The sequence below is a fragment of the Streptomyces roseofulvus genome (assembly GCF_039534915.1).
GTDB lineage: Bacteria > Actinomycetota > Actinomycetes > Streptomycetales > Streptomycetaceae > Streptomyces > Streptomyces roseofulvus.
In genome coordinates this window covers 1-114,956 of sequence record NZ_BAAAWE010000001.1, presented here as the reverse complement: position 1 = coordinate 114,956, position 114,956 = coordinate 1, and the positions used below count along the sequence as shown (strand labels likewise).

Annotated in this window: 101 protein-coding genes and 13 pseudogenes (1 of these 114 running past the window's edge); 69 read left to right on the top strand and 45 right to left on the bottom strand. The window is 69.1% G+C overall.

Annotated elements, in window-relative coordinates; translation table 11 throughout:
• Both ABFY03_RS00575 and ABFY03_RS00570 read right to left on the bottom strand, forming a co-directional pair.
• On the bottom strand, positions 1 to 277 hold the 5' portion of the coding sequence (locus ABFY03_RS00575; RefSeq protein WP_346168758.1) for a GIY-YIG nuclease family protein. Its footprint begins 158 nt before the window's first position; the window shows 277 of its 435 coding nt (coding positions 1-277); it begins with the start codon at positions 275 to 277; its stop codon lies beyond the left edge, outside the window.
• Between the two features lie 95 nt (positions 278 to 372).
• Positions 373 to 861, bottom strand: coding sequence for a hypothetical protein (locus ABFY03_RS00570; RefSeq protein WP_346168757.1), 489 nt, complete (start codon positions 859 to 861; stop codon positions 373 to 375).
• A gap of 179 nt (positions 862 to 1,040) precedes the next feature.
• Between ABFY03_RS00570 and ABFY03_RS00565 the strand changes: the two genes are divergently transcribed.
• Both ABFY03_RS00565 and ABFY03_RS00560 read left to right on the top strand, forming a co-directional pair.
• Complete coding sequence (locus ABFY03_RS00565; protein ID WP_346168756.1) at positions 1,041 to 1,802, top strand: DUF6303 family protein; 762 nt, start codon at positions 1,041 to 1,043, stop codon at positions 1,800 to 1,802.
• 202 nt (positions 1,803 to 2,004) lie between these two features.
• A complete protein-coding gene (locus tag ABFY03_RS00560; protein ID WP_346168755.1) occupies positions 2,005 to 2,448 on the top strand; it encodes a hypothetical protein in 444 nt (147 codons plus the stop codon).
• A 287-nt stretch (positions 2,449 to 2,735) separates the two neighbouring features.
• Here ABFY03_RS00560 and ABFY03_RS00555 read toward each other — a convergent pair whose 3' ends face one another.
• From ABFY03_RS00555 to ABFY03_RS00540, 4 genes are all read right to left on the bottom strand, one after another.
• Entirely contained in the window at positions 2,736 to 3,113 is a 378-nt protein-coding gene (locus ABFY03_RS00555) for a nuclear transport factor 2 family protein (RefSeq protein WP_280846901.1), read from the bottom strand.
• Positions 3,114 to 3,162: 49 nt separating this feature from the next.
• Positions 3,163 to 3,969, bottom strand: coding sequence for a DUF1684 domain-containing protein (locus tag ABFY03_RS00550; RefSeq protein WP_346168754.1), 807 nt, complete (start codon positions 3,967 to 3,969; stop codon positions 3,163 to 3,165).
• Between the two features lie 181 nt (positions 3,970 to 4,150).
• Positions 4,151 to 5,023, bottom strand: coding sequence for a class I SAM-dependent methyltransferase (locus tag ABFY03_RS00545; RefSeq protein WP_346168753.1), 873 nt, complete (start codon positions 5,021 to 5,023; stop codon positions 4,151 to 4,153).
• A 131-nt stretch (positions 5,024 to 5,154) separates the two neighbouring features.
• Positions 5,155 to 5,769 carry an XRE family transcriptional regulator gene (locus tag ABFY03_RS00540; RefSeq protein ID WP_280846904.1) on the bottom strand — a complete coding sequence of 205 codons (615 nt, stop codon included), beginning with the start codon at positions 5,767 to 5,769 and terminating at the stop codon, positions 5,155 to 5,157.
• A gap of 92 nt (positions 5,770 to 5,861) precedes the next feature.
• On the opposite strand from ABFY03_RS00540, the gene ABFY03_RS00535 reads away from it, so the two are divergent.
• The 10 genes from ABFY03_RS00535 to ABFY03_RS00490 all read left to right on the top strand — a co-directional run bounded on the left by ABFY03_RS00535 (position 5,862) and on the right by ABFY03_RS00490 (position 15,762).
• Positions 5,862 to 6,869 carry an NAD(P)/FAD-dependent oxidoreductase gene (locus tag ABFY03_RS00535; RefSeq protein ID WP_346168752.1) on the top strand — a complete coding sequence of 336 codons (1,008 nt, stop codon included), beginning with the start codon at positions 5,862 to 5,864 and terminating at the stop codon, positions 6,867 to 6,869.
• A 135-nt stretch (positions 6,870 to 7,004) separates the two neighbouring features.
• Positions 7,005 to 8,618: an MFS transporter gene (locus ABFY03_RS00530; RefSeq protein ID WP_280846906.1), complete on the top strand. Its 1,614-nt coding sequence runs from the start codon at positions 7,005 to 7,007 to the stop codon at positions 8,616 to 8,618.
• 147 nt (positions 8,619 to 8,765) lie between these two features.
• Positions 8,766 to 9,095, top strand: coding sequence for a thioredoxin (gene trxA / locus ABFY03_RS00525; RefSeq protein WP_346168751.1), 330 nt, complete (start codon positions 8,766 to 8,768; stop codon positions 9,093 to 9,095).
• Between the two features lie 149 nt (positions 9,096 to 9,244).
• A complete protein-coding gene (locus ABFY03_RS00520; protein WP_346168750.1) occupies positions 9,245 to 9,484 on the top strand; it encodes a hypothetical protein in 240 nt (79 codons plus the stop codon).
• Positions 9,485 to 9,651: 167 nt separating this feature from the next.
• Positions 9,652 to 10,347: an HNH endonuclease family protein gene (locus tag ABFY03_RS00515; RefSeq protein WP_346168749.1), complete on the top strand. Its 696-nt coding sequence runs from the start codon at positions 9,652 to 9,654 to the stop codon at positions 10,345 to 10,347.
• 669 nt (positions 10,348 to 11,016) lie between these two features.
• Positions 11,017 to 11,592: a DUF4240 domain-containing protein gene (locus tag ABFY03_RS00510; RefSeq protein WP_346168748.1), complete on the top strand. Its 576-nt coding sequence runs from the start codon at positions 11,017 to 11,019 to the stop codon at positions 11,590 to 11,592.
• Between the two features lie 318 nt (positions 11,593 to 11,910).
• Positions 11,911 to 14,115: a telomere-associated protein Tap gene (tap, locus tag ABFY03_RS00505; protein WP_346168747.1), complete on the top strand. Its 2,205-nt coding sequence runs from the start codon at positions 11,911 to 11,913 to the stop codon at positions 14,113 to 14,115.
• A 10-nt stretch (positions 14,116 to 14,125) separates the two neighbouring features.
• Positions 14,126 to 14,680 carry a telomere-protecting terminal protein Tpg gene (gene tpg / locus ABFY03_RS00500; RefSeq protein WP_386723504.1) on the top strand — a complete coding sequence of 185 codons (555 nt, stop codon included), beginning with the start codon at positions 14,126 to 14,128 and terminating at the stop codon, positions 14,678 to 14,680.
• Positions 14,677 to 15,096: a hypothetical protein gene (locus tag ABFY03_RS00495; RefSeq protein ID WP_346168745.1), complete on the top strand. Its 420-nt coding sequence runs from the start codon at positions 14,677 to 14,679 to the stop codon at positions 15,094 to 15,096. The genes tpg and ABFY03_RS00495 overlap by 4 nt, the downstream gene beginning before the upstream one ends.
• A gap of 390 nt (positions 15,097 to 15,486) precedes the next feature.
• Positions 15,487 to 15,762, top strand: a complete 276-nt coding sequence (locus tag ABFY03_RS00490; RefSeq protein WP_346168744.1) for an SMI1/KNR4 family protein — start codon at positions 15,487 to 15,489, stop codon at positions 15,760 to 15,762.
• A gap of 67 nt (positions 15,763 to 15,829) precedes the next feature.
• Here the strand turns inward: ABFY03_RS00490 and ABFY03_RS00485 are convergent.
• A pseudogene (locus ABFY03_RS00485) lies at positions 15,830 to 15,979 on the bottom strand (ATP-binding protein); the annotation flags it as partial.
• Between the two features lie 163 nt (positions 15,980 to 16,142).
• On the opposite strand from ABFY03_RS00485, the gene ABFY03_RS00480 reads away from it, so the two are divergent.
• From ABFY03_RS00480 to ABFY03_RS00450, 7 genes and pseudogenes are all read left to right on the top strand, one after another.
• Positions 16,143 to 16,697, top strand: a complete 555-nt coding sequence (locus ABFY03_RS00480; RefSeq protein ID WP_346168743.1) for a hypothetical protein — start codon at positions 16,143 to 16,145, stop codon at positions 16,695 to 16,697.
• Positions 16,698 to 17,099: 402 nt separating this feature from the next.
• A complete protein-coding gene (locus ABFY03_RS00475) occupies positions 17,100 to 17,384 on the top strand; it encodes a DUF6211 family protein (RefSeq protein ID WP_346168742.1) in 285 nt (94 codons plus the stop codon).
• A complete protein-coding gene (locus tag ABFY03_RS00470) occupies positions 17,381 to 18,253 on the top strand; it encodes a hypothetical protein (protein ID WP_346168741.1) in 873 nt (290 codons plus the stop codon). The genes ABFY03_RS00475 and ABFY03_RS00470 overlap by 4 nt, the downstream gene beginning before the upstream one ends.
• 77 nt (positions 18,254 to 18,330) lie before the next feature.
• Positions 18,331 to 21,018, top strand: coding sequence for a DEAD/DEAH box helicase (locus ABFY03_RS00465; protein ID WP_346168740.1), 2,688 nt, complete (start codon positions 18,331 to 18,333; stop codon positions 21,016 to 21,018).
• 198 nt (positions 21,019 to 21,216) lie between these two features.
• A pseudogene (locus ABFY03_RS00460) lies at positions 21,217 to 21,300 on the top strand (SAM-dependent methyltransferase); the annotation flags it as partial.
• A 246-nt stretch (positions 21,301 to 21,546) separates the two neighbouring features.
• Positions 21,547 to 21,909, top strand: a complete 363-nt coding sequence (locus ABFY03_RS00455; protein WP_346168739.1) for a hypothetical protein — start codon at positions 21,547 to 21,549, stop codon at positions 21,907 to 21,909.
• A gap of 173 nt (positions 21,910 to 22,082) precedes the next feature.
• On the top strand, positions 22,083 to 22,286 hold the full coding sequence (locus ABFY03_RS00450) for a hypothetical protein (protein ID WP_346168738.1): 204 nt from the start codon (positions 22,083 to 22,085) through the stop codon (positions 22,284 to 22,286).
• Between the two features lie 564 nt (positions 22,287 to 22,850).
• On the opposite strand, the gene ABFY03_RS00445 is transcribed toward ABFY03_RS00450, so the two are convergent.
• Complete coding sequence (locus ABFY03_RS00445; RefSeq protein ID WP_346168737.1) at positions 22,851 to 23,591, bottom strand: S1 family peptidase; 741 nt, start codon at positions 23,589 to 23,591, stop codon at positions 22,851 to 22,853.
• A gap of 733 nt (positions 23,592 to 24,324) precedes the next feature.
• On the opposite strand from ABFY03_RS00445, the gene ABFY03_RS00440 reads away from it, so the two are divergent.
• Both ABFY03_RS00440 and ABFY03_RS00435 read left to right on the top strand, forming a co-directional pair.
• Positions 24,325 to 25,416 (top strand): DUF5954 family protein, encoded by a 1,092-nt coding sequence (locus ABFY03_RS00440; RefSeq protein WP_346168736.1) that lies wholly within the window; start codon positions 24,325 to 24,327, stop codon positions 25,414 to 25,416.
• 340 nt (positions 25,417 to 25,756) lie between these two features.
• Positions 25,757 to 25,980 (top strand): annotated as a pseudogene (locus ABFY03_RS00435) (transposase family protein); the annotation flags it as partial.
• A 182-nt stretch (positions 25,981 to 26,162) separates the two neighbouring features.
• Here ABFY03_RS00435 and ABFY03_RS00430 read toward each other — a convergent pair.
• Complete coding sequence (locus ABFY03_RS00430; protein WP_346168735.1) at positions 26,163 to 26,699, bottom strand: hypothetical protein; 537 nt, start codon at positions 26,697 to 26,699, stop codon at positions 26,163 to 26,165.
• A 554-nt stretch (positions 26,700 to 27,253) separates the two neighbouring features.
• Here ABFY03_RS00430 and ABFY03_RS00425 point away from each other — a divergent pair.
• The 4 genes from ABFY03_RS00425 to ABFY03_RS00410 all read left to right on the top strand — a co-directional run bounded on the left by ABFY03_RS00425 (position 27,254) and on the right by ABFY03_RS00410 (position 29,598).
• The gene (locus tag ABFY03_RS00425) at positions 27,254 to 27,679 is read left to right on the top strand and encodes a hypothetical protein (protein WP_346168734.1); all 426 of its coding nucleotides are present in this window, start codon (positions 27,254 to 27,256) and stop codon (positions 27,677 to 27,679) included.
• Positions 27,680 to 27,721: 42 nt separating this feature from the next.
• Positions 27,722 to 28,279 carry a hypothetical protein gene (locus tag ABFY03_RS00420; RefSeq protein WP_346168733.1) on the top strand — a complete coding sequence of 186 codons (558 nt, stop codon included), beginning with the start codon at positions 27,722 to 27,724 and terminating at the stop codon, positions 28,277 to 28,279.
• Between the two features lie 95 nt (positions 28,280 to 28,374).
• Positions 28,375 to 28,908: a tetratricopeptide repeat protein gene (locus ABFY03_RS00415; protein WP_346168732.1), complete on the top strand. Its 534-nt coding sequence runs from the start codon at positions 28,375 to 28,377 to the stop codon at positions 28,906 to 28,908.
• Between the two features lie 267 nt (positions 28,909 to 29,175).
• Positions 29,176 to 29,598 carry a DUF6924 domain-containing protein gene (locus ABFY03_RS00410; RefSeq protein ID WP_346168731.1) on the top strand — a complete coding sequence of 141 codons (423 nt, stop codon included), beginning with the start codon at positions 29,176 to 29,178 and terminating at the stop codon, positions 29,596 to 29,598.
• Between the two features lie 30 nt (positions 29,599 to 29,628).
• Here ABFY03_RS00410 and ABFY03_RS37825 read toward each other — a convergent pair.
• The 3 genes and pseudogenes from ABFY03_RS37825 to ABFY03_RS00395 form a co-directional block, all read right to left on the bottom strand.
• Positions 29,629 to 29,823, bottom strand: a pseudogene (locus ABFY03_RS37825) (transposase); the annotation flags it as partial.
• A gap of 576 nt (positions 29,824 to 30,399) precedes the next feature.
• Entirely contained in the window at positions 30,400 to 30,669 is a 270-nt protein-coding gene (locus tag ABFY03_RS00400) for a hypothetical protein (protein ID WP_346168730.1), read from the bottom strand.
• Positions 30,670 to 30,740: 71 nt separating this feature from the next.
• Positions 30,741 to 31,250: a hypothetical protein gene (locus tag ABFY03_RS00395; RefSeq protein WP_346168729.1), complete on the bottom strand. Its 510-nt coding sequence runs from the start codon at positions 31,248 to 31,250 to the stop codon at positions 30,741 to 30,743.
• Between the two features lie 1,049 nt (positions 31,251 to 32,299).
• Here ABFY03_RS00395 and ABFY03_RS00385 point away from each other — a divergent pair.
• Complete coding sequence (locus ABFY03_RS00385) at positions 32,300 to 32,911, top strand: hypothetical protein (protein ID WP_346168728.1); 612 nt, start codon at positions 32,300 to 32,302, stop codon at positions 32,909 to 32,911.
• Between the two features lie 47 nt (positions 32,912 to 32,958).
• Here the strand turns inward: ABFY03_RS00385 and ABFY03_RS00380 are convergent, their stop codons facing one another.
• Entirely contained in the window at positions 32,959 to 33,465 is a 507-nt protein-coding gene (locus ABFY03_RS00380) for a DUF5956 family protein (protein ID WP_346168727.1), read from the bottom strand.
• A 252-nt stretch (positions 33,466 to 33,717) separates the two neighbouring features.
• Here ABFY03_RS00380 and ABFY03_RS00375 point away from each other — a divergent pair, with 252 nt between their 5' ends.
• From ABFY03_RS00375 to ABFY03_RS00350, 6 genes are all read left to right on the top strand, one after another.
• On the top strand, positions 33,718 to 34,329 hold the full coding sequence (locus ABFY03_RS00375; protein ID WP_346168726.1) for a hypothetical protein: 612 nt from the start codon (positions 33,718 to 33,720) through the stop codon (positions 34,327 to 34,329).
• Between the two features lie 590 nt (positions 34,330 to 34,919).
• Positions 34,920 to 35,360 carry a hypothetical protein gene (locus tag ABFY03_RS00370; protein WP_346168725.1) on the top strand — a complete coding sequence of 147 codons (441 nt, stop codon included), beginning with the start codon at positions 34,920 to 34,922 and terminating at the stop codon, positions 35,358 to 35,360.
• A 385-nt stretch (positions 35,361 to 35,745) separates the two neighbouring features.
• A complete protein-coding gene (locus ABFY03_RS00365; protein WP_346168724.1) occupies positions 35,746 to 36,306 on the top strand; it encodes a DUF6292 family protein in 561 nt (186 codons plus the stop codon).
• Between the two features lie 301 nt (positions 36,307 to 36,607).
• The gene (locus ABFY03_RS00360; protein ID WP_346168723.1) at positions 36,608 to 36,862 is read left to right on the top strand and encodes a hypothetical protein; all 255 of its coding nucleotides are present in this window, start codon (positions 36,608 to 36,610) and stop codon (positions 36,860 to 36,862) included.
• Between the two features lie 656 nt (positions 36,863 to 37,518).
• A complete protein-coding gene (locus ABFY03_RS00355; protein WP_346168722.1) occupies positions 37,519 to 38,814 on the top strand; it encodes a serine/threonine-protein kinase in 1,296 nt (431 codons plus the stop codon).
• A 626-nt stretch (positions 38,815 to 39,440) separates the two neighbouring features.
• Complete coding sequence (locus ABFY03_RS00350) at positions 39,441 to 39,881, top strand: SMI1/KNR4 family protein (RefSeq protein WP_346168721.1); 441 nt, start codon at positions 39,441 to 39,443, stop codon at positions 39,879 to 39,881.
• 124 nt (positions 39,882 to 40,005) lie between these two features.
• Here the strand turns inward: ABFY03_RS00350 and ABFY03_RS00345 are convergent.
• A pseudogene (locus ABFY03_RS00345) lies at positions 40,006 to 41,318 on the bottom strand (NF041680 family putative transposase); the annotation flags it as partial.
• A 234-nt stretch (positions 41,319 to 41,552) separates the two neighbouring features.
• Here ABFY03_RS00345 and ABFY03_RS00340 point away from each other — a divergent pair.
• Entirely contained in the window at positions 41,553 to 41,972 is a 420-nt protein-coding gene (locus ABFY03_RS00340) for a hypothetical protein (RefSeq protein WP_346168720.1), read from the top strand.
• A 48-nt stretch (positions 41,973 to 42,020) separates the two neighbouring features.
• A pseudogene (locus ABFY03_RS00335) lies at positions 42,021 to 42,290 on the top strand (hypothetical protein); the annotation flags it as partial.
• Here the strand turns inward: ABFY03_RS00335 and ABFY03_RS00330 are convergent.
• Positions 42,217 to 42,570: a hypothetical protein gene (locus ABFY03_RS00330; protein WP_346172373.1), complete on the bottom strand. Its 354-nt coding sequence runs from the start codon at positions 42,568 to 42,570 to the stop codon at positions 42,217 to 42,219. The pseudogene ABFY03_RS00335 and the gene ABFY03_RS00330 overlap by 74 nt on opposite strands.
• Before the next feature lie 74 nt (positions 42,571 to 42,644).
• Between ABFY03_RS00330 and ABFY03_RS00325 the strand changes: the two genes are divergently transcribed.
• A complete protein-coding gene (locus tag ABFY03_RS00325; RefSeq protein WP_428838187.1) occupies positions 42,645 to 42,857 on the top strand; it encodes a hypothetical protein in 213 nt (70 codons plus the stop codon).
• A gap of 15 nt (positions 42,858 to 42,872) precedes the next feature.
• Here the strand turns inward: ABFY03_RS00325 and ABFY03_RS00320 are convergent, their stop codons facing one another.
• Positions 42,873 to 43,088: a hypothetical protein gene (locus ABFY03_RS00320; RefSeq protein ID WP_346168719.1), complete on the bottom strand. Its 216-nt coding sequence runs from the start codon at positions 43,086 to 43,088 to the stop codon at positions 42,873 to 42,875.
• Positions 43,089 to 43,188: 100 nt separating this feature from the next.
• Between ABFY03_RS00320 and ABFY03_RS00315 the strand changes: the two are divergent.
• Positions 43,189 to 43,861 (top strand): annotated as a pseudogene (locus ABFY03_RS00315) (transposase family protein).
• Between the two features lie 184 nt (positions 43,862 to 44,045).
• On the opposite strand, the pseudogene ABFY03_RS00310 reads toward ABFY03_RS00315, so the two are convergent.
• The 4 genes and pseudogenes from ABFY03_RS00310 to ABFY03_RS00295 all read right to left on the bottom strand — a co-directional run.
• Positions 44,046 to 44,246 (bottom strand): annotated as a pseudogene (locus ABFY03_RS00310) (flotillin family protein); the annotation flags it as partial.
• A gap of 57 nt (positions 44,247 to 44,303) precedes the next feature.
• Positions 44,304 to 44,543, bottom strand: a pseudogene (locus ABFY03_RS00305) (hypothetical protein); the annotation flags it as partial.
• 140 nt (positions 44,544 to 44,683) lie between these two features.
• A complete protein-coding gene (locus ABFY03_RS00300; protein WP_386724003.1) occupies positions 44,684 to 45,184 on the bottom strand; it encodes an NUDIX domain-containing protein in 501 nt (166 codons plus the stop codon).
• 302 nt (positions 45,185 to 45,486) lie between these two features.
• Positions 45,487 to 45,705: pseudogene (locus ABFY03_RS00295) on the bottom strand (transposase); the annotation flags it as partial.
• A gap of 88 nt (positions 45,706 to 45,793) precedes the next feature.
• On the opposite strand from ABFY03_RS00295, the pseudogene ABFY03_RS00290 reads away from it, so the two are divergent.
• Positions 45,794 to 46,563: pseudogene (locus ABFY03_RS00290) on the top strand (transposase).
• Positions 46,564 to 46,894: 331 nt separating this feature from the next.
• The gene (locus tag ABFY03_RS00285; protein ID WP_346168692.1) at positions 46,895 to 47,566 is read left to right on the top strand and encodes a DUF4097 family beta strand repeat-containing protein; all 672 of its coding nucleotides are present in this window, start codon (positions 46,895 to 46,897) and stop codon (positions 47,564 to 47,566) included.
• Positions 47,567 to 47,761: 195 nt separating this feature from the next.
• Here ABFY03_RS00285 and ABFY03_RS00280 read toward each other — a convergent pair whose 3' ends face one another.
• Both ABFY03_RS00280 and ABFY03_RS00275 read right to left on the bottom strand, forming a co-directional pair.
• On the bottom strand, positions 47,762 to 49,978 hold the full coding sequence (locus tag ABFY03_RS00280; protein ID WP_346168717.1) for a hypothetical protein: 2,217 nt from the start codon (positions 49,976 to 49,978) through the stop codon (positions 47,762 to 47,764).
• 371 nt (positions 49,979 to 50,349) lie between these two features.
• Positions 50,350 to 51,978, bottom strand: a complete 1,629-nt coding sequence (locus ABFY03_RS00275) for an FG-GAP-like repeat-containing protein (protein WP_346168716.1) — start codon at positions 51,976 to 51,978, stop codon at positions 50,350 to 50,352.
• A 112-nt stretch (positions 51,979 to 52,090) separates the two neighbouring features.
• On the opposite strand from ABFY03_RS00275, the pseudogene ABFY03_RS00270 reads away from it, so the two are divergent.
• The 5 genes and pseudogenes from ABFY03_RS00270 to ABFY03_RS00250 form a co-directional block, all read left to right on the top strand.
• A pseudogene (locus tag ABFY03_RS00270) lies at positions 52,091 to 52,270 on the top strand (hypothetical protein); the annotation flags it as partial.
• A 27-nt stretch (positions 52,271 to 52,297) separates the two neighbouring features.
• Entirely contained in the window at positions 52,298 to 53,113 is an 816-nt protein-coding gene (locus ABFY03_RS00265) for a hypothetical protein (RefSeq protein ID WP_346168715.1), read from the top strand.
• Between the two features lie 302 nt (positions 53,114 to 53,415).
• A complete protein-coding gene (locus ABFY03_RS00260) occupies positions 53,416 to 53,871 on the top strand; it encodes a hypothetical protein (RefSeq protein ID WP_346168714.1) in 456 nt (151 codons plus the stop codon).
• Between the two features lie 194 nt (positions 53,872 to 54,065).
• Positions 54,066 to 54,272: a hypothetical protein gene (locus tag ABFY03_RS00255; RefSeq protein WP_346168713.1), complete on the top strand. Its 207-nt coding sequence runs from the start codon at positions 54,066 to 54,068 to the stop codon at positions 54,270 to 54,272.
• A 402-nt stretch (positions 54,273 to 54,674) separates the two neighbouring features.
• Positions 54,675 to 54,944, top strand: a complete 270-nt coding sequence (locus tag ABFY03_RS00250; protein WP_346168712.1) for a hypothetical protein — start codon at positions 54,675 to 54,677, stop codon at positions 54,942 to 54,944.
• A gap of 186 nt (positions 54,945 to 55,130) precedes the next feature.
• Here the strand turns inward: ABFY03_RS00250 and ABFY03_RS00245 are convergent, their stop codons facing one another.
• Positions 55,131 to 55,394, bottom strand: a complete 264-nt coding sequence (locus ABFY03_RS00245) for a hypothetical protein (RefSeq protein ID WP_346168711.1) — start codon at positions 55,392 to 55,394, stop codon at positions 55,131 to 55,133.
• Positions 55,395 to 55,638: 244 nt separating this feature from the next.
• On the opposite strand from ABFY03_RS00245, the gene ABFY03_RS00240 reads away from it, so the two are divergent.
• The 3 genes from ABFY03_RS00240 to ABFY03_RS00230 all read left to right on the top strand — a co-directional run bounded on the left by ABFY03_RS00240 (position 55,639) and on the right by ABFY03_RS00230 (position 61,136).
• Complete coding sequence (locus tag ABFY03_RS00240) at positions 55,639 to 60,012, top strand: NACHT domain-containing protein (RefSeq protein ID WP_346168710.1); 4,374 nt, start codon at positions 55,639 to 55,641, stop codon at positions 60,010 to 60,012.
• A gap of 459 nt (positions 60,013 to 60,471) precedes the next feature.
• Positions 60,472 to 60,855, top strand: a complete 384-nt coding sequence (locus ABFY03_RS00235) for a replication-relaxation family protein (RefSeq protein WP_346168709.1) — start codon at positions 60,472 to 60,474, stop codon at positions 60,853 to 60,855.
• A 5-nt stretch (positions 60,856 to 60,860) separates the two neighbouring features.
• Entirely contained in the window at positions 60,861 to 61,136 is a 276-nt protein-coding gene (locus ABFY03_RS00230) for a hypothetical protein (RefSeq protein WP_346168708.1), read from the top strand.
• Between the two features lie 45 nt (positions 61,137 to 61,181).
• Here the strand turns inward: ABFY03_RS00230 and ABFY03_RS00225 are convergent, their stop codons facing one another.
• Both ABFY03_RS00225 and ABFY03_RS00220 read right to left on the bottom strand, forming a co-directional pair.
• Positions 61,182 to 61,514, bottom strand: a complete 333-nt coding sequence (locus tag ABFY03_RS00225) for a hypothetical protein (protein WP_346168707.1) — start codon at positions 61,512 to 61,514, stop codon at positions 61,182 to 61,184.
• Positions 61,504 to 62,001, bottom strand: a complete 498-nt coding sequence (locus ABFY03_RS00220; protein WP_346168706.1) for an ATP-binding protein — start codon at positions 61,999 to 62,001, stop codon at positions 61,504 to 61,506. Before ABFY03_RS00220 ends, ABFY03_RS00225 begins: the two co-directional genes overlap by 11 nt.
• On the opposite strand from ABFY03_RS00220, the gene ABFY03_RS00215 reads away from it, so the two are divergent.
• Positions 61,979 to 62,509, top strand: coding sequence for an ATP/GTP-binding protein (locus tag ABFY03_RS00215; protein WP_346168705.1), 531 nt, complete (start codon positions 61,979 to 61,981; stop codon positions 62,507 to 62,509). The two genes, ABFY03_RS00220 and ABFY03_RS00215, sit on opposite strands and share 23 nt — an antisense overlap.
• Positions 62,510 to 63,434: 925 nt before the next feature.
• Here the strand turns inward: ABFY03_RS00215 and ABFY03_RS00210 are convergent.
• On the bottom strand, positions 63,435 to 63,875 hold the full coding sequence (locus ABFY03_RS00210; RefSeq protein ID WP_346168704.1) for a hypothetical protein: 441 nt from the start codon (positions 63,873 to 63,875) through the stop codon (positions 63,435 to 63,437).
• Positions 63,876 to 64,311: 436 nt separating this feature from the next.
• On the opposite strand from ABFY03_RS00210, the gene ABFY03_RS00205 reads away from it, so the two are divergent.
• Positions 64,312 to 64,896: an SMI1/KNR4 family protein gene (locus tag ABFY03_RS00205; RefSeq protein ID WP_319007527.1), complete on the top strand. Its 585-nt coding sequence runs from the start codon at positions 64,312 to 64,314 to the stop codon at positions 64,894 to 64,896.
• Positions 64,897 to 65,415: 519 nt separating this feature from the next.
• A complete protein-coding gene (locus ABFY03_RS00200) occupies positions 65,416 to 65,754 on the top strand; it encodes a hypothetical protein (protein WP_346168703.1) in 339 nt (112 codons plus the stop codon).
• 35 nt (positions 65,755 to 65,789) lie between these two features.
• Here ABFY03_RS00200 and ABFY03_RS00195 read toward each other — a convergent pair.
• Positions 65,790 to 66,562: pseudogene (locus ABFY03_RS00195) on the bottom strand (transposase).
• Between the two features lie 90 nt (positions 66,563 to 66,652).
• A complete protein-coding gene (locus ABFY03_RS00190; protein ID WP_346168702.1) occupies positions 66,653 to 67,036 on the bottom strand; it encodes a hypothetical protein in 384 nt (127 codons plus the stop codon).
• Positions 67,037 to 67,297: 261 nt separating this feature from the next.
• Here ABFY03_RS00190 and ABFY03_RS00185 point away from each other — a divergent pair, with 261 nt between their 5' ends.
• The 3 genes from ABFY03_RS00185 to ABFY03_RS00175 all read left to right on the top strand — a co-directional run bounded on the left by ABFY03_RS00185 (position 67,298) and on the right by ABFY03_RS00175 (position 70,350).
• On the top strand, positions 67,298 to 69,172 hold the full coding sequence (locus ABFY03_RS00185; protein WP_346168701.1) for an AMP-dependent synthetase/ligase: 1,875 nt from the start codon (positions 67,298 to 67,300) through the stop codon (positions 69,170 to 69,172).
• Between the two features lie 306 nt (positions 69,173 to 69,478).
• Positions 69,479 to 69,862: a matrixin family metalloprotease gene (locus ABFY03_RS00180; protein ID WP_346168700.1), complete on the top strand. Its 384-nt coding sequence runs from the start codon at positions 69,479 to 69,481 to the stop codon at positions 69,860 to 69,862.
• A gap of 2 nt (positions 69,863 to 69,864) precedes the next feature.
• Positions 69,865 to 70,350, top strand: a complete 486-nt coding sequence (locus ABFY03_RS00175; RefSeq protein WP_346168699.1) for a hypothetical protein — start codon at positions 69,865 to 69,867, stop codon at positions 70,348 to 70,350.
• A gap of 247 nt (positions 70,351 to 70,597) precedes the next feature.
• Here ABFY03_RS00175 and ABFY03_RS00170 read toward each other — a convergent pair whose 3' ends face one another.
• Entirely contained in the window at positions 70,598 to 71,053 is a 456-nt protein-coding gene (locus ABFY03_RS00170) for a DinB/UmuC family translesion DNA polymerase (RefSeq protein ID WP_346168698.1), read from the bottom strand.
• Positions 71,054 to 71,391: 338 nt separating this feature from the next.
• Here ABFY03_RS00170 and ABFY03_RS00165 point away from each other — a divergent pair, with 338 nt between their 5' ends.
• Together ABFY03_RS00165 and ABFY03_RS00160 are read left to right on the top strand one after the other, a co-directional pair.
• The gene (locus ABFY03_RS00165) at positions 71,392 to 71,823 is read left to right on the top strand and encodes an SMI1/KNR4 family protein (protein WP_346168697.1); all 432 of its coding nucleotides are present in this window, start codon (positions 71,392 to 71,394) and stop codon (positions 71,821 to 71,823) included.
• Between the two features lie 465 nt (positions 71,824 to 72,288).
• Positions 72,289 to 73,389, top strand: a complete 1,101-nt coding sequence (locus ABFY03_RS00160; protein ID WP_346168696.1) for a DUF5954 family protein — start codon at positions 72,289 to 72,291, stop codon at positions 73,387 to 73,389.
• 155 nt (positions 73,390 to 73,544) lie between these two features.
• Here ABFY03_RS00160 and ABFY03_RS00155 read toward each other — a convergent pair whose 3' ends face one another.
• A complete protein-coding gene (locus ABFY03_RS00155; RefSeq protein ID WP_346168695.1) occupies positions 73,545 to 74,315 on the bottom strand; it encodes a transposase in 771 nt (256 codons plus the stop codon).
• A 38-nt stretch (positions 74,316 to 74,353) separates the two neighbouring features.
• A complete protein-coding gene (locus ABFY03_RS00150; protein WP_346168694.1) occupies positions 74,354 to 75,034 on the bottom strand; it encodes a hypothetical protein in 681 nt (226 codons plus the stop codon).
• 804 nt (positions 75,035 to 75,838) lie between these two features.
• Between ABFY03_RS00150 and ABFY03_RS00145 the strand changes: the two genes are divergently transcribed.
• From ABFY03_RS00145 to ABFY03_RS00125, 5 genes are all read left to right on the top strand, one after another.
• Complete coding sequence (locus tag ABFY03_RS00145) at positions 75,839 to 75,991, top strand: hypothetical protein (RefSeq protein ID WP_346168693.1); 153 nt, start codon at positions 75,839 to 75,841, stop codon at positions 75,989 to 75,991.
• 1,317 nt (positions 75,992 to 77,308) lie between these two features.
• The gene (locus ABFY03_RS00140) at positions 77,309 to 77,980 is read left to right on the top strand and encodes a DUF4097 family beta strand repeat-containing protein (protein WP_346168692.1); all 672 of its coding nucleotides are present in this window, start codon (positions 77,309 to 77,311) and stop codon (positions 77,978 to 77,980) included.
• 66 nt (positions 77,981 to 78,046) lie between these two features.
• The gene (locus ABFY03_RS00135; RefSeq protein WP_346168691.1) at positions 78,047 to 78,295 is read left to right on the top strand and encodes a hypothetical protein; all 249 of its coding nucleotides are present in this window, start codon (positions 78,047 to 78,049) and stop codon (positions 78,293 to 78,295) included.
• Between the two features lie 37 nt (positions 78,296 to 78,332).
• A protein-coding gene (locus tag ABFY03_RS00130) for an IS5 family transposase (protein WP_386724007.1) occupies positions 78,333 to 79,177 on the top strand; the annotation gives its coding sequence in 2 pieces (ribosomal slippage) (positions 78,333 to 78,689 and positions 78,692 to 79,177; 843 coding nt in all).
• Between the two features lie 336 nt (positions 79,178 to 79,513).
• Positions 79,514 to 79,744 (top strand): hypothetical protein, encoded by a 231-nt coding sequence (locus tag ABFY03_RS00125; RefSeq protein WP_346168690.1) that lies wholly within the window; start codon positions 79,514 to 79,516, stop codon positions 79,742 to 79,744.
• A 51-nt stretch (positions 79,745 to 79,795) separates the two neighbouring features.
• Here ABFY03_RS00125 and ABFY03_RS00120 read toward each other — a convergent pair whose 3' ends face one another.
• Positions 79,796 to 80,014 carry a hypothetical protein gene (locus tag ABFY03_RS00120; protein ID WP_346168689.1) on the bottom strand — a complete coding sequence of 73 codons (219 nt, stop codon included), beginning with the start codon at positions 80,012 to 80,014 and terminating at the stop codon, positions 79,796 to 79,798.
• Between the two features lie 1,056 nt (positions 80,015 to 81,070).
• Positions 81,071 to 81,469 (bottom strand): hypothetical protein, encoded by a 399-nt coding sequence (locus ABFY03_RS00115; protein WP_346168688.1) that lies wholly within the window; start codon positions 81,467 to 81,469, stop codon positions 81,071 to 81,073.
• Between the two features lie 517 nt (positions 81,470 to 81,986).
• Between ABFY03_RS00115 and ABFY03_RS00110 the strand changes: the two genes are divergently transcribed.
• From ABFY03_RS00110 to ABFY03_RS00100, 3 genes are all read left to right on the top strand, one after another.
• A complete protein-coding gene (locus ABFY03_RS00110; RefSeq protein WP_346168687.1) occupies positions 81,987 to 83,516 on the top strand; it encodes a GIY-YIG nuclease family protein in 1,530 nt (509 codons plus the stop codon).
• A 751-nt stretch (positions 83,517 to 84,267) separates the two neighbouring features.
• On the top strand, positions 84,268 to 84,501 hold the full coding sequence (locus ABFY03_RS00105; RefSeq protein ID WP_346168686.1) for a hypothetical protein: 234 nt from the start codon (positions 84,268 to 84,270) through the stop codon (positions 84,499 to 84,501).
• 150 nt (positions 84,502 to 84,651) lie between these two features.
• Positions 84,652 to 89,175, top strand: coding sequence for an NACHT domain-containing protein (locus ABFY03_RS00100; RefSeq protein ID WP_346168685.1), 4,524 nt, complete (start codon positions 84,652 to 84,654; stop codon positions 89,173 to 89,175).
• A gap of 247 nt (positions 89,176 to 89,422) precedes the next feature.
• On the opposite strand, the gene ABFY03_RS00095 is transcribed toward ABFY03_RS00100, so the two are convergent.
• The 4 genes from ABFY03_RS00095 to ABFY03_RS00080 form a co-directional block, all read right to left on the bottom strand.
• A complete protein-coding gene (locus ABFY03_RS00095) occupies positions 89,423 to 90,331 on the bottom strand; it encodes a P-loop NTPase family protein (protein ID WP_346168684.1) in 909 nt (302 codons plus the stop codon).
• 173 nt (positions 90,332 to 90,504) lie between these two features.
• Complete coding sequence (locus ABFY03_RS00090; protein WP_346168683.1) at positions 90,505 to 92,922, bottom strand: integrase; 2,418 nt, start codon at positions 92,920 to 92,922, stop codon at positions 90,505 to 90,507.
• On the bottom strand, positions 92,919 to 93,653 hold the full coding sequence (locus ABFY03_RS00085) for a hypothetical protein (protein ID WP_346168682.1): 735 nt from the start codon (positions 93,651 to 93,653) through the stop codon (positions 92,919 to 92,921). The genes ABFY03_RS00090 and ABFY03_RS00085 overlap by 4 nt, the downstream gene beginning before the upstream one ends.
• A 152-nt stretch (positions 93,654 to 93,805) precedes the next feature.
• Positions 93,806 to 94,843 carry a hypothetical protein gene (locus tag ABFY03_RS00080; protein ID WP_346168681.1) on the bottom strand — a complete coding sequence of 346 codons (1,038 nt, stop codon included), beginning with the start codon at positions 94,841 to 94,843 and terminating at the stop codon, positions 93,806 to 93,808.
• A 297-nt stretch (positions 94,844 to 95,140) separates the two neighbouring features.
• Here ABFY03_RS00080 and ABFY03_RS00075 point away from each other — a divergent pair, with 297 nt between their 5' ends.
• On the top strand, positions 95,141 to 98,749 hold the full coding sequence (locus ABFY03_RS00075; RefSeq protein ID WP_346168680.1) for a DEAD/DEAH box helicase: 3,609 nt from the start codon (positions 95,141 to 95,143) through the stop codon (positions 98,747 to 98,749).
• 245 nt (positions 98,750 to 98,994) lie between these two features.
• Positions 98,995 to 101,418: a DEAD/DEAH box helicase gene (locus ABFY03_RS00070; protein WP_346168679.1), complete on the top strand. Its 2,424-nt coding sequence runs from the start codon at positions 98,995 to 98,997 to the stop codon at positions 101,416 to 101,418.
• Between the two features lie 141 nt (positions 101,419 to 101,559).
• Here ABFY03_RS00070 and ABFY03_RS00065 read toward each other — a convergent pair whose 3' ends face one another.
• Genes ABFY03_RS00065 through ABFY03_RS00050 form a run of 4 tightly spaced genes read right to left on the bottom strand, consistent with a single transcriptional unit; the run spans position 101,560 to position 108,274 of the window.
• A complete protein-coding gene (locus tag ABFY03_RS00065; protein ID WP_346168678.1) occupies positions 101,560 to 104,706 on the bottom strand; it encodes a hypothetical protein in 3,147 nt (1,048 codons plus the stop codon).
• On the bottom strand, positions 104,703 to 105,995 hold the full coding sequence (locus ABFY03_RS00060; RefSeq protein WP_346168677.1) for a hypothetical protein: 1,293 nt from the start codon (positions 105,993 to 105,995) through the stop codon (positions 104,703 to 104,705). Before ABFY03_RS00060 ends, ABFY03_RS00065 begins: the two co-directional genes overlap by 4 nt.
• Entirely contained in the window at positions 105,985 to 107,262 is a 1,278-nt protein-coding gene (locus tag ABFY03_RS00055; protein ID WP_346168676.1) for a hypothetical protein, read from the bottom strand. Before ABFY03_RS00055 ends, ABFY03_RS00060 begins: the two co-directional genes overlap by 11 nt.
• Positions 107,255 to 108,274: a Wadjet anti-phage system protein JetD domain-containing protein gene (locus ABFY03_RS00050; RefSeq protein ID WP_346168675.1), complete on the bottom strand. Its 1,020-nt coding sequence runs from the start codon at positions 108,272 to 108,274 to the stop codon at positions 107,255 to 107,257. The genes ABFY03_RS00055 and ABFY03_RS00050 overlap by 8 nt, the downstream gene beginning before the upstream one ends.
• A gap of 748 nt (positions 108,275 to 109,022) precedes the next feature.
• Here ABFY03_RS00050 and ABFY03_RS00045 point away from each other — a divergent pair.
• Entirely contained in the window at positions 109,023 to 109,157 is a 135-nt protein-coding gene (locus tag ABFY03_RS00045) for a hypothetical protein (RefSeq protein ID WP_346168674.1), read from the top strand.
• A 317-nt stretch (positions 109,158 to 109,474) separates the two neighbouring features.
• A complete protein-coding gene (locus tag ABFY03_RS00040) occupies positions 109,475 to 110,845 on the top strand; it encodes a hypothetical protein (protein WP_346168673.1) in 1,371 nt (456 codons plus the stop codon).
• Between the two features lie 233 nt (positions 110,846 to 111,078).
• Here ABFY03_RS00040 and ABFY03_RS00035 read toward each other — a convergent pair whose 3' ends face one another.
• Entirely contained in the window at positions 111,079 to 111,876 is a 798-nt protein-coding gene (locus ABFY03_RS00035; protein ID WP_346168672.1) for a hypothetical protein, read from the bottom strand.
• A gap of 269 nt (positions 111,877 to 112,145) precedes the next feature.
• Here ABFY03_RS00035 and ABFY03_RS00030 point away from each other — a divergent pair, with 269 nt between their 5' ends.
• Genes ABFY03_RS00030 through ABFY03_RS00020 form a run of 3 tightly spaced genes read left to right on the top strand, consistent with a single transcriptional unit; the run spans position 112,146 to position 113,247 of the window.
• On the top strand, positions 112,146 to 112,370 hold the full coding sequence (locus ABFY03_RS00030; protein ID WP_346168671.1) for a hypothetical protein: 225 nt from the start codon (positions 112,146 to 112,148) through the stop codon (positions 112,368 to 112,370).
• Between the two features lie 60 nt (positions 112,371 to 112,430).
• The gene (locus ABFY03_RS00025) at positions 112,431 to 112,784 is read left to right on the top strand and encodes a hypothetical protein (RefSeq protein ID WP_346168670.1); all 354 of its coding nucleotides are present in this window, start codon (positions 112,431 to 112,433) and stop codon (positions 112,782 to 112,784) included.
• Positions 112,785 to 112,833: 49 nt separating this feature from the next.
• A complete protein-coding gene (locus ABFY03_RS00020) occupies positions 112,834 to 113,247 on the top strand; it encodes a hypothetical protein (RefSeq protein WP_346168669.1) in 414 nt (137 codons plus the stop codon).
• Positions 113,248 to 113,552: 305 nt separating this feature from the next.
• On the opposite strand, the gene ABFY03_RS00015 is transcribed toward ABFY03_RS00020, so the two are convergent.
• From ABFY03_RS00015 to ABFY03_RS00005, 3 genes are read right to left on the bottom strand one after another with little or no spacing between them, the layout of a single operon-like run.
• Complete coding sequence (locus ABFY03_RS00015; RefSeq protein ID WP_346168668.1) at positions 113,553 to 113,903, bottom strand: hypothetical protein; 351 nt, start codon at positions 113,901 to 113,903, stop codon at positions 113,553 to 113,555.
• Positions 113,904 to 113,946: 43 nt separating this feature from the next.
• Entirely contained in the window at positions 113,947 to 114,111 is a 165-nt protein-coding gene (locus ABFY03_RS00010; RefSeq protein WP_346168667.1) for a hypothetical protein, read from the bottom strand.
• A gap of 15 nt (positions 114,112 to 114,126) precedes the next feature.
• Entirely contained in the window at positions 114,127 to 114,702 is a 576-nt protein-coding gene (locus tag ABFY03_RS00005) for a hypothetical protein (RefSeq protein WP_346168666.1), read from the bottom strand.
• Positions 114,703 to 114,956 lie beyond the last annotated feature (254 nt).

The window sequence follows — 114,956 nt, the reverse complement described above, 5'->3', positions numbered from 1 at the left end:
GCGGAGGCACTCCGGGCGGGAGCTGCGGAGCCATGTTCGGCCACGAGCTCTTGTTGTACCGGGGGCCTTCGGTCCGGATGGCGTGGGACTCGGCCGCCCACCCCTCCTCATGGGTGGCGTACCAGGTCAAGCGCTTGTCGGTGACCTCCCGCCACCAGAACATCTCCTTGCGATGGTCCTTCCAGCGCGAGGCCGGATCACGGGTCACGCCGATGTAGAGGAGCGCCCCATGCTCGTCGAAGAGCCGGTAGACCGCGGATGCCTTCACGTCGTCCATTCCCGGATGGTCCCGGACCCGTCCGACAGCGGCCCCTGAATGCCGGAGCGCCCGCCTTCGGGGGTGAGGGCGGGCGCTTCCTGGTTCCGAGCGGTTCAGGCGACGGTCTTGCGGACCCACTCGCGGCTGCGGCCGGCGCGGTGGGCGATGTCGACCTGGGGCATCTGCATGCGGGCGGCGCTGCGGACGAGGTTGGCCAGCCGGGCCTTGGCGTTGTTGATGGCGGTCTGGGCGCTGGCGGCCTCGGCCTCGTGCCGCTTCTTCTCGTTCTCGTGGTGGCGGATGTCGTTGGCGATTTCCTCGATGAGGTCGCCGGTGGCCCGCCACTGCCGGTCGGTGCCGGTGGACGAGGTGGCGAGGGGGGCGCCCTGGGCGGGTCCGGCCCAAACGAGGACCTGGAGGAGCGGGACGGACACGGAGCCGTCGCCGCGGAGGATCTGCCGGTACGTCTGGTCGAGGATCTCGGAGGCGAGCCGGGCGGCGTCCTCATCGTCCCACTTGGGGCCGGCGGGAGTGACGGGTCCGGGGGTCCACGTGGTCCCCTGGTCGTGGCTCTGCTGCACCACATAGGAGAAGGTGGGCATGGGTTGCATTCCTTTCTGCATTGTTTGCCTTGTGCCAACTCTAGCTTTGGAGTTGGAGTTCGGGCAAGGGGTTCGAACGACCGGCGCCGGTCGGGTGTTTGCCGATACGTTGCCGGAATCGAAGGACACCAACGCGCGGGCCGCGCACGGGACGTGACGGTCCGGAAAGTAGGTCGGGGATGACAAAAGCTCTTTCGGCTCACCTGGTCCAAAACCCTGACGGCGCCTGGGCTCTGTGGGTCGCGGGGGTCACGGACGCGCGGGGACGGAGCGCCGCGCTTCCGCCGCGCACCGATCTCCTCGCCGCGACGGACGCCGGGACCCTGCCGAGCCCGGCCGACCGGATTGCCGCACTCGCCGAACTCGGCTTCGCCCCGACCGCGGACGGCTGGACCTGGCAGGAGTGGGGCACGCACGGCCCGGCAAATCTCGACGGCACCGCCGTGCTGCTTGGCTCGATCCCGGTGCAGTCCTTCGTGAATACCACGGCGGGGGCGGTGGTGCGGGGCGAGGCCGACGGGATTCTCGGGACGGTCCCCACCGAGCGCAAGCGGGGACCGGTGCCCGCGGGTGAACTGGCCCCGCTGCTCGGGCCGGAGGCGGCCGGCTGGCCGGAACTCGGGCTGACCGTGCACTACGGCGGCGTGATCGACCGCACCAACACCCAGTTCCGGGTGTTCCACAAGCACCGGCTGGTCGGATTCACCATGGCCTCCGAGCACGCGCCCGGCGGGCGGGAGTACCGGGCCGTCATCCACACCGACCGGGAAGGACTGCCGTACGGGTCGGTCGTGAAGAATGGGCTGCCGGCGGACCCGCTGCAGGCGGAGTACGACGCGCTGCGCGCGTTCTACAAGCCGGGTGACCGGGAGTACCCCGCGGGCCCGTACGTCCCGCGCGCGGCGGCGGGCACGACGGCCGAAGGGACGGAGTCCTCGTGAACGCACGGCCCCACGGCGGTCCGGCACAGGAGAGGGAGGCGGCCGGAATGCGGCTGATGCGCGACGCCTACGACCAATGGGCGGCCATGGGCACCGCCTACGGCCGCTGACCTCGCGCGGTTGCCCGTCGATCAGCTCACCCGGACGTGTGGTGTACGCGGCGGCAGCGTCTCCGGCACGGCTCCCCGGCGGTTGGCTGATCATGAAGCGAATCCTGAGCTCTGCGGTAACCACCGCCCTGGCCTTACTCCTGGCGGGTGCCGGCACCACGCCGGCGTCGGCGGCGACGTACAAGTACGACCGGCAGAACGCATGCCGCTCGGAGGGCCGGGGCGAGTGTTCGCCGGGCATCGTGGTGAAGCACTGGCACAAGGGACGCTCGGCGGATCGCGGTGTCGCTTGGGTGTACGCCTCCATGGCGACCAACAAGCCCACGGCGCAAGCCCGGTGGCTCTACCAGCGCCCCGGCGGCCGTATGACAGCCGCGACCGGCTGGAAGCAGGCGAAGCACCCGGCCCCTGGCACGAACTTTGTGGAGACCAGCTGGGGCCGGGACGGCCGGACCGGCCCGCAGCACCCGGTAGGCACCCGGGTATGCGTCGAGTTCCGCGACCTCGGACGACCGCTCTGCGTACGCCTGCGGTGACAACCCGGCTGCCAAGCCCGCCGCCCCCTGCGCTCGGTGCAGGGGGCGGCCCGGTTTTCGGCTGGAGGGGCCGCCGCTCGCGCCGCCGCGGAATGGGTGTGCGAGGCGCCGGGGCTGCCCGGCCTAGGTGTATTGACCCGCAGGGTTGTTGACACGGCTGATGGGCGGCTGCCCGTCGAGCGCGGTTGCTACTGCCCGGGGCCGTCGAACCGGTGGTCGACGGCCCCGGGCAGCAGGTGGGCCCCTTCGAGGTTGAGCGCTGCGCACTGTGCGCCGTGGTGTCGCCGTCAGCCGTCCTGACCGCCAACCGGGATGAAGTTGGCGTACTCCTCAATGCGTTTGATCTGTCCGGCGTCGTCGAAGCCGAAGTAGACGGCGGCGTGGACCTCGCCGCGCATGCCGTTGGTGGTGGCGACGTGGACCACGTGCTGCTGGAGGACTTCGCCCGGCTGGGAGAGCTGGCGCAGGATGTCGTAGCGCATCGATTCGATGGATTCGATCTGCCCTTCCATTCCGGCGATGTTCTCCTCGATGGACTGCTCGCCCTTGCCGTCGTTGTGCCAGACGATGGCCGTCTCGGCGCACAGGGCACGAGCGGTCTTCCAGTCGCGGTTCTCCAGTGCGCGGAGGTAGGTGACGGCCTTGTCCTTCAGGTCCTGGCTCATGCGGTCTTCCTTCGATACGAGTGATGGGTTCCGGCAGGAGTGAGGCAGATCAGCTCTGGCCGACAGCGGCGTGGATCAGCGCGCGTTCGCCGACCTCGATTCGGATCGGCAGGTGGTTGCCAGGCGGCGAGAGCGGACAGACGAATACATCCGGGTTCAGGTGGTGGTGCGAGAGCGTGGCCTTGTTGAAGTCGACCGTCAGGGTGCTGCCGGGTTCCAGGAGCGGCAGCACCAGCCAGCGGCCGATCGGCGGCGTCGAATCGCCGTTGGTCTCGTCGGTGAAGATCACCAGTCGCTGGCCGGGGAAGTCCTGCAGGACGGCCAGGACGTATTCGGTGTCATCGATGGTCACGGCCAGGTCGACGGGCGCCAGGATGGCTTCGGTGCTGGGTGGGCTGGTCAACCGCCCCACTTCGATGCGACGCCCTTCGGGAGCTGCTCGGTACTGGCCTTCGAAGACCCAGGTGGGGTCGTAGGGGAAGGTGTCGATGCCGGTGAGTCCGGTGCGCTCGACGCGGCCGTGGTCCATGACGACCAGGCCGTAGGAGCCATCCGCGCCACTGGCGTAGCCGACCCGGTTGTCAGGGAATTCCAGGGAGCCGCCGGAGGGAACGGGGCTCGTTCCGTCGACGAGGCTGCCGGCTACCTGTACGCCGTCGCCGGCCTTGGCCGTCACGGTCAGGTCGCCTGCTTCGGTGGTGCGCCATTCGCCGGGGATGCCGGGAAGCGTGAGAGGGCCCGGGTCAGTGATCTTGGCGTTGGCGACGACGGTGGCCTTGCCGTTCGCTCCGGCGATCTCTTCCCACCGGCCCTGGCGCCAGGCTTCGTATTCGACGGGGATCTGCGGTGCAGTCATGATGCTCCGTTTCCTTTCCGCCGCGCTGAGGGGTCGCGGCGACAGCACTGCGCGGGCGTGCGCGGGCATGGTTGCTCAGCCCAACGAAGCCCATAGTGCTGCGCAGGCGGTGGTTGCGTATGAGGCAAGTAATTGGGTGTGAGGCTGCCCGGCAGGCAACCAGGCGTGCCTGGCCGGGTGTTCAGGCGCGGCGGGCGGCCCAGACGGTGCGCTCGGTGCGTACGGCGAGGTCCTCACGCTGCAGAAGGCTGTTCGGGCTGCTGGTGTCCAGGAGTTCGTCGAGTGCGGCGAGGTCCTCGTGGCTGAGGGCGGGTGCGGCGACGCCGCGGATGCGCTGCAGGCTGCCGTAGGCGTAGCGGCCGATCGCTTCGCTGCGCGCACCTTCGATGTTGACGGTGATGGTGCGCTCGTCCTCGACGGTGAAGCCGGCGGCTGTCAGTATCAGGCCCCAGTCGGCGCCGCGGTGCGGAACGTGCTCGGCGTGGAAGCTGTCGGTCGCGGCATGTGCGCGCTCCTCGAGTCCGGGCCGGCTCTCCGGGGCACCTGCGGGCAGGAAGCGGGGGAAGCCTGCGAGCTCGACGACGGCGAACAGTCCGCCGGGTGCGAGCAGTTCATGGACGCTCGTCAGGGCGCGGTCGGGGTTGGCCATGTGGTGCATCGAGGCCGAGGCCCACACCAGATCCGGCGTGCCGAGGTCGGGCCAGTGATCGGCGTCGAGGTCGGCCTGCACGGTCCGGATGCTCCCCTCGCTACCGCGGGCGCGTGCCTTCTCGCGCAGGAGCTGGAGGTGCACGGCTGAGGTGTCGACGGCGGTGACGTGCGCATCGGGGAAACGCTCGAGGAGCGCGAAAGTTCCCGCGCCGGTACCGCAGCCCAGGTCCACTATCTGGCGCGGTTCGCTCTTTAGCGGCAGCCAGGCGGTGATGGACGCAATGTGCTCGGCGAGCACCTCGGCATCCAGATCGAGGATCTCCGCCTGACCGCGATCGCTGTTGTGGCCAGGGTGGTGACCGCTTTCGCCGTGGTGGGGGGTGTGCTGATGCGTTGGGGGCATGGCTTCACCGTAAACTCGACATGCGTCTGCAGCACGAGTGCTTGCGGAATGCGCAAGAAGGTGGCTTGGTGTGCTGCCTATCACGCAATATCGCCCACCGTGCCGTGGGTTTCTGGCAGGGCTGCGGCCTGTTATTCGCAGGGCCCCTGGGCGCCCCCGCAGTCGGCTTCGGAGCCGTCGGCGCTGGTGTCCTTCTGGTGGCCGCGGCGGGCGTCTCGGTCGAAGATGCCCATGATCTCGCATGGTCCGCCCTCGGCGCCGATGGCATGCGGCATCATGGTGGGGAACTCGGCGGCCTGGTTGGTCTCGATGCGAAAGCGCCGGTGGCCGAGCATGAGGATGGCGGTGCCGGACAGCACGACGAGCCATTCGCGGCCGGGGTGGGCGCGCATGCGGGCCGGGTTGTCGGGCGGCGGGTCGGTCATCCGCTGGCGCATCACGCTCATGCCGGGGTCGCCCTTTATGGGCCAGCGCATCAGACCATGCGTGCCGTCGATCATCGGGCTGATGACAACGTCGTCGGCGGCGTTCTCCACGAGCTGGTCCAAGGTGGTGTCCAGGGCGCGGGCGAGGGTGACGAGCTGGTCCAGGGCGAGGCGGCGCTGACCGTTCTCGATGCGGCTCAGTGAGGACTGGCTGAGGTTGGCCCGGGTGGCCAGTTCCTCCAGGGACCAGCCCTGTGCGACACGCAGCGCGCGGATCCGTTTGCGTACGAGGCTGTCCAGCTGCCCATCTTCTTGCGTCATAGGCAACACTGTATGCCCTTGATGCAATGCGGGCTTAACGTCGAATACAGATGGTCCAGCACCGGGGGCCAGGTACGACGAAAGGGCGCGAGATGTCTGCGCAGACTTCCCACTACGAGAGCGACGCACTGCCCACCGAGACCGTGGACGTCGTGGTGATCGGCGGCGGCGCCGCGGGCCTGAACGGCGCGCTGATGCTGGCCCGCTCGCGCCGCTCGGTCGTCGTTATCGACAGTGGTATCCCGCGCAACGCCCCCGCAGCAGCCATGCACGGCTTCATCGTCCTCGACGGCACCCCGCCCCTCGAGATCCTCCAGCGCGGACGTGAGCAGGTACGCCAGTACGGCGGCCGGATCGTCTTCGGGGAAGTATCCGGGGCCGAACCCGCCGCCCCCTCAGCGGCCGGTGATCTGCGGTTCACCGTCACTTTGGCCGACGGCCGTACGCTGACGGCGCGCCGGGTGCTGGTGGCCACCGGTCTGCGCGACGTGCTTCCGGAGGTGCCCGGCCTGGCCGAGCACTGGGGCCACAGCGTGGTGCACTGCCCCTACTGCCACGGCTGGGAGGTGCGCGACAAGCCCATCGGCATCCTCTCCACCGGCCCCGCCTCCGTCCACCACTCCTGGCTGTTCCGCCAGCTGACAGATGACCTCATCTACTTCACGAACGGCACCGAGCTGGACACGGACACCCGCGCCCGCTTCGCCGCCCGCAACATCCGCATCATCGAGACCGAGGTCAAAGAAGTCGTCAACGATGACGACGGTGCCCTTGCCGGCGTCCGCCTGACCGACGGTACTTTCGTGGCGCGGCGGATTCTGGCCGTGGCAACTCAGATGCAGGCCCGCACGGAGGGCCTGGACGGGCTGATGCTGCCGATGGAGGACCTGCCCGACAACATGGGCCGCCGCTTCGCCTCCGCCATGGCCGGCACCACCGAGATTCCGGGCGTGTGGGTGGCCGGCAACGTCACCGACCTCACCGCCCAGGTTGGCGCTTCCGGCGCGGCCGGAGCCCTGGCCGGCTCCCACATCAACGCCCTGCTGGCCGCTGCGGACACCGACGCCGCGCTCGCCGCCGCACAAAAGACCAGCGGCTGACACGTAAGCCCCGCAGCGGAAGAACCGCGCGACCGCCATCCAGCAGTCCGCGCGGTGAGCACGTCCCTATCTCACCAACCTAGCGACCGGCCCTGTCCCGGCGCTGATCCCGCATGCCCTTTTGGGAAGGAAACCATGAGTATCAATCAGCCTCATCAGACGGCGGCCGCGCCGGTAGGCGGCGGGGGAACGCCGGATGCGCGTCAGCTGCGCGCGATCCTGATCACCGTATCGATCGCGCTGATGGCCGTCATCGCCTCCGTATCCGGGCTGAACGTCGCCCAGACCCACATGGCCGTCGAGTTCGGCGCCTCCCAGAACACCGTCCTGTGGATCATCAATATCTACACCCTCGCCCTGGCCGCCCTGCTGCTGCCGCTCGGCGCCGTCGGTGACCGTCTTGGCCGTAAGCCCATGCTGATCACCGGCCTGATCATTTTCGGCGCCGCCAGCGTCGTCGCGGGATTCGCCCCGTCGGCCGGGGTCATGATTGCCGCGCGCGTGGCCGCCGGCATCAGTGCCGCGATGATCATGCCGATCACGCTCGCCGTCATCACCTCCACCTTCCCCGAGGAGGAGCGCGGCAAGGCGATCGGCGTGTGGACCGGCGTCGCCGGAGGCGGCGGCATCCTCGGCATGTTCCTCTCCGCCCTGCTGGTCGACGTCGCCGACTGGCGCTGGCTATTCGTGCTGCCCGTGGTCCTGGTCGTCGTCGCGCTGGCGATGACAGTGAAGTCGGTGCCCAACTCCCGCGAACGCTCCACCCATTCCTTCGACACCATCGGCGCCCTGGTCTCCACCATCGCCGTGATCGGACTCATCTTCGTCCTGCAGGAAGGCCCCGAGCGCGGCTGGACCGCCCCCATCACCCTGGCCAGCCTGGCCGTCGGCGTCGTCGCCGTCATCACCTTCGTGGCCTGGGAGCTGCACCGCCGCGACGCATCCCTGCTGGACGTGCGCCTCTTCCGCGAGCGCGGCCTGGCCAGCGGCTCCATCACCCTGCTCGTCGTCTTCGGCGTCCAGGCCGGCATCGCCGTCGTCCTCTTCCCGTTCTTCCAGGCCGTACTCGGCTGGTCCGGACTGCTGTCCACCGTGGCGATGATGCCGATGGCCGTCATGATGATGATGGCCTCCGGCATGGCCCCGAAGATGGCCGCCAAGATCGGCGCCCGCCCCACCATGACCGCCGGCGTCGCCCTGGCCACGCTCGGCCTGGCGCTGATGGCACTGTTCGTGTCCGTCGACGGCGGTTACCTGTCCATCCTGGCCGGCATGCTCGCCATGGGCATCGGCATGGGTCTCTCAATGACGCCGTCCACCGAGGCCATCACCAGCTCCCTGCCCCGCGCCAAACAGGGTGTTGCCTCCGCACTCAACGACGTCACCCGCGAATTCGGCACCGCCCTGGGCGTCGCAATGCTCGGCGCGCTCCTGGCCAATGGCTACCGCAGCGCCATCGACGGCAAGCTCGACGACATCCCCAACGAAGCCGCGGACACCGCACGCGAGGGCATCGCCAACGCCATCGAGGTCGCGCCCACCACCGGCGGCCACACCCAGGATCTGATCCACGCCGCGCAGCAGTCCTTCGTCGACGGCTGGCAACAATCCATGTGGGTCGGCGCCGCTGTCATGGCCGCCCTGCTCCTCTACGTCGCCCTGCGCGGCCCGAAGAACACCACACCCCTCGAGCCCGACGCCAAGGCAGCCCCCGAGACCGGGGTCGCGGACAACGTCGCCGCTCGCTGACCTCGCAGGAACTCCGTGCGGACGGAGCACGACGCATCCCGCACGGCAGACGGCCGTCGGGCACACCGCGACCTCACGGTGTGCCCGACGGCCGCGCAGCGCCCCAGCGCAACCCGATACCTCCGAGCACATGCAGGAGTAGCACCCATGAGCACCATCGAGCTGACCGCGGACAACTTCAACGAGGTCATCTCCGGAAACAACTTCGTGATCATCGATTTCTGGGCCGAATGGTGCGGACCTTGCCGCAAGTTCGGGCCCGTCTTCGAGCAGGTCTCGGACAAGCACGAGGGCGTCGTCTTCGCCAAGGTCGACACCGAGGCACAGCGAGAACTGGCGCAGGCATTCGAGATCACGTCGATACCCACCCTCATGATCGTGCGCGAACAGATCGCCATCTTCCGTCAGGCCGGCGCCCTGCCCGAGGTAGCACTCGACAACCTCATCCACCAGGCGCACAGCCTCGACATGGACTAAGTGCACGCTTCCAGCACCGCAGCAGACAAGAACCAGTAGGCACCCCTACCCGAACTCCGCCCTACGCGCTCAAGCACATGCATCGCACGCCGCGGAGCTTCGCACCATGTGTCAACAACGCTTGTGGTCAATGCACCTAGGATGCGCGGGTGACCGTACCCGCACGCCGTTCCCTGGGCTCAGGCCCCGCCAAGCCGATTCGCGCCGCCGAGGCCGACCTGGTCCGCGAGTTGCCTGGTATCGGTTTCCCCGACCTCGACGCCCTGCGCGGCCGGGGAGTCCTCGGCCCGCACCCGGCGGAAGCCTCGAAGCCGTCGCGACGCCGCGCCCTGGGCACCAAGCCTCCGCAGCCGGAATGGGAAGAGCGTTCCGCGGCGGTCGAGGAGTAGCCCACTAGCAGGGCTTCCGCCGAACACCCTGTGGACAGGGAAGAGCCGAGGCGTCAATCCGCCTTCCGCGCCTGATCGTTTCACCGGTGAATCCACCACCCGGATGACGGACGTGCGCCCGGGGTTTCGGCGTGTCAGGCACTGCTGGTCCGGCAGTGTCTGGGGTCGTGATCAAGAACGTGCTGCGCGGGTCCACCGCGCTTCTCCTGGCCCTCGCCCCGCTCGCTGTCCCCACCACGGCCAGCGCCACCGCAGCCCCCGGCTCGCCAGTCGCTCGCGCGGCCGCGGTCGTGCTGCCCCTGGCCGACGCGGTCGACCAGCTGCCGATCGCCGACGAATCCCGCGCCGGCTACACCCGCGACAAGTTCAAGCACTGGAACACCGGGCTCGACCCTGCAGACGGCTGTAACACCCGCGCCGAGGTCCTCCTCGACGAGGCAGTCGAAGCGCCCGAGGTAGGGGCCGGCTGCAAGCTGACCGGCGGCCGGTGGATCAGCTACTACGACGCAGCCGAGGTCACCGACCCGGGCAAGCTCGACATCGACCACCTGACCCCCCTCGCCGAGGCGTGGGACTCCGGCGCAAGCGCCTGGACCGCGAAGCGCCGGGAGGCGTACGCGAACGATCAGGACGTCTCCACCTCCCTGGTCGCGGTCACCGCACGCACCAACCGTGCGAAGGCTGACAAGGATCCGGCCGAATGGATGCCGCCACTCCCGGACGCGCACTGCCGGTACGTGGGGGAGTGGACGGCGACGAAGCTGCGCTGGGGCCTGTCCGCGGACCAGGCCGAGGCCGACGCGCTGAAGGTGTACGCGGAGACGTGCGAGACCACCGTCGTCCACTACACCCCCGCCCCGTAACACCCTGCCCCGGCCCGGCGGCGGCCGGGCCGGGCGGTCCTTCAGTCCAAGCCGGTTGAGGCCAGAGCGACCGCGAGCGCGATGTGGGGTACGGCGCCCAGACCTCGGCCGCCGTGCTCGGATCCGGAGCGCTGCGCGCCTTCCCCAGCGCCAGCAGACCGGTCAGCGCCGCAGCATCGACCGCCTCGTCGAGAATCTCGTCCACCCCGAACTCACCGCCAGTCGCCAGCTCGTGCACCAGGGCGACCGCCGCATCCAGATCCTCCCGCCAACGGGTGGCGACATCGACGCCGGCGCCCACCAGTTTCATCGCGGCGAACTGCGCTGCCGACAGCAGCGGCACACCCCCGCCGGGGTGCAGCCCGGGGTGTGGTGGGCAGCCGGGCAGCCTGCCTGCAGCGCGCTGGCGCCGAGTGCTGATCGGCCGTCCGGCGGCATTCGGGCTGCGCTTACCACCGAGCGGTGAGCAGGAGACGGCCGACCGGCCTGCCCGGCACTCCGCCCGTGAGAGTCGCTGGTCGGCCCGTTCCCGCTGACACCTGGCGCGCCATCGTCCGGTCCTGCGGGGCTCGCCTGGGGGACCTGCCCGAACATCTGGCCCTGCAGGCATGCCTGACGCTCGTCAGCCCAATGCGCGGGTGTCGTACCCAGGTGGCAGGGTTCCCGACCATGGATATGCACGAGTTCTGGGGCGTTATCGAAACGGCACGCTCGGCCGCCACGGCGGACAAGCCCTTCGCCGAGGCCCTGGTCGATGAGTTGGCCAGCCGCACCAAGGGCGACATCCTCAGCTACCAGGAACGCTTCGAAGAGGTACACGACGCGGTGTACAGATGGGACGTGTGGGCTGCTGCCTACCTCATCGGTGGCGGATGCTCGGACGACAGCTTCATGGACTTCCGGGCCGGCCTGATCGCCCTGGGCTGTGACTGGTACGAGAAGGCAGCCGCCTGCCCGGACAGCCTTGCCGAACATCCCGACGTGATCGATGCAGCCCGTGCGCAGCGCGACGAGGCCGTCTTCGACGAGGCCGCCAACTACGCGGCCAGCAACGCATTCGAGCGCCTTACTGGCGACGACCACGCCTTCTACGAGGCATGGGACGCCTACAAGACTTCCTGTGAGGAGCACAGCCAGCAGGACGCCGACGACATGGGCGAAGACTTCGACTTCGACGACCCCGAAGAGATGCGGCTCCGTCTCCCACGGCTCTCCGCGCTCTACCTGCATAACGCCGCTCACTGAGCAGGTGGCGGAACCTGGCAGGGAAACGATCAATCCGAACGTGGGATGTGACTGCGATGCCCACTCACATTTGTGCTGATCAGCGAGATTCGCCGGTGCCCACACCCCGTCGCGTGCGGGCCGCCCGCAGCGAGGGCACGGTGCATCGCCGAGGTGACGGGACCGGCCGGCCCTCGGTGCTCTCCGCCGCACGTCGCACGAGTACTGGCCAAATGGATTTGCGATTGAGGCGCTCTGACCTGGGCTTTTGATAATGCTCTCTCAAATCTGACCTAAAATCTAAGGTAAAGATTGGTAGGGTTTCCCTGGAGGTGAAGCGTGAAGAAGGATCCGAAGGAAGAGGCCCTGTTCAAGGCGGTGGAGGAGCTGCTGGCCGAAGGGCCGGCGTTCCCTGAGCCCGCCGAGCGAGCGCGGCTGCGTGAGGCGGCCGGTGTCACGCAGGCCGCGCTCGCCCGCGCCCTGGAAACGACCCCGCAGACCGTGAAGAACTGGGAGGCCGGCCGCAGCGAGCCCCGTCCGCCCCGACGCGGCCCCTATCTGGCGTTGCTGGAGGGCTGGGCGAAGAAGCACCCCGCGCCCCGTGCGGTGCGCCCGGCCACCAAGACCCCCGCCCCCACCTTCGTCGTCGAGGAGCAGCCGACCGCAGGCAACCCCACCCCGGTCTCCGCTGCGCCCGCGGTCCGGCCGCGGCCGAGCGCGGCGCGTCCGGCGTCGGCGCCGAAGCGTCCGGCTGTACGTGCGGCCACGGGGCGTCCGGCAGTGGCTGCCCAGCGGTCCGCGGGTGTGGATGCGCGGTTCCTGAACGGGCCGCTCGCCGTCATCGACGCAGAAGCCGGCGGTCAGGTGTCCGCGTACTGCGTCGGCGGTCTCGTCCTCGACGTCCCCGCCCAGACCCTGCCCGAACTGGTGGAGTGGGCGCTGACCGAGGCGCGTCTGGGTGCGGCGCGGCTGGATCCCTGGGGGCGGGATGCGGACCCGCTGCTCGCTCTGACCCCGACGGCGCTGGAGTACTTCGGCCTTCCGGTCGAGCTGAGCGACGACGAGAGGGACGCGGGCCGGCTGCCCGCCGACCACCCGGTCCTGGAGCAGCTGGCCGCCGCCCGGTGGCAGTTGACCCGGCGCGGGTTCGGCCCCTGGGCGAGAATCTACCGTCCCGCGCAGGGCGGTCAGCGGGCCTGTGTCCAGCTGTGCATCCCGTCCTGGCGGGCGCTGGACGCCCGTTCGTGGTCCGATGCCGCCGGTCTGCCGCCGGCGGATCTGGCTCGGACGCTGGGCCTGTACGCCTCCCGCGTCATGACCCCGCGCGGCTCCACCGCCGTGACCGGCCTGGAACTGATGACGGCGCTGCACCCGCCGACCCGCGCCTCCGAACCGGACGCCGACGGCCGCCGCCGCAGCGCCCACAACCCCGGCTCGCTCGGTAAGGACCCGGTCGACCCCGCGCCGTGCGAGGCGGTTGACGGCCACCCTGTCCTCGCGCACCTGCCCCGTTTCCACGTCCGCGGCCCCGAAGAGCGTCTCTTCGAGGAGGCGTACGACTGGGCCCGGGAGCTCACGGACGAGGAGTGCCTGAAGCCGCATCTGGTGGGCATCGACGTGAACATGGCCTTCGCCGCGGCCGCGAACGGTTTGCCGGTTGGCCTGGCCAGCCCGCCCGTCCACACTGTCAACCCTGCCTTCGATCCGGCGGTGCCCGGCTCGTGGCTGGTCGACCTTTCCCATGTCGACCTGGACCGCGTCATGGTCGGCAAGCAGTGGACACAGTTGCGCGGTGAGCTCCTCCCGAGCCCGTTCACCCCCACCGGCGAGGCCCCCACCGGCCCGGCCTGGTACGCGACCCCGACCGTCGCCTACGCCGTCGAGCTCGGCTACCAGGTCCAGCCGCTGGAGGCGTGGATCCGCCCGGATGCCGGCCGCTACCTGGACGGCTGGTATCAGCGTCTGCGGGACGCCTACATGACGACCATGGGCGACCTCGGCGTCGCCGACAAGCTGTCGCCGGCCGAGTTCCTGGCCGCGATGGACGGCTACAAGGACCGTGACCCTGAGGCGGCGATCGTGCTCGGGGCGATCAAGAACACGGTGAAGGGCGGGATCGGCAAGCTCCAGGAGAAGGCCCGGGGCGGAGGCTGGCGGCCGGGTCAGCCGTGGCCCGCGCTGGCCCGCCCGACTTGGCGCCCCGACATCCGCGCCGCCGTCATCTCCCGCGCCCGTATCGGTATGCACCGCAAGATGGTCGCCCTCGCGGCCGCCACGGGCGCCTACCCGGTCGCGGTGCTGTCCGACTGCGCGGTGTACGCCGCTGGCGGTCCGTCTCCGCTCGACGTCCTCCCCTACTCGGCCGAGGGCAAGACGATCCCTGGCTCGTTCCGGATCGGGGTGTCCCCGGGCATGGTCAAGCACGAGGGCACGCAGACGCCGCTGTGGGCGGAGCAGCTGCGCGAGCAGGCCCAGGCGCCACTGTTGAACCTGGCCCGCTACATCAAGTCCGGCGACACGGCCGGCCCGGACTCGGGGGAGTAGGCCCATGGTGATCAGGTCGGTCGGCCAGGCACTGGACCAGATGCTGGAGAAGGCGTTCACCCGCAAGCCCCCACAGTCCGCGGGCGCCCAGATGCGGTTCCTCGTCAAGCAGATGAAAGGCACCAAAGCCGTCGCCCAGCTCCTCGGCATCTCCCAGCGCACGGTCGAGCGGTACGTGAAGGACCAGATCAAGAAGCCCCGCCCGGACCTCGCCGGGCGGATGGCCGGCGAGGTCCGCAAACGATGGCAGCCGAAGGTCAGGGCGAAGGCGAAGCAGGCGGCCGCGACGAGCCAGGGCGTGATGATCGACGTGCGCGCCCAGCTCGGCTACGCCGCCCCGGCCGGCACGACCGACGAGGCCCGCGAGCGCCACCTCACCCTCGCCCTGCCCCCGCACCACGCCGGCCGCCTCTTCGACGCCCAGGAACGCGGCGGCGAGCGGCAGATGCGCCAGGCAGTCGCGGACGCGCTGAAGGACGTGTACTTCCAGCAGCACGGCACCCGCGCGGCGAGCCTGGAGGAGGTCCGCATGCTGGGCGTCGAGCACATCGAGTTCGACCTGTGACCGCCCCCGAGGACGACCAGGCCGTCCAGCACCGGATGCACGGCCATGCCACCCGCGGCATCAGCGCCCGGGCGCAGCTGCTCGGTGTGCTCGCGGCCACCGGCATCGGCGACGACCAGGCGGACAGCCTGCTCGCCGCCGTCGAGGCCGGCGCCATCGCCGGCACCTACAGCTGGGTCGTCGAGGAGGCGGACGCTGCTCCCGGCGGTCGAGGTGAGGAGTACGAGCGGGGTTGGGCCGACGCGGTCTCCGCTGTCTCTACCGTCCTGGCGTCCATGGCCGATGCCCGGCAGCACCAGCGAGGACATGCCGCCTCGGTCCGGGGGCTTGCCCAGTACCGAGCCGAGGACCCCCCGTCCGTTCCGAAGGAAAGGGAAGGCGAGGAGAGATGGCCCGTGTCTGCCGTCACCGGCTGAGCCCCGTCCCGCACGCATCGCAGTGGCTCGCCTGCAACACCTGCGATGCCACCTTCCCCCACCAGGAGGAATGCCCCGGCCGTGACACCGCCGGGTGCGTCCTGCTCTGTATGGCTCTGTCCACGTGAAGAAGCAGCGATTGTTCAGCGGGTTGGGCAGCAGTTGACGATCTTGGGTGCCGCAGATGCTCACCAGAAGTGACGTCACCCTTGGCTAAGCTCGCGATCATGTGGAGACAGTCAGTGCTGGAAGTCTTTCCTGATGCAGGGTTTCGGGAGCCGGCCGAGGCGGCCGAGATCGTCGAGGCTGAGAGGCGGCTGGGGCAAGCTCTGCCCGCAGACCTGAGACAGCTGCTTTTGAAAGAGCAACGGGGTGCTCGGTCGCACTCACGTGGCCACTGTCTGGGCCGTCGATCAGATAGTTGAGCAGAATCTGCGTTTCTGGTCCGATGAGACCTTCGCCCAGCTCTATATGCCCTTCGATGCCCTCATGTTCTTCGGTGACAACGGAGGCGGTGACCAGTTCGCCTTCGTGCAGAAGCCGCAGCGCCCAGACGTGTTCGTCTGGGAGCACGAGAGCGACAGCCGTAGGTGGGTGGCCAACAACCTGCACGACTATCTCGGCCGTTCGCTGCGTGTAGGGGGAGACGACTGGTACCGGCTGTAGCCGACATGCTTCGCGTCAACGGTGACGTCCCTCCGGTGGAGGGACGTCGAGCAGGTGTCTGCAGCGGTCAGCCGGTCTGGAGGGGTGCTTCGGTCCGCGCGCGGGTGGAGGCGAGCCGGTAGGAGTCGGTGCCGGTCTCGATGATGGTGCCGTTGAACGTGAGACGGTCGACGATGGCCGCGCAGAGGCGGGGGTCGGTGAAGGTCTTGGTCCAGCCGCCGACCGTGGGTCGGGGTGACTCCCAGACTCGTGAACAACTGACAGCACGACTCGTGATTAAAGCCACTCTGTATGACACCCCAGACCGAGCGGCAGGAGATCGCCGATCTCGAAGCGCTGTACGCCCTGCCGGCGGCCACGTTCCCGGACGGAGACGAGTGATGAGCATCTGGAGCACGCAGGACGTCGCGCGCGACGCCGTCCGCCGGCAGGCCGGCGGACTGGACACCGCACAGATCGCCGCCCGGACTGCCGAGGCGGCCGCCCGGGCGCGGGAAACGGCCGCCGACGCCCGCGGCGCCCTCCGGCGCGGCACCGACCTGCCCGGCGTGGAGATCGACATGCAGCGCCTGGCCGACACTTGGGCGGCCAAGCACACAGAATGGCAGCGGATCCAGACCCTGCTGGAGACCACCGGCCGGGCGATGTACGAGCCGGCCGACGACGAGACCGGCACCCGGTGGGAGCGCGAGCGCGGCCAACACCGCGAGGAACGCCTCGCGGCCGCCGCCGCGCACCGCGAGCAGGTACGGCAGGACCGTCTGGCTGTGGCGGTCCAGCTGCGCCTGACCCCCGCCCAGGCCGCCCCGCTCCAGCAGGCGGCTGTGCGTACCGGGCTGACGCCGGAGCAGGTCCTCGCGCAGCTCGCCGCCCGCGTCGAGACCGCCCCCGACGGAGCCCTGTCCGTCTCCGCTTTCCATCACGGCCACCCCTGACCCGCTCCCGCGCCCATTCCGTAGAGACAAGGGCCCGTGAACGTGACTCAGCTGCCTGACCACGCGCGGGCCGGCCTGGCCGCGGGCCGGTCCTGGGCCGGCCGGCCCCCCATCACGGCTCCGGTTCCGGGGGAGTGGGCGCCTTGTTCTCCGGGCCGTGGTGGGCGGGAGAGTAACTGCCGCAGTGGCCACCCCACCCATTTCGTGGTTCAATAGATGAGCCGAATGGGGGATGGTGACCCCGGCGGGGCGCACATGACAGACCCCATCACTCTGACCTGACCAGCCCCCGGCGTCGGCCGCCATGAGCGGCCGCCCCAAGAGTGCAGACACAAAAGTGGGCCCGGCGCACAAGGGCAACGGCGCCGGACCCGGTGTTCCCCTTCACGAGGAGACAACCCCATGCTAGACGACCCGCCCGGCCTCGACCCCGACCTGCCCCAGCCCTACGACGTGGTCTACCTGCGCCCCGGAAACCGGTTCGGCATCCCTCCCGCCGTCCCGCTGACCGTCGCCGACTTCGGCCCCACCGACGACGTCTGGGAGCTGCATCACCAGGAGCAGCACCCCCATTTCTGGGACTGGGCCGCCGGCGCGAGTGCCGCCGACATTCTCACGGTCGTCCGCTCCACCCCCGGCAGCGCCCGATCGTGGGCCCTGCCGCACCCCGCCGAGGAGACATCGTGATCAGCATCGACGGCCGCGACGTGCTGTCGCGCCAGGACATCCACGACCGCTACGGCTACGCCATGAGCGCGCTGGAACGCTGGTGGGCCGCCCGCGAGACCAACGGCCACCCCGACCCCCTCCCCACCAAGATCGGCGGCGTCATGTTCTGGGACGCCGAGGAGTGGGAGGCTTGGGACCGGCGCCGGCTCAACCCCGAGGTGCCGTCGCACCTGCGCAGCCGCGACGACCTCATCCGGGAACACCACATCAGCCGGGCCAAGCTCGCCTCCCTGTGGGCGGCCCGCGACACGAACGGCCACCCGCCGGCCACCCGGATCGGCCGCACCCAGTACTGGGACGCCCAGGAATGGGCCGACTGGTACGCCCGGCAGCAGGGTTCGGCCCGCTCGATCCGCACCGAAGTCGACGAGGAGGCCGCGGCCGGCGATCCCGAGGACCTGATCGGCTCCTCGGAGTTCGGCCGGATCCTCGGGCACCGCGACCACAGCTGGGTCGCCAAGGCCGCCATCACGCCGCCCCCGGGCTTCCCCGAACCGGCCGCATGGGGCGACCCGGTCGCCCGCAAGCGGCCGAAGTGGCGCCGCGGCGACGCCGTCACCTACGCCACCACCCGCAAGGACATCACCGCCGCCCAGCCCGTCCGCCGCCGCCGCACCGGCAGCACCAACAGCCAGCCCTACCCCTACTACGGCGACCCCCGCCTGGCCCTCGCACGCCGGGTCATCGCCGAGCACCCCGGCGCCCCTCAGGTAGAGCTGATCGAGCGTCTCAGCCGGCAGTCCGACCAGCCCACGTCTCACAGCTCCTGGCGCAACATCATCGTCACCGCCCGCGAGCACCCCGCCGACCCGGACCCGCAGGAGTAAACGGTGATCAAGCCGGAGAGCCTCCAAAGGACGTCTGCGTGCACGACGTCCCCGCTTCCCGAAGGAGACCAGGTCGCGTGACCACGACGATCCAGCTGCGGGAGCATCAGAAGGCCGGCCTGGACGCGATCCAGGCGTGGCTCGGCTGGCCCCACACCAGGACCCCCAGGCCCGAGGGCGAGCGGGCGACGTACGTCTCGGCGACCGGCTCCGGCAAGACCATCACCGCCGCGGCCGCCGCACGGCAGTTCTTCCCCCACGGCCGGGTCCTGGTCATGGTCCCCACCCTCGACCTCCTCGCCCAGACCGCGCAGGCCTGGCGCCGGGTCGGCCACACCGCTCCCATGGTCGCGGTCTGCTCCCTGCACGGCGACGAGGTCCTCGAAGCTCTGGGGGTGCGCGTCACGACGAACCCGATCCAGCTCGCCCTGTGGGCCGGCAGCGGTCCGGTCGTCGTGTTCGCGACGTACGCCTCCCTAGTGGACCGCGAGGACCCGTGGGACATCACCGGCCGGGCGAAGATCCGCGGCCCGCTGGAGATGGCCCTGGCGGGCGGCGAGCGGATGTACGGGCAGCGCCTGGACGGCTTCGACCTGGCCGTCGTCGACGAGGCGCACGGCACCGTCGGTGACGCGGCCCGCCCGTGGGCCGCGATCCACGACAACACCCGCATCCCCGCCGCCTTCCGCCTCTACATGACCGCCACCCCGCGGATCCTCGCCGCCCCACGCCCCAGTGCCGGTGAAGACCAGCCGCCGGTCATTTCGATGGCCAGCGACCCCGACGGGGTCTACGGCGAGTGGATTCACGAGCTCGGACTGTCGGAGGCGGTCACCCGGGAGATCCTCGCCGGCTTCGAGATCGACGTGCTGGAGATCCGCGACCCCGACCCCATCCTCGGCATCTCCGAGGAAGCACTGCGCGGCCGCCGGCTCGCGCTGCTCCAGGCCGCGCTCCTGGAACACGCCGCCCGCCACAACCTCAAGACCGTCATGACGTTCCACCACCGGGTGGAAGAGGCCGAGGCGTTCGCCGCCAAGCTCCCCAAAACCGCTGCCGAGCTCTATGCCGCCGAGCCGTCCCTCGACGCGCTGGCCGCCGCGGAGAAGACGCCGGCCTCCTCGATCAGCGCCCGCCTCTACGACCTCGACCCCGGCCGCCACGTCCCCCCGGACCGGGTGTGGTCGGCGTGGCTGTGCGGCGACCACAAGGTCGCCGAGCGCCGCGAAACGCTCGCCCAGTTCGCCAACGGCATCGACAAGCACCACCGCCGCGTCCACCGCGCGTTCCTCGCGTCCGTCCGTGTCCTGGGCGAAGGCGTCGACATCACCGGCGAACGCGGCGTCGAAGCGGTCTGCTTCGCCGACACCCGCGGCTCCCAGGTCGAGATCGTCCAGAACATCGGCCGCGCCCTACGCCCCAACCCCGACGGCACCGCCAAGACCGCCCGGATCATCGTCCCCGTCTTCCTCCACGCCGACGAGGACCCGAAGGACATGATCGCCTCCGCCTCCTACGCCCCGCTCGTCGCCGTCCTCAACGGCCTGCGCTCCCACTCCGAACACCTCGTCGCCGACATCGCCTCCCGCGCCCTCACCCGCCGCGAACACCACCGCACCACCCACCTCCAGCGCGACGAAGAGGGCCGCATCATCCCCGCCGGCACAGCCCCGGGCGGCGAAGGCGGCGACGGCCAGGACCACGACACCGCAGAGAACGCCAGGCAGGCCGCCGTCGAGTCCGCCCTCCTGCACTTCGCCACACCCCGCGACCCGGCCACGATCGCCGCGTTCCTGCGCACCCGCGTCTACCGGCCCGAGTCCCTGGTCTGGCTGGAGGGCTACCAGGCCCTGCGCCGCTGGCGCACCGAGAACGGCATCGAGGGCCTGTACGCCGTCCCCTACGACACCGTCACTGCCCTCCCCACCGCTGGCGGGGCGAAGGAGTTCCCGCTGGGCCGCTGGATTCACCAGCAGCGCAAGAACCTCCGCGCCGGCACCCTGGAGCCCCACCGCAAGGACCAGCTCGACGCCGAGGGCATGGTCTGGGAGCCCGGCGACGAGGCATGGGAGACCAAACTCGCCGCCCTGCGCTCCTACCACCGCGCCCACGGTCACCTCGCTCCCCGCCAAGATGCCGAATGGGGCGAGTCTGACGAGGACACCATCGCGATCGGCCGGCTGGTCGCCAACCTCCGCCGCCCCGACGGTCTGGGCAAGGACCCCGAACGGGAGGCGACCCGCGCCGCCCAGCTCGCCGCCATCGACCTGGACTGGGACTGTCCCTGGCCGCTGGACTGGCAGCGCCACCACCGCGTCCTCGCCCGCCTCGCCGCCGACGAACCCGGCGGCCGCCTGCCTGTCATCGCTCCCGGCGTCGTCTATGACGGCGACGACCTCGGCGCCTGGATCACCCGCCAGCACCGCGCCTGGGACGCGCTCTCCGACGAGCAGCGCGCCCGCCTGACCGCCCTCGGTGTTACCCCGCCCGCCGAACCGGCACCCGCCCCCCGCGAAGAGGCAGGGAAGGGGGAGGGGAAGGTGCCGGCGGCCTTCCGCCGTGGCCTGGCCGCCCTTGCCCAGTTCACCGCCCGCGAAGGGACAGGCGCTGTTCCTGCCCGCGGCCACACCGAGACTCTCCTCGTCGACGGCGAACCACATGAGCACAAGCTCGGCATCTGGTATGCCAACACCAAACAGCGCCGTGACAAACTCAACCCCGCCCAGCGCACCGCGCTCACGGACCTCGGCGTCACCTGGGCCTGAGCCCGGCCGGCCCTGCCCCCGGCCGCAGTGGCCGGTCCCGAGTCCGCAGGCGTCGTCGTGGGCGGCCACTACGTGGCCGTGAAGGAGTGCGCGGGGCGAGCCCGGGCGTGCTGCTGCCTCTGGAGCCGGCCGGTCAGTGAGGTGCGTCCGCAGCCTGCAGAACTTCGTACCCGCTGCCTCAAGAACGCCCCCGACGCTGGCGCCGCCTGCGTCGTCGGCCTCGACTTCTCCGAGCCGGCCGTCGACACCGCCCGCTCGCTCGCCGCCGACCTCGGCCCCGGCCTTCGCTGGGGCGAGGCCGACCGCCAGAGCCACGCCTGCTGCCCAGCGCCGGCGCGACCACACCGGCGCCGCCGACGCCTGCCCCGGCCGCACCGCCTGGGACCAGCTCAAAGTCCCCCGAGTCGCGTGAACCCCGCCCCGGGCCGGTCACCCGCAAGGATGCACTGTGTCACCCCTGCGTGGCATTGGTGATCATCTTTCCGCCCGGGGCCCTACGGTCGACACAAGCCCAACGGAAGGACACCCATGCGCCCGGTCTCCACCCTCCGGACTCTCCTGGCCACCGCCCTCCTGCTCGGTGGCACGGTCATGGCCACCGCGACGCCCGCCAGCGCGGCCACCTGCCCCCACACCGACTCTCCGAAGATCCCCGCCGGAGAGGCCCACTGGACCCTGACCTGCCGCCAGGTCGAAGGCCAGCCCATGCTCTACGTCGACGGATGGGTGGAGGACACCCGGCGCGACCCCTGGTGCGCGGCAGTCCGCATCACCCCGGAAGGGCGGAACTACGCGGACGAGGTAAAGGCTTGCGGGTACGGCGAGCGCGTCCAGATCCACAAGTCCTACAAGGGCCGCAGCGCGCTCGTGAAGCTCGCCAGCACCAGGTGACACCGAACACGGCGGCAGCCTGTTGACCGCCAAACACCGTGCACCCCTTTGTGCAGGTGGGCCCGCCCTCGACGGCCTGTTCGGCCGCTCACCGTCACAGACAGCGGTGACGATCTGATCACAAGGCGGGCAGGGGCCGTGCCGTCCCGGGCGCCGGGCCCGTTCCCCTGGGTGTGACCCGCACCCCACTCGGCGAGGATCGCCCCGCCGCGCAGCCCGACGGCATGACCTGCGTGCGTGTTGGCGCCGGTCGCTGTCTGCGGCGCCTGCGACTTCGCGGGGAACAGGGGGCCGGTCTTCTCCTGTACGTCATGACCGTGATCGCGGCCGCCATCGTGCTGGCCGCCCTCACCGCGACGCTCGTCGGCACCAGGTAACGGACGGTCCTGGCGTCGGCGGTGCACAGGACGACGCCATTGTGATGGCGCCGTCCTGTGCGCGTCGACCAGAGGGTGGACCGGGTGGACAGCCGGCAGCTGAACTGCCGCGCGCAGCACTCCGGTGTACGTGGCACCTGTGCGCGCGGTGACTCGCCCCTTCGCCCGCCACCTCGGACTCTCTCTCATGACCGGCACCCGCCGTGCCCGAGCCGTCGACCGCCTTGCGTCGAGAACACCTTCGGCATGCGCCTGCCCTGAGCCGTCACGCCGGGCTTTCGCACGAGGGAGGAAGGGTCGGCCGAACCGAAGCTCGCCGGACCTGCCGCGACAACGGTGCTCTTCGTCGCCGGCAGCGTCCAGGCGGCCGAGGCGACGGGACTCGCCTCTCGCTCCGGGGCCTGCCCCGCATCCGCCGCCGTTGCCGTTGCCGCCGTTCGACTGCGCCAGCCTTCTCACCCTCCTCCGCCGAACCGATACTCGGCGCCATCGGGACCGACGCGGACCCGCCCACGCCGAACGGCCCACCGATGATCTCGGCGGGCCGTGGTGAGGGCGGGTAGGTCAGAGCCCCGCGACCTGCTTGATCCAGTCGAGGCTCGTGGGCACGCTCGCGTACCTGTTGAAGCTCGTGCAGCCCGATCCCACCGTGGACAGGACGCCCACCTGATAGCGCAGGCCGTCCACGAGCTTGAACTGCGGGCCGCCGGAGTCGCCGTAGCAGGCGAGGCCGTTGATCTTGACGCTCTGAATGGCCCGCCCGCCGTAGTAGTCCACCGCGTTGACGTCGGTCACCTTGACCGTGGCGCGCTTCAGCTTCACGGACGAGTTGCACCCCCCGCAGGTCGCACCCCAGCCGAATATGTAGTTCGTGGTTCCTTCCGCAGGGTGCGCCGACGCCAGCCGCACGTATTCGGCGTTGGCCGAGCGGTCCAGGTGAAGGAGGGCAATGTCGTGGTTCGTGCGGACCTTGGTGTCATCCACCGTCACCACACCGCCGCCCGTCGTGCGGTCCAGACTCTTGACGCGTACCGACATCGATCCGCCGACGCAGTGCTTGGCCGTCAGCACCCAGCGCTCCGCGATGATCGAGCCGGAACACACGAACTTGCCGTTCGAGAAGACAGCGGCCATCCCACTCGAAGAATCCGCGTACTCCCCGTTGACGATGGCGGGATCTGCCTCGGCCCCATCGAGCTGCGCCACAGGCAGGACGACACCCTCCTCGGCCGATACCGGTCCAGCGCCGCTCAGCGTGGTGAACAGCGCCAGGCCGAAGGCAGCCAAGCCCAGGCGGACCTTCATGTTCCCTCCCCAAAGATCGATGATCTTGCTTCGAGGCCTCATGATCACACCAGGGCCGACGTGGCGCAATGACTGGTCTAACTGATGCATCGTCAAATTGGTTGCGCCTGAGTAGACTTGAAGGACACTCGGACAGGGCTCTCCGCTCATAGGGATGCCAGGGTGCTGCGGAGACGGATGGATCGGCGCGGTCTTCACGCCCAAGTGCGCTGGCGGACCAGGCACAGGCCAGGGGGAAGGCTGCGCTGGGCCCGCACCGCGACGAAGGCCCCGCCTGCGGCCGCCGCGGCCGATGCACCCCGTACACGACCCGCCGGCTCGGCCGCCACCCACCGCGCACGTCTCTACCCTCGCGCCGCCGAGAGGAAGGCGCCCCAGAGTAAACCCAATACGAAGATGCAGGCCGCGGGCCCGGCCACCGAAGCCGGAAGTGCCGCCGAGGGCGACATCGCGCCGGTACCAGCCTCCGGCCCCCTCTGCGCCACCCCCCCCGGGACATCAACGCCCCGATAGACGCCGCCGACCTCTGCCGTCGAGTCGGGTGGCGGGGCGCCAGCATCCGGGGGACCCGAGAGGCGTGCCGACGGGCGGTACGAACGGCTGATCCGCCGGGCGGCCTGTGAGGTCGAGACGATCGCGCGGAGGCAGGCGAGCGGCGAGAGCGGGAGCCGGTGGGAGGTGGAATTCCGGGGAGACGGCAATGTGAGCGGACCGTGCCCGCGACGATGGTGGCATGAGCGATGTGGACGCGGGCCCGGGGGAGTGGCCGGTGGTGGTGAGGGTTCCGGTGGAGCCCGTCGAGGCCGCGATCGAGGCTGATGCCCTCGATGCCGTGGATCGCTACAGCGGTCTGGCGGTCCGCGGCCCGCTGTTCGGCGTCGCCGCCCAGGGGCCGGGGGACGGGCGGCGGTGGCGGGTGGTGGTCGAGGTCGCGCACGGCTGTCCGCAGGATGCCCGTGACGCGCTGAACTCCCTGCTGTGGTTCCGGGCGAAGGACGAGGCGCAGAGCAGGGAGGAACGCCGCCCATTGTTGGCGGCGGTCGCCCGTCTGGAGACCGAGCCCGTCGACGAGCTCACCGTGGGCACCACCCGCTACCGCGTCGTGTGGGCAGAGGAGTACGCGGCCGTCGACAGCCGCGGCGCCATCGAAACCCCACGTCCGACGGACCCCGAACCCCTCACCCCCGACTGGGGCCCCGGCGCCCGCAGCCCGAAGGTCGACGACGGTCTCCTCCTCGACCCCGAGGCGCCCCTCTCCCCACTGCAGGCGGCGGAGCGCGTCGCCCTGCGCCCCCTGGCCTACAGCGGCACCCGCTTCCCCGACGCCGTCGTCGCCGATTCCGCACGTGCCGTGGAGAGCCATCCCGACGTCCTGCTGATGCCGGCGGCGTTCCTGATCACCGAGCGGTCCGGCGACGGCGAGTGGTCTGCGGGCAGCAGCCTCCACGCCACCGCCCACGATGCCCGCCGCACCCTGGACTTCGCCCTGACCTGGATGGAACCCCGCATCCGCAGCCTGATCCCCACCGACGCCGACCGCACCATCGACGCCCGCAACCCACCCAACGGCACCACCGACAAGGCAGCCGCGGAGCTCAAGGAACTTGCGCAGGCCGCGGACAGGCTGCGTGCCAGCAGGTGCGACGAGGTCGAGGCCCACGGCACCGTCTACCGGATCGTTCGCTCCCGACGCCTGCTGCGCTGGGGCCCCGACGGACCCGAGGGCCCACGCCCCTCCGACACCAACACCCGCACCCCTTCGGCGCTGCACCCGCGCCTCGACGAGGACGGCAGCGTCCACGCAGACGACCTCGCAGACGGCTGACCCGTCCGCTGATACACGCCGGGGCGCGCAGGACGGACAGTCCCGGTGGGACGACGCCGACGTCGACGGTGGTACGGCCCTCACCCACGGCGGTACGGGACTGACGCTGCTGCTCCCCGACGACCTCCGGCTACGCCCTGCGCGCAGGTGCGCTCGTTGGGCGCCACGTTGGAAGTCGAACGCCTTGGTGGAACGAGACCGACACCGGCGGGGCGAGTGACTGAGATTTTTCAACCGGGCGGCGGTCTGGCGGTTGGCGGGCTCTGCGCGCCAATGAAGCTTCTGGCGGACGGGTTCACGACCAAGGTCGCCTGGGACCAGGAGCCACCCCGCCGGGCATCTCACGGTTCGACGCCGCGCGATCGGCACCCGGTGGCGCCGCCTCACGCCGGTCCGTCTGGCTCCGCTGGCCCTGGCCCATCTGTGGTGCGGCGACACTTATGCCCAGCCGCCGCCGGGTTCGGCATCGGGATTCCTACAGTCTGCCGTCACGTCTGCGAGGCGGTAGAGGTTCTGGCCGCGCTGACTCCCACTCTGGCTGAGGCGATGCGGACCGCGGGCCATTGGCTCGCAGCGGCCAGGTCATCGACGCGACCGGCCTGATGTGTGCCCTCCAGATGCCGAGCTGAGCCGGTTCCTGGACGCGGTCGCAGACCACATCGGCCTCGCAGGCCGGAACGAGCGATGAGCACCGGGGCGCCCGGCAGTGTCCCCGCGGCCGGCTGCGGGGACACTGCCGCGAGAGGTCAAAGGCCTGTGATGTTGAGGACCCCGGCGAAGGTCAGCTCAGCGACACCCGTGGTCGAGCATGCCATGAGCTGAGTGTTCGCGGCCGTGCCCGTCTCGACGGCGGTGGCTCCTTGGAACGTTCCCGCCGTGATGGCGCCCGCGAATTCGATCTGCGTGGTTCCGTTGAGGACCCGGGTGCTCACACGGGTGTAGGTGAAGGTGCTCGTCGTGCCGTCGTTCCAGGTGTACGTCTTGGAACCGGGAAGGTTCTGTACCAGCTGGGTGCAGCCGACGACAGCGCTGTAGAGGGCCGAGGTGGTCGCCGAGGTGTAGCCGCCGGGGAGCCCGACGCAGGGACCGATGTCGGAATGGGAGGCGACTGTCGTTGTCTGCGGGGTGTTGAGGAGAGGCGGGGAGTAGGAAGCGGTGGTGGTCTCGGTGCAGGAGAGCTGCACGAGATCGGCCGGGACGGGTGACGCCAAGGAGGCGGCGGGCATGCTCACGAGGCTCAGTGCGGCGGCCAAGGGGACCACGAATCGGCGTAGCTGCTTCATGAAGGCTCCGTAAGTAATGGGGTGAGGGCGCAGAGCGTCGCCTGTCACGGCCGTGGACGCCCGGAGCGAGGTCGTTCCGTATGTGAACTGGGATCGGGGAGCGGTTCGGCGAAGGCGTCGATGTCACCTCTCATCGTGAGGCGTGGCATATGCAGCTTGACAGTCCGCATCTCCACCCGGGCAGGCGCCTTCCGGACATCGCCGCGAATCGGTATTCAACGCCGGAACCCGTGAGCCTCATGGACCGGCAGCGGGTGTGTCAGAGGCACGTGACATTAGGAGTATCAACCATCTTGCTCCGCCACACCTGTTTCGTCCTGAATTCGACCTGGACGTGCGCCTTTCGGTGCTGCCACGCTGCGCGGGACCTTCACATCACGCTGCGGACGGGAGCCCCCGCCGTGGCACGCAGTCCGAGGAGTCCGCCCATGAAAATGACCCGAAATGCGGCGCGCATCGCGGCTCTGGGGGCCGCGTGCGCGCTCGGCTCGCTGGGACTCCGCCCCGCTTCCGCTGCCCCTTCGTCGGCCTTGGTCGAGTGCACGGGCCAGTCGGTGAGCCAGTACTCGCCGCCCCTGACCAACACCCCGCAGGCGACGACGATCGTCAACCAGGGCCTGCTCGGCCTGGCCGCGTCACCCGGGCTCTGTACCGCCGTCGGAACGACGGTGCTGTCCGCTCAGTACAGCGAGACCATCAACAACCCCTCCCAGTCCTGCAACACGACTCCCTCCTCCGGGAGCGGCAACCGGGTCTTCACCTGGGACAACGGGCAGACGAGCACGTTCACCTACACCTCGACCATCACCGTCATCAACGGCACGAGCGCCTCCGTCCGCACCGGGACGATCACCGCCGGCCGGTTCTCCGGCCATCAGGCGGAACAGATCACCTTCTTCCCCACGCTCGACCCCACCGCCTGTGCCACCACCGGAGTCGCGACGGCGTCGTCGCAGACCACCCTCACCATCCAGCCCTGACCTCGCAGCCCGCCGTACCGGACTCCCGTCGGAGGAACGCTCATGACGCCCCGCACAACCTCTCACCTGCGCAGGCGCCACGCCGCCGTGGCCGCGGCGGCAGCCGGCCTGCTGATGGCCGGGCTGTCCGCGCCCGCCGCGAACGCCCAGCCGGCCTCGGCCGCTCTGCTCTGCACCGGCTACGAGACCGCCACCTACCAGCCCGGCCTGACCCTGACGCAGCGGCAGACAGCCGTGACCGCCACCGGAGCCGTCGGGCCCTGCACTGGAACCGACACGCTGCACACCGGCGGAAGCATCAGCTTCCAGGGAGAAGGACAGCTGTCGTGCACTGGCGGCAACTCGTCTGGCTCCGGCCTCATCACCTGGCCGAATCCCCAGACGACCGCCTCCGCCTTCACCTTCACCGGCGGGGTCAGCCTGCGCCCCGGCGGCGTCTCCGTACTCGTCCTCACCGGCCAGGTGCAGTCCGGAGACTTCCAGGGATCGCAGATCACCGTCGAGATCGCCCTCGTCCCGGCCCTGACGGACACCCTCCAGTGCACCACCGCCAACGGGCTCAGCACCTCGTCCGGCCCCCTGACCGTCCAGCTCCTCTGACCTCCCGCCGGCGAGAGCACCGTGCGAAATGGTTCGGCAGGTGAGACAGAGAGCGAACTTTGCTGATCAGAGGCGGTGTGCCACCGTAGAGCACCATGAATAATGATCACGACAAGGCCGAGGCGCTGGCACGAGCGGTCCGGCTGCGAGAGCAGGGCCAGACCGAGCAGGCCCGGGAACAGCTGGTGGAACTGGTCGAGAAGTACCCGGCAGACAGCGAGATCGCCTATCAGACCGCCTGGGTGCACGATGTCCTCGGCCTGGAGCGCGAAGCCGTCCCGTTCTACGAACGTGCCCTGAGCGGCGCGGGCCTGTCCCCGGAAGACCGGCACGGAGCCTTCCTCGGCCTGGGAAGCACGCACCGGATCCTGGGCTCCTACGACAAGGCCGTGCAGACCCTCCGGCAGGGACTCGACGAGTTCCCGGACGATGCGGCGCTGCACGCTTTCCTCGCCATGGGGCTGTACAACCAGGGTGAGAACCGTCAGGCGGTACAGCTGCTGCTGAAGACGCTCGCCGCTACCAGCAGCGACCGCCGGGTGCAGGACTACCGGCGGGCAATCGAGCACTACGCCGACGACCTGGACAGCATCCAGCACGACGAGGAACCGCAGCACGAAGGACGCTGAAGCCACCGGCGACACGGCACCGATACGACAACCGTACGCGCCGGTGGAACCCCGAGGGACTGCCTGCGCCACACAGCAGACAGACACGCACGCCACCGCGGCGCATCCCGCGCTGGCGGCGTGCTACACCCCAGCCCGAGCCACTAAAGAGCGTTTTGTCCTGGTGGGGGTGTTTGGTATCGCAGGGTTGTCTTGAGGAGTCGCGCCGGTGCGGTGGGTGCCTGGCCTGGGGCAGTCGATGCCAGCGTCAGGTGAGAGGATCGCGAGATGCCTCTGCCTCAGCCTGATGATCTGACCTCGCTGGTCCTGCGTACTGACTTCGGTGACGAGGGAGCCTGGGAATCGGTTCGAGCCGCAGTCGACGCGGCCGGAGAATACCCCTTTGCCACGTATGTCAGCGAGTTTCGCTTTGCCGGCGTGGGGGTCCAGGCCTTGATAGCTGAAGAGGTTGCTGCGGACGAGAACGACCAGATCGTCAACATGTTTCTGGCGGACGCAGCCACGATGAAGGATCCGGGTCACCCGCTCCTGGCCGTGGACCTCTCGGACGAGCCTGGGCGAACGTTCAGGGTCCCCGCCCGGTGGTTCCCTGACGTCTCGGCCAACCTCAGCATCGCCAACATGGACTTTGCGGAGTTCGCCGACGCCGCGGATGAGTCAGGGACCTTCCGGGGCTTTGACCAGTGCTGACGCCTTCTCGTTGCGGCCCGCCGGGGCGGGCTATGTGCTGCGCCAGTTCAGCGTGGCTTCGCGGGTGAGGCGACGGCTCATCAGGTCGATCATCGCGAGGCTGATCATGGCTTCGGATCGGGCAGGCAGGGCTTCGTAGTCGCGGGCGAGGCGGCGGTGGTGCATGAGCCAGCCGAAGGTCCGCTCGACGACCCAGCGCCGCGGGATGACCTTGAAACCCTTCTGGCCGGGGGTCGCGGTGGACGACTTCGACGTCGATGCCGAGGCGGGCGCCGTGGTCGATGGCCTTGGTGCGGTAGCCGGTGTCCGTCCAGGCCTTCGGCCCACCCGAGGGTGGGCCTTCGCGATCTGCGACAGCACCTGGATGCCGCCGGCGTTGTCGGAAACGCTCGCGGCGGTGACCAGCACGGCCACGAGAAGACTGTTCTTCTTCACCCGCAGGGTGGCGAGGACCACGCCCAGTTCGGCGCAGTTCACGACCTGGTGCACGCCGGCCCGGGGCGGACCGCCGCGGGGATGCTGGCGGTCCTTCTCTCGGCGGGCTGCCTCCCAGAGCTTCCGGATGTGGGCCTCGTCGAGGTCGCACTGGTTCGCGAAGGCCCTGGCCACCGGCCAGGAAAGCACGCTCTTGCCGGATGCGGCCCGCTGGAGGGCGGTGGGGTCGTAGCGGACCTTCTCCGCTAAGCGCCGGAAACCGATGCACTTGGCGTTCAGGCCGTCCCGCAGAGCCTGGGCGAGACGGCCGACGGCGCTGTCCGGAGCAGGGATGGGATTCATCGGGCGTCCCATGCCTGTCCCCGGTCAGATCTGCCCGGCAAGGCAGCTGAGCGCCATCACGGCCTCGCGGTGCATCTCCCGGGTGGAGCGCGTGGTGCCGGCGCCGATCACCACCGTGACCGTCACGGTGACGGCGCCAGCCGCACCGCCGAGGAGCGTCAGGATGTCGGGGACGGACAGACCGATCCCGGCCAGGGCGACCGTCGAGGACAGGAACATCAGGGCCATCGTCGAGACCAGCGCGACGATCTCCCGGGCGCCGAGCCGAGCAGGCGAGGGCGGATACGCTGTCATGGGTGAGTTCGTCCGCTCCCGCCCACCCGGCTCGCCGGGAGGTCCGGGAGGGGGCGGACACGAGTGCCGTGTCAGAGGACGAGACGGGCCGTGGGGGGTTTGCCGCCTTGCGCCTCACGGGCGCGTGCCGTGATGGTCGTGTGGAGGGCGGTCAGCACCGCGAGGCTGGGCTTGCCCGGGTCCTTGGACATGTCGATTCTGATCACGGCAGTACCAGTGAGGACCGCCGAATCCGCCCACGAACGGAGCACCTCGGCACCGGTTTGGGAGCGGAGTTCCCAGGTGTATCCGGCCGAAGCATCGGATCCGGCGACCGGCAAGGCGATCTCCGTAGGGGGCTCCTCACCCCGCAGCATTTCCTTCTTCGTTTCGGCGAAGGCGGCGGTTGCCGCATCGGGGTTGGAATACACCTTGACGATGACCTGCACTCCATCGACGACGTTGGTCTCGTACTCCGCATGCACATCGAACAGCAGGCCGTCGCATGCACCTGGTACAGGGCACGGCTCAGATGTTGGGCCTGACTTCGGTGACCAGCCTGCGGGCAGACTGCCGACACCAGGCGGGATACCGGCAGCCATTGCGGCATCCGTGATGGGCGCCGCAGAGGATGTCTGCTTCAGCGCCGGAGGCGCACTGCCGACAGCCTTGCTCCCGTCCCCGGGTTTCCCGGTCGCAGTCGCGTCGCAAGCACCTGTAGTGGCCACTACAGCGGCAGCCAGCGCCGCCAACACCCATCTCTGTGCGCATGACCCCCGCGTCAATAACGTCATGCTCACAAAAGGTAGCCCGCCCCCCCCCTGCTCGCTTCTGCACATCGGCATGACAGGCATCCCAGCGCCTCGCTGCCCCGTCACCCGCCCTGTCACGACCCAGCCGACCCCTTGGATTGGGCTTCAGCCGCCGAACAGAGGGACGCGCACGGACGTGTTGACGCGCGGACGTGCTCGGAGAGCCAGCCCCCTTCAGGGGGCTGGCTCTCCGCACGAAGACGCCCGATGGCCCCCGTACGCTGCCGGGGGCTCGGGCCATACCCCCGTCGCGGCGGTGGTGGTGCGGCCGGCGGCCGCGTTCCAGACCGCAGGACGACAACTCCCGCCCGAGTGCCGTGGGGCACCACGGCCGAGCCCGCCGTGGCAGCTGCCCTGCTGGTCGGCCGGATCGCCGCAGGCGCCCCTGCCCGGACAGAGGAAGCGGTCGAGGACGTCCTGCCGCGCCGGCTGGTCGGGGAGGGAGGGCAGGCTCTTCGCGCTGAAGGCGGGCGGGGACAGCGTGACCGACGGCGGTGACCCGGATCGTTTCTCCGGTGAACTCGTTCCTCTGAACGGTCGAAGACGGCCTGGGACGTGGCAGACCGCGCTGCCGCAGGCAGTATTCATGCGCTCGTGATCAAGGATTCCGAGCGCTCTTGGAGGACCCCGTGAAAGCGCTTCGTGGCGTTGTGTCAGTTCTGGCCGGAGGCGTGATCGCGGCGTCTTCCAGCACCTCCTTCGCGACCGCCGTGCCCGCGCCGTGGAGGCCCCTGGACCCGGCCGACGGCGGAGGTGCGGGCATCCAGGCATGCGTGGAAGCGGCACGGCAAACCCTTCCCGAGGCGTGGACCTGCCTGGGCGGGACTCTGACGGTCACCGTGGACCCTGAGGGCAACAAGACCGACAGCACCCGCATCGTCGCCGACGACGTCGCCATCACCCCCGCACCTCGCGAGGCCGCCGCACCGGGCGCGGACGACTACGACACGTGGTGCGAGAACGGCACAATCTGCAGCCGGAAGATCAACGACCACACAGCCGAGGTGAAGGGCAACGGCGCCTACGGGGACAGCAAGGGCGTCATCGGCAGCTTCGACCTCGTCTACCGGCAGTCCTTCGACGGGAACCACCCCCGCTGGCGCACCCTGCTCGACTGGGACAGCGGCCCCGAGATCCGCCCGGGTATTTGGAAGAACAACTGCCGGGTCAACATCAGCGGCGCGCCGGACGAGTACTGCGGGACGAACGAGGTCAACCTCGTGGCGGTCAACGCGGCGGACCGCCGCTCGTGGTGGCCCAGCAGCACCCGGTGGGCCTACAACGAGCAGCGGCTGACCGGGAGCGGCAAGTACCACGACGACCACGAAGGCGAGTTCATGGCCTTCGGCTACCGGCAGCTGTTCAAGGCCGGCGTCCTGCACACCGGCCGGTGGAACAAGTGCAACACGGCCACGGGCTGCAAGTACTACGAGGTGCCCTGGAAAGCCTGAGACGTCCGGGCCTCCTCTGCCGCCGGATCTCGCCGGGCAGCCGCGGGTCACTTCCCCGCGAGAGCCTCAAGCTCACCCGCGCACAACCGGGTGAAGGTGACGGACAGCCCCGTGTGCACCCTGCGGGCTTCAGCGGCGGCGCACAAGTGCTCCAGTACGGCCTGGAGGTCCCCCAGGCCGCCGACCGGGCGGAGGAGCCACAGCCGTCCTCGCGGTCGGGGCGGGACCCCGGCGATGGCCAGATCGGCTGCGGCGTCCTCTTCCTGGGTCTCCTTCTCCCCTGGGGAGAGGGGATGGCACTCGACGTCCAGAATCTGTCCCGTGGCGTCAAGGGTGGTGTCGATCTGCCATCGGGTCGACCGATCGGGAACCCAGGTCCGGGCCCGAGCCGGCCACACGTAGGGGAGGAACACCCACATCGGCGCCTCGGGAGCCAGAGCCCAGCCCATCTCTACGAGCTCACGCACCTCCGGCAGCCGGTCCGGTTCCAGCTCGCTCGTACCCGACCGGCGAGAAGCCACCCGATGCGGGACACCACTCTCATCCCATGACATATGCGAACAGTACCCACTCCGGACCGCTCACCCCAGCCACGCCGCTGGGCACCTCCGCACGCCGCGCGGCCCGGCTGCTGGCCGTTCCCGCGAACAAGCCTCCGCCCACGGGCCCGTCCGGGTGACGAGGGAGTGCAGCCCCGGAGCGGTGGGCAGATCCGGGCGGAACGGGCAGCACAGGCGCCGGACGAGGGAGACGCGGATGAAGCTGGCGATGGAACGTCAGGCGATCGTGTCCGCATGTGCCCGAGTGTGCAGACCGACGTCCTCACCGTGGAAGGACGGCAGGTGTTGCGGTGCCGGCGGTGCAGGCGAACCTGGCCGCCCTACGACACCTCCCCCTCCCCAGCGCCCGACTATCGCACCGCCTACCGCACGGCCCCGCCCGAATACGAGGAGGACGAGGCCCTCGCCGCGCTGGAAGCCAGCCTCGACACGGCGACCGCGACAGCCAAGGCGTCCGGGCGCCGTCCGGCCCCGATGGCCCGCCGGCTGCTCCTGCTTCGCCGGGCCGCGCTCGCCGACCGCCGCGCCTACGCCACCGAACTCGACCACTGCGCGGCGACGCCACCGTCACCGAGACCGAGCACGCCCTGGACCGCGCCGACACCGCCGCGGCGGCGCTGCGCGCCTTCGACGCGGACACCGATGGTGTCTACGCCGCCGGTGACCTCCGCGCCGATTTTTTTTCACCCCATCTGGGACGACGAACCCGACGCGGGCCGCGCCTACGTCCGCCAGGAGTACGCGGAGTGGACGCGCGCCGAGCGTGCCGTGCTGTCCGGTGCCGAGGCGGAATTCCGAGGAACTCCTGATGTCAGCGCACGGGTGCCGCGACGATGGGATGGCGAACTTGATCACTGACACCGGCTCCGGGATCCGCCGGCCCCGCTTCGGCCGGGAGGCCGGCATCAGATGATCCGGCCTTTCCAGAGGGCAGGCCGGCACATCCATGAATCGAGAGGCTGTCGATGACCGCACCCCAGGCCCGAACGAGCGGCGGCTGCATTGCGGACGCCGCCCTGCCCATCGTCGCCGCGCTCGCAGCAGTGAGGGCATGGGCGTCAGCGTTCCTACCTCCGACGTGCTGATCTCGTATACCGTCCGGGGCTGCATCGTGAGGGTGACCGACCGCCGGGCCCAACACCGGGAGGTGGTGGAGAGCGCGTTCTGGGACGCATTCACCGCAGCCGGATGGGGTGCAGCCCACCGATACACCGGCGGACTTCGCCTGGAGCACCCGTCCGGCATGACCCGCCTCTGACTCCGCTCTGCCCTGCGGCAGAATGAGGGCGGCGGACACTGACACCGCCGCCCCGACGCCAGGAACGCTCCTGCGGGCGCTGCGGCCCGGCAGCCGCGCGATCGTCCGCGTGACGGGCCACGACGACGGCGGTCTGGTGGTTGTCGACGCGACCACGCTGAACCGCCCACGAACCGTCCCGCTTTCCGCGGTGCGCCCTCACGAAGTGCGCTACCGCAGCCGGCCCCCGAGGTCGGGCTACGCCCCGGTCTGCGAGGACGACTTCGTCCACCGCCTCCTCGACGCCGCGATCTGCAGGGCGCTCGCCGTCGACGACCCGTACGCAGTCGAGTTCATCCGCGCCCACCCCGACTGGGCGTCGGGCGGTGTCGCGCGCCTCGCCTACGACTACGAACAGGTCGGCCGAGTGTGTGAGCGGGTGCTCGCGAAGGCGGGGTACGGGGCCGAGCCGGCGCCGCAGCTCGTGTCCGGCTTCGGGGCCGCCGTTCGCTTCCGGCACCGGGACCACCAGCACCTGTGCCCCGCCCTGGAGAAGCCGCCCCGGGACCTGGAGGGCTGGGAGCCGTGGTCCTGCGACCTGGACCGCGGCCACACCGAACCGCACTACCACCGGGCGATGGAGTACCGCTGAGCCGGCGCTGCCGGCCCCGAACGGTGCGGCGCCTGGGTCGCCCGCGGGCCGGGACGCATGCCGGGCGGATGCACGCTCCCGGCCGGTCACCCGCCCACCCAGCGGCACCGCGACACCCATGACGACTTCACGGTCGGTGAGCGAGCCGCGGATGACCGCTGAGGCTGCGGAGCCGAGCACTCGCACCGCTGGGGGTACGGGGCGGGCGTCATGGCGCAGGCGCGCTGGCCCCGCTCGGGGGATTCGGGGACCGGCGCGCCGCCCGGCGGGGCTGCGGTCCTGTACGCCGCCCCTGCCGCGACCGTACGAGACCCCAGGTCGGGGGCACAGCTCCTGATGGGCCGCCAGAGGACGCGGGCTCTCTGTAAACCAGCTCCAGGAAGATGTGGGGACTGGTAGACCCGGTGAGCGACAGTGCCCTCGCTCCTGGAGCCACCACCATGACCACCACACCCTCGCCCCCGGCCTGGCCGCACTGCGCCACGGCGCCGGCCCTGCCGATCCTGTCGGCTGCCGCGGCATTCATGTCCCCGGCCACACCGCCTGCCTTGCCCACCTGACCGACACCGACCGGGACACCTACCTGGCCGGCCTTGCCCCTGGCGCCGATATCGACCACTGCGGCACCACCGTCCGCCGCCAGGCCCTCACCGAACTCCGCGCCCGCACAGCCACCACCTACCTCACCGCCGTCACCGACGCCCTCCGCACCGCCGGCCTCACCACCGACACCGCCCCAGCCGTCGAACAGACCCGCGAGGACCGCCTCCGCGCCGCCGTCCTGCTCACCCCGGACGCACCCGCCCCCGCCGTCGTCTGGGAAGAAGACACCGGATGGCGCACAGCCTCCCGCCGCCACCCCTACACCGCCCCCGACACCTGCCCCCTCCTGCCGGGGACCCCCCAGCCCGCCCCCGACGCCCTTCTCGCAGCCCTCGCCAGCTGACGCCCGCTCAACACCGCCGCGAGCGAACCCCCGGCACCAGCTCGGTGGCAACCGCCGGACATCCCACGCCCCCGCCCACCCCGCCCCGCAGGAGTGAACGGGTGCCCAGCTGTCGGCTTCTGGTGGGCCGCCAGCTCCGGCCTCGCGCTGGCGCCCCGGCCGCCGGGGCACAGGAAGCGCTACAGCCGGTCGGTGCTGGCCACAGCTTGGTCCAGGACGAGCTCGGACCAGTTGTTGCCCGGCCGAAGTTCCGTACCGCCGGTCAGCTCCGGACGTTGAGGACGGGGTGCAGCATGAGGTGGTGTGTCGGGCGGACGACTTCGCGCTCGTCGTGGCCGACATCGCGGTCCTGATCAGCCCGGACGTCGTCGCTCTCGGCGGTCGTACCTTCATGCTCGGCGAGGATCCTTTGGTGCCGGCCATCGAGTCCCGCCTGCTGGGCCGCATTCCCCTCGTCCCCCGGCTGATGCCCGTCGACTCCGCCGAACTCCATCTCACCGGCGCGGCGGAGCTCCCCCTGGAAACCACCGGGGGCTCCGCGTTCGTCGTCCGATGAGTCGGAGGCCGTCGTTTCGCCGACACCGCCGGCTGTGAGGGAGAAGCCGATTGGGCCGCGGGCCGTCCAGCGGGTGCCGGAAGGGGCGGGCCTCGCCGGCCTGCGGTGGACACTGAGGGGCGCTCCGACTTTCCCACGGCGATCGGCTGAGAGCTTCTGCCGACGGGGCGACTTCTGTCGACGGGCCCGCGACCGCCTCTCGGCCCGGCAGTGCTGACGCGCGCTCACGTGTGCTGCCGAACGTCGCATCCCCGTGCCGTCGAGGCCCCGCGGTCCGGCGCCGCGAAGGAGGACGGCGCTCGCGAAGATGTCGAGCTCGAGGATGTCGGCGCTGAGCAAGACGTCCGAAGGATTCGTCAGGCCGGCCCATGGACAATGAGCTGGTTTTGTTCTCCGTCAAAGATGCGGCCAGGACGTCGGCTTCCTGCCGGTGCTCGTCGAAGAGGACGTGGGGCCTGCCACGTGGGACGCATGCTCCCGTTCCCATTTTTCCGCGCCGAGGCGCGTCCTCGAGGCGCCACGGCATGTTTGCGGGGGGTGCGGAGGCAGCAGGCTTGATTACTGGAGGCATGCGAGCAGGAGGGGGCGGGGGGATGGGTCGGACGGACGATGGGGGCGAGGGGACGCGATTGCCTTCGACGATCGGGCCCTACCGAGTGATCAGGAAGATGGGCGCCGGGGGGATGGGGGAGGCGTTTCTGGCGAGTTCCGAGCGGGACGGCTTGGTGGTCGTCAAGCGGATCCGGGCGGACCTGGCCGCGGATCCGGTCTACCGGGCGCGGTTCCGCCGCGAGGTCCAGGCCGCGCGAGCCGTGAGTGGTGACTGCACGCCCGCCGTGGTGGGCGCGGCGCCTGAGGCCGAGCACCCCTGGCTGGCCACCGTCTTCGTCGAGGGAAAGGACCTGCAGGCGCTGATGTCCGGCGGCGCGGGCCCCCTGGAGGAAGGGGCGGTGCGTGACCTCGCCGGCGCGCTTGCTACCGCGCTGGCTTCCCTGCACCGTGTGGGTCTGGTGCATCGTGACCTGAAGCCGTCCAACGTGTTGATGACCGACACCGGCCCTCGTGTCATCGACTTCGGGATCGCCAAGCCGCTGGGAAACGGCTTCACCGTGCTCACCGAGCCGTATCAGGTGATGGGTACCCCGACGTACATGTCACCCGAGCAGGCGAAGGGACTCGATGTCTCCCCCGCCAGTGACGTGTTCTCGCTGGGGTCGATCCTCGTCTACGCGTCGACCGGGCATCTCGCCTTCGCTGGCGATGGCGCCGCCGCGATGATGGCGGTGGCCTACGACCGTCCGAATCTGGACGGCGTACCCGGCGGTCTGCGAGCCCTCATCGAAGCGTGCTTGGAGAAGACCCCGGAGAATCGCCCTTCACCCGAAGACATACTCAACCTCCTTTCGGCTACCGGGGAGTTCACACAGACCCATCGCCACCGTCCGCGGATGGGTATTGCGTACCGCACTATCACCCTAGTGCTGACCTGCTATGTCTGCGCCTTCCTCGTGGTCGCGGCCGTCCGCCACGGTTACCCTCTGCTGATCCCCGTGGCCCTGGTCTTCGGTGTGGTCCTGCCGGTGTGGGTGATGGACATGTTGCACCGGCTGCGCAAGGTCACTGCCCAGGCCACGGTGAACGACCGGGGGGTGAAGCTGCGGTACGGGCACGTCCAGGTCGAGTACCCCTGGGAGGAATTCAGCCGGGTGGCGCTGGTCAGGCCCAAAGCCGCTCGCGTACCGGCTGACGCGCCCTGGTCCCTCGTCGCCACCATGCGGCCCGGCTACCCGGGCCTCCAACCCAAGCCCTTGCGCCTACGCCCGGGAAACCGGGTGGGACTGAACCTCCATCTGACGCCGGGAGAAGCAGCCGTTCTCGCGGCTCTGCTGGCCCGGCAACGGGCGAACACCTGGGCAACCGAAGATGACGCCAGCGAGGAGATCACCGGCTGAAAGGACGGGGACGCCCGGCCCCGCACGGTGAACGCCAGTCAACACACGGAGCACGGCGTCAGCGTGCGTGAGCATCGCACAGCCATGCCGATGGAAGAGGAGGGAACCCACTCGGCCGGCTTGGCATACGTGCTTCGAGTCCCTTGCCAGTCGTACTCCGAACACCCCACCCAACAGCAGGAATGCGCCTAAACGTTTCAAAGGAGACAGTCCCTAACTTGATGTTTGTCCTGTGCGGCGAGGCCGTGGGGTCGTCGACTTCTTGTTCCGGGACGCGGCGGTGTCGGTTTTGCGGACTGTGTGGACGTCATGTCGTGGGGCGGGCCGGGTGTTCTTCCGGCCTGGTGGCCTGCCGGGTCCGGGACGGGAGGGTTGATGAGGATCTCTGAAATCGGCCAGGGGCGCTCTTCCCTCCACTTCGGTGCGGTTTGAAGTGAGTGGGGAATCTGGGGAGCGAAGAGCGCGTGTGAGGGCCCGGCGACCGAAGGTCGCCGGGCCTTGTGCTGACCCCTCCGATATGTTCTTCCGGGCTCGCGCCGGCGGGTCCCACGCGTATTCGAGGGGGAAACGTGCCTGGTGAGCGGCTTGACGCGGAGTGGGTCCGGTCCTGGCGGGAACAGACCGACGTGGCGCTGACGAAGCTGATGCAGTCCTTCCTCCCGACGCACGGCTTCCCGCCCGGCCACAACACCGTGATGCTCGCAACCGACGACAGCCACCAGGCGACGGACGCGCTCGTGGACCTGACGCCGATCCCCTCTGACCTGACCACTCTCTACTGGGTGATCAGCGAGGCTTCCCTGCCCGACGTCGACAACGGGTACTTCATCCACTCACCAGCAACGGTGGCGGCACACTTCCGCGAGTGCGGCCCCGCTCCGATCGTCGGCGAATCGATCGCGTTGGTCTTCGCCAGCGACGGCGGGGGCCATCTGTTCGCGATCGGAGACAGCGGACAAGTTTGGAAGTCCACCACGGCCTCCTGGTCTGACGACTTCGAGGTCGCCGCGTCCAGCTTGCAGGAGTTCCTCGAACAGCTCGGCCGACAGATCGCGAACCAGCCCTGACCATCAGCCGAGGAACAAACCGGCCCCTGCACCACGGAGGCCATGTCACTCCAGACTGGGGAATCGTGAGCAGGTGTGGGGTCACCCCTGAGCAGAGGGTGGCCGATTTCAAAGAGCGTCATCAGGGTTTCGGTGCACCGGCCGGACAGGCGGCTGCCGGGCGGATGTGCCGGAAGTCGCGGCGGACGCGGGCCGGCGCGAGACATTCGGCAGGTGCGGGTTTCTCCTAGGGCCGACGTCGGCCGGCTGCCAGCGGTCGGGCGAGTCGCAGTTGGGTGTAGGCGGCTAGGGTCAGCCAGGTCCATCGGTCGGCCGCCTCGGGGGTGGGGATCTTCGGGCAGGTCCAGCCGAGGGTCTGTTTGAACAGGCGGAAGGTGTGCTCGATGTCGAAGCGTCGCAGGATGCCTGCCAGAGCCGGTCGGTGTCGGCGGCGTCCGCGTCGGTGCCCGACCACCACAGCCAGACCGGCTTCGGGGTGGCTGCGCTGGGCAGATGGTCGATGTCCAGGCGGATCACGGTGCCTTCGACGATCGGGAGGGTGCCGTCGGCCGCGGCCCAGGACGAGCGGTGGGTGAGCTTGGGGTGGAGGCGGTCTCAGGACCGGGCCAGCGCGGTGCCGTAGAGGCGGGTGTCGGTGACGGTTTCGGTGTTCGGGGTGCCCCAGGTGTCGGGCTGTCCGAAGACGAACTCGCCGCCGTGCCGGGGCGGCCGGACCCTGGTGTGAGGCTCCCGCGGCGGTGCCGGCCTGCGCAGGACACGGTCCGACCGCATCCGGGCCAGCACCTGCACCGGCAGGTCCCGCAGGAGGTGGGCGAGGCGGGGTGCTTCGTATCCGGCATCCGCAATGATGAGGATGTCCGGGTCGCCGGTCTGCCACTGACCTGCGGTGATAAGCCGCTCGACCAGGTCGCGCAGCTGCCGTGCGGTGAGGGTGGCGGTGTCGTCCCCGGGCGCCAGACGCCGGGCATCCAGGGGCGCGGTCCACGAGCTGCGGCCCGGTTCCAGCGCGCAGACGATCGAGTAGGGCCAGCCGGGGACCGGGATGTGCTGGTCCTTGCCCCGGCCGTAGGTGTGACACAGGATCCGCTGAGGTGAGGTGTGGGCGTCCGGCCGCAGCCAGCAGGTGACGTCGACGGCCAGGACCAGCCGGCCGTCGACCGCCCGAGGCAGCGGCACCGATGTCAGAGCCTGCCGCAACCGTTCCGCGTCGATGCGACCCTGGGCGAGCGCGGCATAGAGCCCTCCGTGTCCGCGGCGGTGTTCGCCCACCAGCGACAGCTCGGCCAGTGATCTCACCGGTCCGTCGCCGCACAGAACCGCATCCGCGAGCTCGAACAGGGCGTCCGAACGGGTGGTGAGACAGGAGTAGAACTCGCCCCGGAAGCGTGACAGTTCGGCCAGCGGCTCACGCCGGGCGTCGTGATGTTGCAGACTCATCCTCACGGCCTTCGTGCTGGACGTGTGTGTTCCTTGGTCGGAGCACATGATCCAGACGAAGGCCGCTTCCGTGCACGGCGGATACCGAACCGAGTGATCTAGTACGACGCACCGTTCGACGACGCACGTTAAAGATCAAGTTAGGACTTCTCCTCAATTGCAAACCTGATCGACGAGAGTCGGCTTCTCAGAGAGGATCCCATCAGCATGGACCGATGACGCTGAGGAGCCCCCGTGATCACGCAAGGAGTACGGGTCACAAGCCGGTGCAGTGTCTGCGGAGGCACCGCGACCTGCGATGTCGGTCAGTTCTTCGACAACGGCATGCTCTGCTGGGGCACCGAAGGACGATGCGCAGACTGCCTGAACGGATGGTGCGAGGAAGACAGCGGACCCGTCACACCCGAGAACATTCGTCAAGCTCTGCTGCAAGTGCACGGGGCGGCAAGGCTTCGCCTGTCTGGAGACTTGCTGAGCCTTGCTCCCGTGCTGCTGGCCCTGCGCAAGGCGCGAGAACTGTCCCTGGGTGAAGCACGAGTGCTGACCACTCAACTTGCCGAGACCGGTCTCATCGGCACGCTCGTCGAGATGGAGATTCTGGCGGTTCACCTTCGGAGACGATCCGTCGCGGTGAGCGTTGAACCAGCGACATAACCCCGTCCGGACAGCACCCGCAACGGCTTGACACTGGCATTGAGAAGTCTCTGGGCATTCGCCGCCCTCCGGCACTCGCCCGGCGCCGACGCCCACTACCGGCGTCGCCGCGAGACCGGAGACTGGCACGCGGCAGCCCAGCGCAACCTCTTCAACCGCATGATCGGCCAGCTTTACCACTGCCTCCAGAAGCGCGAGCTCTTCGACGAGCAGTCCGCGTTCCCTGGCTCGCCCGAGCTTGTAGTCAATGCCGCTGAACTGGCAGCAGCTCGCTCACCCAAGCTGGCAGTTCGGGGTCATCGCGCCAGGCTGCGGTGATCGTGAGGAGGGCATCCCACGATGCATCGACGACGGGGCCAGGGGCAGCATTCTCAAGCTCTCCGTACAGCCGACGGCACAACTGGGACGTCACTTCATAGAGGGCTCCGTTGACCTCACTCACGCGTGCGAGTGCAGAACCCGGAGCGGGAGGCGGCTCCCCGTTGAGCCGGATGGTCGTAGCCGCGGCAGCGTACGTCCGTCCATGGATGAAGTCCCGCAGCGCGGCCACCTGTTCCCACGTTGGCAAGAAGCGCTGGAAAGGGGCCGATTCGGTCATGCCGCAAGGCTATCCGCGAGGTCGTCGTTGTTCGAGGTCCGGACCCCAGCGACTTGACGGCATAGCAACGTGAGGTGTCTCTGGGCCTTCTCCTCGATCACCGCCTCACCCGGCGCCAAAGCCCATGGCCGCACCGCCGCGACCGCAGAGACTGGCACGCCGCTGCCCAGCGCAACCTCTTCAACCGCATGATCGGCCAGATCTACCACTGCCTCCAGAAACGCAAGCTCTTCGAAGAGCTCGTGGCGTTTCCTGCCCTGCCGGAGCTCACGGTCAGCGCTGCCTGACGGGCGGGCGGCCGGTCAGAGGTTGAGCTCGAAGTACTCGTCGATGGAGATGAAGCGGTGTTGGCCAGTCGCAGGATCGACTTCCAGAGGGACGTTCCCCCCGATCCCGTCGCCCCCGTCGGCGGCGTTGTAGAAGACGTAGAACTTGCCGTGCCGCTGCGTCACTGAGGTGACGGCCAAGTACTCGCCAATGAGTCCTTCGGTCAGGATGCGCGCGTCGCTCTCGCTCAACAATGGAACCTCCCCTGTCGGGGCAGGCTATCCGCACACCGAGACGCCCTTCCACGGCGCGCGATGTTCGAGGACGTGCGTAGCAACGTGAGGTGTCTGGATAGACCCGTTCTCCGGGCTGAGTCCGCGCGCCTTCGGGAAGCTGGTGACGGTGCTGCGTCACGCAGGTGCGGACACGGTCCGCAAGGGCCGGCTGTGGAGCCTTCCGCTGGAAGACCGGACCCTGCTGGTCACCGCCTACTGGCGAACCAACCTGACCATGCGGCAGTTGGCCCCGCTGTTCGGGGTATCGAAGTCGGCGGCGGACCGGATCATCGACGACCTCGGGCCGATGCTCGCGCTCCAGCCCCGCAAGCTGTTCGCGAAGGACACCGTGCTCATCGTGGACGGCACCCTGGTCCCCACCCGGGCGTCGCCGAGCAGTCGAAGATCTACCGATACTCCACCAACCACCAGGTCGTCATCGACGCCGACACCCGCCCGGTCGTCGTGGTCGGCAGGCCGCTCGCCGGGAACCGCAACGGCTGCAAGGCATGGGAGGAATCCGGAGCTAAGGCAGCCGTCGGCAAGACCCTCACGATCGCCGACGGCGGCTACCCGGGCACCGGCCTCGTCATCCCGCACCGCCGCGAACGCGGCCAGACCGAGCTTCCGGCGTCTTCGCCCGGATGAGGACCTGGAAGATCCTGCGTGACTGCCGCCTCAAGGGCGACGGCGTTCACCGCGCCATGCTCGGTATTGCACGGATGCACAACCTTGCTCTCGCCGGATAGGCAAGCGGGCCGCACGGCGGGCCAACCATCTCTCCCGTCACATGCTTGTTGATCGCTTCGAGCTGTGTGACGCGCCGGTCGATCTCTTCCTCCTCGGCGTCCCAGTCGGGCAGGGGACCGTCGCTTGACGAGTTAGGCGCCTGAGGTGTCGACACCGCCCGGTGGCCCCTGTCCGACCTCCCCACCCGCCGCCGACGACGACCTTCTGGCCGCTGTTGTCGGTGAACACCCGCCCGGTGGTCGGATCAGTGGTCTGCTTGCCGCGCCGGCCGGTGATGATGAACGCCTCGCTGGGCCCGGCGACCTTGTAACGCGTGATGACGACGAGACCGAGCAGCACGAGCAGAACGACGATGCCCACCACAGCGGTGAGGACAGGGCTCATGACGAGACCCCCTTCGATCGGAACCAAGAAGAGAAAAAGCGGGCAGCGGCGGAGGCGTCAGCGTTCCACCGGACGGACGGCGACCGACGTCGGCGAGAGCACGGACTCGACCCACACCTCGGCACCACGAGCGACCGGCGCAGCGGACTTCGCGGCGTACTTCACCGGCTGCCCGGCGAGGTACACCAGCACTTCGCCGTAGCCGCCGGCCGGAATCGCCGTCACGACCGAGCCACTCGTCCCGGTCAGGTCCTCGCCCCGCGGCGCGGGCGTAGCCCCGTCGCGCATGAGCGCCCGGCAGCCACCGCCCTGCCCGTCCCGACCACAGGCAGGGCGGCCCTTCTTCCGGGCCCAGACCGTCACACCGCCGACCTCACGACGTCGATCTGTACGCGGCGATCGCCGTGACGCCAAGGCCGGCCTGTCGCTGCGTCCGGTCAGGAGTGCGTGGTCCGGAACACGAGATACCGGCTGAAGGCCTCGTGGCTGTCGGGAGTGAAGCGCCACTCCAACAGGGCCGAGTGAAGCTCGGACTCGGTCAGCCAGCCATGCCAGGCGACCTCATCGGGATCGCGGGTCACCGTGCCCGGAATCACGGCTTCATGCACGCCGAGCCAGTGAGGGCTCAGGCCGCTGCGGTTGATGAACGCGAACAACAAGCGCGGCAGACCACGGATGCCCAGTTCTTCGGCCAGCTCCCGCCCGGCGGCCTGTTCATAGGATTCGCCGACACCCACGGCGCCACCGACCATGACCTCATAGAGCCCGGGGAAGCGCGACAGCTGCTCCGACCGCCGATGGACGAGGATCCGACCACGTTCATCACGACACACCGTCGAAGCGATTCGATGCAGCCAGCCCTCCCGGATGGCCTGCCGACGGGTGACCACCCCCAGGACACGATCTTGACAATCGACACGCTCCACCAGTTCATCCACGAAGCACACCCTGGCAGCACCCACTGACAACGCCGCTTCTCGGCGAGCCGTTCTCAGAACTCGACAACATTCTGGACCCGCTTGATCAGCATCTGTTGCCCGAACTCGGCACCTACCGTTCTCGGGTTACACCTACGTAGCCGCATGAAGGAGGCCGGCACCGTCGTGCGCAACGCCCCCCCCGCCAGAACGCCGTCACCGTGACCTCGCTCGACCTCACCGCCAAGATCCCGACGGCTACGCTCATCAGCTGCGTCAACATGACACCTACGAGGCGTACAGCACCAAGCGCAAGGCAGTCATCCCGCTGCCCGCCGAGCCGTCGAGAGGTCGTAGACCCGGTCCCGCGGCCCGTAGCGTTCGGGCACATCGCGCCAGGGGGCGCCGGTGCGGGTCCGCCAACGTATGCCGTCTATCAACTGCCGCCGCGTCCACACCTGCGGCCGGCCCGGCTTGATGCCCTGCGGCAGCAGTGGCTCAAGCCGGGCCCACTGGCCGTTCGTCAGATCTCCACGTCCCACAGGACGTGATCATGAACGAGCAAGATCCACTTTCGCAACAGACCCTAAAGGGTGTTGCAGAAGGCTCAGTTCTGGGCATTTTGCCTGTATGGGTGGGGTGTTGCGGGCTGAGCCGGTGTGGGTGGAGACGTTCACGGGCTTGCGGATGGACCGGTTCGTGAAGCTGGTGAAGGTGGTCCGGGAGCGAGGTGGTAACGGCCCGGGTGGTGGCCGGCCGTGGTGTCTGCCGCTGCCGGACCGGGTGCTGCTGGTGGCCGTGTACTACCGCACGAACCTCACGATGCGGCAGCTCGCGCCGCTGTTCGGCTGCTCACCCGCCACGGTCTGCCGGGTGATCCAGCGGCTCCGTCCGCTGCTGGCACTCGAGCGGGCTCCGCGGCCGATGGCGGACACCGACCGGTTGTGGATCGTGGACGGCACTTTGATCCCGGTCCGCGACCGGAAGGTCGGCGCCTCGTCCCGCAACTACAGGTTCTCGGCGAACGTGCAGGTCATCATCGATGCCGACACCCGCCTGGTCATCGCGGCGGCCCGGCCGGCGCCGGGCAACAAGGCCGACGCACATGTCTGGCGCGAGTCGGACCTGCCCGCCGTGGCGGCGGGAACGACCGTGATCGCGGACGGCGCCTACCTCGGCACCGGCCTGATCGTTCCGCACCGGAAGAGAGCCGGCCGCCCCTCCTGCGCGGGCAGGAGGAGGACAACGCCGAGCACCGAAGGGTCAGGGCCTGTGTCGAGCACACGTTTGCCCGGATGAAGAACTGGAAGATCCTGCGCGACTGCCGTCAAAGAGGCGACGGCCTCCACCATGCCGTCCAGGCCGTCGCCGCCATGCACAACCTCGCCCGTACCGGGTGAACCGACAGGTCAAACACCCCTCCGGCCTGCCCGAAGCGGACCTTCTGCAACACCCTTTAGCCGGTCAGGCGATCTTCCCTTGTGGGGGAGTGGGTAGCGAGTGAGACGCGCTCTGCGCTCGGCACTGCCGGCGGCGACGTTCACTATCCGACTATTGCAACGCTGTGGCATATGTCGTTGCATCAATCCAGCCGTCATTGCAATGAAATTCCCACGTTGACCTGTACTGATGCCATTCCAGTGCAACGCACTTGTTGTCACACTCTGGAAAGCAACGTAGCTTTTCCCGTGTCGGAAACGCCGACCACGACTCCACGGGAGAAGCCACACCATGCAGACCTTCGCCACCACCGCCCCGATCACCACCGTCGTCGACATCCCCGCCGGCCACCTCCGCTTCATCGCCGCCGACCGGGCCGACGCCACCGTCGACATCCGCCCCGCCCGCCCCGGCAAGAGCCGCGACGTCAAGGCCGCCGAGGACACCACCGTCACCTACGCCGACGGCGTCCTGACCATCACCGCCCCCGAGGCGAAGAACCAGCTCTTCGGCCCCTCCGGCGCCGTCGAGGTCACCGTCCAGCTCCCCGCCGGCTCCCGCGTCCAGGCCAGGGCCGCCGGCGCCGAACTCCGCGGCGTCGGACGCCTCGGCGACGTCAGCTACGAAAGCGCCCAGGGCCCGGTCAAGCTCGACGAGGCCGCCACCGTCCGCCTCGCCCTCCAGGACGGCGACATCACCATCGGCCGCCTCAACGGCCCCGCCGACCTCACCACCGCCCGCGGCGACCTCCGCATCACCGAGGCCACCACCGGCACCGTCGTCCTCGCCACCCAGTCCGGCTCCATCACCGTCGGCGCCGCCCGCGGCACCGCCGCCACCCTCGACGCCGGCACCTCCTACGGCCGCATCCACAACACCCTGCAGAACGCCAAGGGCACCGGCGCCGACCTCACCATCCGCGCCACCACCTCCCACGGCGACATCACCGCCCACGCCAACTGACCGCCAGAACGCATGCGGAAGCAAGACCAGCGCCGTGGAGGAGTCGTTCCACGGGGCGCTCCTCCGTCGGGCCGCCACGGCGTCTCAGTGGTGACCGATCAGTGTGCTCGATGGCCCTGGTTGGTTCTCGGGTACGCGAGAGGGGGAGCCCGGAGGCTCCCGGACTCCCCGCTCTCCGGCCGGATGGGGTGTGAGTCAGAGGACGTGGTTCAGGGTGCCGTCGTGGTCGAGGTACATCTGCTCGGCGGTGCGGAGGGATGCCTTCCAGTCGCCCGTGCCCTTGTAGAGCCTGGGGGTGTCGAGGTGGGTGTCGGTGCCGATGAGGTCGACGCGTCCGTCGGCGTCGGCGTCGCCGGCGCCGATGAGGGAGTTGAAGCCGTTCCAGCCGCCGCCGATCCTCGTACGGGGCGCGAAGGTGCCGTCGCCCTTGCCGAGGTACTGCCACAGCACGCCGGTCTTGTCGCGGGCGACGAGGTCGCCGGCCGGGCCGCCGGCGAGGTTTCCGACGGCGGTGATGTCGTTGTAGGTGCTCCAGCCGCCGCCGATCTTCTTGCGGGTGCTGAAGGGGGCGTTGGCGTTTCCGGTGCCGGGGTAGAGCCACAGCACCCCGGACCTGTCGGTGGCGAGGGCGTCGGTGCGGCCGTCGCCGGTGATGTCGCTGCCGGCGGTGATCTTGTCGTACACCTGCCAGCCACCGCCGACCCTGATCCGCGTGGCGAAGTTCCCGGTGCCGTTGCCCGTGTACAGCCACAGCACCCCGGACTTGTCCCGCGCCAGCAGATCAGCGACCGCCGAACCGCCCAGGTTCCCGGCTGCCTCGATCCGGTCGTAGACGTTCCAGCCCGCCCCGAGAAGCGTCTTCGGCGCACCTTCGTTGAGCCCCCAGAAGGCGTCGATCGGCCGGTAGAGCAGGTCCGTGCGCCACAGGCGGCCGCCGGTGTCCCGGGTGATCAGGTCGGGAGAGCCGTTGTCGTTGAAGTCGTGCGGCTGGCTCTTGCGCACGACCTTGAAGGCGCCGGTGAGGACGGCGGCCGGACCGATCCCGTTGTCCGGCGTGGCCGTCAGCCGCCAGATGTAGTCACCGTTGGGGTGCGCCCCGGTCTCGCCGTACCTCTCCCAGGGGAGCCGCACGTCGGTGCCGGAGGAGAACGCCTCGACGGTCGTGGTCCTGCCGGTACGGACATGACGCACGGAGAGCGTGACGTCGCCCGTCCTGCGGGACAGGGCGAAACGGAAGCCGAAATAGTGGTTCTGGTCAAGGTCGAGGACCGCGCCGGGCACGGTGACGGCAGTGGCGACGATCTCGGTGGGCGCACCGGTCGTAGCGACCTTCACGACCTGCGGCTTCACACCGCCACCGGTGACGTGGTACAGGCCCTCGCCCTGCCCGACGATGCCGCCGCGCACGTAGAGGCTGCCGTCGGGGGCGGGCGTGATCTGGTAGGCGTGGTCGAACAGCTTCACCGACGCCTTGGTGCTGAGGTTGTAGGCGGTCAGCGGGTAGTGGACGCTGGTCCGGGACTGGGCCATGCCCCCGCTCTGCCCGTACACGACCCAGTCGCCGACCAGCCCGACGTGGAAACTGCCGAAGGTCGCCTCAGAGATGCCCGGGACCTGCTGTATGGCGCCGGTGGTCCGGTCCGCGGCGAAGACCCGCGGAGGCAGGTCCGTCTCCTCGCCCTCGACCCAGGCGGTGCGCGCCGCGGACACGGCGATGTCACCCACGACGGAGCTGCGCGTCTTCACGGCGGTGACGGCGCCGGTGGCGAGGTCGACCATGCCCCACTTGTACGTGCCGCCCTGGACGAAGGTGACGATGCCGTGTTCGGGCGTGCCCTGCACGACCTCGAGTGCGGTCGCGCCCGCGGGAAGTCCGGTGACGGCGGTACCGTCGGGGTCTGCCGCGGTGTGCCTGCGCAGGACCGTGCCCGTCTCGGTGGTGAGGGCGGTGAAGACGGCGTCGCCCGCCGCACCGGCGTACCGCGAGCCTGTGGCCGTGTCCCCGATCGCCACCTCCAGGGTGCTGTTCGTGCTCAGGTTGTGCTGGGTGACCGTCTCCGGCTCCCACACGACGACGAAGTCGCTGGTCCGCGTCGAGCTCAGTTCGGCGCCGTAGTCGTAGGCATGCCCGGAGCCGTCCGCGTACCGCCGGAACACCGACTGTCCGTCGGCACCGCGGGTGAGGAACCCGGTCACTCCGGCCCCGAGGAGTTCACCGTCCTCGGGGTAGCGGATCAGGTCCGCGTCGGTGTCGGCCGCGTCCGCCGCGACGAATCCACCCGCCGGAGCGGCGTAGGCCGGGGCTATGAGCACACCGGCCCCGAGGGTGACGGCGAGAACGGTGGTGACGGCGGTGTTGAGCCGTCGCCGGCGAGAACGGGCCTGCGGCACGTGCATTCCTCCTGAAGACATCAGGCGCGTCATGCGCCTTCGATTGCTAAGACCTATGGGTGAGCGGATGGTTGTACGAAGCCTGGACGCCTGCCACTGAGGCATGGCGACGGGGTGCTCTGTTCATGCTGGCCGGGGGCGCAATGGTCCGAGACGCCCCATGCGCTGCAGGCGCCGTATGCGGCGGGGTACCTGGTCCGTGCCTCGATACGGGGCACGGCAGGCGACGACGCGAACGCCGGGCCTGTAGCGCCTTGGAGGGGCCGCTGGTATCTCAGCGGCCCCTCTTGTCGGTCGAGCGGTATCCCGTGATGCGTAGGCGCGCACCGGATCTGGCCGGTGGCGGCCCTGGACGCTAGGGGAACCGCTCTCACCGGTTCACGGCCGGTTCGCTACGCGGGGCTGTAGCTCTCGATCATGTGGACGCTGCTGAAGGTCCAGCTGCCGGCCGGAGCCTCCCAGCTGTGGATGGGATCCGACAGCAATCCGCCCGGACCTGCTGGCCAGGTGAGCATCTTGACTCGGCCGTCCTCGTAGCCGTACATGGCGCCGATGTCGTCGCGGCCGTCTCCGTTGTAGTCACCCGTGACGATTTTCATGTTCTGGCGCCAGAAGCGGCCGGCTTCGCCGGTCCAGAGTTGAGTCCGTGTGCCGAACTCTCCGTTGGGGCCGCTGGGGTTGAAGCTGATGACAGCGTCGTGGCCGTCGCCGTAGTCGTACCAGCTCGCGATGTCGTCGCGGCCGTCGTTGTTGAAGTCTCCGGCGTGGATGCTGGCCTGCGAGAAGGTCCAGCCCGTGGAGCTCCATCCGTGGATGGGGTCGGCGAAGCCGCCGGTAGGCGTGGCCGGGAAGGTGACGAGCTTGACCTCACCGTTGGTGTAGCCGTAGAGGGCGCCGATGTCGGTGCGGCCGTCACGGTTGAAGTCGCCGGTGGCGAACTTCATGCGAGCCACCTCCCAGCCGTCAGAGCGGTAGAAGGAGGAGAAGGGGTAGTTGAATCCTCCCTTGACGTTTGCGGTGAAGGTGAAGAGCTTGTCCTGGCCGTCGCCGTAGGCGTACCAGGCGGCGATGTCGTCGCGGCCGTCTCCGTTGAAGTCGCCGGACTGCACCTGGATGGCGTCGAAGTTCCAGTAGCCGGCGGGAATACTCCAGGAGACGAATGGGGCGTTGAACGTGCCGTCGCCCTTTCCGGTCCACGTGCGGAGGTTCATCCGGCCGTCCTCGTAGCCGTAGAAGGCCGCGACGTCCCCTACTCCGTCGCCGTTGTAGTCGCCGGTCGTGCGCTTCATGTTCTCGGCCCAGTAGTTGCCTGCCGGGCTGGACCAGGCGTGGATGGGTGGCTTGAAGGCTCCTGCGGAGTCGGTGGTGAAGGTGTGGAGCTCGTCGTGGCCGTCGCCGTAGTCGTACCAGTCGGCGATGTCGCTGCGGCCGTCGCGGTTGTAGTCGTGGCGGGCGGAGGTGCCGCTGGACCAGAGCGCTTGGCTCTTGTCGTTATAGACGACGAGGTCACCGGAGTCCTGAAGGACGGCAAATCCCTCCTTCGTGCCGACGTTCGTCGTGTACAGCACCTGGTTCTGTGCGTTGACGACGACGATGTCGCCGTCCTGCTCGACGCGTGCGAAGGCGCCCGCGGTGCCGTTGATGCTGTTCCAGACCTTGGCGCCGGTCTTGTTGGTGATGATCAGATTCCCGTCGGTGCCCATGGTGAGGGTCGAGGACTGACCGACGATGGAGTCGCCCGACTTGATCACCGTCTGGGGTTCGATACGGATGCCGTTGTTGATGCCTTCGATGACGAAGGGTGCTTCGAAGCCGGTGAGGTTGGTGGCGGTGCCCTTGCCCCGCCACCCCAGCACGGTGTTGTCGGCCTTGCGGGCCCACAGGTCCATAATCTTGTCGCCGTCTATGACGCCTTCGCGGGTGCCGTCGAGGTCGCCGGAGGTTCCGATCTGGGGGTAGGTGTTTGCCTTGAAGCCGCTGCCCACCTTCAGGAGGTTGCGTCCCCAGGTGGCGAAATTCATCTTGGCGGGGTTGCCGGGGTCAGGGGTGGCGTGGGAGCGGAAGAGGTCGCCGGTGGCGTCGTCACGGAGAAGAAGGTACTTGTAGCCCCAGCCGTCACCGATCCAGCCGGCAGTCGAGCGCCTGATGACACTCTGGGCAGGGACCGATGAGGCCCTCGGGGGCCGGTACTTGTGGGTCTCGGACGGCCTGATCGTCAGGAATCCGGGCATCGACAGCATGACCGACGTGATTGCCGGACTGGTCGAGAACGGCGAGTTCTCCGAGATCTTTCAGCCGGTGATCAACATCTGATCAAGTGTTCGGCCGCCGGAGGCCGGGGTGCCGGTGATACTGGTGGAGGTCGACCGCCGCTCCGAAGACGCGCACGACCTGGTGACCAAGCTGCGCCGGTACTGGGAGTGGGGCCGGCTGCTGCCGAGGGACGCGGACAAGCGCACCGTGGACCTGGTCCGCTCCCGGCCGGACGCGATCGAGCACGTCGACCACGAGCAGCGGCTGTGGCGGCGGGTCTACCCGCCGACCGGCCGTGAGGGCCTGGTCCCCCTCGCGTTCGTGTTCGCCGACACCACCGAAGCGAAGGTCGCCAACACGGTCGCCGTGCTGGAGGAGGCCGGCCGCCGCTACTGGGCGCCGTGCCGGTACGACTCCCTCTACGAGAAGGCCATCACCGCGCTCGACCACCGCCAGGCGGTCCCCGTTGTCGTCACCACCCTGGAACAGCTGACGGAGCACGGCGCCGACGCGGCGGTGTGGCGGCGCCTGGGACGGACCGGGGAGCAGACGCTGACGGACGCGCTCGACAACCCCGACGGCCACACCCTCTACCGCGCCCAGGAAGCCCGCGCGGATGCGGAGGACAAGCGGCGCCGGGCCGTCGAGCGGGAGGCGCAGCGCCCGGGGTGTACGCGGTGTGGGCGGAGGTTCAGCGACGAGCGCTGGGAGGAGATCACCGTGCACCGGACCGCCGTCCGGGCCGGTGACAGGTCGGTGTGCGGCCTGTGCCGCACCGTCGACGTCGCCCGCGAGGAGGCCGCCGAAGCCGTTCGCCTCGCGGCCGCCACGCCCCCGGAACTGGAGCAGGAACACGGCCAGGAGTCGGGCAAGCTCCGGGGGCTGTTCCGCCGCCGAGGCTGACCCCGCACGACGCCGCCCCTCTCCATGCCGATGGGGTGGGGCGGGGGCGACGAGCAGCAGCTCAGGTCAGGACGGCGCGGCTTGCTTCGCCACCGCGGCGAGCGCCAGCCCTTCTCCACCACACCCCGAGAGGGGAGCGAGGCGCGGACGTTCACATTTCAGCCGTCCTGGCAGGGCGCCCCTGGCGTGCGGACACGAGCGGAGAAGCGCACTCTGAGGTAATGGACGGGTCTGGTGAGCCTCCTCCTGCAGCGGCGTCGAGGAAACCGGCGCGTGAGCGCCGGAACCTGCTCCTGGCCTTCGTGGCAGGGATCGTCATCGGTGCGGGCGGGGCCGGCGTCATCTGGGCTCTGACAGACAAGGGTGGGCCGTCTCCCGAGGCCGTCAGCCCTCTGCCGTCGCCGACCACCCAGGCACCGAGCCCCTCCCCGACACCCACCGCCTTCCAACTGACCGGCACCTTCTTACTCACCAGGAATGCGGTCAGCGACGGCGAGGGCGGCTGCAAGGGAAGCGAGGGTTTCGACGACATCACCGAAGGCGCGGCGGTCACGGTCTACGACGCCTCCGGCACGGTCATCGCCACCGGCGCCCTGGGCGAGTCGACCAAGACGGGGACCGCGTGCAGCTTCGAGTTGATCGTCCCTGACGTGCCTGCGGGCGAAGGGTTCTACAAGGTGGAGGTCACCCACCGCGGGACCCTGCAGATCAGTGAGTCCGAGGCGATGAGCGGGTCCTTCGGAGGCAGCCTGGGATGAACGATCCGTCCTTTCGAAGGGCAACCACGTTGACGCCGGGCGACCGGTAGCGACACCGAGCAGTAAACGAAGCGTGATGTGCCATGAGTAATGCACAACCCCAGCCCCAGTGGGGGACCCCTGCGCCGCCCGCGGCGGGACAGCCGCGCAGGCGCAGACCGCGGATATTCCTCTGGGTCTTCCTCGCCATCCAGGTGATCTTCCTGATCTGGATCATCACCGGGGCCGCCTCAGGATCTGGGACCCCCGAGGACTGCGGAACGCTCGACCGCCAGACGTGCAACGACGCCGAAAGCGTCGGTACCGCGATCGGGGTCGGAATGATCATCTTTCTCTGGGCTGCCGTGGACGTCGTCCTCGGCGTCACGTACGCGATCTACCGCTTCGCACGACGCCCATGAACAACCGGGCGCGATGTTGACGGCTCTGGCCCGGCTGCGCCACTCCAAAGCGGGCGGGGGTGTGGGGGATGGATCGTGTCGTTCGCCGGGCTGGGAGGCCGGTGGCCCTGGACCGTGGGTGCCGGGCAGCCAGGCAGTCGGACGGCCCTCCGTGGTCTTGCTGCACCGCCTCATCCGGGACGAATCCCTGACGACAGCTCAAGCAGGCCGCCGCCTGGGCGTCAGCCATGGTGCTGTCCGGTTCGTCCTGCAGGAGCAGCCGGCACCCCCCAAAAAAGTTCCGCGAAGTGGAAGAGAGGAGCGACCGTTCGCCGTGCTCGCGCCGCGCTCCCAGGGGACAAGTTTGCCCTCCTCTACCTCGAGGAGTACCGCTCGCTCAAGTGGATCGCTAAGCACGCCGACGTGAACGAGGAGGCCATCAAGGTCCTGGACCGCGAGTACGGCATGACGCGCGAGGGCAAAGCGACCCGGTGGCGCCAGATCGATCTCGACTGGCTCCGTGCCGAACGGGCCGCTGGACGCACCTGCCGAGAGCTCGCCGAGGAGACCGGCTTCTCACTCGGAATGATCAGCTACCTGGCCCGGCGCCACGACACGCCTGGTGGCCGGCCAAGGGCCAGCCGAGAGATGCACAAAGTTCCCGGCCAGTGCCGGTGTCGAGGACTCCTTTGATCTCCATCGCGGCGATCGCAGTGCTGCTCTCCGCTAGACCTAACCGGCGCTCCGACTGGTGACCGGTTCGCGATCGCCCTCCGGGAGCCAGAGGGCGATCGCGTACGGCCCCGCCGTTGGCGGGCTCCGCATCTCATCCGGCGACGACGTGGAGCCCTCCTCGTGCCGAGGCCCGGCCCGTGGGTGTCAGTTCCTGTGCCTCAGGCGCGCGTACCAGGCATGGACGCGCGCCTGGACCAGGGAGGCGACGACGAGCACGTGGAGCCGGAAACCCTTGTCCAGCAGGAGGTCCGTCACCAGCTTGGCAACGGGGTGAGTCCACAGCTCGGCGAGAGCCGGAGCGTGGTCCAGCAGGTGGCGCAGAGCGGACGGCAGCGGCGAGCCGCAGCCGGTGAGTCGACGAAGGCACCCCGCGCATGAGGAGAGGACGGATCGGAACGGACGGAACATGAGTACCTCACCAGGTGTCGATCGGCGAGGCGTGGCCACACCCCGGTGGAAGCCGGCGTGTGACCGATGCTGCTGAGGTCGTTACAGGGGGCGAAGCGTTCCGGGGTGAGTGTCTGAGAAGAAGGAAAACCCGCTGGTCAGAGCGGAGAGGACCAAATGAAATCCAGGTCAGGCGCAGACAAGGTGGTGCCGCGCGGCCGTTACGCTGCTCTACCCTGGCGTTCCGTAGGGCATGGGGGTCTCGATGGCATCAGGGAACACACGGCGTACGCCGCGGTCGACCGGCCGGGACAGCAGCCCCGGCACCCCACCCGGCGTCAGGGCAGCACGGCTGCTGAAGGAGCTGATCGACTACCAGTTGCTGCTGTTGCGCACCAAGCAGCAACTGGACGAGCAACAGGCGTCGGACGCCTGGCGGGAACTGCTCCGCCGGCAGCTCAGGAAGGACCGCGAGGCCCGCGAACGAAACGGTCAACCCCGGCAGCCCGGCCGGTTGACGGTCGTGCACCCCGTGACGCTCCAGCGGCTGTACGCGGAACTCGGACAACCGGACGCGGAACTGGGCAGTGACCGCCAGGCACTCGTGGAAGCCGTGGCCCACCTGTGCACGGAACCCCCCTTCCGCGGCTACATCCTGGGCCCCCAGCCCGGTGAGCTGAAGAAGGTCGGCCAGCTACTGCCGCCGTCCCGCACCGCAGGTGGTGGCGGCTGGGCAGGCAAAAAGAAGCTGGAGGCGGCCACTTCGGCCGCGCTGAGAGCGGCCGACCGGCTCAGTGACGAAGCCGACGTCAGCCTGAGCCAGGTTTACATCACCCGGGGCTGTGAGGAGCGACTCGCCCGGAGACTGCTTACCGGCCTGGCCCGAACGGACCGGGCACCCCGCGTGGAACTCGTGCTGGGCGAACCCGGCACCGGTAAGACGAGCCTGCTGTGGAACCTCACCACGCGGCTTACCGGTCGCTCTTCCCTCCCGGACCCTCGCAGCGGAGAGGATGCAGAGCCCCAGGACGGCGAACGGCGCGTGCACTGCCAGCCGCTGCTGCTCCGCGCCGACGACCTGCTGCTGCCCCGCGAGACGACGGACCTGCTGACCCTCTTCGACGGACTGCTGCACCAGCCGATGTACCGCGCATCAGTGGTCGTCCTCCTCGACAGCGCGGACGTGCTGCTGACCGACGATCACGGGCGGGCCGTGTGCCGCGAACTGGTCGACTGCTGCGCGGAGTACGGGGTGCCGCTGGTGATCTCCTGCCGCACTCGTGACCAGGTCCTCTTGTACGACGTCCTCGGCACGACACCGTCCTCCGTGCAGGAACTGGGCGACTTCCGATTCGGCGGAGAGGCCGAACACGTCGTCGACGCGTACTGCGCGCACTACTACCGCGATCAGACGGCGGCACGCCGCCGGGAGGCGTACGACGCGGTTATCGGTGCCGCCGTCCGTGGCCTGCCCATGCGGGAGGTCGTGGCCCGGCCACTCACCCTGCGCATGCTGTTCGAAGTCTACGCCCCACAGGTGCCGACCACGGAGATCGACGCCGCGGGGCTGTACGACGCCTACTGGACGAAACGCGTGGTCGGCGACCGCCGCCACGGCAGCGCCGGCATCGTCGATGCCGACGATCTGTCACCAGCGGCCGAGGGCGTGGCGAGGATTATGCTCCGGGATGGTGGTGTCGCCGTCACCTCGGCGCACGCCGTCCGGCTGCTCGGCACCGCGGCCCCGCGCCCGCTTCCCCTCACGGCTCCCGCCGCCCTCACCGCTCTGCACCGCCGTAACGTCCTGACAGGCAGCGAGGGCCACGACGGGGCGAGCACCCGTTTCTTCCACCAGACGCTGTACGAGTACGCGGCCGGGCGCTGCCTGGTCTCCCTGGTGAACGCCCGCCAGCAACCGGACATCTTCGAGCAGCTGGGCCGACGGCTGGAGGCCACCCCGGACGACTTCCTGCGTTCCGTGATCGCGGAGCAGGCTATCGTGCAAGGCGTCCGGGACGAACGGGCGGCCCGCCCGGCGGCCGCCGACCTCATCAAGCAGCTCCTCACCAGCGACAACCACTACCTCCGTTACACCGCCCTGCGCGCCTACGCCCTGCTGCCCTCCGTACCGCACGCGGTCAAGGGGATGGTGCACCGTTTCCTGTCCGAAGCGCCGCTCGCCCTCGTCACCACCATGATGGAGCTGCTGCCCACTCGCCACCACACCGACCCCCGACGCGTCACCGAGGACATCTTCGTCATCCTCCAGCAGCATCGGCTGCCGAAGGTTCGGCGCAAGGCACTCGACTTGTTGTGCCGGTTCGCGGGCATGGACGGGAAGGACGACGGACGAGGGGCGGCCACCGCGGTCAGAGACCTACTGAGGGACCTGTGCACCCGTCCCCAGGCGTGCGCCGACCACGTGCCTGGCTCGGGTGTGCCTCGGGACTGCTGCTTTGAGCAGGCCTGCCTGTGGTCCTGGCTGGTGGGCCTGCCCGTGCAGGAGGCCACCAGCCACGGCAATCACGCCGTGCGCCTCGTCACGGCGATGGCCTCGGCCGAGCCGGACTGGGCTGCCGCGCGCATGGCCGAGTTGCTTGACCTCGCCGAGCACCACCGCTCCGCGCGCTGGCTGTGGCAGTGCATTCCGCCCATCAGCGCCCATCGCCACCTCAGCGGCTGGGACACGCTCATCGAACGTGCCGCCGTGCTGGCTGAGAAGCTCGGCAATCCGGACCGGATCCGCCGCCAGAACCGCCCCGCGGCATTCGTCCGCAAGGCCGGCACCGCCTTCGGCACCGTGCTGGCAGGCCCGAGCCGGGAGGCCAACGCCGAGAGCTACGAGAGTGAGGAGCGCGAGCGGCAGGAGGCCCATGTCCTGCTCGCCGCCCACTGGGCCGAGACCCTCGCCGATGAGCCGCCCGTCACCGTGTTCAACCAGCTCGTGGGAGCTGGCGGCGTCTTCAGCGGCCCGCAGATGCGGATCCGGGCGCGCGTCGCCGCTCTCGGCGCCCGCCTGCGCACCGCCGAGAGCGGGGTGCCCGAGTTCCTGGACCATGCCGTGGCACGCTGCGGCGTCAGCGACCAGATCGACGACGTCGCGGAGACCCTGCTGCCCGAACTGCTCCGCTCACCGGGCGAGGAGCCCGGGACTCGCTCCGCCCGGCACTGGTGCGCGCGGCAGCTGAAGGAGATGGGCGAGCGGGCGCCGGGCACGCGCCCGCACCGTGCGGCCCGCTTCGCCGCCAGCGGCCTGCACCCCCTGCCCGCCGCCGAGACCCGGGAAGTCGTCAAGGACGCCTGGGACGGGGGCCGGGGCTGGCAACCGGACCGTCTGGACCGCGCGTTCCTCATGCGTGACAGCGCCACCCGCCTCCTCGCGCCGATGGCGGCCACCGACACCACCGGCCGCGGGCGGGAATCGAAGGCCCTACGACGATGGCGGACCCTGGAACAGGAACGCACCCAGCAACTGTCCCGCGGGGCCAACGACTGGCCGTCCTACGGCGACGGCGGCACCTGGGGCAAGCCAGAGCGCAACGCGGTCAACTCCATCCTGCACGCCTCTCTGCGCGACCACGCCCCGGCCCACCCCGACCTCGTGGCGCACGCCCTGGACGAGAAAGTCGCATTGGCCGACATCCCCTGGCTGGCCAAGCTGATCAGCCAGGCCGCCGACCACCCCCACGTCGACATCGCCCACACTCTGCTGATGCGGCATGGTCCCGAGCTGGCCGACTGGTGCGAGCGGTTGTGGACCGGACAGCAAGCCCTCCCCGACGACGAGACCAAGAAGGCGGCGCTCCGGCTGTGGAGTGGCCTGGTCTGGCTGCGGGCTGCCGAGCGGCCGTCCCTCACCGCACAGGCCGACCTGCTGACCAAGTACCTCAACCCGACGCAGCGGAGGCTGGGCCTGGAGGCCCTGGCCCGGTGGAACGCCCACGGCGTCAGCGAACTCGCCGGCCCGGAGGGCGAGGACGGCTGGGAGAGGCTGGACGCGGCGCTGGCGCCGATCGCCGAACTCCCCGCCGGCCATTCCCAGGCCGGTCGCGCACCCGCCTCTGCCGCACTGCGCTTCCACTGCCTGTGCCGCTTCGCACCCATCGGGGAGGCGGACCAACGCGCGCACACGATCGAGAGGGCCACGGAAGCCGTCCGCGCCGCCGACACCACGACCGCGATCTCAACCACCGGCTTCCTCGTGGAACGCCTGTGCCTGGTGGAACCCTCCGCCGCGGTCAACCTCACCACCCTGGTCGCCGCCAGAACGGCACAGCAGGGCAAGCACGAAGGCCACCACGTCAAGAGCATGGTGCATCGCTGGCCGCATCCCCTCAGACACCTGGTCCGCGCCACCGACTACGCCGACCTCGAACGGCTCGTACGGGGGCTGTCGGGCGGCCCAGAGCGCATGCTCCTCAACGTCCTCGACCTGGCCGTGGCCCTGCGCCGCCACGACCCCGTACGCGACGACGCGCTCCGGTGGCTCGCGGACAGCCCCTACCTGCCCCAGGCAACCATGCAGCTCCGTAACTCGGCCGTACGACACCGCCAGACCCCACTGACCGACCCCGCCTGGCCCGAGGCACTGCCCGGCGCCGACGCCCCAGAGTGCGCGGATGGCACCCGCGACCGGTGAGGTCCGGCAGAACCCACGTGTCGGAGCGACATCGATTACTGCCCACTCTCCACGGACGCCGTGTACTGCAATTGGCGGTTCTGCCATGTGTGCTGGTAGGTGACTTCGTCACCGCTGGGGCAGCACGCCGGGTCAGGGTTTGACCGCCGCACGCTTTAGGTGACCTGGGTGCCGTTCTGGCTGACCACTTCACGGAAGCTGTACGCCTTGCCCTCCTGGTCGGGCACAGGTAATCCAGTAAGCCAGCCGGCACCTTCATGCCCTTCACCTTGGTGCACGACGCGTTGTGGCTACTGCCCGCAGGCCCGTCAACGCCCAGCATCATGACCGTCGGCGTCAAACTGTCATCCTTGCGCTTGAACACCTCTTGGTGGTTCCCTGCCGCCCAAAAATCTCCTTGCAGACAAGCTTCAGGCCCGGGGCGCCGGGCTGGGCACCATCGCCTCCTACGCGACCGAGGTGGCGCTGCCCGCGACCGGCACCTGGTCCAACCCGGGCAAGGGCGGCGCCCAGGCGGACATCGTCATCACCGCGCCCGAGGACGGGGTGCCGCTGCTGTTCGTGGAGATCGACAACTGCTTCGAGTCCGCGCAGGTCCTCGCCGCGAAGATCGACAAGTACATGCGGTTTGGTCAGCGTGATGGGGATCTCGAATTTTCCTCAGACCCGCTCTTCGCCTCAGCTGGTTCACGAAGTGAACCAACTGAGGGCAGTGGTGAGCGAGGCGGAGTACGACTGGTTGCTCTTCGACCCGCGCCAGACCCGTGGGTGATGATCGGGGCATGCTGCAAGCGAGAGATGAACATGGTCGGCGTGTGGGGAACCCGAAGTCGTCAGCGTTGAGCCGGATGGTGGCGAACCTCGGCCGGGGCAACGCCTTCGTCATCGTCGAGCGCCTCGACGATGAGGCGGATGGTGGCTGGTATGTCCAGGTGTGGCTGAGGGACGACAACACCTACCAGCTTGAATTCCGCGACGGGACCGCGGCGGAGCACTATCAGACCCGGACGATCTCTCAGGAGAAGGTGATCGCCGCCTTGAGCGGCTGGGCCGAAGGCCGCCCTGAGTGGAAGGACGCTTTCATGTGGCACAACATCAGCGCCTTCTTCGCTGACACAGACTGACCCCGCCGTCCCGAGGGTCGGCGTGGTCAGTGACCTACGTTTTGTTCAGCTGCGGCGCATCGGGATGACGTCCGGGTTCGCCATCGGGATGGTGGGTCGTGCTGCTTCGGGAGTGGCCAGCAGAGCGACGATGGTGACGGGCTTGTCGCAGTGCGGGCAATTCCGGACAGCCGTGGGCGCGAGGGGTGTCGGGTCCGGTGATGCCGGGGTCATCGTCTCGCCTTCAGCAGCATCGGCTGCTTCGTCGCGTTCGCGGCGTCGGCGTCGGCTCGCCTCTGCTTTGCAGCGGGGTGTGCAGTAGGTGTGCCGGGCCCCCGCACTGGGATTGACCTGGAATGACGTCCAGCAGATCGGGCACTCCCGGAATTCAACCAGCACGTCCGGTCTCCCCTTTGCGGAGGTTGTCGGAGTGGGATTGGTGCGAGCGGAGGCGGTAGGACGGTCCATCGATGCCGACCACGGCAGCGCGGTGCAGGAGCCGGTCGAGCATCGCGGCGGCCACGGTGGCGTCGCCGAAGGCGCCGGCCCAGTCGGCGATACCGACGTTGGTCGTGAGGATCGTGCTCGACTTCAGATACCTCTGGTTGATCACCTGGAAGAGAGCGGACGCGCCGTCGCCCGGCAGCGGCAGATAGCCCAGTTCGTCGATCATGAGCAGGCGGGGGCCGGCGAAGAACCGCATGACGCTTGACCAGCGGCCTTCGAGTGCGGCTTTGTGGCATTTGGCGGCGAGTTCCGCGGCGGTGGTGAAGTAGACGCGGTGGCCGGCGTCGACCGCGGAGCGGGCAAGGGCGACGGCCAGCATGGTCTTGCCGACGCCGGGCGGGCCGACCAGCAGGACGTTGGAGGCCCGGATCGTCTTCATCCCGGACGCCGCCGAGGCTCCCGCGCCTGCCGAGCCGGTCATCGACCCCGCCGTCCTGGCCCGCCAGGCGGTCGACTCGATGCGCCTGGACGGCCCGTCGGTGGCCTCGCCGCGCGCGGCCGGCCGGTACCTGATCGGCATGCCCATGTGGCTGTGGGCCACCCCGTCCCCGTCGACGTTCGGGCCGGTGTCGGCGTCCGCCTCCGCCGGGGCCGTCACCGTCACCGCCACCGCCAAGGTGACGTCGGTCCGCTGGACGACGGGCGACGGCACCACCATCACCTGCACGGGCCCCGGCACCCCGTACGCGGCCCGGCACGGCGCCCAGGACTCGCCCACGTGCGGCCACCGCTACACCCGCTCCGCCGAGTACGAGGGCACCGCCACCTCGACCTGGACCGTCACGTGGGAGGCGCCCGCCCTCGGCGACTCCGGCACGATCACCGAGACCCGCGCCACGGCGTTCACGGCGTGGGTGGGCGAGGCGCAGGCCGTCGGCACCAGCTGACCCGCGCGGCAAGGGGAAACGGGAACTTCCCCAATTGGGGAAGAACGATCTTGATCCCCGCTCACCACCAGGCTTACCACCGCGCTTACCACCGCAGGTCAACGGCCCGGGGCGACCGCTCGCCGGTACCGCCCGCCGCGAGGCCCCGTGGCCGAGGCAGCCGACCGGGTTGCCTCCCAGGTTGCCCTACAACTAGCCCTGCAAGGTGCTCTCCAAGTTGCCCTGCAAGTTGCTCTGCAGGTTGCCCCCAGGCTCTTGCGGCGACGGGCGAACCTGCAGCTCAGGCCGTGCGGTCAAGGGGTGCGCGCCGCGCCGACTACTTCTGTACGGGACCCTCCTGGAGCTCCGAGGCCCGTACGAAGCCCGGCCCGAGGACCCGCCGGCCCCGCGCTACGCCCGCCGGCTGTGCGTCCAGCACACCCCGGCGGCGAAGTTCCTCTGTGTTGGGCAGTGGCACGGCGGGCAGGTCGTCAAGGTCTGCCTGCGCGGCAGTTCGCGCAGAGGCCGGGCCCGGCCCGAGGAGGCGTCGATCAGTCACCGCCGAATCGTAGGCCCCGGTAGGGTCGGGTTCAGCCCGCGCCGATATGGCGTGCGCGGGCGAGGCCCGGTGCCCAGATGCGCTCTGGGAGCAGTACCACCGGGCCGCCCCTACACGCTGCCTGACGGCCCCCCTCCGCCCCGCCGGGATCTTCCTGGGCGGGGCGGAAACCCGTTCAGGCGTCTGGCGCGTCCTCGGCGGGTTACGGATTGCCGGTTACAGCCCCGGTGGGAACGCCGGTTCTGGCTGCTCAGGGCGCACTCCGGAACGGCCCGCCAGCGCCGCGCCGCGTCTCACCTGCCCGGCCACCGCCCCAGCCCTGACCGGCCCTGCGGGGCCCCGCTGCGCGGCATCGTCGTCCAGCTCGGCAGGGAGCTCGGCGCCCGGTCAGGAGGCGGCAGTACGGTCGAAGCTGGTGATGTTCAGCTTCACGCCCTCCGTGCTCTTGAGGGTCGTCGGGAACTCCCCGGTTGCGGTCTGGCCGGGCTGGACGTCGGTCTCAAGCTGCGTTCCGTTCGCCACCCGGGTGCCGCTTGCGTCGATCGCTTCCCAGTCCCATGAGTAGTTCGACTTCTTGCCGCTGCTGTTCTTGATCGTCCATACCAGCCAGATGTTGGTGATGCCGGCCTGTGAACGGTCGTCGAGCTTGAAGCTGACCAGATCAGCTCGCTCGCTCGCACCCTCCGGCGACCTCTCGGCGGTGGTCTCCCCTTCCGGGGCAGGCGTACTGCTCTCATCACTGCTGCAGGCAGTACCAAAGGCCAGACCGAAGGCCGTGACCACAGCGATGAGCACTGAAGAACGGGCGTGACGACGGTGAACGCGCATGGCTGATCCTCCTTGCCCCTCCATCCTGCGCTGCAGCCGCCCAGCTATCGACTCGGCAGCCTTCGCCGTCCTCCTCGGCCGCGCCGCCGCCCTGTCTCCTTGCCGGCGACCCTGTTCCGTCCTCGACGTCCCTCGGCGGCTGCGCCCCGCGCTGCTCGCCTCGCCGCCGTCCCCTGCTCCCCGTACGTGCGGGTTATGGCCCCTGACCCAGACAGCGACACATCACGCACGATGCTGCTCCCCGCACGCGCGGGGATGGCCCCGCGGCCTTCGCGTGGATCGGGACGGCGCGCGGCTGTCCCCGCTCTCGCGGGGGATGGTCCTCTCGCCCTCGCGGAGGCGGTCCGGGTGATCGGCTGCTCCCCGCTCGCGCGGGTTAGGACGATGCCACCCGCCCGCCTGTTGTGGTGTCGGACCCTGCTGACAGGGTTGCCGCATGGACGAGTTCATGGGCACCCAGGCCCCGCCCCGCCGGATTCAAGATGCTGTTGAGGCGCTGACGGCGTTCGAGCAGGCATGGTCGGAGCTGACCGTGCTCCGGCGTCCAGAGCCCGCGAAGGTCGATTGGGCGGCTGTCGAAAGCGGTCTGGGCACCGCTCTCCCGCCGGACTTCAAGCTGCTCACCGAGCTCTATCCCCGCCTCGTGGTGGGGGACACGCTCTTCGTCACCTCCCCGCAGCCCGGCGATGAGCAGGCATGGGTCGAAGCCACACTCGAAGACCTGGAGATCGTCGAGGAGTGGTGCGAATACGCGGAGCTCGATCCGCCGGTGCAGGCTTTCCCGGCATCTGGCGGCCTTCTCCGCTGCGGGTCGACAGACTGGGGCGACTACCTCCTGTGGTCGACAAGCGGGGATGGCGCCGAATGGACGATCACCGTGGCCACCCGCGGAGGCGGCTGGTGGCACTACAACGGCGGACTCGTGCAGTTCCTCACCGGACTGGTGGACGGCAGCGTCGACCAGTGGGGACTGCACACGATCAGGCCCACCATCACCGGCCACCCCCCGGCCTCTGCTTGAAGTCGTGTTCTGCCGGCAGACGCTGCATGGTCTGCGGTGTCGTGTGCTTCTGCTGCGCCGGCGTGTCCAGGCCCTCACGCCGCATTTCGTCGATGAAGCCCTTCACCGGCTCCAGCACGCTCGGCCGTGGCGGCGGCTTCCGATTCGACGGTGCCGGCGGCTCCAACGCCGTCCGCACCGGGTTCCGCGGGCACCTTGACCGCGCGGCGAGCTCCCGCCCCGACAGCCCCTGCTCGCGATGAACCCGGCGGATCCTCTCGAACGGCCTACCACGTGACCTGTGCACCAGCGGTTTCCCTGGCCTGGACCGTGATCAACAGGCACAGCGTGACGGCCAACCAGCGCTCCCTCTCGCCATTGCTCCGAAAGCGGCATGTTCCACACCATCACGCCGCATGGTTCCCGACTCACCGATGAACCACCGGCTCCCGTCCACATCGAAGACGTGGCTTTCCTTCACCCCGACAAAGACACTCGACTGCTCCCCGCGTATGCGGGGATGGCCCTCACGGCGAGCCCATGGACCCGGCGGCCTCGGCTGCTTCCCGCGCCCGCGGGCTGGCGACCGTCATCACCCCGCCGGGGCTCGGCGCCTGCTCCCCGCACAAACGCACCTCACCGCAGCCGGTGACCGCCCGGCCGCCCTCGCCCCGAACCGTCGCCGGATGGATCCTGTGCCGTCCGGACACCCGTACCGAACCCGGGCAACTCCAGCTCAAGGCCGCCCGGACGCACTGCCCAGAAAACGACGCCCTCACCAGGCACGTCCGCTCCTTCGCGACCATGCTCACCGAGCGCCTGCCCGGCTGGCTCGTGCATACCGTCACTCTGTCGGGCTCAGGTCTGTCCCGTAAATGATCTATGGCATGCCGATCGCGTATCGGACCCTGTGCTCATCCGGCGAGGGTGAGGTTGTGGAGTCGGGCGATGCCGAGCATGGCGTGGTGAACCCCGTCGCCCTTGAGGCGGCAGTCGCGGAGGACCTTCCACGTCTTCATTCGTGCGAAGGCGTGCTCGACGCGGGCGCGGACCTTGCGGTGGGAGGCGTTGTGCTCCTCTTTCCAGGCCGGTAGTTCGGCCTGGCCTCGTTCACGGTGGTGCGGGATGACCAGGCCGGTGCCGCGGTAGCCGCCGTCAGCGATCACGGTTGTTCTGCCGACGGCGGCCTTCGCGCCGGACAGCTCCCATGCCTTGCAGTCGTTGCGGTTGCCCGGCAGGGGCCGGCCGACGGCTACGACGAGCCGGGTGTCAGCGTCGGTGATGACTTGGTGGTTGATGGAGTAGCGGTAGTTCTTCGGCTGCTCGGTGATGCTGTGGTCGCGGGTGGGAACCATGGTGCCGTCCACGATCAGCACGGTGTCCTTGCGGAACCGCCGGCGCTGTTGCAGCGAGAGCAACGGCCCGAAATGGTTGATGATGTGGTCGGCAGCCGACTTCGACACCCCGAACAGCAGGGCGAGCTGGCGCAGGGTGAGGTTGGTGCGCCAGTACGCGGCGACCAGCAAGACCCGGTCCTCCAGGGGCAGGCTCCAGGGCCGGCCCTTGCGGACCGGATCAGCACCCTCGCGCCGGAGCGCGGTGATAGCAGCCTGCCGAACTGCCGCGCGCTCAGCCCGGTGAACGGGGCTATCCAGGACAGCTGCGACGCCGTGATCACACCAGTCACGGCGAGATCCTCACACGGCCCCGCCGGTACCGCCGAGCTGATCACTTCCTATCCTAGCCAGGCACAGATCCTTGGCCGCGGGTCAGGGGATCAACGATCTTCCCACTGGGTGCGGGCGAGCTCCGTGTTCGTCCGGACCAGGTCCTCGTCGTCCTCGATCATGAACAGCGAATACCGGCCCATTGCGTCCAGGGCGTCGAAGACCCGGTGGGCCCAGGCGTCCGAGTCCGGCTGATTGGCAGTGACCCGGGCCGGGTGAGAATGGTATGGCTCGTCCAGGTCTGGCGGCACGGCGACCCAGCAGCTCAGCCAGTGCTCGTTGTCCCCCCAGGTGAAGGAGGGGGATCGCCCGTCGGTGTCACAGAAGAACTCGATGCCGAAGGCCGCTTCGAGGTCGGCCCGCACGGCCTCCGCGAGGGTGGCCCCAGGGGCCTGCGGCCCCCGGAAGCCGGCGTAGATGTCGTATTCGATCAAGATGATCAGCCTCAGTCCACGTCGAAGGTCTCCTCGTAGCAGTATCCGATCAGTCACACCTGGGTGAACTCACGCGACGCTCGTCTTTACACCGGATTTTCCAGACCTGATGTGCGCGCAGCACCGCAAGGCCGGAAAGCGAATTCGTGATCCAACTCCCCTACCCAGCCCGGCGATTTAGCCCTAGCCTCTGCACCACCCCCCAAAGTTACTCGCCAGTCAACCGATGTGTGATGGGTGCCCTCGGGCCCGGAGGCCGACATGAGTTCCGCGCAGTACCTTCTCGAAAGCCGCCCGCATTCCGTGGCGCACCTGTTCCTGTCACGGGTCGAGGCCACCCCCGACCGGGAGGCGTACCGGTATCCCGCAGAGGTCGACGGCGGTGAGGAGTGGCGTTCGCTGACATGGGAGCAGGCGGCACAACGGGTGAAGGCGATTGCGGCCGGACTTCTCTCCCTGGGCCTGCGGAGCGAGGAGCGGGTGGCGATCTCCTCGTCGACGCGGATCGAGTGGATCCTCGCCGACATGGGCGTGATGTGCGCGGGCGCGGCGGCGACGGCCGTCTACCCGAGCACCAACGGCGAGGAAACGGCGTACATCCTGGCCGACTCGGGCAGCCGTGCGATCTTCGTGGAGAACGCCGAGCAGCTGGCCAAGGTCGCCGCGCACAAGAGCGAGCTGCCGGACCTGGACGTTGTGGTCCTGTTCGATCCCGCGCCGGACGCGGCCGCGATCGAGGGACTGGAGGTGCTCACCCTCGCCGAGCTGGAGCGGCGCGGCGCCGAGTACCTCGCGAAGCACCCCGACGCGGTCGAGACGACGGTCCAGGGCATCGGCCCGGAGCAGCTCGCCACGCTGATTTACACCTCCGGCACGACCGGCCGCCCCAAGGGCGTGCGGCTCGTGCACGACTGCTGGTCCTACCAGGGCGTCGCCCAGGAGTCGACGGGCCTCGTCCTTGCCGACGACGTGCAGTTCCTGTGGCTGCCGCTGTCTCACGTCTTCGGCAAGGCCCTGATCGCGGGCCAGGTGCAGTCCGGGCACGTCATGGCCGTGGACGGCCGGGTCGACCTCATCATCACGAACCTGCCGGTCATCCGGCCCACCATTATGGCGTCCGCGCCGCGGGTCTTTGAGAAGGTCTACAACGGCATCGCCGCCAGGGCCCGTGCCGAGGGCGGCGCCAAGTACAAGATCTTCCAGTGGGCGGCGAAGGTCGCACGCGACTACGCCAGGACCGGCCAGGAGCAGATGGTCGCCACCGGCCGCCGCACTGTCCCGCTGTCCCTGGCCGTCCAGCGCGCCCTTGCCGACAAGCTGGTCTACGGCAAGATCCGCGCGGCCTTCGGCGGCCGGCTGCGCGGCAGCGCGTCGGGCAGCGCCGCGCTCGCCCCCGACATCGGCTACTTCTTCGCCGGTGTCGGCGTCCCCGTGCTGGAGGGCTACGGCCTCACGGAGACGAGCGCGGCCTGCACCGTCAACCCTGCCGACGACAGCCGGGTGGGCACGGTCGGCAGGCCGCTGCCCGGGACGGAGGTCCGTATCGCCGAGGACGGGGAGATCCTGCTGCGCGGCCCGGGCATCATGCGCGGCTACCACAACCTTCCCGACAAGACCGCTGAAGTGCTGGAGAACGACGGCTGGTTCCGCACCGGGGACATCGGCGAGGTCGACAAGGACGGCTACGTCCGGATCACCGACCGCAAGAAGGACCTGTTCAAGACGTCGGGCGGCAAGTACGTGGCGCCCACCGAGATCGAGGGCCGGTTCAAGGCCGTCTGCCCCTTCGCGAGCAACATCCTGGTCATCGGCAACGACCGGAACTACTGCACTGCTCTGGTCGCGCTCGACGAGAGCGTGATCATGCCCTGGGCCGCCGCGAACGGTCTGGCCGGCCGCGGCTACGCCGAGGTCGTCACCTCCCCGGAGGTCCACGCGCTCATCGACGGCTTCGTCCAGCGCCTCAACACCGGCCTCCAGCGCTGGCAGACGATCAAGAAGTTCGCCGTCCTGCCCCGCGACCTCGATGTCGAGCACGGCGAGCTCACCCCGAGCCTGAAGGTCAAGCGCCCCGTCGTGGAGCGCGAGTACGCCGACCTGGTCGAAGCCATGTACGAAGGCGCCCGTGAGGTGTGACCCTATCCGGCTGTCCGGTACGCGGCCCCCTACCGGACAGCGCAAGGTGCCCGAACGGGCAGGGCAACAGGCTTACGTGGAGAGATGCGCCAAGATCCCTTCCCCTGCTGCGCCGGCCGGAGCCAGTAGCGCTCCAGCGGGGGCCACCTGAGACCGTCGCAGTCAGCCTGCCTTTGGTCACCCGTCGGCCAACCTTCGCCGACTGACCCGCGTGACTCGCCCCGGCCCGGGAGGATGCCCACCACGGCGAGGCACCCTGATGGCGCTCTTTGAACCTGGTTCTGACCGCGCTTCCGTGAAAGCTCAGTGCTCGCCGCGACCTACAGCACGATCTTCCCCAAGATCAAGCCCGATGGAGCCTCCAGCTACGCGGACCTGGAGTGGAGCGATACCCACCAGACCGCGAACGGCTGGAAACTCGTCTACGGCCGGTGGGACCCGAACACCGGCACGGACCAGCTGTGGTTCAACCGCGCTTACCTGGACGACGGCAAGTGCCTCGGCTCGACGGAGCACCGCCGGCGGGTCGCGGCGCACGAGCTGGGGCACGCGCTCGGCTTCTGCCACAAGCCGTACAACGGCATGTACCCGTCGATGATGTGGACGGAGTACTCCCACATCTCGGGTAAGGAGATCGACGGTCCCACCGAGCAGACCGACATCAAGGCGTATCACGCACTGTGGGGATGACCATGAACAAGAAGGCTGTCGCCGCGGCCGCGGGTGCGATGACCGCCGGCGCTCTGGCGCTGGGCGGCTGGTTCGCCTATCAGCACATGGAGAGCCAGGTCGGCTCCGGGCACGTGCTGCGCGGCTACGACGCCCACACCCCGGCGGGCACCGCACCGCACGCCGAGGACGTCTTCACTGGGCGCGTGGAGGCATTCGAGGAACGGCGGGAGCTCGAGCACTGGATGACCGACATCTACCGGGTCAGCGTCGTCTCGGTGCTGCGCGGGGACGTACGCGGCACAGTGCGCGTCACGTACGCGCCGGACGAGGAACCAGCCCAGAGGCTTACCGACGGCGAAACCTACGTGTTCGCCACACAGGCCTGGCGGGGAACTGTCGAGAACGGCCAGTCGCTGCTCTTCCACGGCGAGATGAAGCCCGTGGACGACGCGCAGTTGACCGCCTGGAAGCGCGCGACGGTCCTCCCCGTGGTGGCCGACCAGTAGCCGGTCCGAGGACCGTAGAGCATCTGGGACACCGCGGGCGCCGTCTGCCCGGCTTCCAGGACAGCCGTGGAAAGTCCGAGGGCCAGGGCCTGCCCTCTGGCGGTCCATCAGGAGCTGCGCCCCGAGCATGGGTCTCGTACGGTCGCGGTGGGCGACGTACAGGACCGTCGTCCCGCCGGGCGGCGCGCCGATCCTCGAATCTCCCCGAGCGAGTGCTAGCGCGCGTCCGGAGCTCCGTCTAGCGATGTCAGGAGGCGTGGCGGTAGTCGGCGGCAGGTTTGGCGACGGGGTGGCCCCAGCGGGTGTTGAGCCGGTCGAGGACGGGTTCGATGCGGAGTCTGGCCTCGCGTTCGGTGTCGAGGGACATCTGGGTGCCGGGGCCTTCGCCGGCGGCGGTGAGGTCTTCGACGGTGAGGACGATCCGCCGTACCCGCGCACGCTGGAGCGCCATGCCGTCGAGGATCCGATAGGCGGCGCTGCGGAGGTCCTCCGTGTGTCCGGACGCGGCAGGCAGCGTGCGGGTCCGGGAGACGCTGGCGCCGCCGGCGAGCCCGATGGTCAGGTTGACCTTCCGGGCGACCTGGTCGCGGCGCCGAATCCGCTCGCCGACGGTGACCACGAGGCTGAGCACGGCGGCGCGCACGCTCGCGGCGTCGGTCTCGTCCCAGGGGAAGGCGGTGTGGGCGCTGGTCGACTCGGGCATGCGGTGCGCAGTGATCGTCCGAGGATCGGCCCCCCGCCCTCAGCCGACGCCTGGCCGCCCAGCACATCCCCAACCGGCCCGCCCGAACCACCACACTCGTGGCCCTAGCATGCGGCCTCTCGCCCGCGGTCCTCGGCCCGATGCTCGGCCTTCACCCGATCACAGCCGTCCAGTGGCGCCGCCGCGCCGTCACCGACTGGACCGCATACCTCCAAGCACGCACCGAGGCCGGCAACCAGGGGCAGGACCGAACAGGCAGACAGCACCAGGCGCAGAAGTCGGATCGCCCGGGTTTACCTGGGGCGATCCTGCATCCTGGCGTCTGAGAAGCTTCTTCGATGTGGCGTGAACAGATCCTTCAGGCGATGGCCGGTGCTGAGCTCGACGCTCCGGCCGGCGAAGAAGCGTTGGCAGCGGTCGAGAGCACACTCGGACAGCCGCTGCCCCCACAGTTGGCCAGTCTGCTACGAGAGTGCAACGGCGTGCGAGGGCGCTACGGTCTCGGCGTCGTCTGGAGCGCCGAGCGGATCGCGAAGGACAACGCGGATCTCCGCAGCACTCGCGACTTCACCGAGCTATACATGCCATTCGAACCACTGATGTTCTTCGGCGATAACGGGGGAGGCGACCAGTTCGCCTTCGTTCGAACTCCACAACGCGATGAGATCTTCGTCTGGGACCACGAGACGGACAGTCGATACCTGGTCTCCTACAGCCTGGACCAGTACATCGAACGGGCCCTGCAGGCCACCGGAGACTGGTACCGGTAAAACGGCCTCGGAATACAGCACCCTTGGAATGACGCTCCCCCGCCAGCTGAGCAGACGCCGTGGAGCCGCGCCCGGCGTGAGTCATGCGCGAACGACCAGGGCAGCCCCGACACCCTGATCGCCGTCACCGCGGCTTCCAACCGCAGCAAGGCGGACAAGGACCCGGCCGAGTGGCTGCCGTCGGACTCCTCCTACCACTGCACCTACGCCGCGACCTGGGTCGGCACGAAGCTCCGCTGGGACCTGGCCGCCGACGAGGTTGAGCGGGAAGCCCTTCTGGGGCTCGCCGAGGACTGCCCCACGACCGTCGCTTCCTACGAGCCGGCGCCGTAGACCAGGCGAAGACGAGGTGGTCCGCCTTGCTCCAGAGCGGGCCAAGATCGCATCCAGCCGCGTTCCGCTGCAGCGACACGGAGTTTTGCGGAATCCGCGATGCGAGCAAACGGCGGCCGCGACGATGGGGGCATGAGCGAACAGGACGCGGGGCCGGCAGAGCCGGTGGTGGTGAGGGTTCCGGTGGAGCCCGTCGAGGCCGCGATCGAGGCTGATGCCCGCGACGCAGCGGCTCGTCACAGCGGTCTGGCGGTCCGCGGCCCGCTGTTCGGCATCGCCGCCCAGGGGCCGGGGGACGGGCGGCGGTGGCGGGTGGTCGTCGAGGTCGCGCACGGCTGTCCGCAGGATGCCCGTGACGCGCTGAACTCCCTGCTCTGGTTCCGGGCGAAGGACGAGGCGCAGAGCCGGGAGGAACGCCGCCCATTGCTGGCGGCGGTCGCCCGTCTGGAGACCGAGCCCGTCGACGAGCTCACCGTGGGCACCACCCGCTACCGGGTCGTGCGGGCAGAGGAGTACGCGGCTGTCGACAGCCGCGGCGCCATCGAAACCCCACGTCCGACCGACCCCGAACCCCTCACCCCCGACTGGGGCCCCGGCGCCCGCAGCCCGAAGGTCGACGACGGTCTCGTCCTCGACCCCGAGGCGCCCCTCTCCCCGCTGCAGGCAGCGGAGCGAGTCGCCCTGCGCTCCCTGGCCTACAGCGGCACCCGCTTCCCCGACGCCGTCCTCGCGGACTCCGCACGTGCCGTGGAGAGCCATCCCGACGTCCTGCTGATGCCGGCGGCGTTCCTGATCACCGAGCGGTCCGGCGACGGCGAGTGGTCTGCGGGCAGCAGCCTCCACGCCACCGCCCACGATGCCCGCCGCACCCTGGACTTTGCCCTGACCTGGATGGAACCCCGCATCCGCAGCCTGATCCCCACCAACGCCGACCGCACCATCGATGCCCGCAACCCGCCCAACGGCACCACCGGCAAGGCAGCTGCGGAGCTCAAGGAATTCGCGATGGCCGCCGACATGCTGCGTGCCGGCCGCTGCGACCAGGTCGAAGCGGCCGGCACCGTCTACCGCATCACCCGCTCCCGACGCCTGCTGCGCTGGGGCCCCGACGGACCCGAGGTCCCGCGCCCCTCCGACACCAGCACCCACACCCCCTCGGCGCTCCACCCGTGCCTCGACGAGGACGGCACCGTCCATGTCGAGGACTCCGCGGGTGAGGAACCGTCCTGTTGACACAGGCCGGGATCGAGCCGGTTCCTGTCCGCAGGTTGGGCAGCAGTTGACGATCTTGGATGCCGCAGATGCTCACCAGGAATGACGTCACCCTTGGCTAAGGACTGTCCCGTAAATGATCTATGGCACGCCGACCGCGTATCGGACCCTGTGTCTCATTCGACGAGGGCGAGGTTGTGAAGCCGGGCGATGCTGAGCATGGCGTGATGAACGCCCTCGCCCTTGAGGCGGCAGTCGCGGAGGACCTTCCACGTCTTCATTCGTGCGAAGGCGTGCTCGACGCGGGCGCGGACCTTGCGATGGGAGGCGTTGTGCTCCTCTTTCCAGGCCGGTAGTTCGGCCTGGCCTCGTTCACGGTGGTGCAGGATGACCAGGCCGGTGCCGCGGTAGCCGCCGTCAGCGATCACGGTTGTTCTGCCGACGGCGGCCTTCGCGCCGGACAGCTCCCATGCCTTGCAGTCGTTGCGGTTGCCGGGCAGGGGCCGACCGACGGTGACGACGAGCCGGGTATCGGCGTCGATGACGACCTGGTGGTTGGTGGAGTAGCGGTAGTTCTTCGAACGCTCGGCGATGCTGTGATCGCGGGTGGGAACCAACGTGCCGTCCACGATCAGCACGGTGTCCTTGCGGAACCGCTGGCGCTGGCGCAGAGCGAGGGCGGGCCCGAGGTGGTCGATGATGCGGTCGGCAGCCGACTTCGAGATCCCGAACAGCGGAGCGAGCTGCCGCAGTGTCAGGTTGGTTCGCCCGTAGGCGACGACAAGCAGCACGCGATCCTCCAGCGGCAGACTCCATGGTCGTCCCTTGCGTGCCTGGGCTGCCTCCTCCTTGCGCAGAGCGGTGACGAGCGTGCCGAACTGCTGCGGGCTCAGCCCGGTGAACGGGCCTATCCAGCGGGGCTCCGATGCCGTGATCACACCAGTCATGGCGAGATCATCTCCCGGGCCTGGAAAGTCGTGTGGAGCTACGAGATCTCGGGGTACTGGGGGCGCTTTCGCTTGAGCTTGGCCAGGTCACTGAGATCGATGCCGGTGGCCTTGGCGTACTGCCTGGCCCAGTCGGCGACGGCCTGTCGGAAGAGGTAGTCGGGGCGACGGGGCACTGGTTCCTCGCCGCGGTTTCGCAGCTTGGCGACAGCCGCCCGCTCCAGATCCTGGGCACCGCACTGACGAGCCAGAAGGATGGCCTTCGCAAGCCGTCCCGGCTCGTTGTTGGCCGGTGTGAACGACCAGACCCCGCCCCGTTGGACGTGGGTGTCCGCGAGGAGCAGCAGCCCCAGGTCATGAAAGTCGCGGACGAAGTGCAGAGAGGACGGCCCGTAGCGAGTGACGCCGGCAGCGATCTCGGGGGCGAGCGGGGCGCTGCCTGTCGGCCAGGGATAGCAGGCGGCAGGAGGGATGCTGGACGGACTTGCATCACCGGTTGGCGTGGGGTGGTCGATCCCGATGCCCACCCCACCGAAGCCGTCCATCCGATCGCGAAGATCGATGTAGTCCGTGTGGACACTCCAGCCGAAGGCCGACCGGTCGGAGCGGTCCTTCCAGATCGAAAGCGTGGTGCACAGGCTTCCCCGGACGAACGTCAGCTTGCCGCCATCGACGCTGGCGGGAGCGGTTCCGAGCAGCTCGACGAACTGATCGGCCATCCTTCCTACCGTCCAGGGGCGCGTCACGACGGCATGATAGGCGCTGCCCCAGGGGCCTGATCGCCAGGGCTCCTGTCAGACCGCCCATCATTCGTAGATCATTTACGGGACAGCCCTTAGGAACGTCGCGAGGGGCTCCTCGAGCACCCTTGAACGATCAAGGGTGCTCGAGGGATCGCCTTCCGGCCCTCGCCCGGCCGTTCTGACAATCTGCGGCTCGTTCGCGGGCCCCAGGGCCCTGTCACCGCACCCGGCCGCCCGGGCCGTGTACCGGCCGGCGTCTACCCCGGGACGGGGCTCGCCGGCCCCGGTGCCGTGCCCCGCCCCTCGCGGCCGGCTCGGCGGCAGTCCCGGAGCGCCCCAGCAGTTACCGAATTCACCAACTGGTTCGTGATCATCAAGGTCGGGGAGGTACTCGCGTGAGTACTTCTCCGACCACCACCTCCGGATTTTTCGGAAGTGGTCGTCTTCCTGGGCTCCGGTTCGGGGGGTGTTCCCCTAGGGAACACCGGCGGCAGCGCTGCGACGAGGTACGTGCGGGCGTGCCCGGTCCGCTGGCCGCTCAGCGGACCCCGCCAAGGTCCCCGCGTCCGCCCCGGCCTGTTCGTCTGGCGCTCCGATCGTGGAGACCTGGCCGGTCGGCGTGGTCGTGTGTGTGCGGGGTGTGGGGGTAGGCGGGTGATCGGAGCGAAGTGGACGTCTCCTGGGGCTGGTCGTGCGCGTTCTTCCCCCGGCGCGTGCGGCCGGCCCGTCCGGCAGCCCGGACCCGGCCCCTATGGGCCCGTGTCTCACATGTGAGACACCTTGACGGTCGGGACCAGGGAGGGCACCGCCACCTCGACCTGGACCGTCACGTGGGAGGCGCCCGCCCTCGGCGAATCCGGCACGATCACCGAGACCCGCGCCACGGCGTTCACGGCGTGGGTGGGCGAGGCGCAGGCCGTCGGCACCAGCTGACCCGCGCGGCAAGGGGAAGCGGCGACTTCCCCAATTGGGGAAGAGCGATCTTGATCCCCGCTCACCACCAGGCTTACCACCGCGCTTACCACCGCAGGTCAACGGCCCGGGGCGACCGCTCGCCGGTACCGCCCGCCGCGAGGCCCCGTGGCCGGGACGGCCGGCTGGGTTGCCTCCCGGGTTGCCCTGCAAGGTGCTCCCCAGGTTGCCCTGCAAGTTGCTCTGCAGGTTGCCTCCAGGCTCTTGTGGCGACGGGCAAACCTGCAGCTCAGACCGTGTGGTCAAGGGGTGCGCGCCGCGCCGACTATTTCTGTACGGGACCCTCCTGAGGCTCCGGCTTTCGTACGGAGCCCGGCCCGGGGATCCGCCGGCCCCGCGCCACGCCCGCCGGCTGCGTGTCCAGTGCACCCTGGCGGCGAAGTGCTTCCGTGTCGGGCAGCGGCACGGCGGGCAGGTCGTCAAGGTCTCCTGCGCGACTGGTCGCGCCGCCACCGCGCCGCCACCTCACGTCCCTGCCCATCGCCCCTGGTCGGTGCCGAGGAGGCGGGCGCGCCCGAGGGGCTTCCCCGGGTCCGTCGGCCAGGCGCGTCCAGCGGTGAACGGCCGAGGCACCTGTGCCGGTCCGGCTGAGCATGCCGGTCTGCCCGGCGCTGAGCAGCACGGAGTCGACGGGTATCGCCAGAGGCGCAATCGTCTCCGCCCCTGTCTCCGCCGTGGCTGTCGACTGGGCCCAATCCGCCGCGTCGGCCGCGACGGCCGGCGTGCTCAGGGTCCCTGCGGATACGGCCAGGACCAGGGCGACGGCCGGGCTGAGGTGCTTCAAAGGGGGACCTCCCGCACAGAAGTGGTGGTGACGATCACTCACCATCAGCACCAGACCCATGAAGACCATTGAAGGTTGTACGGCACCGCCGGGATCAGGACTGGATCCGTCAGGTCTGCTCCAGGTCATGCTCGTCCGACACTGAGGCGTCCGGCGTTCCCACGGAAGCGCCAGGTCCGGGCGGTTGGCCGTAAACCCACGACACCGAGGCGGCGCGCCCTAGCCGGTCAGGCGATCTTCCCTTGTGGGGGAGTGGGCAGCGAGTGAGACGCGCTCTGCGCTCGGCACTGCCGGCCGTGGCGTTCACCGTCTCACCATTGCAATGCTGTGGCGTATGCCGTTGCATCAATGCGGCAGTCATTGCAATGAAATTCCCACGTTGACCTGCGCTGATGCCATTCCAGTGCAACGTGCTTGTTGCCACACCCTGGAAAGCAACGTAGCTTTTCCCATGTCGGAAACGCCGACCACGACTCCACGGGAGAAGCCACACCATGCAGACCTTCGCCACCACCGCCCCGATCACCACCGTCGTCGACATCCCCGCCGGCCACCTCCGCTTCATCGCCGCCGACCGGGCCGACGCCACCGTCGACATCCGCCCCGCCCGCCCCGGCAAGAGCCGCGACGTCAAGGCCGCCGAGGACACCACCGTCACCTACGCCGACGGCGTCCTCACCATCACCGCCCCCGAGGCGAAGAACCAGCTCTTCGGCCCCTCCGGCGCCGTCGAGGTCACCGTCCAGCTCCCCGCCGGCTCCCGCGTCCAGGCCAGGGCCGCCGGCGCCGAACTCCGCGGCGTCGGACGCCTCGGCGACGTCAGCTACGAAAGCGCCCAGGGCCCGGTCAAGCTCGACGAGGCCGCCACCGTCCGCCTCGCCCTCCAGGACGGCGACATCACCATCGGCCGCCTCAACGGCCCCGCCGACCTCACCACCGCCCGCGGCGACCTCCGCATCACCGAGGCCACCACCGGCACCGTCGTCCTCGCCACCCAGTCCGGCTCCATCACCGTCGGCGCCGCCCGCGGCACCGCCGCCACCCTCGACGCCGGCACCTCCTACGGCCGCATCCACAACACCCTGCAGAACGCCAAGGGCACCGGCGCCGACCTCACCATCCGCGCCACCACCTCCCACGGCGACATCACCGCCCACGCCAACTAGGGAGCTTCTTCCGGATCTTGGTCCGGGCGGACTTCGCACGCTGCTGTCCGCGCATATATTGGCGGCGTGGACGAAGCCGAGGTGAGTGGCCAGGCATGGAGGGACGAGGTCAGAGCACGTCCGACAGCTGAGCAGGATCGGGACGCCCTGGCCCGGCTCGTCGAAACGGATGCGGACTCCTTCGAGGTTGAGCTGTACGAGCGTGCGGCAGATCCCCAGGTGCTTTCGATTGATCGTGCCCAAAGGTCGCAGGCCGGGCAGTACGCCAGGCGTGTGCGACGGCTTCGCGAGCATCAGCGGCGCCAAGGCAGTTGAACAGTAGCCTTCGGATCATCTGATCGTTGGTTGATGTGTGTCGTTGACTGATGCCCAGTGGGCACGCATCGAGCCGTTGCTGCCGGACCGGACGCTTCGGCGGGGTGGGCGGTGGCGTGATCACCGGCAGGTGATCGACGCGATCGCGTTCAAGTACCGCACCGGGACACCGTGGATGGACCTGCCCGAGCACTTCGGCTGGTGGAAGGGCGCCCATAACCGGCTGCGGAAGTGGGCCGCCGATGGCACCTGGGAGAAGGTCTTCACCGCTCTGATGGCTCAGGCGGACGCCGAGGACGATCTCGATTGGATCGTCTCGGTCGACTCCACGATCGTCCGGGCTCATCAGCACGCCGCCGGGGCCCGTCAAAAGGGGCCCCGTCCGTCGAGCCGGACGATCATGCCCTCGGACGGTCCCGTGGCGGGCTGACGACGAAGATCCATCTCGCGGCTGACGGCCGATGTCGGCCCCTGGCGTTCGTCCTCACGCCTGGCCAGGCGGGTGACGCGCCCGCGTTCCCCGACGTCATGGCCAACCTGCGGGTGCCTCGCCCGATCGGTCGTCCCAGGACCACCCCGGAAATGGTCCTGGCCGACAAGGCGTATTCGTCCCCGGCGATCCGCGAGCATCTCCGTCGGCGCGGGATCCGGGCGGTGATTCCGCAGCCCGCCGACCAGGCCACCCACCGCAAACGCCGCGGCAGCTGGGGCGGCCGTCCGCCGGCCTTCGACCGCGACGCTTACAAGCGACGCAACACCGTTGAGCGGTGCATCAACAAGCTCAAGCAGTGGCGCGGCCTGGCTACCCGCTACGAGAAGACCGCCACCATCTACCTCGCCGGACTCCACATCGCCGCCATCTTCATCTGGTCCGCGAGATGATCCGAAGGAAACGGCCTAACCGCCGGCACACGTGCGGAAGCAAGACCAGCGCCGTGGAGGAGCCGGTCCACAGGGCGCTCCTCCGCCGCCCCTGACCGGCGTCCCAGGGACACCGATCGGTGCGCTCGGTGTCCCTGTTCGATCCCCGGAGTGCGCTAGTGGGGGAGTCCGGGGGTTCCCGGACAACCAGACGCTCCTCGAGGCGATCGGCAACCCGCGCCGCGAAGCCCACGACGCCCGCCAGCAGGCCGAGTACGACGCCCGCCAGCGCGAGCACCAGGAGGAACTGCGTCGCATCGCCGCCCAGCACCAGGCCGAGCGAGAGGCCGCCGTCCGGTGTGCGCCGACTGCGGCACCCGGTTCCCCGACGAACGGTGGAAGGCCATCGAGCCCGCCGGGTGGAGCGCCCCGCGCGAGACCCACCCGCACCTGTGCGACCACTGCAAGCAGCGCGCCCACGCCGCCGAACGGCAAGCCGCGCAGGCCGGGCCCGAGCATGAGGAGCACAACCAGGCCGTGCCCGAGCAGAAGGCCGGCGGCACCTGGCTCTCCCGCTTCCGAGGCTGACGACCGGATCGAGAGTACGGCCGGGCAGGACGTCCTGCCCGGCCGTGGCGGCTACTCCCAGGGCCGTGGCAGCGCGTGCCACAGGTCCCTGAGCCAGTCGGGCGGGTTGGTGAGGAACTTGTCCACCAGCCGGGCCGTGATGGACCGAGCGGCCCCTTCGGCGGCACCCTGGCCTATCGCGGCGGTCAGGCCGGCACCGACAGCGGGCTGCTGCGGGACGGGCGCAGGGACGGGCGGCTGTGCGGGCGCGGGAACGTTGTCCCGGGTCATGATGCTACTCCCTTGAGCGGAGGAATCGAGGACAGCGGACACCTGCTGTGGTGTCGTCCGCGTGGGGGTGGTGAGCGCCTCGCGGTCGGCGGTCCTGCGGCTCTCTGCGTGAGAGCGTCCCTGTGGGGTCGTAGCCCTGGCCCAAGGTGGCGTGTCCAGCGTAGCGGCGATCGGCGCAAGTGGTGCCCCGGGCGTCTGGCGGGTGGTCATCGGTACTGCCTCCAGCGTCAGTTCGACATGCGGGCGGACAGTGACAGGACTCAGGTGCTTGCGTCTCGTCCTGGCGGGCACGGCTTCTTCAACCCGCACGGGCCGAAGGCCGGGATCCAGGCAGCAGCGACCGGGAGGAACGATCCCGGGGCACGAGGAAGGCCCGGACGCCTGGTCCGGGCCTTGCGCTGTCGGGGGAGGGTGAGTGAGTCGACTGCCATGAAGGGAGTCGGCAACCTGTTCGTCTACGCCACCGCCAACACCGGCCTTTGACCGGCCGACGGGTACAGGGCCTCCACTCACCACCACGCTTACCACCGGCCTTACCAAGCCGCCGCGCACCGCTGTGACCTGCAAGGGCCAGTACTTGGGTTACTCCTCGCCCGCCAAAACCACGACCGACCCCGCCCCCGCCGCCCCTCTCGGCCCTACGCCCCGCCGCACCCGGGTAGGGTCGGGCACAGCCCGCGCCGATATGGCGTGCGCGGGCGAGGCCCGGTGCCCAGCGCGCTCTGGGAGCAGTACCACCGGGCCGCCCCTTCCTTCCCGCTCGGCCTGTCCGTACGGGTTGCGGGTCGCCTGCACGAGCCGGACGGGATGCGGCTGGTGAGTGCGAGCCCCATGGTGAGTCCGGCCGTGACCCTGATAGGTCCGCCCCTTGTTTTCCCAGGTGAACGGGCCTGCTGATAGGCGAGGCTGATAGGAGCTCGGGCCGGGCTTACCACGCGTGTGCAACGCGAACCGAGCTGGCCGGCTTCACGCAGGAGACGTTCGACTTCGGCTGACTCGACGACAGCGAGGCCGGGCAGGATCGCCCTGCCCGGCCCCGCTATCTGTTCCGGTTGCTCACCGGCTGAGGCGGATGCGTGGCCCCCACGCGAGCTCGAGGTCGTCGAGGAAGACGGTCTCCAGCTCCTTCTCCCACTTGCTGCGCAGACCGAACGGGTTGGTCTCCATCCGCTCCAGGACGACCAGGGTCTCGGACTGCCCGATCAGCGCGTACCGGCCGTGCGAGGCGGGCCGACTGCCGGGTCCGTACGCCCGCAGCAGCTCCTCCAGGCGCTCGCGGTGCTGCTCCACGAACGCCTCCAGGCGCTCGATGTACCCCGCCCGTTCCTCGGCGCGCACCGCGCGCAGAGCGACGTCCAGGAACTCCCCGTCCGGCCAGTGCAGCGCCGCGGGCGCGGCCAGGGCCCACGGGAAGCGCTCCGCCGCCGCCAAGACCTCCGTTGCGTCCACCGCCACGACCGGTTCGGCTTCCTGCACTGGTGTGCGTTCTCGCTTTTTCTGCGGCAGATAGAGGGCTCTGAGCCGCAGTGCAGCAGATAGTTGAGATGCCTCTTTGTCCTGCTTGCAGTGCGGTTGATCTGGGCTGCAACAAGTTGAATGAGAAGACCGCAAATAGAGTGAGAACTCGTGGCAGCCGTGGGTCCTTGCCGAGCGGAGGTCCTCGAGGACCGCTCGGAGGCAAGGAGATGCCCTTGACCAGCCGCGGTGGTACTGGTTGCCGGGCCCCGCGTCCATCGCCCTACATTTCCGGATCAGCGAGGACCTGACCGGAGTGAACGGCACCGGCGACGATTCCTGCCCACGCCGTGTACCCGAAGCCGCGGCCTGAGCCCCGGGCCGCTCAGGCCGAGCCGGGCACCCGGCTCCCGCCGGACAGGCGCTCGTCAGCGTCGATGTCAGTGGCCGCCTCTATGCTGCGCCGCACAGCGAGGCAAGACCCCGCTCACCCTTCAAGAGCGGGGAGTTGGAACCCATGGCGCGCACCGGCAGACCGCGGAAGGACCCGCGCCAGCCGGAAGAGATCATGCGGGCGGCGGGCCTGGAGCCCCTGGAGCCCTACCCCGGCAGCGCCGGCCCGTGGCGGTGCCGTCACGGGGCGTGCGGGCGGGAGGTCACCCCCCGCCTGAGCAACGTCACCAAGGGACAGCGCGGCTGCGTGTACTGCTCCGGTCGTGCCCGGATCGACCCCGAGGCCGCAGCCGGAGTGATGCGGGCGGCCGGCCTGGAACCCCTGGAGCCCTATCCCGGCAGCGACCGGAAGTGGCGGTGCCGCCACCTCGCCTGCGGACGCGAGGTCGCACCCACCTACGTCCGGATCAACTCCGGCTCAGGGCCCTGCCGATGGTGCGCACCGAACGCACCGGTCGACCCGGACGTTGCCGCAGCCGACATGCGGGCCGCGGGCCTGGAACCCCTCACCCCGTACCCGGGAGTGGACACACCGTGGCCCGGCCGCTGCACGACGTGCGGAGAGCGCGGGACCCCCACGCTGGGCTCCATCCGGAGGGGGCAGGGCGGCTGCTACCCCTGCGGCCGGCGCAAGGCCAACGAGTCGATGCGCCACGGCGCCGAGACCGCGGCCGCGGCGATGCGGGCGGCGGGCCTGGAGCCGCTGGAGCCGTACCCCGGCACCGCGTTCCCGTGGAAGAGCCGCTGCATCAAGTGCGGGACCACCGTCTCTCCCCGCCTGGGCTCCCTGACCGGCCGCAGCCGACGCCCAGCCTGCAAGCCATGCGCCGACCGGGCAACCGGTGTGGCACAGCGCCACGACGAGGACCTGGCCGTCGCCGAGATGCGCGAGCACGGATTCGAACCGCAGGAACCGTACCGCGGCGTCAAGTACCCCTGGCGGTGCCTGTGCCACGGCTGCGGCACCATCACGTCGCCGACCTTCGGATCCATCCTGGCCGGCCAGAGCGGATGCCGACGCTGCGCCGACCTCCGCGCCGCCGCCGCACGACGGGAAGACCCCGAACGCGCCGCCGCCTCCATGCGCGAGGCCGGTCTCGAGCCCCTGGAGCCCTACACCACGACCATGACGCCCTGGCGGTGCCGCTGCACCACCTGTGGCCGCACCTCGACCCCAATCCTGGCCAAGATCCGCAGCGGCCGCAGATGCAAGTACTGCGCCCGGCACGGCTTCGACCGCGCCGCGCCCGCCCGCGTCTACGTCGTCACCCACGCACAGCACGGCGCCGTCAAAATCGGCGTCGCCGGCGCTCTTCAGCGCAACGACCGCATCGCACAGCACCGCCGCCTCGGATGGGCCCTGTTCTACGAACACCACGTGCCCACCGGCGACGAGGCCCTGTCCGTCGAGCAGACAATCCTGCGCCGCCTGCGCGCCGCCGGGCACGGCATCTTCCTCACCGCCGCCCAGATGCCCAACGGCTGGACCGAGACGTTCGACGCCGCCCGCGTCACCGCCGCCCAGCTTCGAGACGCGATCCGGGAACACCAGCCCACGCCACCCCCACCTCAGCCGCCACCGACCCTGTTCTAGCTACTCCGCACCCGCCCTGGGACGACCCCGGCATCGGTGTTGCCGTTCACCTCGTGCAGGTGGGGGTGCGGCGCGCTCCGAGCCACGCATTACGGCCCTGCGCCAGATCACGCCCGTGGTCAGGACCTGGGCGGCGAGTGTTGCGTACTCAACCACCGCTTCGGGGCCGCATTTGGGACGGTACGGGCGCTGGGGCCTTGGTGCGGAGCCGGTTACCGCCGAAGAAGTCCCTTGCCATCGCGGTTCCTCTGGGTTCTCTGGCCGCACAGTTGAGACACCCAATGGCCCACTCCCACACAGGGAGCCGTGCCACCCCCCTCCCGCCACTGCATCGGGTGGGCAACACACGGACGTTGCCCACCCGATCCAGCGCCCGCAGGACGCCTTTTCCGCCCTCCCTGCACTGCCACGCAGGCCACCGCGAGATAGGAGGATCAGACACCTCAGCTCCACCGCAGTAACCGCCGGGCAGCCAACGTAAGACCTCTTGAGCCCCATGAGGCCAACACGCCCGAATGCCAGCTCACCATCCGGGAGCCATGACCGTGCACCGGGCCTGTCCCGGAACACATCCCAGCCCCTGACATGAACCTCATAGATCCTTCGCCTACGTTCGTGCCGTCGGAGATACTGGCAGCCGGTTGACGCGGCAGCGGTTCAGGCAGCAGGGATTCTGTGGAAGGCGGCTGCGGTAGGAACGCGGTAGCCAGCCGCGCTCGCGCTCGTCGCCGGGGTGCTCGCGGTCGCCGTAGTGGTGCGTCGCCGGGCCGCTTTCGCCCGGATCACGCGCCGCCGCCATCAGGCCGAGGAGCTCTGGTCGCAAGGCTGGTATTGCCACTGCTGCGGCACCGTCCACTTCGCCGACGTCCCCGGCGAGGACCGCCGCCCGCTCACCCTCCAGCGTTTCCGCGGGAGGGGCTGGGGGCACGGCGGCTACGGCGAGCTGGCGGCGCAGCAGCGCGCCGTGAACCCGGCCCGCTCCTGACGGCCAGCCCATCGCACCCCGCAGAACACTGGTCCCCGCGCCGCAAGGCCGGCGCCAATTGATATACAGCCCCCCGACCCCGGAGGCATGATGGCCTGGCGGTGCGAAGCCCGTGCGCTCTGCGCCGTTGACGCTATGGAGGCTCCCTGAATGGCACCACTGAACGCGACGAGCTTCGGCACGCTTCGAACCTGGAACGGCGAGCAGAGCCGGGCCTTCGAAGAACTTGCGTTCCAGCTACTCAAGGACAAAGCCCCTCCCGGAGCACGCGCGATCCGGACAGGCAACCCCGACGGCGGCGTCGAGTGGTACGCCACCCTGCCTGACGGCACCGAGCACGGGTGGCAGGCCAAACATGTCCACGGCATCGAAGCGCTTCTGACAGCCATGACCGACTCGGTCGAGCGGGTCGCGAAGGAACGGCCGGGCTTGCGGAAGCTGGTCTTCGTCATCTCCTGGAACCTGGCCACCGGCAAGAACAGACGCGAGCGCAAGTCCCAGCGTGAGAAGTACACCGACAAGGTCACCACCTGGCAGCAGACCATTCCCGGCGCCGACAGAATCGAGTTCGACCTGGTCCAGGAGAGCGACCTGCTGGACATCCTGGCCAAGCCCGAGCACAACGGCCGGCGCTGGTTCTGGTGGGGCGACCTCATCCTCGGATCTGACTGGCTGGCGCGACACCACCAGCAACAGGCCGATGCGGCAAGCGAGAAATACCGCCCCGACCTGCAAGTCGACGTCCCGATCCAGGACGACCTGCTCGCCCTCGGCTTCGACAAGTCAGTCCTCGCCCACTTCAACCGCCTTCTTCACGGCGTCGTGTCGGCCCTCGCCGACGTGGATGTCCACCAGGAAGGCGACGACTTTGCCGCGGCACCGCTGTACCAGGCCATTCAGCGCGCGGCCGCCACCCTGCAGGGGACGACGGCATCATTCATGCTGCAGGCGGGCGATTCCGCAGACGCCATGGACCTGCTTCTTGAAACGGCGGACAGATGTCAGAGAGCCATCGATGCTGCCAAAGACTTCGAGCGGCAACTCAAAGCAGAATGGCGCGAACTGCCCCAGGACGATCCGGCCAGGGAGAACAAGCCGACGGACCGGGCAAACAGCTACACGATCCATGACCTGCAGAGGGCGATGGGCGAGCTGATCTCCTGGATCGAATCATCAGCCGGCCAGTCGTTCCGGCGCCGGACCTACCTCCTCACCGGGCAGGCCGGATCCGGGAAGACGCACCTCCTGCTCGACGCGACCAAGCGCGCGCTCGACGCCGGGCGCCCTGCTGTGTTTCTCGCAGGAGCATGGTTCGGCCGGAGCAGTCTCTGGGCCAGCATCGCGGACCAGCTCGGCCTGGAAAACGTCGGAGCGGACATCCTCCTGCAGGCCATGGACGCTGCCGGCGAAGCCTCAGCCATGGCTGGCAGTCGATTCCTCCTGTGTGTCGACGCCCTCAACGAGACTTCATCACCGGACTTCTGGCGTGTCCATCTCCCGGCACTGCGGGCTGCCATCAAGCCCTACCCGCACATTGCCCTTGTCGTGTCCTGCCGGGACACCTACCAGGACCTTGTCCTGGAAGGGGCAGAAGGCTCGCACTATGTGCGCAGCAGCCATCCGGGATTTGCCGAGCGAGAGATCGAAGCAACCCAGAAGTACTTCGCGCACTACAAGCTCGAAGCACCGAAGATTCCGCTGCTGACCCCCGAGTTCGCGTTGCCGCTCTTCCTGCGGATGTACTGCGAGAGCTTGTCCGCCCCCGGCGCCGGCGTGCCCTCCACCGGCCACCAGGGCCGGATCGCGATCTTCGAGCGATACCTTGAGGTGAAGATCGCGACAGTGGCACGCCGCTCACGGCCGGACGTAACCTCCGGATACGAACTGGACATGGCCAAAGCGCACGTCCGCAAGGCGCTGGAAGCGCTGCTCGACGAGCTGTCTCGTCTCGGGCGAGAAAGCATGAGCAGCCCCGCCGCCGAGACGTGCGTCAAGAACGCCCTCGACACGAACGCTGACGGCACGCGGATCCTGGGCCTCCTCCAGGAGGAAGGAGTCCTCACCCGCGAGCACCTTTACCTGGGCGACGCCTACGGCGAAGGCGTCCGCATCGTCTTCCAGACCTTCGCCGATTTCCTGCTTCTCAAGCGCCGCCTCGCGCAGTCCACCGACCCGCTCAACGACCAAGCCCTCAAAGACTGGTTGACCAATGAGTGCAGCTGGGGCATCAGCGAGGCAGCCACGATCCTGTTCCCTGAACTCTACGGCCTCGAACTGCCCGACCTTCTTCACATCACTCTCGGCGACGCACCGTCACGGGACGAGGACAGGGCAGCATGGGAACGCCATCGCCGCGACTCGCAGCTCTACCGCTCCCTGGTGGAGATGCTGCCCTACCGCGACGCGCAAGCCATCTCCCAGCGCACCGTCGACCTTCTCAACGACGCACAGCCCTACCTTTCGCGCGGCGAGTTCTACCAGGTCCTGTTCACCCTGGCCCCCCAACCAGGCAACCGCCTCAACGGCGACGGACTGCACCACTACCTCAGCAAGCGCCCCATGCCGCAGCGGGACCGAGATTTCGGGTTCGCGACCTATCACGAACTGTTCGAGCCGTTCAGCCCCGCCTCCCGCCTCGCACGCTGGGCTGCCGCCGGCCCCTATCCCGCCTACGCTGCCCACGTCATCGAGCTGGCTTGTATCCCGTTGTGCTGGCTGCTGTCCTCACCCAACCGCTTCATGCGCGACTGGGTCACCAAAGCCCTCGTCCAGCTTTTGAGCGGCCACCTCGATGTCACGCGGACGCTCCTTGAACGGTTCTGGAAGGTCGACGACCCCTACGTTGTCCAGCGCGTCACCGCCATCGCCTACGGAGCCCTGCTCCGCAGCACGCCAGCACAAGCACCCGGTGCGCGGGCACTTGCCGAAGCCGTTCACTCGCTTGTCTTCACCCCTCCTGTCCGGGCGGACGAACTGCTCCTCGACGCCGCCCGGGGCATCGTCCGGTGGGCGGTCGCCCACCAGCTGCTGCCCGACACCGCGCTGACCTCATCCCAGCGCCCCTACGGTCTCACGCCGCCCGGACCGCCACCCACCGAAGCCACCATCGAGGCCAAGTACCCATGGGACAAGGACCAGCCCGACGAGGAAAGCTACGCATCCATCAGGTTCTCGCTGCTGGGCATGGGCGACTTCGGCCGATACGTCGTCGAACCGGGTGTCCACCACTTCTCCCGGCACCGTATCGGCCAGGACTATCCGGCCCGCGGACACGGCAAGCCACGGTTCGTCAAGAGCCGCTGGAAACAGTTCACGGCATCACTCAGCGACGAGCAGCAAGCGTCGCTTGCCGATTGGCTGGCCAACCCCGAATCACGCAGCATGAGCCGCCTTGAGCTACTCCTGGAAGACGAAGACGATCCTTTCACCGAAGAGCAGCGCCAGTTGCTAGAACGCGCCTTCGTCTACCCGAAGTACGTCAGCGACGAGTACTCAGCCGACACCGCCCGACGGTGGATTTTCCGCCGCACCCTCAGTCTCGGCTGGACACCCGAACTCTTCGGTCGCCAAGACCGCATGATCGCCCACCGCGACGGCAGAGAAGGACACAAGGCCGAACGCTGGGGCAAGAAGTACCAGTGGATGGCCTACCACGAACTCCTGGCACGCATCGCGGACAACTACCAAACATCACGCAGATTCGACGACAGCGAACCCTACGAAGGACTGCACCAGATCATCGGCGACCGCGAAATCGACCCCAGCCTCCCGCCGATCGACTTCCGCGCCTTCAGTGAGAACACCGGCAGCGGCGAAACCTGCTGGGAACCACCACCGATCCAGCTACTGCGCTGGCCTCCCACACCCCTCGACTTCCGTCACTACCAAGACGACACCTCCCAGTTCATGGCCGACACAGCGACAGAACCCACCGTCCACAATTCCCTGTTCGTAACCGACCGCGACGGCAACGACTGGGTTGTGCTCGAGAGTTTCGTGAAGAAGATCGATCCACTGGCACGCAGAGGCTGGCAGGGCCTTCAGGAACACAGCTCCATCGGCACGTTTCTCACTACCGCCTCCCACGCCCGCCGTCTCGTTGCCGCCCTTCCCGAACAATCCGGTCACCGGATCAGCGACCTCACCGATTCCCATGGCCACACCGACTGCTGCTACATCGGCGAAGTAGGCCGCACCGGGCCCGCCTGCCCCAACCGGCACGCCGAATTCCACCAGACACACCTGGCAGACAAACCCTACGAAATTGCCGCAACCATGGAGCGATACACCTGGGAAGGCAACATCCTCGACTGCTCCATTGACGCAACCACAAGCACCACCCTGCCCTCGACATTCATCCAGCAGACCGCTGCACTCACCTTCGACCCCCGCGGCCCCAGCTGGCTCGACGAAACAGGAACCCCAGTCTTCACCAACTACGACGAAGAAGGAAACGACAGCCACGCCTTCCTGGTCCGCGCATCCTTCCTGAAGAATTTCCTGACCAAGCACAAGCTCGAACTCATCGTGCTCCACCGCTTCGAACGGATGAGGCTCAGCGACAACCACAGAGGCGACAATCCCTACGTGGAGGAACGCACCGAAGCCCGGCTCACCGAGCACTTGGTGCTCCGCTCCAACACACCACGACGCACGGAACGCAACCTCACCTGAGTATTCGGCCCAGTCAAAGGAACCGCAGACCGATGGCGTCTCGCCCCACGAGGGATGGGGGTGCCCGGATGCCTGTCGGTGCCGACTTGCTGGCGCTCTGGAAGGCCAGCCGCCCCTGGACCTCCGTACGCGGTTGGTCCGCGCCCACGCGCCCAGGCGGCGTCCCGCACAAGAGCGTCAAAACCGCGCAGAGCATTGAGGTGCTGCAGCTCTGGCAAGCGGTGCCGGTCGTTGGCGATCTCGATTTTCAGGCTTGTTCCGCCTGGACCAGGTCGAGGTAGTGGGCGGCGTCGTGGAGGACCTCTTGGGTGAGTGCTTCTGTCCCGTCGAGGATGGAGAGTTGGGCGGCCATGCCGATCAGCGGGGTGAGGTGTTCCATGAGGCCGTCAGTAATCCGGTAGATGTCCTTCTCGTGTTCCAGGAGGCTGCCGGGCGTGTGGTGCCGCAGCCGGAGCCTGCCGTCGAGTGTTGCCAGGGTGCTGACCCACTCGTTGGGGTGTTTCTTGCAGCGGGGCGGCAGTCGGTTGACCCAGAGGGTGGGGACCGAGCGCGGCCGGATCGGTGCAGTGGTCTCGGTGGGCCGGCGCAGGGCTGGGAAGCGGGCGGCGCGGGCCTCGCGCAGGATGTCGCTGGAGCCGATACCGCTCCAGAAGACAGTCAGATCCAGCTCGTCGGCGAGGTAGTCGAAGAAGTCGAACGTCGGCTGCAGATCCTCGGGCCTCAGCCGGTCGATCCCGTCGACCAGACAGACCTCCGTGTGAGCGTGGCGCATCACATGGACCGCGGGGCCGGTGAAGTCCTTCATCCGTTGGACGGGCCGCTGCTCGGTGTCGGAACGGTACAGGTCCCAGCCGACGAACACCGCCAGGGCCGCTGCCCAGTCGGCGGGCGAGCCCTGTTCCGGCGGGGCGTTGACGCAGACGACCGGGATACGGCTGTCATCGATGCCGTGAAGCTTCTCGCGGCGTCCCTGGTGCGCCAGACCGATGTGGTGCAGCAGGGTGCGCTTGCCGGTACCGCGGCAGTCGCTGTCGACGGCGACGTGCTGGCAGGGGTGGCGGCGTTCGCCGTTGAGGCGCAGCAGCCGTCGTGCGGTCTTCAGGCCAGTGGCGATGTCGGTGGTTTCGACGAGGCCGAGCTGGGCGTGGTAACGCACCCGGGGGTCGTCCTCGTCGACGGGCGTGGAGTCGTCGGCCGGGGGGATTGGGGGAGGGGAGGGTTGGTGGCGTACACGTGCCCGCCAGCCCTGCAGGGTGGTCGGCGGCCCGGGGGACAGGACCGGTGCCGGCGCGGGGGGTGGGGCGCTTTGAGCGTCGCGGACGGGGGTTCTCACTGGTCGTCTCCTTGCCGTGCGCTGTCCGGTTCATCGCTGGGCAGGCCGCCGGGCGGGGGAGAGGCGGGGCTGTTGTCGGCCCGGAGGGTCTTCTCCGGGCGGGGCCGGCCGTCGGTCTTGCTTATGGGCCTGGGATCGGTGGAGGTTGGCGGGTGGAGGCCGGGCAGGGAGGCCAGGAATTCGTCAAGACTCTGGCCCGCGCCCCGGGCGGGCTCGGATGCATCGAAGAGATCTCCTGCCGGGCGGTCGAGGGACCGGAACGGGCGGACGGATTCCGGGTCCAGAGGCGGCAGGTCGCCGTAGGGCTCGGCAGGCGCCGGCAACGCCGGACGGGACGGCGCAGCCGGGCGCGGAGTTGGCTTGCTCGTGGGGGTGGTGGCCTGGGGGCCGGCGGTGGCGGTGCGCAGCAGTCGGGCGGTGGCGCGGGTGATGGCGGCCTCGTCGCGGCGGCTGCCGCCGGCGGCAAGGTGGATGTGCAGGGCCTCGGCCCATGTCTCCTCGGTCCACCGGTCACTGAGCAGCCGGCGGTGGATGAAGGGCACCTCGATCCATGGGTCGGTGCCCGGTTCGGCCCGGTGGTTGAACAGCCAGGCCACCTCCGGGTGGTCGGGGGAGTAGTGGACCTCCCAGCGCCCCTGCTGAGCTGTGATCCCGGAGGACCCTCGGCACGGGTCCAACTTGCCTCGGCCGAGGTTGTAGGTGCGGTTGTTGATCTGGAAGCCCTTACGGCTGACCCGCACCCAGACGGCCGGCAGGAGTTTGCGGTTCTCCTGCTCGGCCAGGGTGGTGGACCGGTAGCCGCGCAGGGACACCAGCGCTGCGTACATCTGGTTGGGAGTCAGGCGCAGCCCGGGGGTGAAGGGGGAACGGAGCGCCCCGTGGGGGGTCTGCTGCCAGTGGAGGACCACCCACTGCTCGAACAGCTCCTGGAGCTGGGGGATCGTCCACAGGGGCTGCTTGCGGACGCGTTTGCCGCGCAGGTCCAGGCGGTGGTGGGTATAGGTGGCCAAGTACTGGCTGAAGCCGGTCTTCACCGCCCGCATGGCGCGCTCGACGATCGCCTTGTCGGGCGCGGTGCGTAGCCTTGCCTCGCGTACCTCGATGCCCAGGGAGTGGCAGGCGCGGGTGAAGTCCGCCGAGATGAACGGCGAGCCGTGGTCGATGACGAGCGTCTCGGGCTTGATGACGGGCCGGGCAGCGGACCCGGCGAATCGGGGGTCGGCCGCCAGGAGGTCCTCGAAGGGTAGGTCGGAGCCTTCCATGAAGGTTTCCGGCGCCCAGCCCGGCCGCGCGGGAAGCGGGGCTGTGGTCTGGGCGACGACCTGCATGGTGTCGAAGGAACGGGTGGCCCGCCCGGCGAGCCACCGCCCGGTCCCGCCGGTGCGGCCGGTCCGCTTGGGCACGATCAGCGAGCCGACGATGCTGCGGGTGGCCACGTCGATCGCGATCGTGAGCTCCACGGAGATGACCCGCCCGTCGTCCCCCAGGACGAGGACGTCCAGCCCGGTGGTGTCGATCTGCATCAGCTCCCCGGGCCAGCGGGCCCATGTCGCCCGCCGGGAGTCAGACCGTGCCGCCGAGATGGCGGACCCGGCCGCCTGCCGGGCCGCGGCAGTGTGTGCGTTCTCCGCGGTGATCCCCAGCCGCTCCAGCAACCGGTAGAACGTCGCCGGACTGTTCACCAGCCCCCGGGCGGTCTTCGGATCGGCCAGCAGCTTCGCGTAGCGGACCCGGACCGTCTGCTCCACCCGGTCGATCAGCCGGGACAGCGTTCCCGGTGACAGACCTCTGGCCCGCTCGTCGTCCAGGATCTCCCAGACGATGTCGACCACTCGCCCGTCGACGCGTCCATGCGGGTTCGCGGTGCGCAGGTGTCGTTTGTCGACCAGGCCCATCAGGCCTTCTTTGCGCCAGACCGCGCATTTTCGTTCCACGGTGGCCGCGGACACCGGCACTCCGGCCTGGGTGAGCTGGTCGGCCTTGGCCTGGTACCGCTGGCGCAGGGTACGGCGCTTGGGGTCGAAGGCCGGATTGGGTGGAGTGGTGGCGGGAACGTTCGGGGCCTGCTGGTGCAGTACCTCCTTGACATGCCGTTCCCACTTCTCGGCGGCCTTGCGTACGTCGCGTGGCAGGGCATGGAACTCGCCGATGCGGCCAGGCAGCGTACTGCGCGGGGCCGCCCGGTTCAGCACGGCGAAGTCGGGGGCGGAGGTCACTGCCGTCTGCAGGATGATCAGTGGCTCTGCCGGCTCCTCGGGTTCCATCGGCTCCGCGACGTCGAGGAAGAGACGAGGTCCGTGGAAGGCGGTGACCACCCAGTCGGCACCACGGAAGCGGACGGTGTCGCCCACCGCGATGGTGTCAGCAGCGGCCGGCGCCGCCGCGTCTACGGCGTGCCGGGGAGCTGCGGTCATGCGATCTCTCCAGCGCTCGCCCATGCCGTCGATGACGGTGTGAGCGGGATGCTCATGTCGGTGCGCAGACGTCGCGTCCAGATCAGGTGATAGGCGAGGTCAAGCCCCAGTAACGGGGGGAGGGCGGCGGCGCGCACCCCGGAGCGGATGGTGCGCGGCGAGGTGAACTGCCCGGACAGGACCTGGTCCTGCCCGGCCGTGAGCCACCGTGGACTGCGGGCGGCATAAAGGAGCTTGAGGTTGTCCAGTTCCACACCCTCGGGTGGCACCTGCACCTGGATCTGCCAGCAGGCGGCCGCCGCTGCCACGGCCAGCACTTCCTGCTCGTGCCGCCACTGGTCGGTGAGTTCCTCGGGCTGCACGCAGATCACCTCGCGCCGTCCCGCCCGGGAGGCGACGAACGCCGGTCGCAAGCTGCGACGGCGCCCCTGGAAGCTCCAGCACAGCTCCATCGGCCCCGCGCTGCGCAGCCCCACCGCCGGGTCGCGGTCCAGGAGCATGGCGCAGTGCTGCTGACGCAGCGAGCCGCACGCCAGAGCCTGGCCGGTGGCCGATGCCCAGGCGTTGGTGACGAACGACTTTCGCCCCGGGTAGGGGATCGGCCGATCCAGCGGGGCCAGCTCCTCGAACGGCACCTCGGCCGCCTCGGTCACCACAAGCTCACGCCGACGCCCGAACCGGTCGAGATAACAGACGGTGATGTCGCCCGCGCTGACCAGGGTTCCCGGCATGTCCGCCCCCTCTTCCACCGGTGCTGCGGGCCGCAGTCGTGCGTGTCCCCGCTCCAGCATCCGGGCATCGAGGAGATGTCCGCAGCGACTTGTATTTCCATCCTCCGATCGGGCAGATGTGTGGATGCGCGTGCGAACCATGCGAGGTGCGTTCATACGGCGATGAAAGCATCGCTCCAGTCCCAGGGCAGACAGCAGCGCTCGAGTGACACCCGGCTTTCATCGCCCCGATGGATCAGTGCCGTGACCGGCCGCCGGGCACGACTCCGGCCGCTGCGTTCGACCTCCCCCAGGGCCGGTGCGCACTTGTGGTGCCGGGCGAGCCACTCCGCCACCGGCATCTGCCATCTGCCCGGCGGCAGCCCGAACTCACCCGCCAGTCGGGACAACTCAGCCACCAGACCGGCCTCTGCCCCCGTCCAGGGCCCGCCAGGCCGGTCCGCCCGCTGCTGCTCGTAACGCAGCAGAGCCCTGGCCACCCACAGAGCCTCCGGATACACCAGCAGCCATGCCGTCTCGACGTTCCCGGGCTCAAGCCCGGCCCGATCGGCCCGGTCGGCCCACCGGCGGGTCATGGGGGCGCGGCGCCACCACGAGCCGGTGACGGCGAAGGCATCCGCGACCAGCATCGCCCCGGCTGGCCCGAACCGCCGCTCGAGCCGGCCCCGCCTGCGATGCGCGCGCACCGTCTCCGGCAGCCGGGCCAGGTCAACCCCTCCCGGCCCGTCCTGGCGTACATGGGTGAACCGGCCGTGCCGTTCGCAGATCCGCCACCTCTCCGGCCAGACCTGCCACACCTCACCCCAGCCCCCGCCGCGTGCCGCCGCACACAATCCGCAGCCCGGCACCAGATAGTGCGCCAGCGGCTGCCACGGCCACTCCCACCGCGCCTGATCACCTGGCAGAAGGTGGGATTCCCGCAGGTGCGGCAGGGCCCACCGCAGCCGAGCGGACGGCACGCCGAGCATCTGCGCGAGCCGGTCCGCCGCCGCACCGCTCAGCAGCACCTCCGCCAGATGCGGAGGCAGGGCCTGCTGCCTGGGCGGCCCGTCACCCAGTTCGGCGAGCAGGAAGTCGACCTCCACCCCCTGCACACCGGCCACCCGCCACAAGAACGAGCAGTTCGACTCGTGCGCCATGAAGCGCACCGGTTGCCGCGACAGGCTCCTGCCCCACATCGCGTTTTCCAACGTTCCGCCCCCGCCCCGCTTTCACTGCTGCCCGGTTACGGGCGCCACTCCCGCGCAGTCCTTGCTGATCCTTAGTCCGCGTCCCGGTCCCTGGGTCCGGGTGACGCCGCACGGCTGTTCCGTGGGGATCTCTAAGCCGGTGTGGCACTGCGCTCTCTACCACGGCGCACCCGTTGCCGACGGGAGAGTTCACCCCCAGGAGTGAGGAGACCCGCATCGAGCACCCGACGCCGCACGCCCGGTCCGCATTCTGCCCCTTGAAGCCCGTCATTTGCTTGAGCCGGGGGGAGCCGTCCTGTGCTGCACGACCTGCCTGCCCAACGCCTGCCCAGCGAACTGTGGACGCGCCAGCGCGCTGCGGCGGACTGTGTCCTCAACGACTTCGCCATGGGCCATGCGCGTGTGCAGGTCATCATGCCGTGCGGCACGGGAAAGACCCATCTCGCCGTGCACATCGCCCACGAAGTCGCCCCCGACAGCCGCAGCCTGACCGTGATGCCGACCCTGGACCTGCTCAACCAGACCGCCCGCGTCTGGCACAACTCCGGTCGGCCCGGCCACTACGTCGGACTGTGCTCCGACAAGCAGACCAGCGAACCCGTCCTGAGCGGCGTGCTCACCATGACCAGCGACCCCGCCCGGCTGGCCGCCGCCGTGCGCGGCGCCGACGGGCCCGTCAGCATCTTCGCCACCTACGCCTCGCTGCCCAAACTCGTCGAGGCCCACCAGCGTCACCTGCTGCCGCGCTGGGACATCGCGGTCGTCGACGAAGCCCACCGCACCGCCGGCGCCCGCGCCAAACCGTGGGCCGTCATCCACGACGACGACGCCATCCCCGCCCGCCACCGGCTCTACCTCACCGCCACGCCCCGGATCTGGGACGTCAATCGTGGCATCACCACCGAGCCGATCGCCTCCATGGACGACACCGACCTCTATGGTCGCGTCACCTACCGTTACTCGCTGGCTGAGGCCATCCACGAGGGACGGCTCGCTGACTACCGCATCGCCGCCCCCGAAATCCACGACCCGCACCTGCACGCCTTCCTGGCCGGGCGCAAGGGCAACGGCGCCCACCACACCCCCCAGGCCGATGCCATGCGGGTGGCGGCGGCCCAGCTGACCCTGTTCAAAGCACGCGAAGAGCACGGCATCCGCCGCACGGTCGTCTTCAGCCGCAGCATCGTCCAAAGCGAGGCCTTCGCCGAAACCCTGCCCGAAACCGCCGCCGCCATCCCCGGCGGCCACGCCGAGGACCTGTGGGTCGCCAGCGTCCACTCCCGCAACGGCCGCCGCGACAGGCGCGAGCGCCTGGCCCGATTCGCCCAGCCCCCGCAAGAGACATGCGAGGGCCGGCTGGCGGAGCTGAGTGTGCTGTGCAACGTCCGCCTGTGCGTCGAAGGCGTCGACTTCCCGCTGGCCGACTCCGTGCTCTTCGCCGATCCCAAGCAGAGCACCATCGACATCGTCCAGGCGATCGGCCGCGCGCTGCGCATCGGCCCTAGCATGAACAAGATCTCCACCCTGGTCATCCCGGTGCTCTTCGGGCCCGGTCAACGCGCCGAGGACGCCACGTTCGGCACCCCGTACCACCTGCTGCACCAGGTCATGATCGCTCTCAAGGCGTACGACGAGCACTACTTCCGCCGCCTGCCCATCAGCGGCCCCCGACTCCTGCTGCCCACACCGGCTTCCGCCATCCGGCCCGCGCGCGCTCCGGAGATCGCCCCGCACCTGATGCTGCGGATCATGGAACCAGAGCCCGACATCTGGGAGACCGGGATGGCCTGCGCCCAAGCCTTCTTCGACACACACGGCCACCTGATCGTCCCCAGCAACCACATCACCGACGACGGCTTCCACCTCGGCTGCTGGCTGGGCTACCAGCGCGCCCTCAAGGCCGCCGGCAACCTCTCCGCAGCCCGCGTCGCCGCGCTGGCCAGCTGCAACATACCCTGGGCGCACCCCAAGAACAGCACGGAGACGTTCCTGGACATCGCCCAGGCATACGCCTGCGAGCACGGCCACCTGCTCCCCGAGCCGGCAGAGGCCTATCAGGGACGCCCCCTGGGCGAGTGGCTCGCCGAGCAGCGCCGCCAGGCAGCCGATGGCACCCTGCCCGCCCCCTACCAGCGCGCACTGAAGGACATCGACCGCTGGTGGAACCCCGCCTGGCCCGAAGAGTGGCAGCGCATGTGCGCCCGCGCCCGTACCCACGACCAGACCCTGGCCATCCCGGCGGGCCCGCTGCCGGCCGACGCCGACGACCTCACCTGCTGGCTGGACGAACAGTTCGACTCCTTCCCCGCCCTCGCTCAGGGCCAGCAGGCACAACTGGCCGCGCTGCCCCTGCAGCATGACCCCCTCGCCCTCGCGCTGCGCCGCGCCGTCGGCAGCCAGGCCGCTTTCCACGCCCGCGGTCTGCGCGCCGCCCGGCGCTTCTACCGCACCCACCAGCACTTGCGCGTACCCGCTGCCTATCTCGACGACCACACCAACCCGCGCTTCCCGCTGGGCAAGTGGATCGCCGACCTGCGCGTCCTCGCCCCCGCGGGCCTCCTCAGCCGCGAAGAGATCGACTCCGTCGAACCCCTGGCCATGGAATGGGCCCCCCAACCCCAGCAGGAGAGCACGGCCACGCTCCCCGGGACATCCACGAACACCACCGACGAGCACCCGCCTGTTCAGCGGCTGCAGCTGGCACTCGGTGTCGCTGACCTGCATGAACACGGTCAGGATTTCTGGGTCGCGGGCCGCGAACCGTCACCTCCCATGCTGCCCGACGTCATCCTCAACGGTGGCCGGCGCATGCTGCTCAGCATGCCGGCCGGGGGAGGCAAGACCATGACGGTAGCGACAGCGGTCCACGCAGCCGCGAGCCGCGCGTGCCTGGTGCTCGGGCCGGACCGGACCTACCTCCACGACGTGGTCAAGACCTGGCGCATGGTCAGCCGACGACCGCTCGCGGGCATTAACATCCAGCCCACCCACAGTGGCAAGGCGGGCGACAAGCTGACCACCGCAGGCCAACTGGCCGACTGGATGGCACAACAGCCTCCGGGAGCCCTCGTCGTGGCTCGCTACAGCGATGCCGGGCTCATCGCCGAAAGCCACCGCGACCACCACCTGCCGCCCTGGGAACATCTCGTCGTCGAGGAAGCTCACCGCACGTTCGAAGGCATCACCAGCTCGGACCATCCGGACGCCGTGATCCACTACGACGACGGCATCCTCGCCTACAAGCGCGTCTACCTGACGGCCACACCCCGCATCCCCAACGAGCTGCCCCGCCCTGGAGACAGCCGAACCGAGATCGCCTGGGCCGTGGACATGCCCGCCCAGCCGATCTTCGGCACCCACCACCCCAGCGTGGACCGCGCACAGCTCGTGGACAAAGGACTGCTCAGCCCCTACCGGCTGATGCGGATCCAAGTACCCGAACTGCCCAGATTCCCCATCTGGCGAGCCCAGGCCCTCGGAGCAGCCCACCTCATCGAACAGCACCGCCTGCGCCGCGTGGTAGCCGTGCTCCCGGACCGGAAGGAGGCCGAAGCCTTCGCCTGCCAACTCGCCGTCCACATGCTCGACGCGAAGATCCTCATCCCCCGGCAGGGGGCCGTGTACTACCCGCACAACCAGCCGGTGATCCGCTGCCAGCGCGCGACCGACCCCATGCCCCCCGACCTCGACGCCATGGTGCTCCCCTCCAGCGCCTACACCACGCTGGAACTGGTTGACGTCCTCTCGCCCCTGATGGGTCAGCACGCACAACGCGCCGCGCAGACAGCGATCATCGTCCCCGAGCCGGTTGCCCCCGACGATGACGCACCCGCAGTCGCGCCCCCAGCCGTCCTGCGCCAGATCGCAGCGGCACTGTGGGCGCATGATCCTGGCGGTCCTTGCTAGAGCGCGGATGACGTCTGGGGCATCAGGCCATGAGGACGCGCTTGCGGAGCAGTTCGCATCCTGAGCACGGCAGCGTGGCCTACCACCCTGCGCAGGGTCGGGAACGGGTTGTCGCACCTCACGAACTGAGCACGTTCATCTGTACCTGCTGAGCACATTCGGGTGTACACCGACACCACAGACAGAGGGGACCCAGATACCGTCCCCTCTGCAGCATCCGCCCGACGCCGTCGGACCAGTACGGGATGATGTGGGTCATGGTCACTCCGGTCGCGTCCGCTGTCCCTCGCCCTGCCGGTCGTCCTGTGCTGCGTTCGGACCAGGAGCGGGGTCTTGCTGCTGCGGTCAGGCATTTGCGTCGCCCGCGTACCCGGGCTTTGTATGTGGCGGCGACGGGGACGGGTAAGACTCTGGTGTCGATCCGGGTCGCGGACGAGCTCGCAGCGCGCCTGGTTCTGGTCGTCGTGCCCACGTTGGACCTGGCGGTTCAGACGGCGCTCGCGTGGCGCCGGGATGGTCATCTGGAGCACATGGTGATCGTGTCCTCGATGGACACCGGCGCGCACGATGCGCTTGCCGCCCGCAGGGTCGGTTCCACCAGCAGCCCGCAGGCCCTTGCAGCATTGATGTCGGTGGTGGGGGAGGAGGACGACCAGCTGCCTGCCCTGACGGTTATCTCGACCTACGACTCACTCGACAAGATCGAGGCGACGCAGCACACCTGCTACACCGTGCCACCCTTCGACCTCGCCATCATGGACGAGGCGCACCGCATCGCCGGCCGGGCGGACAAGAAGTGGGCAATGGTCAACGACGCGGCACGGATCCATGCCGAGCGCCGTCTCTACATGACGGCCACCCCGCGCAGCTTTGCCGCACCCGACCTGGCGGACTCCGCCTCGACTGCCCGCCGCCACCCCCGAACCCCTTCCGCACCGGCGGTGGATGCGGTGGCGAACAGCATGGACAACGAGGCCGTGTACGGGAAGAAGGTCTTCGAGTACCCGCTGGCGCAGGCCATTGCTGACGGCGTGGCCGCGGACTACCGCATCGTGGTTCCCACCGTCACCGACACCGAGCTCCGCGCTCGCCTCAACCTTCTCGCCGTCGGCACACCCTCGGGTTCGGACTCGCCAGAGGGGGCGCTGCGCACCACCGCCCTCCACCTCGCTGTCCTGAACGCCATGGCCAAGCACTCCATGCGCCGAGTCCTGGTCTTCTTCCACCTGGTCGAGGACTCCGTTCGCTTCACCCGCGAACTGCCTCACACCCTGCGCCGCCTCCGCACCGCCGACCCCGACTGCTTCCCCGGCCTCGACCCCGACGTCTTCCACGTCCACGGCGACCACACCGCCGACCAGCGCACCGACATCTTCGCCCGCTTCGCCGCCTCACCCCGCGCGATCCTCACCAACGCGAAAGTGATCGCCGAAGGCATCGACATCCCCAGCGTCGACGCCGTCGTCTTCGCCGACCCCACCAGCAGCATCACCCGCTGCGTCCAAGGCCTCGGCCGCGCCCTTCGCCTGGACGTCTCCGGCAAGACCGCCAGCCTCATCGTCCCCGTTTACATCCCGCCCAGCGAGGACCCCGAGAACATCCTCGGCACCCCCTACGAACCGGTCTGGGCCATCACCACCGCCCTGGCCAGCCACGACCACCGCATCCTCGAACGCCTCCCCGACAAGACCAACCGCCTCACCACCGAGACCAGCCGTCTCATCCAGCACCGCTGGCACTTCGACTACACGATCCACCCCGAACGCATCGCCCGCGGCATGGACCTCATCGCGTTCAACCCCCGCGGCACCCTGACCCGCACCCGCCGCGAAGGCCTCGCTTCCGCCCAGGCCTTCCATGACACCTACGGTCACCTCGATGTGCCCGCCGAACACACCGACCCGGCAGGCTTCGAACTCGGCCGCTTCATCACCACGATGCGTGACGCCGCGACCGCCGGCCGCCTCGAACCCGACTGGATCGCCGAGCTCGACGCGCTCGGCATGATCTGGGACAAACACCAGGCCGCCTGGCGCGCCCGCCTTACCGCTGTCGCTGATTACCACCAGGCGCACGGCCACCTCGCCGCCCCCGCCACCACCCCCCTCGGGGCCTGGCTCGCCGAACAACGCTCCCTCGCCACACACGGCCACCTAGACACCGCCCGTGCCGCCGACCTCACCGCCATCGACCCCGACTGGCAACTGCCCCACGGCCCCGACTGGCACCGTAAGTACCACTTGCTGCGCCGCCACCTCCAGACCGGCCAGCCCCTCACCCCCGACACCACCACCGGCAACATCAACCTCGGCAGCTGGGCCACCCGCCAGCTCACCACGTGGAACACTCTCGACCCGGGCCAGCACCGCCTCCTGGCAGCCCTCGATCTCACCCCCGCCACAAGCCCCCTGGCGCCCCGCCCCACGACCCGGCGCACCTTCGCCCAGACCGTCCAGATCCTTGAACTCTTCCTCCACCGTGAACGCCGTGCCCCCGCAGCCCGCGAGACGATCACCGTTGACGGCGACACCGTGAAGATCGGCCCCTGGTTTGCCAAGACCCGCACCAAGATGCGCGCCGGCCAGCTCGACGCCGAACACGCACGCCTCATCGCCGCCCTCTTCGAAGGCGAGTGGACCAGCGAGAATCCTGCTCCAGCCTTCACCTGAGCAGTCCCACGAAGAAGCGGTGTCGCGCCACCGCTCAGGCTGGCCTCAGCTCCGAGCTCGCGATGCCACCTGACTGGGCAGTCCAACTACGCAGCGCCGCGACCGGCATCGCCGGCATTTCCGCTGCGCGCCAGCAAGCGGTTAGGAGCGACTGCTGACGAGTTCTTCCAGAGTGAGCTGAACACGCTGGCGGTTGATATCGCGTCCGAACATGAGGGTTGGCCGGTTGAGGGCGTCGGACTTGGAGTAGTAGCGGAACTGCAGGATCTGACCGCAGACGGATCGCACATCCGTCATCAGCCCGTCCTGGCAGGTGGCCAACACTGTGATGCCGTGATCCTGTGCAGCATCACGTAGAGCCGTAATGACTTCGCGTCGATGTTCGGCTCCCAGAGAGTCGCCGAGTTCGTCGAGGATCAGTACGCGGCCGCGGGCGTGCGGGGCTGCCAGCAGAGCGGCCAGGACGAGATGGATGGAGAACAGCTTCTCCTGGGCGGTATTGGTGGGTACGTCGTAGGGCAGCAACGGCCCGTTGGGATTGCGCTGCCATCGCGGGACGACATGGCATACCCACTGGTCCTGGGCGGTCTGCGGCTCTGTGACGGTGAATTCCAGATCGGCCCGGTACCCCTCACGGCTGTGGAGCTCGTTGAGTCGGCTGCTGATCCGGCGCAGCGCGCCGTTCACCCGCTCCTTGATGGACTGCTGGGTCTGGGCCAGGGCCTCGCGGGTTTCCTCGACCACGTCCTGGAGATAGCGGTGCTCGGTCTCTCGTTCGGCGCGCTTGGCCTCCACCTGTTCCCGGGCGCCTTTGTCCTGCTCCTCGTTGGCGGCCAGCCAGCTCCGCAGGGCCGACAGCGAGGCACGAAAGATGATGCCGTGGGGATCCTCGGTATGGACCTCATGGTGGTGCAGAGCGTCACCCAGCTCAGGCGTGGCGACGCCGGTGCTGCGAGAGTCGGCTGCCAGTCGCGTGAGTGCGGACGCCAGCCGGGTTCGGCTCTCGCTGAGAAGCTCTAGGCTGGTGCGCCGTTCCACCTCGCCGCTATGGGGAACGACGGCATGGACGCTGATGCCATCAGCAGGTTCGGCACCAGGGTCGTCCTTTGGCACCTCGTCCCAGTTCAATGCCGCAAGGGCGTCTTGCAGCGTGTCCGTCCACACGAGGACGGGGTGGGCCGGGCCTTTGCCGCGCAGTTCCAGCAGCCGGTCGCGCTTCTGCGTTGTCTGAGCGATGTTCTTGTTGATTTCCTGGACGGACTTCTCGAGGGCCTTGGCGTGCTTGGTCGCGTTGTCGAAGGAGTCTTTGGTGCGCAGGGCTTCCTCGGCTGTTGTCGCTGCAGTACGTCTCAGGCCGGGCAGCGTCTCGTCGTGTGCGACAAGCTTCTCCTCCAAGGCGCGTGCCTCATCGCCGAGCCGGGAAGCCTCCGCCTGGGCGTTCGCCCTGTCGATATCGCGGCCAAGCGAGGTGATCCGGCGGCCGCAGCGTTCGATCCCGGCCGCCAGGGCGTCCCGCTCGGCCTGTACCCGTCCCAGCTGATTTTCGAGGTGGGCGCAGATGTCTTCCTGCCCCACGATCGGCTGGTCGAAGCCACCGACGACGTGGACGCCCAGACTCGGAAGCGAGGCGTGCGGGGGGTGCTCCACGGTGGTCGCGTCGGCAAGGGCGTGCAAGAACGGTGCTGCCAGAGGTGCGGCATCGACGATTCCCTTGGGCCAGACCGGCGCCGGATCGGTGTGGGCCGTACCGGCCCATGCCGGGGGACCGGTGACGAGCAGGGTCCCCGGCAACTCGCTGACGGCCTCGATCGCGCGGTCGAGGAGGTCCGCGGGGACGCAGACCGCATCACTCCACGGTGCCAGCCGGGCCTCCCACAGGGGGCGGGCATCAGGGTGGAGGCGTGTGCTGGCCATGAGCCCTACGGCGTCAGGGCACGGACCGTCGTGCAGTGCCTGCAAAGCAGCGGCCGCCCGGCCAGTGCGTCCCTGGCGGGCATCAGCGAGTTCCTGGTCTGTTTCCTTGACCCGTTCTTCGGCCCTGATCAGTTCAGCCTTCGCCTGCACAAGGAGGGCCTGCTGGGAGTCGAGCAGCTCAGTCAGCTTGGCCGGCGGCGGCCCCTCGTAGCCCTCGGCCCGAGCCTGGGCCGTGCGGCGATCCCGCTGCGCGCGTTCCAGCGCAGATCTGAGCTCTCCCCGCTTCTCGTTGGCTTCCTCCAGGCTCTGCTGCGCCTGCTGCTTCAGCTGGGACGCCTCTTGGGCTGTGCGTTCCAGCAGGCGGGTATCGCGTGCCGCGGTCAGCAGTTCCCTGGCCGTGCTCTGCTGCCCCTTCAACTCTTCCAGCGTGCCTGTGAGCAGCTCGAGATGGGAGGCGATGCGACGTTCAGTGACGAACGCGTCCACATGGGCTCGTGCCGAGGCCAGCGTCCACAGATCATGAGCCCGTTCTGTCTCGATGCGTGCGCGCTCCCGGGTGTCGACCGCGTGCAGGATCCCCTCTTCGTCCCGGTAGGAACCCTCGGCCTTCTTGAGTGCCTCGGCCAGATCAGCCTGCGTCTGGGCAAGCTTCTTCCGGTCTTGTACATCATGGGCCAGCATCGCGGCCTTGCCAGTGAGATCGATCAGCGCGTCCCCGATCTGGACGGGAGTGAAGGTGCCCGCGTCCAGCTTCAGCAAGGAGGGGCGCGACCTCATCCCGCCACGGCTGACGATGTAGGCGAGCAGCCGGGGCGCACGTCCGTAGAGAACCTCGGCGTACTCCGTAGCGCCCAACGGCTTGCCCCCGAGCCTGCGGAAGAAACCGGCAGCCTTCTCGTGCTGGCTGCGATCGTCCCCCTCGATCAGCAGGTGGACCCCGGTCTTGTGCCGCACTTCGACATGCGGCGACTTCGCGGATATCTGCAGCCACACCGTGTGAGCGCTGGTCTGAGGATCGTCCGGATCGGCAAAGACCCCCACCACATAGCCGACCTGGGCCGGCTCACTGACCTCTGGGGATGCTCCAGCCGTCACCGGCTCGAACAGCAGCTTCGGTGCATGCACCGAGCCGCCTCCGGTCATCCGCCACTCCGGGTCACCCAGCAGGAGCGCCACAGCAGCCAAAAAGCTTGTCTTGCCCGACTCATTGGAGTCCTTGGGTCCCCGGCCCGTCACGGCCACGAAAGTGCCGGGTACGAGTGCCACGGGATGTGAGGTCAATCGCGCAATGAAGAACGTCTGCACGGCAACCAGCTGCCTGGTGCCGATCACACCGAGCTTGCTGAGCGCGACATTGAAAGGCTGCTCGCTCACACAAGATCCTTCCCTGCGCCGCCGCTGGCGGCCACAGACGGGGAAACAGGGCTGTCCGCCAGCTGCCGCCGGCGTCGGATGGCTGCCGCCAGATGACCGTCAGGCCGTCCGACAAGGATCAAGTCCTCCCACAGCAGGTTGCTGCGCTCCGCGGTCAGACGGTCTAAAGCCGGCCCGGGCAGGTATCGCCCTGTGGTGGCTTCCGCGACCATCCCGGCAGCCCTCAGACGGCGCAGCGCCGCACTGATCGCCACTTTGGAGATCTTCCGGTTCGAGGCAAGCACCGCGAGAGTGACCGTGTGCGTTTCGCCCGTCCACCGGCTGTGCCGGTGCCGGCCCTGAGCGCGGGGGAGCGCCACCGTGTGCAAGAGCACCAGGGCCAGCACTGCCCTGTCCACATCGCCCAAAGTGCCTGTGCCCTCGGCCACCAGCGCATCGCTGACCGGATCGCGAAAGCCCGTGACCCAGTTGCCTTGCTCCGTCTGCAGCAACTGCCGCCCGCCACGCTCCAGAGCCCGCCCGACCCGGGCCCGCAGCGCAGGATCCGCCAGCATCGGCAGACTCGCCCGCGGCAGGGGACGGCGCGCCGACTCCAGGGCGGCGATTACCGACCGGACAAGGTAACCGTCAGCGCCACCATCTACCAACCGGTCCCCGCCGCCGACCTCTCGCGCAGGCGCCACCGCCTTCTCACCGCCCGCTTCACCACTGTCCAGCCCCTCGGCGTGCATCGCGGGCAGCAGATGATGCCCGCGCCGAAGGCCCTCCACCACCACAGCCGGCAGCGCTGCGACAGCGGGCCCCAGCCTCAGAACATCTCCCTGCGAGACAAGGAGACGGGCTGTCTGCAGCACTCCGTCCACGGTCCGTTCCACCGCGTCCTCATCCGCCCCCAACCGGCAGCACAGCGACACCACATCCGCACGCAGAAAGGCCACCCCCGGAAAAGGCAGCACCTCAGGGCGAGGCCACGCCGCACGCAGACAGGCCGCCCACACCAGCGTCGCGACCGGCGGCAGACCGACCTGCCACCCCGCCACCGAGATCCCCGCGACAGGAGCCGTCTCGGCGTCCCAACCAAGCACCACCAGATCGCCAGGCGTCGAGCCGGATACACGCACAATCCGGCGCCCGCTCCCACTCGCCGCTGAGGCTGCCCTGGCCAACACGGACTCGCCGACAGCAGCCGACGCCACGCCCTGAGCACGCAACCGCCCTAACAGCACCTGCGCCTGGAGGTCCTCCTCTGCATCGGACCCAGACGAAGAAGAGCCATTCTCAAACGTCATCCCCACCACCGTCGGCCTCGTCGCTCACGTCGTGCCTGCGCAGCAGCAGAGGATGCAGATAGGTGACAGAGGCAGCCGGATCAGCCAGCAGCGCATCCTCCACCACCACGCTGTACGGCTCGCCAGGCTCGTCACCCAGCGCCAGAACATCCGTGATGATCGCCGCCGCCGCCGGCCAGCCCGCCGCGTACAGGAGCGCTGTGAGATCAACCTCCTGGTCCCCGGCCAGCAGCTCGTCGGCCAGGAGCCGACGATCCTCCAGGAGACGAGAATGAGCTCCCTCAGCCCACTCCCAGGGCTCCTCCTCCTGCTCGGCATCGTCCATCACGAGCGGCCGCCCCCGGGCACCTGAGCGCGGAGCGAAACCCGACACCGTCTCCAAGACCTGCGCCGGGTCAATCCACACCGACGGGGCATCCGCGACAAGTGCCGTGCCCACCTGAGACAACAGCGCCACATCCCCCTTGAAGGCTGCGTCGGTGTACTCGCTCACAGTCAGAACATCGAAGTTCAAACTGCCACCGCCCTGCGCGAGAACCTTGTCGGCCGCGACCATCACCTGCCGCCGGTAGAACTGCTCCGCCTCAATCAGAGCCGAAGCCGCCTCTTCCAGTGCCCAACTGCCACTGAACCGACTCGTCACCACCTCGTTCAGCTCCGCCACCTGACGCGTGAACCCCTGATGATCATGCTGCCGCTGTGCTTCCATCAGCTCCGTCGGCGTCCCCGTGGCGACCAACCGCTGCAAGTCCAAAGCGAAAACCCGCAGCGCGTTACGGCACGACACCAGATAGTCCAAGGCAGCCTCAGGATCAGGATTGCTGCGGTCGAACACAGCCCTCGCCCGGTCCAACAGCAAGATCAACTCATCGACGCCACCGTGCTCCGCCAACCTCTCGGCAGCCAAAGCTCCAGCCAACCCTGCCGGACGCACCACGTACCGATCCTGATGAGCCTTCAGCAGATAAGGCTCGAGAAACCCAAGGCGTGTCAACACCGTCAGCCGATGCTCGATCAGATCCGAAGACCACTCACGAGGATCACCCGCCAACGCCTGCACCACCTCGGCCCGCGTCAAACCATGCGGACCGGAATGCTCGGCAAACACCTTCAAGATCGCAAGCGCCACCCGCGCCACCTCAGGATGCCGCGCCACAGCACCGGCATCCTCAGCAACCGGAGCCATAAACGCCCGCCAGTTGGCCAACTGCACCGCCGCAGCGAGATCCGCCTGCTCACCATCCCCGAACGCGAGCTGATCACCCACCGGCCGGCACCGCACCCAACAGCTCCACCAAACGCGGCAGCACCTTCCTGTGCAAAGGCTCCTGCTCCAACGACTCGCCCGTCACCGCGATCTCCGACGCCAACGCCCGCAGCTCCACAGGCCCCTCATCAGCCATCCGAGCCGCCAACGACTGAGCCTTCACATACTGCTCAGGCTCCTGCTCCCTGTACGGCCCAGCACGCCACAACTCAACCTCCATCCCAACCGCGTGCACCTTCCGGCCGAGCCGTCGAGAGATATCGTCAATGATCGCGATCCCATCAGCATCCAAATCCCCCCAGATCGCGAGCCGCTGAGGCTGCATCCACTCCAGCAGCGCGACCAGCTGGTTCGTCACGTACCCCTTGCCCCAGACGCACAGCCACTGCGACGTCACCTCGGGAATCGCACATACACGCTCAAAGGTGTCCGAGTTCTCCACCAGGAACACCCCCCGACCTCCGTGCTCAACCTCACCCACCAGCCGCAACGCCCCAGCAGGCACCGCGATCCACGGGTTGGCCACCGAAGCATCGGCAGCCACTGACCCCACCCGCCACCGCAGAGGACCTCTCACACGAACGTCGATATCAGCCTCATCGACCGCGAGGTCAAAACTCACCCCGACCAAGTTCTCAAAGGCAGCCTGCCGAGCAGGAGTCCACTTCTTCGAACCGCCCAGAGCAAGGCCAGCCAACTCCTTGGCAGACAACCGCTCCCCAGCCAAATCCGCCGGCCACCACACCGAAGCCGCCCGCACGGCAGCCTCATAAGCCGTCCAAGCCTCCGTTCCCACGGCACTCCCCAACGGAACCCGAAGCGCCGAGCCCACCGGACACCCCTCCAACAGTGCCCGCTCCCACTCCAATTCAGGAACAGGGGCCATCAACGCGAGCAGCTCCTTGCGCATCTCATCCGGGTCCCGCCACCCCCGCAACTCCTGCAACAACTCATCCGTCTGCAGCGCCCACGAATGAGACAGGCGCCAACTCAGCGGTTCCGAAAGCTCCAAGTCCTCATCGACCGCACACCGGAGCACGACACCGCCGCACCGAACCAACGCCACAGCAACAGCCCACGCCTCGTCCTTGAACCGAGACGCCACCGCAGCCCACGACCTCCGCCCGGCCGACAGGACCCAGATCAAATGCCTGCCATCCAAGGAACTTGGCGGATCGTAAGCCGACTGCGTGTAGGCAGTAACCAGATCAACCTCCCGAATACGCAGCAAGCCCTGCCGGTTGCGAGGAGCGCGATTCACCCCCTCACGCCGCACCGGCACGGACAATGCGTCCGTCCCTTCCGGCGTCCCAGCCACCGACACTCGGATACGTCCCTGCGCCTCGCTGAACAACAGCTCAAGCGACCCCGTCCCTCTGACGCCCACACCCACCCCTCAGACCTACCCTGCGAATCAGACCAAAGACATATCCACCCCCCTAGCAAGACACACATAGATCAACCAGGCCCCCACAACTCAGAAAATGAGGCCCAGCCAACACGGCTGAGCGCCGCACATCACGGCACGCCGCCAGGGACAGCGCCTTCGCCCGCAGCGTCCCCGGCCCCGTCGCCCTCCGCTGCCGCGGCAGATTCGTGTGCATCATCGGGCCCGCGCCAGCTGCAGCCCGAACCGCACCTCCCTGCCCGAAGCCGGCGCGAACCAGCTCAGCACCTGCTCCCCAGCCCCCTCCTGCGCCCCGCGGAGGGAGCAGGCACCCCTCGCACGACGCGGGCCCCACTCGGGGACTGCGCGGCGCATGCCGCCGCTCACACGCTGGCGAGGACAGCGCCCCCCACACGGGGCCATGGTCAACCTCGTCCTCGACATCCAGGAAAGCAAGGACACCGTCTACCAGGCCGCCGCCGAGCGCATCTGCACTTGGCGCCTGTAACCCCCGAGCCGGGACGCTCCGGCTCCGCGCTTCGTCATGCGGATGGCGCTCCACAGCCTCTGAACGCTGCTCCGGTCCTTGGCCGAACTCACGCGCGGAGCGCACGCCGACCCGCGAGCCTCGCATGTGACCGGCGGGTACAGAGGCGCTTGTCACCACCCGCCTCCCCATCTTCCACCCGGGCCGCTCGTGACGGTGCCAGCCTTGCGCATAGAGAACAGATATCCGGCTTTGGCCGCGCAGCCTGCCTCTAAGCTCTTCCCGACGGGCTCAGGCAACGACTGTCACCCGCACAGCACGAAGGGGACGGGGAGTAAATGCTCGACTTGGACGACCTGGTGAACCGGGTGGTCAACCCGGACGTGCGGCCGCTGGTGAAGGAAGCACACCGCTGCTACGCCACCGGCGCCGCCCGAGCCGCCATCGTCCTGACCTGGACCGCAGTGTGCGCGGACCTGATCCATAAGATCGAGGTCCTCAAGGAAGAAGGCGAGCCCGACGCCCGCCCCCTGGCCGAGGACGTCGAGCGCGCCCAGCAGCCCGGCGCGGCCGACGCGGTGCCCCTCATGCTCAACGTCGAGAACACCATCCTCGACGTAGCGGAGAAGCTGGAACTGATCGACAACACACACAAGACACAGCTCGAGCGACTGCGCGAGGACCGGCACCTGTGCGCCCACCCCTCCCTTCGCCCCATGGGAGAGCTGTACGTCCCGACGTCCGAGTACGCCCGCGCCCATCTCGCAGCGGCCCTCGACGCAGTTCTGGTGCACCAGCCGAGCCAGGGCCGCAAGGTGCGAGACAGCTTCATCGCCCACGTTGCAGATCCCGCGTTCACGTTCGAGGCCGGCTACCTCGGCCACACCTTCTTCGACCGCGTCCGCCCCACCTCCCGCGCGAAGCTGGTCGACTTCGCTGCCAAGTTCGCCCTGCTGCAGATCGAGGACGACAGGATGCCTCTGGCCGCACCGATGTTCGCCGATCGGATGGCACAGTGCCTGCGCCTGTTCGCCGACCGCGACCAGCCCCTGGCAGAGGAGTATCTGGCCCGGCACATGTCCAGACTTGAAACGGCTGAGCCAGCAGTCCAACTCGCGGCTCTCGGCCGTCTCGGCGACCTCCCGGCGTTCTGGAAAGCGCTGCCCGACCCCATGCGCACGCTTTACAGCACCAAGATCACCAGCATCGCCACCCAGATCGCAGCGACTGGCTACCTCCGACCCGACGAGACCAGGGCCCTCGCTCTGGTGGCCTACCCTGAGGTCCGCACGAGCCTGCCTGCCCTGACGAGCACATTCACGGTGCTCCCGGTAGCCGAGCAGTCCCGGGTGATCGGCGTTCAACCCGACGCATACTTTCTTCCCTGCCTTCCCGGCCTGCTCATGGGTGTGCGCAGCTTCGACGAGGGTGAATTGGTCGCCCGCACCGCCATCCTGCCCAGCGCCGGCCTGATGAGCCTGGAGGACACGAAGGCCGTCCTCAGGGCATGGTGGGACAACGAGAATGGCCAGACCTGGGGCCGCGCCATGCCCGGCTACCTCGTTGCGCTGTACTTCACCACCGCCCACCTCGGCCAATCGAGAGACGAGATCTGGAAGGCTCACCTGGAGGAGCTCCGCCCGTTCCCAGACCTGTTCAACGCCATCGCCCGCGGTACGAGTCTGGCGGCGCCGATCGTCCAGGGCTGACCACTGCCACCGCCTGTCGAGCCCTATCCGAAGCCGTAGCGGTGTCAGACGGTGCCCCACGCACTCCGCGCCATCAGCCAGCCCGGCCTGCTCGTGCAGGGTGCTCGTCCAGGTGTTCACGAACCCGGCGGCGCCGCCTTCGTCACCGGGAAGGCGAAAGAGGTCCGGGTCTGCCATGAGCTGTTCCATCAGCGTCTCGTACAACTCGTCCAGCATGTCGCCGTGGCAGGCCGTCAGGCCTTCGGCGAACTGGCGGGGCGTCGGGCTGATCGAGACGACCTGGTCGAGGACCGGCCCATGCCGCGCTCGTCGATGAGTGCCCGCAGTGCGGCCAGCCCGGGGGTGTCGGGCATGAACAGGCCGTGCAGCATATACATCGCGTAGAACGGCCGCAGCCCGATCAGCACCGTCCGCGCCCTCACCAGCTCCTCGTCACTAGCCCCGCGCACCTGCTCCACCGAGTCAACCTCTCCGAGCAGCTCCCACGGCACCGGCGGCGCTTTACCGTGCTTGGCCGCGCCCAGCATCTGCGCCCACTCGCCGGCCGTGAGATCGAACATGCCGACCGCGGCAAACCCCTCGGCCAGCGCCTCTGCCCCGACCTCCTGCGGCCCCAGCCCGAGCGCCGCGAACAGATGCGCCACACCACCGGAGCCAGGCTCATCCGGCGGATCCTCACCCACCAACAACGCCGCCCGCATCACCGCAGGATGCACCGGCCGATGATAGGGCCGCGCCGCGAGCATCCGGCCCGCCACCGCATACAGCGCATCCTGCCCCTCCTCACCCGCCCCCGCCGCGCCCCGCGCGGCCTCGAGCAGCCGTTGCGACACCGACCCCTCCAACACCCACACCAGCGCCTCACGCACCGCCCCTGCCGGCGGCTCGGGCACCACCGCCGCGCCCGGGAACACGGGCATGCCGGCCTCGGCGAACCAGTCCAGCACGGCCAGCCGTCGGTTCCGTCCCTGCCGCAGATGCCGCGCCAACGCTGCCGCGGTCTCGACCACGGCCGGATCGACCGCCTCCACCACCGACCCTTGGCCCCGGCCGAGGCCCCGCTGCCGATGACGCGGCAGCAACCCCACGCGCCGCCAGCTCTCCAGCTGGCTAGGCGTCACCACCACGCCTCGGGCTGCGAGTTCACGAACCACCTGCTGATCAGCCGGACTCGGCGCTCCTCGTGCCATAGCGACAATTACAACCCCGAGAAGTACCTGCCCGGACGGAAATCTGCCTCTGGCTCACTGGTGGTCAGCACCCGCTACCGCGGGGCATCGACGACGACCAGGAGCCAGCCATGAACCCCCACCACCGCACACGCGTCCGTACCCGAGCCGCAGCCGTCCTCACGACCATCGCCTTCAGCCTCCTCATCACCACCGCCCTCCACTCCGCCCACCTCACACGCCTCCTGCTCGCCCTCGCGGCAGCCTTCGCCCCCACCACCGCCACCCGTCAAGCCGCAACCGGAACCCTCGACCTCCTCCTGCGCCTCGTGCCCTGGTACACACCCCGCAGGTGACTTGAGGGCGCCTCGACCGGCATCGGTGACTGTCGGTGGCGCCTGGGAGCATGCTGGGTCATGGACGAAGCGCTGAAGATTCCGGAGCATGAGGTCCGCAGCGAGCCGGAGAGTTTCCTTCTGCGGCTGCGGTGCGATCTTGTCTGGGACCGAGACGCCTTTTCGCGTCTGGAGCGTGCCGCACGTGCGGTCTGCGAGCGTCTGCAAGACGCTGATGCGCTCCCCAGAGGGCTTGCAGAGGGCTACTACCACTTGGCCACTGAGGTGCCGGCCTGGACGAGCCACCCCAACTTTCCACGGCCGGAGCCGCGGGAGTACTACGACGCCTGCATCGAGCGGCTGTCGGACCTCGCGGATTGGTTCTTCCTGGGATGGCACGCCTACACGGAGCCCCATGTGTGGCCGGAGCTGTAGCCCCAACCAAGATTTGCGATCCACGCAAAATAATGCGACCATCGCAAACATGGATCTCGTTGCTGATCTCGCCGCTATTCGCAACCCCATGCCCACCCCGGACGCTGTCGCTCCAGCTGACCTCTACTCCGACGCCTGTGCCGCCGTCGAGCGTCACAGGATCGACGACGCACACCACCTCGAAGCCGCCAGCGACGGCCTCGACACTGATCCGCTCCTCCTGGCCCTCGAGGAAGCACGCGCCCGCAAGACCGCGGCCGACGCGGAGATCCGCCGACTCCTCGCCTACGGAAGAGAGTTCCACGGCCCCCGCCCCTACCGCCTGGAATCACTCGCCGAAGCCAGCGGCATGACCCCCTCCGGGATCCGCACCGCCTACGGTGCGGAAGAACTGAGCCAGCCCCCCTATACCCCCTCTAGAGTGGGTAAATTAGGACAAACTAATTTCAAAATCGTGTGGTAGGTAACGCCCCCTAAGGAGCAAACCGCAGGTCGGAAGGGGGGGAGGTGGGAGCGACCCTCCCCCCTTCAGCGCGCATGGGGTCTCCCCCCCTCCCCCCCTTCTCCCCCCCTTCGTCTCCCCCTTAGCCGTGGTGACGCTCCGTATAGAAATCGAGTGGTGCGGTTACTCACGTGCAGCGCGCTCCCGTGGCCGGAGGCCCCCTTGGGGCGCGCCGCCGGACGCGTGGGCGGACACGAAGAAGCCCCCGGTACGAATCTCGTACCGGGGGCTTCCCAGGGTCACGCCGCTACTCGGCGGTGTCCGCCTCAACTGGTACCGGGCAACCGCCACGGGGGCCCTCCTCGGCCGCTTCGAACAGACCGGAGGCGGTCGCGTACCCGCAACGCGCTCTCGAACAGACCCGACTTCCCGCCGGCGCCCCCGGAGCCGTTCCACAGCTTCAGGTCCGACGCCCCGTTGATCACGCTCTTCAGGTCCTTCGTGTTCACCGGGCGCCATTGCGGAGGATCTTCTCCCGCATCCGGGCGCGCCACCTGCCGGACCAGCGGCGGCACCGCGTTGTTGGAGAGCGCCCGAGCGTTCTCCGCCGCCGCCGCCCGGGACGCCATCCGGATGTTGTCCTCGCTCTGCTCCTGCCGCTCCTGCCACTGACCCACGCGACCGCCACCCGCTTCGTCTCCTCGGAGACCGCCGAGAGGGCTAGGGCAACTCCCAGTCCCCCTCCTCGATGACCAGGGAGCACCGCAGGAGCGCCGACTGGGCCGCCCGGCGGTACAGGTTCAGGGCGATGTGGGAGATCAGCGGGTCGTCCTGGTTGAGACCTCCGGCGAGTCCGAACGTGACCAGGCCGATCTCCGACTCCATGCGCCGCGCACATCGTCATGCGGACCGGCTCCCCTCCCCGGTCCAGTCGCTCGCGTCGCGAGCGAGGCCCAGGAGGAACGCGGACACCCTCCGGGCGGGCTCGGGAGGCTGCGGCATGGGGTTCTCCCGGACGTACGCCTCCGCCTTCACCATCTCCTCCCGGGAGACGCCCCTGACCCGTGGCCAGGGCGCCACGGTGTCGAGGAACCACTGGGGGCGCTTGGTCTGGAGGATCGGCGTGTACCCGAATCGCTGGGCGAGGCCGGTGGTGCGCGCCAGGGCCTGGCCGATGATCTCCGCCTGGAAGTACGCGTCCAGCCCGAGCCCGTAGCTCCCCTGCGGCACCGGGGGGCGGGCCGTCTTGTCGGACACGTCCGCCCGGAGTTCGTCCCCCACGAACGCGTCCAGGTACAGCGGCTGGAGGCCGGCGCCGTTGCTGGACGCCGACGCGGACTTGTTCAGGGCGCCGAGGAGGGATTCCTCCCCCTCGGCGTAGGTGGCGTGCACGCGGGGGACGGGAACCGACACCGTTTCGAAGGTCTTCGCCGGGAGCCCGTCCGCGTCCAGCTTGGTCGGGTGCTCGCCCGTCACACGCGAACCGTCCGCTGCATGTGGAGACCAGCGTGGACCCCGTGGGCGGGGACACCCGGGTGAAGCCGTGGTCGTACGCCAGGGCCTCCTCCAGGGACTCGAAGTCGGTCCGGAGCTCCCGGGGGAGGAACGTCTCGGGATGGGGAGGTACGCCTCCACGGCCCCGGCGGGAGACGTTGGAGCCGGACCCCGGAGAGGCCGACCAGCGCGTGTAGGCGGTGAGCGCGAACGGCCTGGCGGTTGGAGAACTGGCC

Bases quoted from the DNA above. Each gene is read 5' to 3' on its own strand.
- ABFY03_RS00570 (WP_346168757.1), bottom strand. From the start codon at position 861: ATGCCCACCTTCTCCTATGTGGTGCAGCAGAGCCACGACCAGGGGACC.
- ABFY03_RS00565 (WP_346168756.1), top strand. From the start codon at position 1,041: ATGACAAAAGCTCTTTCGGCTCACCTGGTCCAAAACCCTGACGGCGCC.
- ABFY03_RS00560 (WP_346168755.1), top strand. From the start codon at position 2,005: ATGAAGCGAATCCTGAGCTCTGCGGTAACCACCGCCCTGGCCTTACTC.
- ABFY03_RS00555 (WP_280846901.1), bottom strand. From the start codon at position 3,113: ATGAGCCAGGACCTGAAGGACAAGGCCGTCACCTACCTCCGCGCACTG.
- ABFY03_RS00550 (WP_346168754.1), bottom strand. From the start codon at position 3,969: ATGACTGCACCGCAGATCCCCGTCGAATACGAAGCCTGGCGCCAGGGC.
- ABFY03_RS00545 (WP_346168753.1), bottom strand. From the start codon at position 5,023: ATGCCCCCAACGCATCAGCACACCCCCCACCACGGCGAAAGCGGTCAC.
- ABFY03_RS00540 (WP_280846904.1), bottom strand. From the start codon at position 5,769: ATGACGCAAGAAGATGGGCAGCTGGACAGCCTCGTACGCAAACGGATC.
- ABFY03_RS00535 (WP_346168752.1), top strand. From the start codon at position 5,862: ATGTCTGCGCAGACTTCCCACTACGAGAGCGACGCACTGCCCACCGAG.
- ABFY03_RS00530 (WP_280846906.1), top strand. From the start codon at position 7,005: ATGAGTATCAATCAGCCTCATCAGACGGCGGCCGCGCCGGTAGGCGGC.
- trxA (WP_346168751.1), top strand. From the start codon at position 8,766: ATGAGCACCATCGAGCTGACCGCGGACAACTTCAACGAGGTCATCTCC.
- ABFY03_RS00510 (WP_346168748.1), top strand. From the start codon at position 11,017: ATGGATATGCACGAGTTCTGGGGCGTTATCGAAACGGCACGCTCGGCC.
- ABFY03_RS00480 (WP_346168743.1), top strand. From the start codon at position 16,143: ATGAGCATCTGGAGCACGCAGGACGTCGCGCGCGACGCCGTCCGCCGG.
- ABFY03_RS00475 (WP_346168742.1), top strand. From the start codon at position 17,100: ATGCTAGACGACCCGCCCGGCCTCGACCCCGACCTGCCCCAGCCCTAC.
- ABFY03_RS00455 (WP_346168739.1), top strand. From the start codon at position 21,547: ATGCGCCCGGTCTCCACCCTCCGGACTCTCCTGGCCACCGCCCTCCTG.
- ABFY03_RS00445 (WP_346168737.1), bottom strand. From the start codon at position 23,591: ATGAAGGTCCGCCTGGGCTTGGCTGCCTTCGGCCTGGCGCTGTTCACC.
- ABFY03_RS00440 (WP_346168736.1), top strand. From the start codon at position 24,325: ATGAGCGATGTGGACGCGGGCCCGGGGGAGTGGCCGGTGGTGGTGAGG.
- ABFY03_RS00430 (WP_346168735.1), bottom strand. From the start codon at position 26,699: ATGAAGCAGCTACGCCGATTCGTGGTCCCCTTGGCCGCCGCACTGAGC.
- ABFY03_RS00420 (WP_346168733.1), top strand. From the start codon at position 27,722: ATGACGCCCCGCACAACCTCTCACCTGCGCAGGCGCCACGCCGCCGTG.
- ABFY03_RS00415 (WP_346168732.1), top strand. From the start codon at position 28,375: ATGAATAATGATCACGACAAGGCCGAGGCGCTGGCACGAGCGGTCCGG.
- ABFY03_RS00410 (WP_346168731.1), top strand. From the start codon at position 29,176: ATGCCTCTGCCTCAGCCTGATGATCTGACCTCGCTGGTCCTGCGTACT.
- ABFY03_RS00400 (WP_346168730.1), bottom strand. From the start codon at position 30,669: ATGACAGCGTATCCGCCCTCGCCTGCTCGGCTCGGCGCCCGGGAGATC.
- ABFY03_RS00395 (WP_346168729.1), bottom strand. From the start codon at position 31,250: ATGGCTGCCGGTATCCCGCCTGGTGTCGGCAGTCTGCCCGCAGGCTGG.
- ABFY03_RS00380 (WP_346168727.1), bottom strand. From the start codon at position 33,465: ATGTCATGGGATGAGAGTGGTGTCCCGCATCGGGTGGCTTCTCGCCGG.
- ABFY03_RS00330 (WP_346172373.1), bottom strand. From the start codon at position 42,570: ATGACCGAATCGGCCCCTTTCCAGCGCTTCTTGCCAACGTGGGAACAG.
- ABFY03_RS00285 (WP_346168692.1), top strand. From the start codon at position 46,895: ATGCAGACCTTCGCCACCACCGCCCCGATCACCACCGTCGTCGACATC.
- ABFY03_RS00280 (WP_346168717.1), bottom strand. From the start codon at position 49,978: ATGTCTTCAGGAGGAATGCACGTGCCGCAGGCCCGTTCTCGCCGGCGA.
- ABFY03_RS00275 (WP_346168716.1), bottom strand. From the start codon at position 51,978: ATGAATTTCGCCACCTGGGGACGCAACCTCCTGAAGGTGGGCAGCGGC.
- ABFY03_RS00245 (WP_346168711.1), bottom strand. From the start codon at position 55,394: ATGTTCCGTCCGTTCCGATCCGTCCTCTCCTCATGCGCGGGGTGCCTT.
- ABFY03_RS00240 (WP_346168710.1), top strand. From the start codon at position 55,639: ATGGCATCAGGGAACACACGGCGTACGCCGCGGTCGACCGGCCGGGAC.
- ABFY03_RS00230 (WP_346168708.1), top strand. From the start codon at position 60,861: ATGGTGGCGAACCTCGGCCGGGGCAACGCCTTCGTCATCGTCGAGCGC.
- ABFY03_RS00220 (WP_346168706.1), bottom strand. From the start codon at position 62,001: ATGAAGACGATCCGGGCCTCCAACGTCCTGCTGGTCGGCCCGCCCGGC.
- ABFY03_RS00210 (WP_346168704.1), bottom strand. From the start codon at position 63,875: ATGCGCGTTCACCGTCGTCACGCCCGTTCTTCAGTGCTCATCGCTGTG.
- ABFY03_RS00205 (WP_319007527.1), top strand. From the start codon at position 64,312: ATGGACGAGTTCATGGGCACCCAGGCCCCGCCCCGCCGGATTCAAGAT.
- ABFY03_RS00200 (WP_346168703.1), top strand. From the start codon at position 65,416: ATGGACCCGGCGGCCTCGGCTGCTTCCCGCGCCCGCGGGCTGGCGACC.
- ABFY03_RS00185 (WP_346168701.1), top strand. From the start codon at position 67,298: ATGAGTTCCGCGCAGTACCTTCTCGAAAGCCGCCCGCATTCCGTGGCG.
- ABFY03_RS00175 (WP_346168699.1), top strand. From the start codon at position 69,865: ATGAACAAGAAGGCTGTCGCCGCGGCCGCGGGTGCGATGACCGCCGGC.
- ABFY03_RS00170 (WP_346168698.1), bottom strand. From the start codon at position 71,053: ATGCCCGAGTCGACCAGCGCCCACACCGCCTTCCCCTGGGACGAGACC.
- ABFY03_RS00165 (WP_346168697.1), top strand. From the start codon at position 71,392: ATGTGGCGTGAACAGATCCTTCAGGCGATGGCCGGTGCTGAGCTCGAC.
- ABFY03_RS00160 (WP_346168696.1), top strand. From the start codon at position 72,289: ATGAGCGAACAGGACGCGGGGCCGGCAGAGCCGGTGGTGGTGAGGGTT.
- ABFY03_RS00155 (WP_346168695.1), bottom strand. From the start codon at position 74,315: ATGACTGGTGTGATCACGGCATCGGAGCCCCGCTGGATAGGCCCGTTC.
- ABFY03_RS00150 (WP_346168694.1), bottom strand. From the start codon at position 75,034: ATGGCCGATCAGTTCGTCGAGCTGCTCGGAACCGCTCCCGCCAGCGTC.
- ABFY03_RS00140 (WP_346168692.1), top strand. From the start codon at position 77,309: ATGCAGACCTTCGCCACCACCGCCCCGATCACCACCGTCGTCGACATC.
- ABFY03_RS00120 (WP_346168689.1), bottom strand. From the start codon at position 80,014: ATGACCCGGGACAACGTTCCCGCGCCCGCACAGCCGCCCGTCCCTGCG.
- ABFY03_RS00110 (WP_346168687.1), top strand. From the start codon at position 81,987: ATGGCGCGCACCGGCAGACCGCGGAAGGACCCGCGCCAGCCGGAAGAG.
- ABFY03_RS00100 (WP_346168685.1), top strand. From the start codon at position 84,652: ATGGCACCACTGAACGCGACGAGCTTCGGCACGCTTCGAACCTGGAAC.
- ABFY03_RS00090 (WP_346168683.1), bottom strand. From the start codon at position 92,922: ATGACCGCAGCTCCCCGGCACGCCGTAGACGCGGCGGCGCCGGCCGCT.
- ABFY03_RS00085 (WP_346168682.1), bottom strand. From the start codon at position 93,653: ATGCCGGGAACCCTGGTCAGCGCGGGCGACATCACCGTCTGTTATCTC.
- ABFY03_RS00070 (WP_346168679.1), top strand. From the start codon at position 98,995: ATGATGTGGGTCATGGTCACTCCGGTCGCGTCCGCTGTCCCTCGCCCT.
- ABFY03_RS00060 (WP_346168677.1), bottom strand. From the start codon at position 105,995: ATGACGTTTGAGAATGGCTCTTCTTCGTCTGGGTCCGATGCAGAGGAG.
- ABFY03_RS00045 (WP_346168674.1), top strand. From the start codon at position 109,023: ATGCCGCCGCTCACACGCTGGCGAGGACAGCGCCCCCCACACGGGGCC.
- ABFY03_RS00040 (WP_346168673.1), top strand. From the start codon at position 109,475: ATGCTCGACTTGGACGACCTGGTGAACCGGGTGGTCAACCCGGACGTG.
- ABFY03_RS00030 (WP_346168671.1), top strand. From the start codon at position 112,146: ATGAACCCCCACCACCGCACACGCGTCCGTACCCGAGCCGCAGCCGTC.
- ABFY03_RS00025 (WP_346168670.1), top strand. From the start codon at position 112,431: ATGGACGAAGCGCTGAAGATTCCGGAGCATGAGGTCCGCAGCGAGCCG.
- ABFY03_RS00020 (WP_346168669.1), top strand. From the start codon at position 112,834: ATGGATCTCGTTGCTGATCTCGCCGCTATTCGCAACCCCATGCCCACC.
- ABFY03_RS00010 (WP_346168667.1), bottom strand. From the start codon at position 114,111: ATGGAGTCGGAGATCGGCCTGGTCACGTTCGGACTCGCCGGAGGTCTC.